This window comes from Pseudomonas sp. Pseusp15, assembly GCF_059492165.1.
Window position 1 is genome coordinate 1310837 of record NZ_CP168523.1, and the last position, 113884, is coordinate 1424720.

A 113884-nucleotide genomic window follows, 5' to 3' on the forward strand; every position below is an offset into this window, starting at 1 on the left:
GCCAGGGGTTAATTGAGATAAACCCTCGCTCAAGGTTTTATCGTAGGCGCTTACGTTCGCAACAAATGGTATGAACACCGAGACCAACGTGGTTTTCAGAATGGCGTCGGGATAGCGATGCTGGTATTGGATGGCCAACCAGCTTCCCCATGAAATGCCCAGCAAACTGATTTTTTCGAAACCAAAATGCCGACGCAGGGCATCGATGTCTTCAACGGACAGCCCAGTGTTGTTGTGCTGGAGCTCGCCGAGGGGAAGGGAGCGCCCGCAGCCTCGCTGGTCGAACAAAATGATATCGAAACATCGCAGATCGAAGAACTCAAGATGATGGAGGGTGCTACGACCACCCGGCCCGCCATGCAGGAAAAATATCGGTTCGCTGCCGGGGGTGCCGTGCCGCTCCCAATAGAGATGGTGGCCGTCACGAGTCGGGTAGTAGCCATTGATCGGGGAGACCACCATCAGATGGGAACCTTCAGCCTGTAGAACTGGAACAGCTCCGTGTGCCCGGGGCGGGCCGCTACACTGGAAATCACCTGCAGTTTCAGGATCTGGGCCATGTAGGGAACGGAAATCAGTACCGGCGTATGGCCGAAAACGATAATCGTGCCTCCCGGATTCACGCACGGTGCCATATCGTGCAATGTCTGCTGCGCATCGGCGCGAGTCATGACTTCGGCATTGAGGAAACGCAGTATCAGCACATCACATTTGATGCCGGCAGAGGCAATGTTTCGGGCATCGGCCAGATAAAATTCGGCAGATGAGGTGCCATGACGATTTTTTGCATGTTCGATCATCGACGCCGAACGATCGGAGCCCAGGCAATGTCGGTCGGGGAGTTCGCGGGCCAGGTGCGCAATGAATTCCCCAGTCGAGCACGCCGGATCATGGATCACCGCGCCGGGACTCGATATCGTCTTGAGTAACGTTGCGCAATGCTGGCGAAAGTGGCTTTCGTCGGCATCCAGTTGCTTGGCGAGCGATTCATTGCACTGCCAGTATTCGGGCGGGCAAACAAACTCCAGGCCCGTGTCATCAGTGACAGGAAGCGGGAAACACACCTCGCTGTCCGGTTTAGTCTGCGCAACGTGGAAAGCCGTTTCCTTTTCTTGTCGGGTAACTCCTCGAAAATAGATCTCTGCACCTTCATTGCCCCAATGCCACTCAGCGAGCGGTCCGAGCAACATCCAGGGCCTGAGCAGGCTGTTGATATGCCAGCCGTCAGTGTCAGTGTCAGTGTGTTGCAGGACTTTTCGGCCCACCCAGTCGCAGCCATTCACGCGCAGAACGAAGAGCTGATGGAGCCCCGGCCCCAAGGGCTCGATGTAACGATCGAGTTTGCCAGGGGATGCCACATGACGGACGAAGGATTGAGCCAAGCGCTGTTCTCGATGGAGGGCAGTCGTTGCCGATCGAGCGTTCATGCCGGCGCTCCATGTCGCCTTTCCAAGCGCCGTCCCCGCGCCTGCGGGATAACCACGTTGCCGCTGGAGACTACGAAAAATCGCTCCAGCCCCGGAATGACGACATTGACCAGCGTGGTCCCGAGTGCGGTCTGGTGAAGCGGTGCAATGCCCAGCGTGCGCCCATACCGATGCAGGTCTTCGGCCAGCAAGCTGATTTGCTCGGCCAATGGTCGTTCATCACGAGCATCGGGCAAGACTACCGTTTGTTGCTCGCACAGGTTCAACAGCGGATGCAGATCGAATCGCAGGCAGCGCAACAGGCGAGGAAAGGCCGTCAGATGCCGCTGAGCGTTGCTCAGATAGTCTCTCAGTTCAGGCTCCGAGGACCAAAGATGTAACTGAACCAGTTCGGTAAGTGCTCGCCATGCGCCATGCCTGGCATCGATCGAGCAACCGGTGCCGAAGACTCGCGGGTGAGTGCATGGCGCGGCTGAAAAGGCCAGAAAGGTTCGCGGCAGGAATTCGGTGCTGATGTCGACAAGGACGATCTCGGCGCCGATTTCCGCTTCGGCGTCCAGCCACAGCCGACCCAGCTCGTCGTGATCGGACATGCGTTCGACGCGGCGCAGGGGCGCGTGGTTTTCGTAGTAGAAATGCTCCAGCAAGAACAACGAAACCGCATCGCGCTCAATACATTCATTGGCAGCATGCAAAATCGCCTCGTTGTAAGTTGCGCCAATAGCGGTTCCGCTATTACTGGCATAACGTTGCAGTGCGCCATAGTTGGTTGTGTCTTGTATCAGTGTTCGTCGTGAATAACCGGGTGTGCATAAAGCGACCGGGTATGTAAATGAAGTGCGCTTTAGAACATTCGTATACTGTCGGCAGGCTGTTATGGCATTGGGTTGTTCGGCGATAAGTGCCAGGGCAGTGTCGTCGGTAAATAGTGATGTGTCGGAAAAATAGCGCGGGGCTACATAGTGAATGTCGGATGTATCCAAGTGGTCACTTAAATAGTGTTCCAGCATTTCGTAAAGTGCACCGACACGGGCGTGGCGCGGGTAGCCTTTACCTGATCCCCTGGCGGTGTGGTGCTGATCGCTGGAGCTGGCAGAGGCATGGACCGCGACAATCTGCTGGCCCAGTGTGCGGGTGTCGACACGCAGGCCCAAGCCATCAAGTTCAGCGTGAATCCGCTGTTCAGCTTGCTCCAGGGTGAGTTCTCGTTCGGCAAGTGTGAAACCCATTGTTTGTTCCATCGAGAAACGGGGGGCGCCGGCCCCCCGTTTTTATACAGCTTCCAGTTCGGACTGTTCAGCCTCAGTCAGTTGCAGTTCTTCAACCTGCTCTGGCGTAGGCGCTTCCTGTTGTTCAAGGTCGATCACTTTGTTGGCGTTCCAGTTACCCATATAACCCATAATTAAACTCTCTTTTTGTTAGACATTGGATGTGCTGTATCGAGCACGGAGCAAATGTATAAGACAGGTATTGGCTCGGTCAAAAGTGACAGGAAGTTTCAAAAAACATATTCAAGGGGTGTTGAAATACGTACACATCAATTGTCGGCTTGACGATTTTTTTCGTGACGCATCGGCGGGTGTTGAATGGGACGGTATTGCGGGACATACCCGCCCCAACGATTTCGACGCATGCACTTGTCGGAAATTTCAGCTGCATGGAGGTGCGAAATCGTGATGACTGACTTTTGTGGCTCTTCAGGGTTCTTCGCGCGACGAATTTTCCTATCGCGTATGAAGGCGTTTCAGAAAAAATGCAGGTTGAATGACTGGGCATCTATTCATCGGGGGTGGGAAATCCCAATCGAAACACCGTCAACGTCCCAGGCGAGCTTTTAACCTGTGCCACCCCCTGATGCAGGCTCATGATCGAGCGCACGATGGCCAGGCCCAGTCCGGTGCTGCCTTGTGAGCGGGAGCGGCTGCTGTCGACCCGGTAAAAGCGGTCGAACAGGTGCGGCAGATGCTGCGCTTCGATGCCCGCGCCGGGGTTGCTGACTTCCAGTGCAACCTGTGTCGCCTCTTGCTCAATGTGCAGCGAAACCGTTTGCCCGGCCGGACAGTGGCGCAGGGCGTTGGACAGCAGGTTCGAGATCGCCCGTTGAATCATCAGCCGGTCGCCCAGCACGCGCGCGCTGCCGGTCACGCTCAGGCTGATGCGCTTGTCTTGCGCCGACAAGGAAAACAGGTCGGCCACTTTTTCGACTTCTTCTTCCAGGGCGACCGACTCGAAAGATGTGAGCGCTACGGGGTTACTGGCCTGCGCCAGAAACAGCATGTCCGAGACAATCCGCGCAACACGCTCCAGCTCTTCGGTGCAGGACACCAAGACGTTTTTGTACGCCTCGGCCGTGCGTTCCCGGGACAGCGTCACCTGTGCCTTGCCCATCAGATTGTTGATCGGCGTGCGCAGTTCATGGGCCAGGTCATCGGAGAACTGCGACAGCTGCTGCACACCATTGTCGAGGCGATCCAGCATGACGTTGATCCCCTGGGCCAGTTCACTGAGTTCCTGGGGCATGTCGAGCACCGACAGCCGATGGCCGAGGTCTTGCGTCGAGACCATCGCCGCCACTTTGCGAAACTCGCGCAACGGCATCAGCCCCCGCTGTACGGCGGCCCAGGCACTGAGGCCGATGAAGATCAGCAGCAATGGCAAAGCAATCAGCGTCGAGCGCAGGTAGGCGCTGAGCAACGCCTGATTGTGGGCATCGTCCATCGACAGCAGCACCGGGACGCGGGTGCCGTCCTTGATGCGGACCAACCGAGAAGCGGTCAGGTAGCGCTTGCCTTGATCGTCGGTGCCGTCGGAGAACGCCAGTGGTTCGTCGGCGGCCAGCACTGCCTTGCGTTCAAGGCGCGGGTCGGCCATGCCGGAGCCGGATTTCAACAGTGGCGTGCGCAAGTTACTGCGGTCATAAATCGTCAGGGTGAGGTTGTCATGGCCCATGACCTGATCGAGCAGAATGTGCGGCGCCGAACGAATTTCTGCGGGATCGGCGTACAGCGACAGGCTGTGTTCCACCTGTTCCATCTTCTGGGCCAGGCTGTCCCTGGATAACGCGTTCAGTTCATGGGTCAGGGCGAAATAAGCCAGGATCGCCAGAAACACTACCAGCAGCGCCCCGAGAATACTCACCGTCAGGCCGAGGCGCATCGACAGGCTGGCCGGCTTCATTCCCGCGCCTCCAGCACGTAGCCGACGCCGCGCAGGGTGTGGATCAGTTTGCTGTCGAACGGGTCGTCGATCTTCGCCCGCAAACGCCGGATCGACACTTCGACCACGTTGGTGTCGCAGTCGAAGTTCATGTCCCACACCAGCGAAATGATCTGGGTGCGGGTCAGTACTTCCCCGGACTGGCGCATCAGCAGATGCAGCAGGGCGAACTCCTTGGTGGTCAGGTCGATGCGCTGCTCGCCGCGAAAGGCGCGGTGACGGCCCGGATCAAGCTCCAGGTCGGCGACTTTGAGCACCTGCGGCACCGGGATGTTTTCGCTGCGGCGCATCAGCGTGCGCACCCGCGCCAGCAATTCCGGAAACTCGAATGGCTTGACCAGATAATCGTCGGCACCCAGATCCAGACCACGAATCTTGTCGGCCAGACGCCCGCGGGCGGTGAGCATCATCACCCGGGTGGAGTGGGTGCGACGCAATTGCTCCAGCACGCCCCAGCCATCGAGTTCCGGCAGGTTCACATCCAGGATCACCAGGTCATATGCCTGCTGTTGCGCCAGATGCAGTCCATCGGCGCCAGTGGCCGCGTGGTCAACGATATAACCACTTTCCGTCAGTCCCTGATGCAAGTATTCGGCAGCTTTAAGCTCGTCCTCGACGACAAGGATTCGCATGATCTATCACCACTTTTATTTAATGGATATTTAATTAAGGTGGCCAGGAAAGTTGTTGTTTTTGTAGGGGCTTCCGGACGGATTTGAATAACGACTAGAGGTTGTGAGTGCTGGTTTCCTACAGCGGTTTCCCTGTGTGATGGCGTGCAAGGTAAAGGCTGTAGTGGCTACAGGGTCAACTGAAATGCTGGGTCTTGAGCCATTAATAGGGTCGTCTGCGACAGCCTTTCGCAGCAGGCAAGCCCGAATGCCCATGCGCCACATTCAGGCAAGTGCTGTTTGGCAGATAACTACCGTGTATTTGTTTCCATGTATTGCTATGTCGCCTTTCGCACTTCGCATCCTAGATCAAAACAACTTCCATAAACCGTGGATGACGGATTTGTAATGTTCCAGTCACCTTGCCGATAAGTTCAAAACCCTACCGTGGCGGCATCAAAGATTCTTGAATAAAGGAAGTCTTCCATTGCCCGGTTTAAAAGAACGGATGGCGCGATCACGCCTGAAAAAAACAGCGAGGACAGTGACGGCCAGCGTTGTGTGGCTGGCCGGCACGGGGCTTGTGCATGCATCGACCCTGACCCTCGATCAAGCCCTGCAAACGGCATTCGCCGGTAACCCGGATCTGGCGGCTGCGCAGTGGGAAATCGGCATCGCCGAGGGTGAGCGCAAACAGGCCGGTCTGATCCCCAACCCCGAAGTGTCGTGGGAGGCCGAAGACACCCGGCGCGATTCGCGAACCACCACGCTGATGCTCAGCCAACCGATCGAACTGGGCGGCAAACGTGGCGCACGGATCGACGTCGCCAGCCGCGCGCAGGACGCCGCCGGGATCGAGTGGGAGCGCAAGCGCAATGCCTTGCGCGCCGATGTGATTCAGGCGTTCAACAGCGCCCGGACCGCGCAACAACGCTTGCAGTTGTCCCGCCAGTCGCTGCAACTGGCCGAACACGGTTTGCGCGTCGCCCAAGGACGCATCGAGGCCGGCAAATCATCGCCAGTCGAAGGCACCCGGGCGCACGTGCAACTCTCCGAAATGCGCCTGGAACTGAGCCGCGCCGAGCGTGATCAGGCCAACGCCTATCAGCAATTGGCGCAGGTCATGGGCGCACCGTTGCCAGCCTCGACCACCGTGCAAGCGGCCACGCAAAGCGTGCCCACCGTGCCACCGGCGAGCCGATTGCTGGAGCGCCTGAACGAGACCGCCGAACTGCGTCTGGCCAAATTGCAGATCGATCAGCGCGAAGCCTCATTGGGTCTGGAAAAGTCGCAACGCATTCCCGACCTGACCGTGAGCATTGGCAGTCAATACAGCGAAACCGAGCGCGAGCGGGTCAACGTGGTCGGGCTGTCGCTGCCGATTCCGCTGTTCAACCGCAATCAGGGCAACGTGCTGGCGGCAGCCCGGCGCAGCGATCAGGCGCGGGACCTGCGCAACGCCACCGAGCTGCGTTTGCGCACGGAAATCCAGACCGCCCTTGAGCAATGGCAGACCGCCAACGGCGAAGTCGAAGCGTTCAACCAGACCATCCTGCCCGCCGCGCAAAGTGCGGTCGACAGCGCCACACGCGGCTTCGAAATGGGCAAGTTCGGCTTCCTCGATGTGCTCGACGCCCAGCGCACCCTGATCGCCGCCCGCAGCCAATACATCCAGGCCGTCAGCGAGGCGACGGACGCGCGAGTACGCATCGAACGCATCTTCGGCGACCTCACCGTCAGCCCTTGAATTTCATCTTTCAAATCACTGCGCGATGGCATGGCGCAGAGGAGTTTCCATGGAAAAAAAACTGATCGTGGTGGCTGCGGCGACGTTGGCGCTGGGCATTGGTATTGGCTCGATGTGGCCGGGCAATGCGTCCATCGACGCGCACGCCGATGAAGCGGCGGAGCACGCCGGTCACGCTGAAGAAGGCGCAGCAGCCGACGGTGAACATATAGAAGAAGGGCACCTGGAGCTGAGCACCGAGCAGATCGCTGCGGCGGGCATTCAACTGGCCGAAGCGCGGGCGCAGAACATCAGCCTCGGCTTGCCGTTCCCCGGCGAAGTGCGCTTTGACGAAGACCGTACCGCGCACGTGGTGCCGCGCGTCCCTGGCGTGGTCGAGTCGGTGTCGGTCAATCTCGGGCAGTCGGTGAAGAAGGGCCAGTTGCTGGCGGTGATCGCCAGTCAGCAGATCTCTGATCAGCGCAGCGAACAGGCTGCCGCGCAGCGGCGCCTGACCTTGGCGCGCACCACCTACGAACGCGAGAAAAAACTGTGGCAGGACAAGATCTCCGCCGAGCAGGATTTCCTTCAGGCACGCCAGGCATTGGAAGAAGCCGAAATTGCCCTGACCAATGCCCGGCAAAAAATCAGCGTGCTCAGCGGCAGCGTGGTCGCCACCGGCGGCAATCGCTATGAACTGCGCGCGCCGTTCGACGGTGTGGTGGTGGAAAAACACCTGACGCCGGGGGAGGTGGTCGATGAGACCTCGGCGGCTTTTACCCTCTCCGACCTGTCGCGGGTGTGGGTGACGTTCGGCGTTTCGCCCAAGGATCTGACCAAGGTACAAGTGGGCAAACCGGTCACCGTCAGCGCCCCGGAACTCAATGCTGAAATCGCCGGCACCGTGGCCTACGTCGGCAGTTTGCTCGGTGAACAGACCCGCACTGCAACGGTCCGCGTGACCCTGGAAAATCCGCAAGGCTCGTGGCGTCCCGGCCTGTTTGTCACCGCGCTGGTGGCGACCGACAGTCGCCAAGCCAGGGTAGCCGTACCTGAAAGCGCGATCCAGACCGTCGAGGACAAGCCCACGGTGTTCGTGCGCACCGACGACGGCTTCAAGGCGCAACCGGTGGAGCTGGGCAGTCGCGCGGCCGGTCTGGTGGAAGTCACCCAAGGGCTGGAACCGGGCGTGCAAGTCGCCAGTGCCGGCAGCTTCGTCCTCAAATCGGAGTTGGGCAAAGCCTCAGCCGAGCATTCTCATTGAAGGCTCCCACTGATCCGTCAACCTCGACCGGAAGGTTCTCATGTTCGAACGCCTGATCCAGTTTGCCATCGAGCAGCGCATCATCGTGCTGCTCGCTGTTCTCCTCATGGCCGGCCTTGGCATCGCCAGTTACCAAAAACTGCCGATCGACGCCGTGCCCGACATCACCAACGTCCAGGTGCAAATCAACACCGGCGCGGCCGGGTTCTCGCCACTGGAAACCGAGCAGCGCATCACCTTCCCGATTGAAACCGCCATGGCCGGTTTGCCGGCGCTGGAACAGACCCGTTCGCTGTCGCGTTCGGGGCTGTCGCAGGTCACGGTGATCTTCAAGGACGGCACCGATCTGTTCTTCGCCCGGCAATTGGTCAACGAGCGTTTGCAGATCGCCAGGGAGCAATTGCCCGAGGGCGCGGAAGCGCTGATGGGGCCGATTTCCACCGGGCTCGGGGAGATTTTCCTGTGGACGGTGGAGGCGCAGGACGGTGCGCTGAAGGACGACGGCACCGCCTACACGCCAACCGATTTGCGGGTGATTCAGGACTGGATCATCAAGCCGCAATTGCGCAACGTGCCCGGTGTGGCCGAGATCAACACCATCGGCGGATTCGCCAAGGAATACCAGATCGCCCCCGACCCGAAGCGGCTGGCGGCTTACAAATTGACCCTCACCGATCTGGTCACGGCGCTGGAGCGCAACAACGCCAACGTCGGTGCCGGTTACATCGAGCGCAGCGGCGAGCAGCTGCTGATTCGCGCGCCTGGGCAAGTGGCGAGCACTGACGACATCGCCAATATCGTGATGGCCAATGTCGACGGGACGCCGATCCGGATCAAGAACGTCGCGACGGTAGACATCGGCCGCGAACTGCGTACCGGTGCCGCCACCGAAAACGGTCGCGAAGTGGTGCTGGGCACGGTGTTCATGCTGATCGGCGAAAACAGCCGGACGGTCTCCCAGGCAGTGGCGACCAGGCTTGAGCAGATCAACCGTTCCCTGCCCAAAGGGGTGATCGCGGTTCCGGTGTATGACCGCACGCACCTGGTGGACAAGGCCATCGCCACGGTGAAGAAGAACCTGGTGGAAGGGGCGATTCTGGTCATCGCGATTCTGTTCCTGTTCCTGGGCAACATCCGCGCGGCGTTGATCACCGCGATGGTCATTCCGCTGTCGATGCTGTTCACCTTCACCGGCATGTTCACCAACAAAGTCAGTGCCAACCTGATGAGCCTCGGCGCCCTCGACTTCGGCATCATCGTCGACGGCGCGGTGGTGATCGTCGAAAACACCCTGCGACGGCTGGCCCATGCGCAGCAGCATCACGGGCGTTTGCTGAGCCGTTCCGAGCGTTTCCACGAAGTATTCGCGGCGGCCAAAGAAGCGCGGCGGCCGCTGATTTTCGGCCAGTTGATCATCATGGTCGTGTACCTGCCGATCTTCGCCCTGAGCGGTGTCGAAGGAAAAATGTTCCACCCGATGGCCTTTACGGTGGTCATCGCGCTGTTGGGCGCCATGCTGTTGTCGGTGACCTTTGTGCCGGCGGCCATCGCGTTGTTTGTCACCGGCAAGGTCAAGGAAGAAGAGGGCGTGGTCATGCGCGGCGCGCGTCGCGTTTATGCGCCGGCGCTGGCGTGGGTGATGTCCCATCGCGCCATGGCGGTGGGTTCGGCGCTGGCTGTGATTGTGCTCAGCGGCGTGCTTACCAGCCGCATGGGCAGCGAGTTTGTGCCGAGCCTCAGTGAGGGCGATTTTGCCTTGCAAGCCTTGCGCGTGCCGGGCACCAGCCTCACGCAATCGGTGGATATGCAGCAGCGTCTGGAGACCTTGATTCTCAACAAGGTGCCCGAAGTCGAGCGTGTGTTCGCCCGTACCGGTACCGCCGAAATCGCCTCCGACCCGATGCCGCCGAACATCTCCGACAGCTACGTGATGCTCAAGCCGAAGGCGCAGTGGCCGGATCCGGGCAAGTCCCGCGAAACGCTGATGGCCGAACTGCAACAAGCCGCCGCGACGCTGCCGGGCAGCAACTATGAACTGTCGCAGCCGATCCAGTTGCGCTTCAACGAACTGATCTCCGGCGTGCGCAGCGATGTGGCGGTCAAGGTGTTCGGGGATGACATGGACGTGCTCAACGCCACGGCGGCGAAGGTCGCCGCCGCCATGCAGAAGGTCAACGGCGCGTCCGAGGTCAAGGTCGAGCAAACCACCGGCCTGCCGGTGCTGACCATCAACATCGACCGCGACAAGGCGGCGCGTTATGGGCTCAACGTCGGCGACGTGCAAGACACCATTGCGGTGGTAGTCGGCGGGCGTCAGGCCGGGACATTGTATGAAGGCGATCGGCGTTTCGACATGGTGGTGCGCCTGTCCGATGCCATGCGCAAGGACATCGAAGGTTTGTCGGCACTGTTGATTCCGGTGCCGGCGCCCCTGAATGGCGCGGCTGATCAGATTGGCTTCATCGCCCTCAAGGACGTCGCCAGCCTTGATCTGGTGCTCGGGCCGAATCAGGTCAGCCGCGAAAACGGCAAGCGGCTGGTGATCGTCAGCGCCAACGTGCGTGGGCGCGATATTGGCTCCTTCGTTAAAGAGGCCGGTGAGGTGATTGAGCGCGATGTGCAGGTTCCGGCGGGTTACTGGACCGGCTGGGGCGGGCAGTTCGAGCAGTTGCAGTCGGCGGCCAAACGCTTGCAGATCGTGGTGCCGGTGGCCTTGCTGTTGGTGTTCGGGCTGCTGTTCATGATGTTCAACAACCTCAAGGATGGCTTGCTGGTGTTCACCGGGATTCCGTTTGCGTTGACCGGGGGCGTCATGGCCTTGTGGGTGCGGGATATTCCGCTGTCGATCTCGGCGGGCGTTGGTTTCATTGCGCTATCGGGGGTGGCGGTGCTCAACGGTCTGGTGATGATCGCGTTTATCCGCAATTTGCGGGAGGAGGGGCGTTCGCTCGCTGATGCAATCAATGAGGGTGCGCTCACGCGTCTGCGCCCGGTGTTGATGACGGCGCTGGTGGCGTCCCTGGGCTTCATTCCCATGGCTTTGGCGACCGGCACGGGTGCGGAGGTGCAGCGACCGTTGGCGACGGTGGTGATCGGCGGGATTCTGTCTTCGACCATCCTGACGCTGCTGATTTTGCCGGCGCTGTATCAGCTCGCGCACCGAGGTGAAGAGGAGAGGAGTCCCACCTCATAAGCCAATGTTTCAGGCATACCACTATCTGTGGCGAGGGAGCTTGCTCCCGCTGGACTGCGTAGCAGGCCCCTTCTTTTTTTGGTGAAGGAGGGGCCGCTTCGCGACCCAGCGGGAGCAAGCTCCCTCGCCACAGGTGCCTTTCAGGTTACATAACGGATATGTAATTTGCGCGCCACCGTCACGAAAGGTTCGGATTGTTACCTTGATCCCGTTAGTTAATTAAACGAGGAATCAAGCATGAAATTTGTACAACTGAGTGCGTTCGCAGCGGCGTTGGTGATGTCTTCTGTTGTTTTGGCTGAAGGTGGCGGCGACAGAGTCTTTGAGAAAATGATGGCGGCCAATGACCGTTCGGTGGAGGCGTTTGTCGCCAAGGAACAGGCGCGTAACCCCGTCGTGTTGAATGAAAAAAAGGACGACAAGACCAAAGACTTGTAAGCGTGCCGCACCTGAACTGGCCCGTCATCGATTGCCGATGCCGGGCTTTTTTTGAGCCTGGATTTGAAGGTACTGGGTATGAAAGTTTTTAAGTGGGTGGCGTTCGCCGGGGCGCTGGCGATGTCGTTGAATGCGCTGGCAGAAGGCGGCGGTGACCGGACGTTTGAGAGGGCGTTCAGTGCCAACGCCAAAGCCATGGAGCAGTACGCGGCCAACCAGGGTAAACCTGCGCCGGTGGTGAAAGACTACGAATACGGGATGAAACTGGATGTGGTCAAAGTGGTGAGCGTTGTGCGACCGCAAGTTGCCTGCTCCGTGGTGCCGACTGCCATGACCTATGAAGATTCAAAGGGCCAACTCAATACCATCAAATACACCGTGGCAGGCGATTGCCGCCGACAGGGCGGGTGAGGGCACAGAGGGCCTCCAACCTACGTTGAGTATTTCAATTCGGGATGTTTAACAGATATGGCGAAGGTAGGGAGGCTTCCCACAATGTTTTCAGGTTGTCCGTCGGACGTCCGCTCTCTAGCCTGTGTTTGTCGCTGCCAATTCAGTGATCGGAATTGGAACCCCGCGGCTCCACTGAAAGCAAAAGCGCCTTTCATGACGTGCGCACCTTGATGTGTGCACTCCGTTATGGCGGCTGTGCGCGGGAGACTTCGAGTCTGTCGGGTTTTGCTCAGTGGCCCGGGTTCCAACCTGCGTACAGCTGCCTCCTTTTCGCGTGGAACCGAATGGGTCAGCTCTAACCATCACGCTGAATGCCGAAATCATGAAAAAGCCAACACCAAACCCTCCCGAAACAGAAGCCGACCCTGTAGGCGTCGCCGAAGGCTGCTTCTGCAGTGCTCAATTCACGGGCATAAAAAAGGCGCCCCGAAGGACGCCAAAGGATTCACCTCTTACCAAAGGAGCAAGGAGCTTCTAAAGGTGAATTTGCATAAACCGTGAAGTCAGAGAATCGCCAGCGGATACTCGACAATCACCCGCACTTCATCCAGATCCGACTCAAACGCCGTGGCGCGGGTGGTGGCCTGGCGCAGACGCAGAGACATGTCTTTCAACGAGCCGCTCTGCACCACGTATTTGACTTCGATGTCGCGCTCCCAGCGCTTCTGGTCAGTCAGTGGGTTGCCGTCGGCATCGCGGCGCATGTACACGGCGTTGGCGTTGGAGTAATCGGCGTCGGTGCCGCGGGCGTAACGAGTCATGAACGACAAACCCGACACGCCATAGCTGCTCATGTCGAGGTCGTAACGCACCATCCACGAACGTTCCTTGGGCGAGTTGAAGTCGCTGTACTGGATGGAGTTGTCGAGGAAGATCGAGTCGGACTGGCGCAGGTAATCGAAGTCGTCGTTGCCGTTGTTGCGCTGGTGCGACAAGGCAACGGAGTGGGCGCCGAGTTTCACCCCGACACGGCCGCTCCAGATGTTGTTGTCGAACTCGCCGAGCAGTTGTTTGCCTTCGTCGACCGCCTTGTAATAGTTCAAGCCACCGAACAGCGACAGGTCATCCGACAGCGGATAAGTCCATGCGGTGCCGGCGTAATACTGATTCCAGGCATCCTTGAGGCGACTGGAATACAGGCTGAAACTGAGGTTTTTGTTCAGTGCATAGTCGCCACCGAGATAGCCGACCCACGGCGAATTGACTGGACCGGCGTAGAAGGTCGCGAAGTTTTCGCGCATGTCGCTGGACACCGGCTGGCTCATCGCATGCAGGCGACCGCCCTGTACCGACAGACCTTCGATGCTGGTGTTGGTGGCCGTGACACCCCGGAAGCTTTCCGGCAACAGTCGGGAGTCACCCGCCGCAACCACCGGGTTGGCGGGGAACACATCGCCGACCTTCACCACCGTATCGAAGGCGCGCACTTTGGCGGCGCCACCGACCTTGGTGTATTCATCCCGCGCCTGACCATCGCTGTCGACCGGCAACACGTCGAAAGAACTACGGCCACCGTTGCGCCCGTCACCGGTATCGAGTTTCAAGCCGATCATCGCAAACGCGTCGACCCCGAATCCAACGGTGCCTTGGGTAAAGCCGGATTCGAACTTGCTGATGACCGCGTGAGCCCAGGCCTCGGAATAGCCATTGCCGGTGGGACTCGACTGGCCGTCACGGTGATCACGATTGAAGTATAAGTTGCGGTTGAGCACCGTCAGGCTGCTGCCCTCGATAAACCCCTCGGGTTTTTCTTCCGCCAACACCATGGACGGCCCGGAGCCGACAACCACCGCTAAAGCGGCTATCGACATTTTTGTATTGTTAACCATCAATCACTCCTTGGGTTCGGCAGAACGGGAACGTGCTTCGGCGTGGGTTTTATTGTTCGGCGGGCAAGGGCCCGCCGGCATGGTCGCCGGGTGACATCGTTGCAAGCTGCGGATAACGCCAAGGTGATGGGGGAATTACAATTTCGTCATGTGGGTGTGGTGTTGCCCGATCAGACCAAAACAGCCAGATCCGTGTACCGGACAACCAATGGATCGGCGGTGAGGAGTTTCATGGGTTCTGTCATGGCCGTTGCAACAATGAGACGGTCAAACGGGTCACGATGGTGATGTTCGAGGTCCTTCACGGCAATGGCGTGTTCTGAGGTCACAGGCAGCTCGATGAACCCGCTGTCGAGGCAGCACTGGCGGATTTCTTCCAAGTCAACGTTCAGCTTTCCCAGTCCAACCTTGATCGCCATCTCCCAGAATGTCGCTGCGCTGATGTAAATGTCGGCAGCGCTCTCAATGAGCTTTCTGGCTTTGCTGGATAGCCTGGGGTCATCGCTGAGCGTCCAGAGCAAAATATTTGTGTCGAGCAGAAGCCTCATTCTTGAGTGCCTTCAAAAGCATCGAGCATGTCGTCAGGCAGTGAGGCATCAAAGTCTTCGGGGAGCACCAGTTTGCCTTTCATCGCTCCGATACGCTGGCCGCGGGGTTTTCCCACCGGAACCAGACGCGCAAGGGCTCGACCATGTTTGGCAATCGTGATGATCTGCCCGGCGGCTGCGTCATCGACGAGTTTGGACAGATTGTTTTTTGCTTCGGCCAACGGAACGACGATCATGGTTTCTCTCCCATATTCTGGACAAATATAGCCAGAATATTGGGAGGCGGTAAAGATGCGCGATTCTTCAAGTGGGACGGGCGGCGATTTGGAGCGTTTCACTCGATGGGTCAGCAGCGTGACATTGCCTTGACGCTCAGCGGCCAAGGCGTCGAGGCCGTCTACCAGTTCGGAAAAGATCTCACGGTTCATTGTTCTTCCTCGCGTTGATTTATCGATCCAGCCAGTCATTCAAGATAGAGCCAAGTGCGCAGTGCTGGATGTAGGACGAAACGGACATTCCTGCGCGAGGTTTCGGGGATTGCAGAAGGAGGGGAGGGCAGCGGTAACAAATCCCACAAACGCAAAAACGGCACCCGAAGGTGCCGTTTCTGTTTTCTACCGAGTATCGCTTAAGCGATCAACCCGCCAACCCCGACTGTTGAACCAGGTTCAGCAGCGGTTGTGGGTACAGGCCGAGGAAGAACGCCAGTACGGCGATCGCCAGCAGCATCACGCCGCCTGCACGTTGTTCCCAGTGCAGTTGCGCATCGTGGCGACGCAGGTTCGGTTCCATCAGGTACAGGGTGACCATCACACGCAGGTAGTAGAAGACGCCGATGGCGCTGCCCAGTACCAGGGAGCCGACCAGCCACCATTGGTGCGATTCGACGCCGGTGGCGATGATGTAGAACTTGCCGATGAAGCCCGCGGTCAGCGGGATACCGGCCAGGGACAGCATCATTACGGTCAGGACGGCGGTCAGGTACGGACGGCGCCAGAACAGGCCGCGGTATTCGTACAGGGCGTCCGCGTCACGGCCGCTGTATGGCGAGGACATCAGGGTGATCACACCGAACGCGCCGAGGCTGGTGATCACGTAGGTGACCAGGTACACGCCGATGGCTTCCACGGCCAGGCCCTTGCTCGCCACCAGGGCGATCAGCAGGTAACCGAAGTGTGCGATGGACGAGTAACCCAGCAGACGCTTGAGGTTGCTCTGGGTCAGTGCCAGCAGGTTACCGAACAGGATCGACGCGATGGCGATGACGGTCAGCACGTTGCTCAGAACGCCACTGCTCGCCGCTGGCGAGATCTGGAACAGACGCACCATCACCGCGAACACAGCCACTTTGGAGGCCGTGGCCAGGAACGCTGCCACCGGTGCCGGAGCCCCTTCGTAAACGTCCGGGGTCCAGAGGTGGAACGGTACCAGCGACAGTTTGAACGCCAGGCCGATCAGCATCATGCCCAGGCCCAGTTGCGCGATCGGGCTAGGCAGGCCGGTGGCCGCCAGGGCCTGACCGATGCCGTTGAAGCTCAGGCTGCCGGCTTCGGCGTAGAGCAGGGCCATGCCGAACAACAGGAACGCGGAACCGGCGGCCGACAGCACCATGTACTTGATGCCGGCTTCCAGCGAACGCTTGTTGAAGAAGGCGTAAGCCACCAGACCGTAGACCGGTACCGAGAGCAGTTCCAGACCGACGAACAAACCGGCCAGGTGCTGCGCGCTGACCAACACCAGGCCACCGGCGGCGGACATCAGGATCAGCAGGTAAAGTTCTTCACGGTTGCCCGGGTAGCCCGTACCGCCATCGCCCAGGTAGGCGTGGGCGAGGGTCACACAGGCGAGGGTGGCGACCAGGATCAGCGCCATGTACAGGCAGGCGAAGGTGTCGATCTGCAGCAACGGGGTCACGGCCAATGGCGCGACTTTCAGGGCTGGCAGGATCGACAGTAAGGCCAGGTTAAGACCTGCCACCGACAGCAGGAAGGTTTGCGAGTGGTTGCGGCGCCACGCGATAGCCAGCATCACCACGATGATCGTGGCGCTGGTGATCAACAACGGCGCAAGCGCGATAAAGTGTTGAGTCGTGAATTCCATAGCGCTCTTACCGGGCCGAAGCGAGTTGAGTGAAGGCGGAGCCGAGCCACTGCTGCACGCCATGCATCGTCGCGGCAGAGGTATCGAGGAACGGTTGCGGGTACACGCCGATGTAAAGCAGCAGTGCCGCAAGCCCAACCACCATGATCAGTTCGCGACCGTCCATGCCATGCAGCACCGCGTCGGATTTCGACGGGCCGAAGTAGGCACGGTGGATCATGATCAGCGAGTAGACCGAACCGAATACCAGGCCGGACGTGGCGATCACGGTGACCCATGGCGCGCTGGCGAAGGTGCCGATCAGGATCAGGAACTCACCGACGAAGTTACCGGTCGCCGGCAGGCCCAGCGACGCCGCTGCGAAGAACAGGCTGAGGGCTGGCAGGTAGGCAATCTTCGACCACAGGCCACCCATCTCACGCATATCGCGGGTGTGGGTGCGCTCGTACAGCTGACCGGAGAGGATAAAGAGTGCCGCGGCCGACAGACCGTGAGCCAGCATCTGCATGACCGCGCCCTGCAGTGCCAGTTGGCTGCCGGAGTAGATGCCGATCAACACGAAGCCCATGTGGGAAACGGACGAGAAGGCAATCAGACGCTTGATGTCGGTTTGCGCAAAGGCCAGGAACGCACCGTAGAAGATCCCGATCAGACCCAGGGTCATGGCGAACGGCGCGAACTCGGCCGAGGCATTCGGGAACAGCGGCAGGGCGAAACGCAGCAGGCCGTACGCAGCAGTCTTCAGCAAGATACCGGCCAGGTCCACGGAGCCCGCGGTCGGTGCCTGGGCGTGAGCGTCAGGCAACCAGGAGTGGAACGGTACGACGGGCAGCTTGACCGCGAAGGCGATGAAGAAGCCGAGCATCAGGATGTACTCGGTGGTCTGCGACATCTTGGTTTTCAACAGATCGGCGTAGTTGAAGGTAATCACGCCGGTGTCGTTGAAGTTGACCAGTACCAGGCCCAGGATCGCCACCAACATGATCAGGCCGGAAGCCTGAGTGAAGATGAAGAACTTGGTCGCCGCGTAGATCCGGGTTTTCTTGCCGTCCGAAGAACTGTGACCCCAGAGCGCGATGAGGAAGTACATCGGCACCAGCATCATTTCCCAGAAGAAGAAGAACATGAACAGGTCGAGGGCGAGGAACACGCCAACGACACCGCCCAGGATCCACATCAGGTTCAGGTGGAAGAAGCCCACGTGACGCTGAATCTCTTTCCAGGAGCAGAGTACCGAGAGGACACCCAGCAGGCCGGTCAGCAGGATCATCAACAGCGACAGGCCGTCGAGGGCCAGGTGCACGTTGATGCCGAAGCGCTGGATCCAGACGTGTTTGAACTCAAGCGCCCAGGTCGGATCGGCGCCAGGTTTTGGTGCAAATGAATAGTCACCGTTGGCCCACAGCCAGAGGCCGAGGGAGAGCAGCAGGGACATGGTGATCAGCGCAATCCAGCGGGGGAGGGTGGCGCCGAAGCGCTCACCCATCCAGCACAGCAGGCCGCCGATGAAGGGGATCAGGATTAGCCATGGCAGAATCATGACGGGCTCGTTTCCTTTCGCAAGTTCGCAAGGTTCATAGTCAGACCGCTACCAGCACGACGGCGCCGATTACCAGCACGGCACCAGCAGCCATCGAGGCGGCATACCAACGCAATTGACCGGTCTCGGTGCGGCTCAGGGCGGTGTGACCGCCTTTGGCCATACGCGGGATCAGACCGATGGTCTGGTCGAGCGGGTCTTTGCGCAGAATGTGGCTGATCGCAAGGTATGGCTTGACGAACAGTTTGTCGTAGATCCAGTCGAAGCCCCAGGCAGCGAACCACCAGGCCGAAAGGAAGCGGCCGATGCCGCTGTTGGCGATGGCCGTGACGAAGCGACGCTTGCCGAGGAACAGCAGCGCGGCCAGCAGGATACCGGACAGGGCGATGGCGCCCGAAGCGATTTCCAGGCTGTGCTTGGCTTCGCCGCCGGCATGGCCGACGCTTTCCGGCAGTACGCCGTGCAGCGGTGGAACGATCATCGCGCCGACGAACGTCGACAGTACGATCAGCACCGACAGCGGCAGCCAGTGAGCAATGCCGTGACCGGCATGGGCTTCGGTCTTCGCTTCACCGTGGAACGTGATGAAGATCAGGCGGAAGGTGTACAGCGAGGTCATGAAGGCACCGACCAGACCGGCATACAGCAGGCCTTCGTTACCGCTGGCGAACGCTTCCCAGAGGATTTCATCCTTGGAGTAGAAGCCCGCGGTCACCAGAGGCAAGGCCGCCAGGGCCGCGCCGCCGACGATGAAGCTGGCGTAGGCCAGTGGCAATTTCTTCCACAGGCCGCCCATCTTGAAGATGTTCTGCTCGTGGTGGCAGGCAACGATCACCGCACCGGATGCAAGGAACAGCAGCGCCTTGAAGAAGGCGTGGGTCATCAGGTGGAAGATCGCGCCATCCCATGCACCGACGCCCAGGGCCAGGAACATGTAGCCGATCTGGCTCATGGTCGAGTAGGCGAGGATACGTTTGATGTCGGTCTGAACCAGCGCGGCAAAACCTGCCAGCACCAGCGTCACGCCACCCACGACACCTACCAGGTGCAGGATATCCGGCGCCAGTGCGAACAGGCCGTGGGTACGGGCGATCAGGTAGACACCGGCGGTTACCATGGTCGCGGCGTGGATCAGTGCCGAAACCGGAGTAGGGCCGGCCATCGCATCCGCCAGCCAGGTTTGCAGCGGCAGTTGCGCGGATTTACCGACAGCGCCACCCAGCAGCATCAGGGTCGCCAGAACGATCCAGAAGTCACCGGCCTTGAAGTGCTCAGGCGCCTTGACCAGCAGTTCCTGGATATTCAGCGTGCCCAGTTGCTGGAACAGGATGAACAGGCCGATGGCCATGAACACGTCGCCGACGCGGGTCACGATGAAGGCTTTGAGTGCCGCGTTACCGTTGTTGCGGTTGCTGTAGTAGAAACCGATCAACAGGTACGAGCACAGACCCACGCCTTCCCAGCCGAAGTACACGAACAACAGGTTATCGGCCAGGACCAGGAACAGCATGCTGGCGATAAACAGGTTGGTGTAGGCGAAGAAGCGCGAGTAACCGGCTTCACCGCGCATGTACCAGGACGCGAACAGGTGGATCAGGAAGCCCACGCCCACCACCACACCGAGCATGGTCACGGACAGACCATCCAGGTACAGGGCGAAGTTCGGCGTGAAGCCTTCCACCGCCATCCATTGCCACAGCACCAGGGTGTAGTGGCCACCCTCCGGCGGTGCAACGTTGAATTGCCAGATCACATAAGCCGCGACGATCGCCGACAAGCCGATGGAGCCGACGCCGATCAGCGCCGAGAGGTTTTCCGAGAGGCGTCCCCGGGAGAACGCCAGCAGCACAAAACCGATCAGGGGGAACAGGAAAGTCAGATAGAGAAGGTTCATCCGCGCATCTCGCTGGCAGCGTCGATATCGAGAGTGTGGAAGCGGCGATACAGCTGCAACAGAATCGCCAGGCCGATACTGGCCTCGGCGGCTGCCAGGCTGATCACCAGGATGAACATGATCTGTCCATCCGGCTGCGCCCAGCGGCTACCGGCAACGATGAACGCCAGTGCGGAGGCATTCATCATGACCTCCAGGCTCATCAGCACGAAGAGAATGTTGCGCCGGACCATCAGGCCGACCAGACCGAGGCAGAACAGGATGCCGGCGACCGCCAGACCATGCTCCAAAGGGATAGCAGGCATCGTCATTGCTCCTTGGCTTCGTTGCGGCCCAAGTGGAACGCCGTGACGGCTGCGGCGAGCAGCAGCATCGAGGCGAGTTCGACCACCAGCAGGTAAGGACCGAACAGGCTGATGCCCACGGCCTTGGCGTCTACGGTGGTGTGGCCGAGGGCCTGGCCGCTGGAGTGGCTGAACAGCACATACAGCAGTTCAGCCAGCAGCAGGCCGCCGAGTACGACCGGGCCCAGCCAGATACCGGGCTTGAGCCAGACGCGCTCTTGCTGAACCGAGGCCGGGCCCAGGTTCAGCATCATCACCACGAACACGAACAGCACCATGATGGCGCCGGCGTAGGCGATCACTTCCAGTACACCGGCAAACGGTGCGCCAAGGGCGAAGAACGTCATGGCCACGGCGATCAGCGAAATGATCAGGTAGAGCAGGGCGTGCACGGGATTGGTGTTGGTGATCACGCGAAGCGTGGACACAACAGCGATACCCGATGCGAAATAGAAAGCGAATTCCATCGTTCTTCCTTAAGGCAGCAAGCTCTTCACGTTGATCGGCTCGGCTTCATTCTGCGCGGCGCCTTTTGGCTTACCGGCAATCGCCATACCTGCAACACGATAGAAGTTGTAGTCAGGGTTTTTACCGGGACCGGAGATCAGCAGATCTTCTTTCTCGTAAACCAGGTCCTGCCGCTTGAACTCGGCCATTTCGAAATCCGGTGTCAGCTGGATCGCGGTGGTCGGGCAGGCTTCCTCGCAGAGGCCACAGAAAATGCAGCGCGAGAAGTTGATGCGGAAGAAGTCCGGGTACCAGCGACCGTCTTCGGTTTCAGCTTTCTGCAGCGAGATGCAACCCACCGGGCACGCCACGGCGCACAGGTTGCAGGCTACACAACGCTCTTCGCCGTCGGGGTCGCGGGTCAGGACGATACGGCCACGGAAACGCGGCGGCAGGTACACGGGTTCTTCCGGGTACTGCAGCGTGTCGCGCTTGCGGAAGGCGTGGCCGAAGATCATCACCAGGCTGCGAAGCTGGGTGAAGAAGCCATGCACGATGTCAAAAATGTACTTCATGATTCTCTATCCTCACTGAGCCGCGACGGCGGGCGTGTTGAGCAACACGATCGCAGCGGTCACCAGCATGTTGACGAGGGTCAGCGGCAGGCAGAACTTCCAGCTGAAGTCCATCACTTGGTCATACCGTGGGCGCGGAATCGAGGCGCGCAGCAGGATGAAGAACATGATGAAGAACGCGGTTTTCAGTGCGAACCAGATGAACGGGATCTGCGGCAGGAGGCCGAACGGGCCGTGCCAGCCACCGAAGAACAGCGTGACCAGCAGCGCCGAGATCAACACGATGCCGATGTACTCACCTACGAAGAACATGCCCCATTTCATGCCGGCGTATTCAATGTGGTAACCATCGGCCAGTTCCTGTTCCGCTTCCGGCTGGTCGAACGGGTGACGGTGAGTCACGGCGACGCCAGCGATGAAGAAGGTCAGGAAACCGAAGATCTGCGGAATGATGAACCACATGTTCTGCGCTTGGTATTCAACGATGTCGCGCATGTTGAACGAGCCAACCTGGATCACGATGCCCATCAGCGACAGGCCCATGAACACTTCGTACGACACGGTTTGTGCCGAGGCCCGCAAGCTGCCCAACAGGGCGAACTTGTTGTTGCTCGACCAGCCGGCGAACAGCACCGCGTAGACCGAAAGACCCGCCATGGCGAAGAAGAACAGGATGCCGATGTTGATATCCGCCACGCCCCAGGTCGGGGTGATCGGGATGATCGCGAAGGCAATCAGCAAGGCGCTCATGGCCACGACCGGTGCCAGGGTGAAGATCACTTTGTCGGCGAACGGCGGGGTCCAGTCTTCCTTGAAGAACATCTTGATCATGTCGGCCGCAATCTGGAACGCGCCGAACGGGCCGACGCGGTTCGGACCGTAACGGTCCTGCCAGAGGGCGAGCAAACGACGCTCGACCCAGCTCAGCAGCGCGCCGCAAACCACTACGGCGAGCAGAATCACGATGGCCTTGAGGACCGCGATGATTACGTCGATCACTTCAGGAGTGAACCAGGTCATAGCGCTGCCTCCTGCAGACCGTCAACGGATTTGCCAAAGATGGCTGGTGGAATGCCGGCGATACCTGCAGGCAATGCGACCAGACCGGCACCCAGCTCTTCGTTGATGCGCAGCGGCAGACGCAAAGTCTGGCCGGCAACGTTCAAGCTCAGCAGGGCACCGTCATTGACACCCAGGCGATCGGCTTCGGACTTGGCCAGCGACACGTAGGCGGCCGGGATGCGTTCCTGCACCGGTGCGGCTTTGGAAGAGTTTTCTTCGCTGCCGAACAGGTGGAAGAACGGTACGACCTGCCAGGTGCCTGGCGCCGGGTTGAACGCACGCGGAACACTGGCGAACCAGTTCAGCGAATCACCGGTGCTTTCGATCAGGCGAGTGCCCGGGTCGCCAGCGCGCAGGTGACCACCGACTTCGTCCTGGAACTTGTTCCAGGCTTGCGGCGAGTTCCAGCCCGGAGACCAGGCGAAAGGTACTTGCTGGCGCGGTTCGGCGGAGCCCGAGTAACCTTCCATGGAGAACGAGAACGCGGTGTCGTTATCCTGGGAAGTACGCGGTTCGTGCACGCTGATGTCGGCGCGCATGGCGGTACGACCGGAGTAACGCAGCGGTTCGCGCGCCAGTTTCAGGCCTTTGATCCGGAATGCGGCGGACGGTGCGGCATCGACGATACGCGCCAGTTGCGGCGTGCTTGCAGCAACGGCAGCGGTGACGTGGTCCAGTTGGGTCCAGTCGATCGGCTGGTTCAGCAGGGTCGAACGCAGGGCGTGCAGCCAGCGCCAGCCTTCGTGAACCAGAATGCTCGCGTCGAGGTAAGTCGGGTCGAAGACCTGGAAGAAGCGCTGGGCGCGGCCTTCCTGGCTGACCAGCGTACCGTCGCCTTCAGCGAAGCTGGCCGCTGGCAGTACCAGGTGCGCGCGATCGCTGGTGGCGGTCTTCTGATGGTCCGCCACGATCACCACTTTCGCGGCGTTCAGGGCAGCATCGACCTTGGATTTGTCGGTGCGGGTGTACAGGTCGTTTTCCAGCACGACGATGGCGTCGGCACGGCCGTCGATTACCGCTTGCAGCGCTTCGTCGACCGAGTTGCCGCCGAGCATGGCCAGGCCGAGGCTGTTGGCCTCCGGCACGATCAGGCTGATGGAACCGTTCTTCTCGCGCAGCTTCAGGGCTTTGGCGATGTTTGCCGCCGCTTCGATCAGCGCCTTGGAACCCAGCGAGGTACCGGCAATGATCAGCGGACGCTTGGCGGCGAGCAGGGCGTCGGCAATGCGCTTGGCCAGCGCCAGAGCTTCAGCGTCCAGACCTTCAACGGCCGGTGCGCTGGCGTCGAGGGCGTGAGCCACGGCGAAACCGATGCGGGCCAGGTCGTCTGGTGCGGCGTGAACGCATTCTTCAGCGATGTCGTCGAGCTTGGTTTCAGCCAGGCTGGCGATGAACAGCGGGTTCAGCTCGTGCTGGCCGATGTTCTTCACCGCGGCGTCGAGCCATGGCTGAACGCGCATGGCGTCGGCCATGTCTTCGGCCTTGCCCTTGACCGATTGACGCAGGGCCAGGGCCATGCGCGCAGCGGTCTGGGTCAGGTCTTCGCCGAGGACGAAAATCGCATCGTGGTCTTCGACGTCGCGCATGTTCGGGATCGGCAGCGGGCTGTCTTTGAGCACCTGCATGACCAGACGAATGCGTTCCAGCTCCGAGGCTTCGATACCGGAGTAGAAGTGCTCGGCGCCGACCAGTTCGAGCAGCGCGTAGTTGCTTTCGAGGCTGGCGCGTGGCGAACCGATACCGACGATGTTGCGACCGCGCAGCAGGTCGGCGGCTTTATCCAGTGCTTCGTCCAGGCTCAGTTTCGCGCCGTTGGCCAGCAGTGGCTGACGTGGGCGATCCTTGCGGTTGACATAGCCATAGCCGAAACGGCCACGGTCGCACAGGAAGTACTGGTTCACCGAACCGTTGAAGCGGTTTTCGATGCGGCGCAGTTCGCCGTAACGCTCGCCCGGGGAGATGTTGCAACCGCTGGAGCAGCCATGGCAGATGCTCGGCGAGAACTGCATGTCCCATTTGCGGTTGTAGCGCTCGGAGTGAGTCTTGTCGGTGAACACACCGGTCGGGCAGACCTCGGTGAGGTTGCCGGAGAACTCGCTTTCCAGGGTGCCGTCTTCAACGCGACCGAAGTACACGTTGTCGTGGGCGCCAAACACACCGAGATCGGTGCCACCGGCGTAGTCCTTATAGAAGCGCACGCAGCGATAGCAGGCGATGCAGCGGTTCATTTCGTGGGAAATGAACGGGCCCAGTTGCTGGTTCTGGTGGGTACGCTTGGTGAAGCGATAACGGCGCTCGTTGTGGCCGGTCATCACCGTCATGTCTTGCAGGTGGCAGTGACCGCCTTCCTCACAGACCGGGCAGTCGTGAGGGTGGTTGGTCATCAGCCATTCAACGACGCTGGCGCGAAACACTTTCGCTTCTTCGTCGTCGATGGAGATCCAGCTGCCGTCGGTGGCGGGGGTCATGCAGGACATGACGATCCGACCACGCTTGTCGTTCTCGTCGGTGTACTGCTTGACCGCGCACTGGCGGCAAGCGCCAACGCTGCCAAGGGCTGGGTGCCAGCAGAAATAAGGGATATCGAGGCCTAGCGACAGACATGCCTGTAACAGGTTGTCTGCCCCATCGACTTCGAGCTCTTTGCCGTCTACGTGGATAGTGGCCATGGTTCAAAGTTCTTCGTTGGCCCGGTGTCAGCGGGCGTGGCTAATGGAATCTTGTTATCCGTCCAAATCCAAACAGCCTCGAAAGGCGTCATCGGACGAAAGGCGAACGGCACGGACCGTTCGCCTTTTTTAAAGCGTTAAGCGCCGACTACGATCGGCTTTGCCAGAGGCGGGACGACGGCGCGGGTAGGCGCGATGCCGGCTTCGAACTCTGGACGGAAGTATTTGATGGCACTGCCCAACGGCTCCACGGCACCCGGTGCGTGAGCACAGAAGGTCTTGCCTGGGCCGAGGAAACCGACCAGACCCAGCAGGGTCTCGATATCGCCGGCTTGCCCTTCACCGTTCTCGATCGCGCGCAGCAGCTTGACGCTCCACGGCAGACCGTCACGGCATGGGGTGCAGAAACCACACGATTCACGGGCGAAGAACTCTTCCATGTTGCGCAGCAGGGACACCATGTTGACGCTGTCGTCCACCGCCATGGCCAGGCCGGTACCCATACGGGTGCCCACTTTGGCGATGCCGCCGGCGTACATTTGTGCGTCCAGGTGTTCCGGCAACAGGAAGCCGGTACCGGCGCCGCCTGGCTGCCAGCACTTGAGCTTGTAACCGTCGCGCATGCCGCCGGCGTAGTCTTCGAACAGCTCGCGACCGGTAACGCCGAACGGCAATTCCCACAGGCCCGGATTCTTGACCTTGCCGGAGAAGCCCATGAGCTTGGTGCCCATGTCTTCACTGCCTTCGCGAGCCAACGATTTGTACCAGTCCACGCCGTCGGCAATGATTGCCGGCACGTTGCACAGGGTTTCGACGTTGTTCACGCAAGTCGGCTTGCCCCACACGCCGACGGCGGCAGGGAAGGGCGGCTTGGAGCGCGGGTTGGCGCGGCGGCCTTCGAGGGAGTTGATCAGTGCGGTTTCTTCACCGCAGATGTAACGCCCGGCGCCGGTGTGGACGAACAGCTCGAAATCGAAGCCGCTGCCCAAAATGTTTTTACCCAACAGCCCCGCTGCCTTGGCTTCTTCCACGGCACGGTTGAGGTGCTTGGCAGCGGTGGTGTACTCGCCACGCAGGAAGATGTAGCCACGGTAGGTTTTCAGCGCGCGAGCACTGATCAGCATGCCTTCGATCAGCAGATGGGGCAGTTGCTCCATCAGCATGCGGTCTTTCCAGGTGTTCGGCTCCATTTCATCCGCGTTGCACAGCAGGTAGCGGATGTTGATGGATTCGTCCTTGGGCATCAGGCCCCACTTCACGCCAGTGGGGAAGCCTGCACCGCCGCGACCCTTGAGGCCGGAGTCTTTCACGGTCTGGACGATGTCGTCCTGGGCCATGTCGGCGAAGGCCTTGCGTGCAGCGGCGTAACCGTTCTTGGCCTGGTACTCGTCGAGCCATACGGCTTCGCCGTCGTCACGCAGGCGCCAGGTGAGCGGGTGAGTCTCGGCCGAACGCTTGATGCGGTTGGCTGGACCGAAGGAAGTCAGGGTCATACGTAGCCCTCGAGCAATTTGGCAACGCCGGCAGGCTGCACATCACCGAATGTGTCGTCGTCGATCATCAACGCCGGCGCCTTGTCACAGTTGCCGAGGCAGCAGACCGGCAGCAGGGTGAAGCGACCGTCGGCGGTGGTCTGGCCCAGGCCGATGCCCAGCTTGCTCTGGATTTCGCTGACCACCGACTCATGGCCGCCGATGTAGCAGACCATGCTGTCGCAGACGCGGATGATGTGACGGCCGACTGGCTGACGGAAGATCTGGCTATAGAAAGTAGCCACCCCTTCAACATCGCTGGCCGGGATGCCGAGGATTTCGCCGATGGCGTAGAGCGCGCCGTCAGGCACCCAACCACGTTCCTTCTGGACGATCTTCAGGGCTTCGATCGACGCCGCGCGCGGGTCTTCGTAGTGATGCAGCTCGTGCTCGATGGCCGAGCGCTCGGTTTCGCTCAGGGCGAAACGGTCTGTCAGGATAAGCGTGCTGTTCATGCTTAACGGTCCACGTCGGCCATAACGAAATCGATACTACCCAGGTACGCGATCAAGTCCGCGACCATGCTGCCTTTGATCACCGAAGGGATCTGCTGCAGGTGCGGGAAGCTTGGGGTACGAATCCGGGTGCGGTAGCTCATGGTGCCGCCATCGCTCGTCAGGTAATAACTGTTGATGCCCTTGGTCGCTTCGATCATCTGGAAGGATTCGTTGGCCGGCATGACCGGGCCCCACGAAACTTGCAGGAAGTGCGTGATCAGGGTCTCGATGTGCTGCAGCGTGCGCTCTTTAGGCGGCGGCGTGGTCAGCGGGTGATCCGCCTTGTACGGGCCTTCCGGCATGTTGCGCAGGCACTGCTCGATGATCTTGATGCTCTGGCGCATTTCTTCGACGCGAACGATGCAACGGTCGTAGGCATCGCCATTGGCCGCCAGCGGGACTTCGAATTCGAAGTTTTCGTAGCCGGAGTAGGGGCGAGCTTTACGCAGGTCGAAATTGCAACCGGTCGAACGCAGGCCGGCACCGGTGACGCCCCATTCCAGGGCTTCCTTGGTGTTGTAGGCGGCGACGCCGATGGTCCGGCCACGCAGGATGCTGTTGTCCAGTGCGGCTTTCTGGTATTCGTCCAGACGCTTTGGCATCCACTCGACGAAATCCTTGACCAGTTTTTCCCAGCCGCGTGGCAGGTCGTGGGCGACGCCACCGATGCGGTACCAGGCCGGGTGCAGGCGGAAACCGGTAATGGCTTCGATCACCGTGTACGCCTTCTGGCGGTCGGTGAAGGTGAAGAACACCGGAGTCATGGCGCCGACGTCCTGGATGTAAGTCCCCAGGAACAGCAGGTGGCTGGTGATCCGGAAGAACTCGGCCATCATGATGCGGATGACGTCGACCTTCTCGGGCACCTTGATGCCGGCCAGCTTCTCGACCGAGAGCACGTACGGCAGGTTGTTCATTACGCCGCCGAGGTAGTCGATACGGTCGGTGTACGGAATGAAACTGTGCCAGGACTGGCGCTCGGCCATCTTCTCGGCACCACGGTGGTGGTAGCCGACGTCTGGCACGCAGTCGACGATCTCTTCACCGTCCAGCTGCAGGATGATACGGAACGCACCGTGGGCCGAAGGGTGGTTCGGACCCAGGTTGAGGAACATGTAGTCCTCGTTCGGGCCGGAACGCTTCATGCCCCAGTCTTCAGGCTTGAAGCGCGCGGCTTCTTCCTCAAGCTGTTGCTTGGCCAGGGTCAGGCTGAACGGATCGAACTCGGTGGCACGGGCCGGGAAGTCCTTGCGCAGCGGGTGACCTTCCCAGGTCGGCGGCATCATGATGCGGCTCAGGTGCGGGTGGCCGGCAAAGTGAATGCCGTACATGTCCCACACTTCACGCTCGTACCAGTTGGCGTTCGGCCAGATGCTGGTGACGCTCGGCAGGTTGAGGTCGCTCTCGGACAAGGCGACCTTGATCATTACGTCACTATTACGTTCGATCGACATCAAGTGATAGAACACAGTGAAGTCGACGCCGTTTGGCAGCCCTTGACGCTTGGTACGCAGACGCTCGTCCACGCCGTGCAGGTCATAGAGCATGACGTACGGCTTGGGCAGGTTGCGCAGGAAAGTCAGGACTTCGACGAGTTTGGCACGGGCAACCCAAAGCACCGGCATGCCGGTGCGGGTAGGCTGGGCGGTGAACGCCTCTGGGCCAAAACGGTTGTTCAGTTCGACGACCACATCCTGGTCGTCTGCCTTATAAGGCGGGATGTACAGAGCACTGCCTGCAGTCATGGTTATTTATCGCTTTCGGTCAACGTAAAGAATGAAGCCAGGTTCTCGTTCTATAAAAGAAGCAGATCTGGATCAGACTTCGTCGGGGCTGCGCAGGTTGGTTACCTGAATACGCTGTTCGCGGCGCTGTTCCTTTTGCGAAGGCATCTCGGCGCGGTAAACGCCTTGATCGCCAACGACCCAGGAAAGTGGGCGACGCTCCTGGCCAATCGACTCCTGCAACAGCATCAAGCCTTGCAGAAAAGCTTCAGGGCGGGGTGGGCAGCCAGGCACGTAGACGTCCACGGGCAGGAACTTGTCCACCCCTTGAACGACGGAGTAGATGTCGTACATGCCACCGGAGTTGGCGCACGAACCCATGGAAATGACCCATTTAGGTTCGAGCATCTGCTCGTAGAGACGCTGAATGATCGGCGCCATCTTGATGAAGCAGGTACCGGCGATAACCATGAAATCCGCCTGACGCGGCGATGCCCGGATTACCTCTGCGCCAAAGCGCGCGATGTCGTGGGGCGCCGTGAAGGCGGTGGTCATTTCCACGTAGCAGCACGAAAGACCGAAGTTATACGGCCACAGGGAGTTCTTGCGCCCCCAGTTGATCGTGCCGTTGAGCACGTCTTCGAGCTTGCCCATGAAAATGTTTTTGTGAACTTGATCTTCTAACGGATCGGAAACGGTTTCCCGTTGGCCAATCGGATACTGCTCGTTAGGAGCATCGGGGTCGATCCTGGTGAGATTGTATTGCATTGCCAAAGCCTCATTGTTTCAGCTTCGCTTGCCGCTTAAGACGAGCTGCCGGAGCCCAGTCAAGGGCGCCCACTCGAAATAGGTAGACAAGACCTGCCAACAGAATTGCTATGAAAACGAGAGCTTCGACGAATCCGGTCCAGCCGCTTTCGCGGACGGACACAGACCAGGCAAAGAGAAAGAGGGCTTCGATATCGAAGATCACGAAGAGCATCGCGACCAGATAGAATTTGGCTGAGAGCCGCAAGCGGGCGCCACCTGTAGGTAGCATGCCGGACTCGAACGGTTCGTTTTTGCTGCGGCCCCAGGCTTTTGACCCGAGGAGGCTGGAGACGCCGAGCATGAAGGCGCAAAGGCCGCCGACACCCAGAAGGAAAATGGCAAAGCCCCAGTTGTGGGCCATGAGTCCGGTCGCTTCGGGCATGCTGGTAATCCTTAACAGAGAGCAAAGGTCTCTGAGCTTGATAAAGAAATAAGGCAGTGACGATATGTCGCAGCAATCAATCCCGCTGATTTTATGGCTAAACACCCTGCAAGTAAAATTCCTATAGCGAAATTATTTATTGGAATAAGGACATGGCGCATCTCCAAAGCCCTGTAGCCCATACGGTTCGGGCATTAGCGGGGGTTTTGTCAAATATGTTTTGTAGGGAATGTAACGAACATAGTTTCCGCTAAATGATAATCAATGTTATTTGGTGTGGTTTTCAAACTGTTTAGCGAGCAGCGGTTTGGGAAGTTGTCTTATATGCGCGTTACTGCAAGTAGCGCGCGGGGTGGTTTTACCTTGTTTTCCTGATCGTGAAACTGCTCTGGATCAAGGTTTTTTCCTGCACCCGATCCCGTAGGAGCGAGGCTTGCCCGCGAAGAACGATGATGCGGTATGTCTGAAAAACCGCAGCGCATTCTTCGCGGGCAAGCCTCGCTCCTACAGAGGGGGAGAATCGCAGGCAAAAAAACGCCCCGAACCAGTCGGGGCGTCAGATGAGCGGCTTTGCGGTTAGCTTTTTATTCGGTCCGCAAGGGCCGTTTGTTTAAGCGAAGCAGATCAGTGGAACTGTTCTTCTTCGGTCGAGCCGGTCAGTGCGGTTACCGAAGACGTGCCACCCTGGATCACGGTGGTCATGTCGTCGAAGTAGCCGGTGCCCACTTCCTGCTGGTGAGCCACGAAGGTGTAGCCCTTGGCGGCGTCAGCGAACTCTTGCTCTTGCAGCTTCACGTAGGCAGTCATGTCGTTGCGGGCGTAGTCGTGTGCCAGGTTGAACATGCTGTGCCACATGTTGTGAATGCCGGCCAGGGTGATGAACTGGTGCTTGTAACCCATGGCGGACAGTTCGCGCTGGAACTTGGCGATGGTCGCGTCGTCCAGGTTTTTCTTCCAGTTGAAGGAAGGCGAGCAGTTGTACGACAGCAGTTGGTCCGGGTATTCCTTTTTGATCGCTTCGGCGAAGCGACGGGCTTCGTCCAGATCCGGCTTGGCGGTTTCGCACCAGATCAGGTCGGCGTACGGCGCGTAGGCCAGGCCGCGAGCGATGGCCTGGTCGAGACCGGCGCGAACCTTGTAGAAGCCTTCCTGGGTACGGGTGCCGGTCACGAATGGCTGGTCGTACGGGTCGCAGTCGGACGTCAGCAGGTCAGCAGCGTTGGCGTCGGTACGGGCCAGGATAATGGTCGGTACACCGGCGACGTCGGCTGCCAGACGAGCAGCGGTCAGCTTCTGCACGGCTTCCTGGGTCGGAACCAGTACCTTGCCGCCCATGTGGCCGCATTTTTTCACGGAGGCCAGTTGGTCTTCGAAGTGAACGCCGGCGGCGCCCGCTTCGATCATGCTTTTCATCAGCTCGTAAGCGTTCAGCACGCCGCCGAAACCGGCTTCAGCGTCAGCCACGATCGGGGCGAAGTAGTCGATGTAGCCTTCGTCGCCCGGGTTCTTGCCGGCTTTCCACTGGATCTGGTCAGCGCGACGGAACGAGTTGTTGATGCGCTTGACCACGGTTGGAACCGAATCCACCGGGTACAGCGACTGGTCCGGGTACATCGATTCGGCGGAGTTGTTATCCGCAGCCACTTGCCAGCCCGACAGGTAGATCGCCTGGATGCCAGCTTTGACTTGCTGTACCGCCTGGCCACCGGTCAGGGCACCCATGCAGTTAACGAAATCTTTCTCGGGACGGAAGGATGGCTTGGCGCCCTGGGTCACCAGGTTCCAGAGCTTCTCGGCGCCCATTTTTGCAAAGGTGTGCTCAGGTTGAACCGAGCCACGCAGACGGACGACGTCAGCAGCGGAGTAATTGCGCTTCACGCCTTTCCAGCGTGGGTTTTCAGCCCAGTCTTTTTCGAGGGCTGCAATTTGCTGTTCGCGTGTCAGTGCCATGGAGATAAACCTCGTCGCGTCTTTAATCGAAAATGGTTCTGGGTGAACAATTCCTGCGTGCCAAATACGCTCATTCAGTTGGGGGCGTACATGGCTGCTCGCTGACCAGAAGCTTAGGCGGTCAAGTCGGGTTCGGCGGGGATGGCGACGGGATGAACGATGGGCTCGAGGGGGAGGTGAGCAGGTAAGGGCGAACTGGCGAGCGCATTCGGGCGTCGTGGGCCTTGGTGCGAACTTCAGTGTGGAGCCGGGTTACCTAATTACGCTTCCGTCCCTCGGGACAACTTCGTTCCAGTCGGCAACCTCGTCAAACACACCTTGTGGGCGGTACAGACACGAATCGGCTCGCGGGGTAGGGTGCGAACAGCGACTCGAAAGCCCTTGCCAGGGCCTCTGATTAGCGGGAGCGAGGCCATCATGCCTTTGCTTTTTTGGCTCGTCAAACGTTTTGTAGTGCTTTTTTTCAAGCACTACATCTTTGGTCTAATACGACTAATCAGTCAGTTTTTGGTGCTTTAGTCCAAGGTGTCGACTTTCACCCGTAAAGTCATGTCATCCCGGCCCTGAGTCGAGTAGCTGCGGGTCAGGCCCTGTTTGTCGGCCTGAGTCTGACGATTCACGCCGGCCAGGGTGATCCACTCGCCCAGTCGACCGCTGACAGTTGTGTCGGTACTTTGCACGTTCACTACATCGGGACGTTCCTGGCTCATCCGGTCACGGTTGGTGCTGATAGCCAGGTGAACGATGTTGCCGGTGACGCTGGCGGTGACGTAGAAACCCTGGGTGACATTGCGGTATTCGGTCTGGCTGCGCAGGTCGCCATAGCCGTCAGTCTGAGTGCTGGTGAGCGGCACGCTTTGGCCGACCTGGATTAGCGCCGGTGCGCCTTCGCTGGCCTGAATCTGCTGGATACCGCCTTCACGGCTGTCGGTGCTGCGATTGATGATGCGGGTTTGATTCGGTGCGGCACCGTTGACCGAGTAGCCCTGATCGCCCTGAAAGTTGTTTTCGTTGGTGTCGACGGTGATCAGTAAGCGTTTGGGGGCGGTGTCGAGTTGCGCGAGGAAGGTCTTGAGTTCATCGATCTTGTCGGGCTCGGCGTTGACGATCAGCTGGTTGCCGTAGGCGCTGACCTTGCCGTCCTTGCCGATGAAGTTCTGCGCTACTGGCAGCAGGTCGGCGCTGGTGCGGTAATTCAGGGGCACGATCTCGGTGGCGGCCATGACCGAAAAACTGCAGGTCAGCAGCAGCGTGGTGAGCAGGGTGCGTAGGGACATGTCCGTTTCTCCGCAAATCAAAGGTTTGATATTGCCAGTTTGTCGGCCCGGCGTGGTGCGAGTTGAATCACAGACAGCAAAACGCCCCGGCATCCGAGAATGGCGGGGCGTTTTGTGGAGTTCTTGATGGCTTTTGTGGCGAGGGAGCTTGCTCCCGCTGGGGCGCGAAGCGGCCCCAAAATTATCAGGGCTGCTGCGCAGCCCAACGGGGGCAAGCCCCCTCGCCACAGGGAATCAAGCCGAGTGACGCACCATGTCCACATGCGGAATCCCGGCTTCCAGGAATTCCTCACTGACCATGCTGAAACCCAAGCGTTCATAGAACGCCGTGGCCTGCACTTGCGCGCTCAGCATCTGCTGCTTCAGCCCGCGCTTCTCGGCTTCACCGATCACCGCTTGCATCAGCGCATCGCCAACCTTCATGCCGCGCCAGTCTTTGAGCACCGACACCCGGCCGATGTGGCCATCGGGCAACAGGCGGGCGGTGCCGATCGGAAAGTCGCCTTCGAAGGCCAGGAAGTGCACCGCCGTGGCGTCATCGGCATCCCATTCCAGTTCAGGAGGAACGGATTGCTCGGCGACGAATACTGCCTCACGAATGCGCCGGATCTCGGCGTTGTCCTTTTGCCAGTCTGCGACACGTACGTGAATCTTATTCATCGGCAAACCCCAGGCTGCCCTGCTTGACCAGTTCACACAGCAGGCCACGGCCGTCTTCGTCGCTCAGCCATGAGCCGAGGTTATCGACATGCAGGGCGTCGGCGGCGCAGATCATTTTCAGCAGCTCGCGCAGCTTGCCCGGCAGGTAGCGGCTCTGGCCGCTGGCGAACAGCAGCAGGTCGTCGTCGACTTCCGACCAGGCCAGACGCGCACTCGGGTTGCGGATCAGCACGGCACCTTCTTCGAGAGCGCTGAGGAAGTCTTGCTCTTCGACTTCTTCCGGGCCGACCACCAGTTCCGGGTAGCGCGGCTCGGTCATGAACTGGCCGAACCAGGTCAGCAACAGGCGCTCGTCGCTCATGTGCTCGGCCAGCAGGCTTTTGAGGCGATCAAGGGCATCGTGCTGGATCTGATGAGGATCGACCGCCGGCAGGGCGTCGGCGTCGGTGTAGCGCTCTTCGTCCGACAGGAACTGGCTGAGGAAGTCGGTGAAGTGGGTCAGCACTTCAGCGGCGCTCGGGGCTCGGAAACCGACCGAGTAGGTCATACAGTCGTCGACAGCCACGCCACAGTGAGCCAGGCGCGGCGGCAGGTAGAGCATGTCGCCCGGTTCCAGTACCCACTCATCGGTGGCTTCGAATTCGGCGAGGATGCGCAGGTCCGCGTGCTGCAGCAGCGGGCTCTCGGTGTCGCACATCTGGCCGATTTTCCAGTTGCGCTTGCCGTGGCCTTGCAGCAGGAACACGTCGTAGTTATCGAAGTGCGGGCCGACGCTGCCACCTGGGGCGGCGAAGCTGATCATCACGTCGTCGACGCGCCAGCTCGGCAGGAAGCGGAAGTTTTCCAGCAGTTCGGCGACTTCCGGCACGAATTGGTCGACGGCTTGCACCAGCAGGGTCCATTCGCGTTCCGGCAGTTTGCTGAATTCGTCTTCGGCGAACGGGCCGCGGCGCAATTCCCAAGGGCGCTCACCGTGCTCGATCACCAGGCGCGATTCGACTTCTTCTTCCAGCGCCAGGCCGGCCAGTTCGTCGGCGTCGATCGGGCTTTCGAAATCAGGAATCGCCTGACGGATCAGCAGCGGTTTTTTCTGCCAGTAGTCGCGCAGGAATTCCCGTGCCGTGATGCCGCCCAGAAGTTGAAGAGGAATGTCAGGATTCATGTGTAACCTATTGAAAAAATGCACTTTTCAGACGGGAATAAAAACGCCCGGCGGCGCCGGGCGTCTCAAACGGGTAGAGCGGTCGATCAGATGCGTTTGGCTTGTGCTACAGCGTTGCCGATGTAGTTGGCCGGGGTGAGCAGTTTCAGCTCAGCCTTGGCGGCGGCTGGCATGTCCAGGCCGTCGATGAAAGTTTGCAGTGCTTCAGGGCTGATGCCCTTGCCGCGCGTCAGCTCTTTGAGCTTCTCGTACGGGTTTTCGATGTTGTAGCGACGCATCACGGTCTGGATCGGCTCGGCCAATACTTCCCAGCAAGCGTCCAGGTCGGCGGCAATCTTTTGCTCGTTGAGCTCCAGTTTGCTGATGCCTTTGAGGCTGGCTTCGTACGCGATCACGCTGTGGGCGAAGCCGACACCGAGGTTGCGCAGCACGGTGGAGTCGGTCAGGTCGCGCTGCCAGCGGGAGATTGGCAGTTTGCTCGCCAGGTGCTGGAACAGTGCGTTGGCGATGCCCAGGTTGCCTTCGGAGTTTTCGAAGTCGATCGGGTTGACCTTGTGCGGCATGGTCGACGAACCGATTTCGCCAGCGATGGTGCGCTGTTTGAAATAACCCAGGGAGATGTAGCCCCAGATGTCGCGGTCGAAGTCGATCAGGATGGTGTTGAAGCGCGCGATCGCGTCGAACAGCTCGGCGATGTAGTCGTGCGGTTCGATCTGCGTGGTGTACGGGTTGAAGCCCAGGCCCAGCTCGTCTTCGATGAAGGCGCGGGCGTTGGCTTCCCAGTCGATCTCAGGGTAGGCCGACAGGTGAGCGTTGTAGTTGCCGACGGCGCCGTTGATCTTGCCCAGCAGCGGAACGGCGGCGACTTGGGCGATTTGACGCTCCAGGCGGTAAACCACGTTTGCCAGCTCTTTGCCCAGGGTGGTCGGCGATGCCGGTTGGCCGTGGGTGCGCGACAGCATCGGCACTTCAGCGAAACGGAGGGCCAGTTCGCGGATGGCGTTGGCGGTCTGGCGCATCAGCGGCAGCATCACGTCATCACGGCCTTCACGCAGCATCAGGGCGTGGGACAGGTTGTTGATGTCCTCGCTGGTGCAGGCAAAGTGGATGAACTCGCTGACCTTGGCCAGTTCCGGCAGCTTGGCCGCCTGCTCTTTGAGCAGGTATTCAATGGCTTTGACGTCGTGGTTGGTGGTGCGCTCGATCTCTTTGACACGCTCGGCGTGCTCCAGAGAGAAGTTTTCCGCCAGGGTGTTCAACACAGCGTTGGCTTCGGCGGAGAACGCCGGCACTTCGCTGATGGCAGGGTGAGCGGCCAGGCGCTGGAGCCAGCGCACTTCAACCAGAACGCGAGCACGGATCAGGCCGTATTCGCTGAAAATTGGGCGCAGGGCCTGGGTTTTGCCGGCGTAGCGGCCGTCAACAGGGGAAACCGCAGTGAGCGAAGAGAGCTGCATGGGGTGTTCTCGGACAGTCGGGCAACGAAATGGGGCGCGTATCATACATGAAAAATATACGCCGGTCCGTTGCCAACTGACCGGCGTATTACGCGTTACTGACTACAAAACGGTATTGCAGGCGCGGTTCAGCTGCTGCGCATCAGCGGGTAAAGCTCTTTAAGCAACTTGCGTCGGCTGATCACCAACTGCCAGCGATGACCGCCCAACTGCCGCCACAGGCGTGCCGAACGAATCCCGGCCAGCAACAGTGCGCGGATTTTCGAGGCATTGCTCGGTTGCTGCAGGTTGCGCATGTCGCCATGCACCTGAATCCGTTGGCGCAAGGTGCTCAGGGTGTCCTGGTACAGCGCACCGCAAGCGGCGATCACGTTTTCGTGGGCTGGGCCAAAGTGTTCGACCTGGGACTGAATCTGCGGCAGGCGTTTGCCGATCACGTCCAGCATGTCATTGCGCTTGGCCAATTGGCGCTCCAGTCCCAGCATCGCCAGGGCGTAGCGCAGCGGTTCGCGCTGAAGGGTGCTGGGATCGCGTTCCAGGGCGCCGATCAATGCGCGATAGCCTTCGCGCAAATTGATGTCGTCGCCGCCGTACACTTCCAGAGTGTCCTTGGGGTCGCGAATCAACAGGCTGCCGAGCATGCAAGTCAGGCCGGCTTCGTTGGTCTGCCCGGTCTTGGCTATCTTGTCGACCAGCACGGCGGCGAGAAACACGCCGCCCAGGGCCGTCAGTTGCTCCTGAGTCGGGCTCATGAATGGTCCTTGCTGGTCCAGGGTTCGGCCACTTCGATCACGCCGCCGCCGAGGCAGATTTCACCGTCGTAGAACACCACGGATTGGCCCGGAGTGACCGCGCGTTGCGGGTCATCAAAGGTGGCGCGGTAGCCGGTGGCGGTCTTCTCCAGGGTGCAAGGCTGGTCGCTCTGGCGATAACGCACTTTGGCGGTCAGCCTGCGCGGCTCGGTCAAGTCGATCGGGTTGACCCAATAGATGTCCGAGGCGAGCAGGGCGCGGGAGAACAGCTGCGGGTGGGCATTGCCCTGGCCAACGATCAGCTCGTTGTGTTCCAGGTCCTTGATCAACACGTACCACGGTTCTTCACCGGCGTCTTTCAGGCCGCCGATGCCCAGGCCCTGGCGCTGGCCGATGGTGTGGTACATCAGGCCATGGTGGCGGCCGATGACTTCACCTTCGGTGGTCTTGATCTCGCCGGGCTGTGCCGGCAGGTATTGCTTGAGGAAGTCGCTGAAGCGGCGTTCGCCGATGAAGCAGATTCCGGTGGAGTCCTTTTTCTTCGCGGTGGCCAGGTCGTGTTTCTCGGCAATCGCGCGGACTTCGGGTTTTTCCAGCTCGCCGACTGGGAACAGGGTCTTGGCGATCTGTTCGCCGCCGACGGCGTGCAGGAAGTAGCTCTGGTCCTTGTTCGGATCCAGGCCCTTGAGCAATTCGGTGCGACCATCGATGTCGCGGCGACGCACGTAGTGGCCGGTGGCGATCAGGTCGGCGCCGAGCATCATGGCGTAGTCGAGGAACGCCTTGAACTTGATCTCGCGGTTGCACAGGATGTCCGGGTTCGGCGTGCGGCCGGCCTTGTATTCGGCCAGGAAGTGCTCGAACACGTTGTCCCAGTACTCGGCGGCGAAGTTGGCGGTGTGCAGCTTGATGCCAATCTTGTCGCAAACGGCCTGCGCGTCCGCCAGGTCATCCATGGCGGTGCAGTATTCCGTTCCATCGTCTTCTTCCCAGTTCTTCATGAACAGGCCTTCCACCTCATAGCCCTGCTCGATCAGCAGGAGAGCGGAAACGGAAGAGTCCACGCCGCCGGACATACCGACAATGACGCGCTTCTTTTGTGTGGCAGAAGGGGCTGGATCACGCATAGGGATTTAATGAGTGTCTTGAAAAAGGACGCGATTCTAGCAGGCTCAAGCCTGCAAGGCTAAAGAGAAGGGCGGATCAGCTCGAGGCTGAAGTGTTTACCGTCCAGATAATCATCGATGCACCGGATGATCAGCTCACTGCGCCAGTTTGCGCGCTGTTGCAGCAGTTCGTCACGCGTCAGCCATTTTGCGCCGACAATACCGTCGTCCAATTGATAGTCGGGATGGTGTTTCAGCGCTTTGGCGGTGAAGCAGACGCGTTGATAGGTCACTCCGTTGCTCGGGGCGGTGTAGAGGTAAATGCCTATTACGCCGGTTGGCTCGACGTCCCAGCCGGTTTCTTCGAGGGTTTCGCGTACGGCCGCCTCGATCAGGGTTTCGTCCGGGTCCAGATGACCGGCGGGCTGATTGAGCACCGTTCGTCCGTGTTTGGATTCTTCGACCATCAGGAAGCGACCGTTGTCTTCGACGATGGTGGCGACGGTGATGTGGGGTAGCCAATCCATGAAATGTCCTCGATGTTGAATTTGAAACGCTTTCCCTGTGGGGGGGGCAGTGTTCACATTTGAATGCTGTCAACGCTGAAAGCACAAACCCCGGCGCATGGCCGGGGTTTGTGATGTTCCCTTACAGCCTTAAACCAACGCAGCAATCGCAGCGTTGAAGGTTGCGCTCGGGCGCATGGCCTTGCTGATCAGCTCGGCATTGGCGTGGTAGTAACCGCCGATGTCCACTGGCTTGCCCTGAACGGCGTTGAGCTCGGCAACGATGGTTGCTTCGTTCGCGGTCAGGGTTTTGGCCAGTTCGCCAAACTGCGCTTGCAGTGCAGCGTCTTCGGTCTGGGCGGCCAGGGCCTGAGCCCAGTACAGCGCCAGGTAGAAGTGGCTGCCGCGGTTGTCGATGTTGCCGACTTTGCGCGATGGCGACTTGTTGTTGTCCAGGAACTGGCCAGTGGCCTGATCCAGGGTCTTGGCCAGCACCAGCGCTTTAGGGTTGTTGTACGTCACACCCAGATGCTCAAGGGAGGCGGCCAGGGCCAGGAACTCGCCCAGGGAGTCCCAGCGCAGGAAGTTTTCTTCCAGCAGCTGTTGAACGTGCTTCGGTGCCGAACCGCCAGCGCCGGTTTCGAACAGACCGCCGCCATTCATCAGCGGAACGATCGACAGCATCTTGGCGCTGGTGCCCAGTTCCATGATCGGGAACAGGTCAGTCAGGTAGTCGCGCAATACGTTGCCGGTCACCGAAATGGTGTCGAGGCCGGAGCGAGTGCGCTCCAGGGTGAACTTCATCGCGTCGACTGGCGACATGATGCGGATGTCCAGGCCGGAAGTGTCGTGATCCTTCAGGTAGGCCTGAACTTTCTCGATCACTACGCCGTCGTGGGCGCGCATTGGGTCCAGCCAGAAAATCGCTGGAGTGCTGCTTGCGCGAGCACGGTTGACGGCCAGTTTGACCCAGTCCTGGATCGGCGCGTCTTTGGTCTGGCACATGCGGAAGATGTCGCCGGCTTCAACCGACTGTTCCAGCAGCAGGGTGCCTTTGCTGTCGGTGACACGAACAACGCCGTTGGCCTTGATCTGGAACGTCTTGTCGTGCGAGCCGTACTCTTCGGCTTTTTTCGCCATCAGGCCAACGTTCGGCACGCTGCCCATGGTGGTCGGATCGAAGGCGCCGTTTGCCTTGCAGTCTTCGATCACCGCCTGGTAGATGGTGGCGTAGCAGCGATCCGGGATCACCGCCTTGGTGTCGTGCAGCTGGCCGTCGGTGCCCCACATCTTGCCAGAGTCACGGATCATCGCCGGCATCGAGGCGTCGACGATGACATCGCTCGGCACGTGCAGGTTGGTGATGCCTTTGTCGGAGTTGACCATGGCCAACGATGGACGAACGGCATAAACCGCCTGGATGTCCGCTTCGATCTGCGCTTGTTGCTCGGCAGGCAAGGCCTTGATGCGAGCGTACAGGTCGCCGATGCCGTTGTTCAGGTTGAAGCCGATCTGCGCCAGCACGTCAGCGTGCTTGGCCAGTGCGTCTTTATAGAACTCGGCAACGATCTGGCCGAACATGATCGGGTCGGAGACCTTCATCATGGTGGCTTTGAGGTGAACCGACAGCAGCACGCCTTTGGCCTTGGCGTCTTCGATCTCGGCTGCGATGAAGCTGCGCAGCGCGTTTTTGCTCATGACCGCGCAATCGAGGATCTCACCGGCTTGTACGGTGGTTTTTTCTTTCAGGACGGTGGTGGTGCCGTCTTGAGCGATCAGTTCGATTTTAACGGCGTCAGCGGCGTCGATCAGGGCAGCTTTTTCGCTGCCGTAGAAATCGCCGGTGCTCATGTGGGCTACGTGGGACTTGGAGTCCTTGGCCCAGGCGCCCATTTTGTGCGGGTGCTTGCGAGCGTAGTTCTTGACCGACAGTGGTGCGCGACGATCGGAGTTGCCTTCGCGCAGAACCGGGTTTACGGCGCTGCCCTTGATCTTGTCGTAGCGGGCCTTGGCTTCTTTGTCGGCGTCGCTGGTCACGGTTTCCGGGTAGTCCGGCAGTGCATAGCCCTGGGCTTGCAACTCTTTGATCGCGGCCTGCAGTTGCGGAACCGAAGCGCTGATGTTCGGTAGCTTGATGATGTTGGCTTCAGGTGTAACGGCCAGGTCGCCCAGTTCGGCGAGGTGGTCGGCTACCGCTTTGTCACCCAATTGCTCGGGGAAGCTGGCCAGGATGCGCCCTGCAAGAGAGATATCGCGGGTTTCAACGGCGATATCAGCGGAGGCGGTGAAGGCCTCTACGATAGGCAACAGTGAATAGGTGGCGAGGGCTGGGGCTTCGTCGGTGAAGGTATAGATGATCTTCGAGCGGGTGGGCATATTCGGATTAACTCTCTCTTCTTTGCTAAAGCGTGCATAGAAACTCGAGGGGCGCCGGGTAAGCGCGTTCGTTCAAAGTCATCCATGAGCCGAATGTCGAGGTTTCTTTGCGGTGATGTTGGGTGCATCGGTCGAGCGTCAAGCGGGTGGACTGCGGTAACAATCCTGCTTTTCCGGGCCCAGAGTCTCGGCTACATTTCCAGTGGCAGAGAGGTCGGCCGTCGTGACTCTGTGGTCAGCGGCGGCATTATACATAGGTAGCTGGCAATCTGCCGATGGTTCATATGCAACGATTCTCGTCCATTGGTCTAAAGGTCGCAGGCAGGTGTGGGGAGTAGCCTTGTATGGTGTGCTTGAGTTTGGCGCTTTTCCCTTTACTTTCAGGCTTGTACGTCACGAACCGTGCAGCTTCGCGGCAGATGGACGGAACATAGGGTTTGCGCGCCGATTCAACTGGGGTACGCTCGGACGAAGCCAGATGTTCAATCCAAACAATGGAGTTCAGCATGGGATACAAGAAGATTCAGGTTCCAGCCGTCGGCGAAAAAATCACCGTCAACGCGGACCATTCTCTCAATGTTCCTAACAACCCGATCATTCCCTTCATTGAAGGCGATGGTATTGGCGTTGATATCAGCCCGGTCATGATCAAGGTTGTCGATGCTGCTGTTAAGAAGGCTTACGGCGGCGAGCGCAAAATTTCCTGGATGGAAGTCTACGCCGGGGAGAAAGCGACTCAGGTTTACGATCAGGACACCTGGCTGCCTCAGGAAACCCTGGACGCAGTCAAGGATTACGTGGTTTCCATCAAGGGCCCTCTGACCACGCCGGTCGGCGGTGGCATCCGTTCCCTGAACGTGGCGCTGCGCCAGCAACTCGACCTGTATGTGTGCCTGCGTCCGGTGCGCTGGTTTGAAGGCGTGCCGAGCCCGGTCAAGAAACCAGGCGACGTCGACATGACCATCTTCCGCGAAAACTCGGAAGACATTTATGCCGGTATCGAATGGAAGGCCGGTTCGCCGGAAGCGACCAAGGTCATCAAGTTCCTTAAAGAAGAAATGGGCGTCACCAAGATCCGTTTCGACCAGAATTGCGGTATCGGCGTCAAGCCGGTTTCCCTGGAAGGCACCAAGCGTCTGGCGCGCAAGGCCCTGCAGTATGTGGTCGACAATGACCGCGACTCGCTGACTATCGTGCACAAAGGCAACATCATGAAGTTCACCGAAGGTGCCTTCAAGGAATGGGCCTACGAAGTGGCTGCCGAAGAATTCGGCGCGACCCTGCTCGACGGCGGTCCGTGGATGCAGTTCAAAAACCCGAAAACCGGCAAGAACGTCATCGTCAAGGACGCCATCGCCGACGCCATGCTTCAGCAGATCCTGCTGCGTCCGGCCGAGTACGATGTGATCGCCACCCTGAACCTCAATGGTGACTACCTCTCCGATGCCCTGGCGGCAGAAGTGGGCGGTATCGGCATTGCGCCGGGTGCGAACCTGTCCGACACCGTGGCCATGTTCGAAGCCACCCACGGTACCGCGCCGAAGTACGCCGGCAAGGACCAGGTCAACCCGGGTTCGTTGATCCTGTCCGCCGAAATGATGCTGCGTCACATGGGCTGGACCGAAGCGGCCGATCTGATCATCAAGGGCACCAATGGCGCCATTGGTGCGAAAACCGTGACCTACGACTTCGAGCGTCTGATGGACGGTGCCAAACTGGTGTCGTCTTCGGGCTTCGGTGATGCGCTGATCTCGCACATGTAAGCGAAGAGCGGCTGCAATAAAACCGCCCGGCTCGAGTGATCGAGTCGGGCGGTTTTATTATGACTGGATGCCTTGGGTGGTATGAATCAGCTCACGGCTTTGGCGTGGCTGCTGGTAGCGGCTGCGGCGGCTACTGCGTCAATGGCCACTTTGTCCGTAATGTTGACGGCGTGCAGCCCCTTGGGGCCTTGAACAATGTCAAAGTATACGGCTTGCCCGGCCTTGAGGGTCTTGTATCCATCCATCTTGATTGCCGAAAAGTGGGCAAAGAAATCGATATCCTTGCCATCCTCGTCGCGACCTTCTCCGGCGTCGGTGTTAATGAAACCGAACCCCTTGGCATTGTTGAACCATTTCACCTTACCGACAGCCATACTCATATCCCTCTGCAACAGACTCCATCACTGGAGTATCATCCAGTTAATCCGCAGTCTAATCTTGTAAATAGATTGACTCCGCGGACCTTTTTTACCCACTGTGGGCTCTATTGGTTGTAACACCGTTTTCCCGATAGTCAAGGTGACCGGGCAGTCGGAGTTGAAATCGCTGATGGCCGCCCCCACCACTGTATTTGCACAACTGACGAACCTTTCTTTCCATGCATGCAATCAGCCAGATTCGACTAACATTCAATCAGGATCGCCCTGATTTACACGACGACGATTCCGCAGGCATTGCTGTTCAGGAGGCTAAGCCTGCTTTACAGGCGCCGCCTATGTACAAGGTGGTTTTGTTCAACGATGACTACACACCGATGGATTTCGTCGTCGAAGTGCTCGAGGTGTTTTTTAACCTGAATCGCGAGCTGGCGACCAAGGTCATGCTGGCCGTTCATACAGAAGGACGGGCAGTATGTGGAGTGTTTACCCGCGACATCGCCGAGACCAAGGCCATGCAGGTCAACCAGTACGCCAGGGAAAGCCAGCATCCGCTACTCTGTGAAATCGAGAAGGACGGTTAATCGCCGACCACTTGGGTATGAGGTGAAGCTATGTTAAACCGCGAGCTCGAAGTCACCCTCAATCTAGCCTTCAAGGAGGCTCGTTCGAAGCGTCATGAATTCATGACCGTCGAACACCTGCTGCTGGCCCTATTGGATAATGAGGCTGCCGCTACCGTTTTGCGTGCCTGCGGCGCAAACCTCGACAAACTCAAGCATGACCTGCAGGAGTTCATCGACTCCACCACGCCATTGATCCCCTTGCATGACGAGGATCGTGAAACCCAGCCAACCCTGGGCTTCCAGCGTGTACTGCAACGTGCTGTCTTTCACGTACAGAGCTCGGGCAAACGCGAAGTGACTGGCGCCAACGTGCTGGTCGCGATCTTCAGTGAGCAAGAGAGTCAGGCAGTGTTTCTGCTGAAACAGCAGAGCGTTGCGCGCATCGATGTCGTCAACTACATCGCCCATGGCATTTCCAAAGTGCCGGGGCATGGCGATCACTCTGAAGGTGAACAAGATATGCAGGACGACGAGGGCGGTGAGTCTTCTTCTTCAGGCAATCCTCTGGATGCTTATGCCAGCAACCTCAACGAACTTGCGCGCCAGGGTCGTATCGATCCGTTGGTAGGCCGTGAGCTCGAAGTCGAGCGCGTCGCGCAGATCCTGGCGCGTCGTCGCAAAAACAATCCGCTGCTGGTGGGCGAGGCGGGCGTGGGTAAAACCGCGATTGCCGAAGGCCTGGCCAAACGCATTGTCGACAACCAGGTGCCGGACCTGCTGGCCAACAGCGTGGTGTATTCCCTCGATCTGGGGGCCTTGCTGGCCGGAACCAAATACCGCGGCGATTTCGAGAAGCGCTTCAAGGCGTTGCTCAATGAGCTGAAAAAACGTCCGCAGGCGATCCTGTTCATCGACGAGATCCACACCATCATCGGTGCGGGCGCTGCGTCCGGTGGCGTCATGGATGCCTCGAACCTGCTCAAGCCATTGTTGTCTTCGGGCGATATCCGTTGCATCGGTTCGACCACGTTCCAGGAATTCCGCGGGATCTTCGAGAAGGACCGTGCCTTGGCCCGGCGCTTCCAGAAGGTCGATGTGTCGGAGCCTTCGGTGGAAGACACCATCGGTATCCTGCGTGGCCTGAAAGGGCGTTTCGAGCTCCATCACAACATTGAATACAGTGATGAAGCCCTGCGCGCCGCTGCCGAACTGGCCTCGCGTTACATCAATGATCGGCACATGCCGGACAAGGCCATCGACGTCATCGACGAGGCGGGCGCCTATCAGCGTCTGCAGCCAGTCGAGAAGCGCGTGAAACGCATCGAAGTGCCTCAGGTCGAGGATATCGTTGCGAAAATCGCGCGAATTCCGCCAAAACACGTCACCAGTTCCGACAAAGAGTTGCTGCGTAACCTTGAGCGTGACCTGAAGCTCACGGTATTCGGCCAGGATGCGGCGATCGACTCACTGTCGACCGCGATCAAGTTGTCCCGTGCCGGCCTCAAGTCGCCTGACAAGCCCGTCGGTTCGTTCCTGTTCGCAGGCCCGACCGGCGTCGGTAAAACCGAAGCTGCGCGGCAGCTGGCCAAGGCGTTGGGGGTCGAGCTGGTTCGCTTCGACATGTCCGAGTACATGGAGCGCCACACCGTATCGCGTCTGATCGGTGCGCCTCCAGGCTATGTCGGCTTTGACCAGGGCGGTCTGCTGACCGAAGCTATCACCAAGCAGCCTCACTGCGTATTGTTGCTCGATGAAATCGAGAAGGCGCATCCGGAAGTCTTCAACCTGCTGTTGCAGGTCATGGACCACGGTACGCTGACCGATAACAACGGGCGCAAGGCAGATTTCCGTAACGTGATCGTCATCATGACGACCAACGCCGGTGCCGAGACTGCAGCGCGTGCTTCGATCGGTTTCACCTATCAGGACCACTCGTCCGATGCGATGGAAGTGATCAAGAAGAGCTTCACGCCGGAATTCCGCAACCGTCTGGACACCATTATCCAGTTTGGTCGCCTCAGCCATGAGGTCATCAAAAGCGTGGTGGACAAGTTCCTTACCGAGCTTCAGGCGCAGCTGGAAGACAAGCGTGTGCTGCTGGAAGTCACCGACGCTGCTCGCAGCTGGCTGGCGGCCGGTGGTTACGACGTGACCATGGGTGCTCGACCAATGGCGCGCTTGATTCAGGACAAGATCAAGCGTCCGCTGGCGGAGGAGATTCTCTTTGGCGAACTGGCCGAACATGGCGGTGTGGTGCACATCGACATCAAGGATGGCGAGCTGACCTTCGAGTTCGAGACCACGGCTGAAATGGCCTGACGTTAACCGCAACAAAGCCAAAAGGCGCCGAAAGGCGCCTTTTTGCTGCCTGCCATGATCGTTCCCGCGCAGAGCGTGGGAACGATCCGCACACAAAAACGCCCGGCATAGCCGGGCGTTTTGTATTGACTTGATTAGCGAGCGCGGTAGGTGATGCGCCCTTTGCTCAAGTCATAGGGCGTCAGCTCGACGCGCACTTTGTCGCCGGTAAGAATACGAATGTAGTTCTTGCGCATCTTGCCGGAGATGTGCGCGGTTACGACGTGCCCATTTTCCAACTCCACACGAAACATGGTGTTGGGCAGGGTGTCGACGACAGTGCCTTCCATTTCGAAGCTGTCTTCTTTCGACATGCAGTAAAGCCCTCGGTGTCCAATGAATGGCCCGGTGCAACTGCGCCAGGCAAAAGCGGCGTGCATTGTGCCCGAAAAGTGGGGTTTAAGCCAAGGGGTTCTAGTTCAGGATGACCCAACGTTGATTAATCAGCAGTTCGATAGGGCGATATTGGGTCTTGTAGCTCATTTTTTTGCAGTTTTTGATCCAGTAGCCGAGATAGACCGCTTCCAGCCCCAGGCGCCCGGCTTCGGCAATCTGCCAGAGAATCGCGTAACGCCCAAGGCTGCGACGCTCCTCGCCGGGCTCGTAGAAGGTGTACACCGCTGACAGGCCATTGGGCAGCAAGTCGGTGACGGCCACCGCCACCAGTCGGCCTTCGAGACGAAATTCGTAGAAGCGGGAGAACGGCAGGTCACGCACCAGGAAGGTCGAGAACTGATCGCGACTCGGCGGATACATATCGCCGTCGGCGTGGCGCTGTTCGATGTAGCGCTGGTAGAGGTCGAAATACTCCTCGCTGAACGTTGGTCGGGCCGGGCGTACCTGCAAGTCGGCATTGCGTTTGAGAATGCGTTTCTGCTGACGGTTGGGGGTAAATTGCGCCACAGGAATACGCGCCGGTACGCACGCATTGCAATTCTGGCAATGGGGCCGGTAGAGATGATCACCACTGCGACGAAAGCCCATTTCCGACAGATCTGCGTAGACATGCACATCCATGGGCTGACTGGGATCGAGGAACAGCGTAGTGGCCTGCTCCTCGGGCAGATAACTGCAAGAGTGGGGCTGAGTGGCATAGAACTTCAAACGCGCCAACTCGGTCATGATCAACCCTCGGGATAAACTTTTGATAAGGGGACTTTCTCAATTCGTCTCCCCGCATTAAGTGTAAGCCACACGGGCCAATGTCGCTCAGCAAACCCAGGTGGCACGACCGGGTTGATCCAGGTGCCGGGCAAGGTAGCCGGCAAACTCGGTGCGGGGAATCGCTCGGGCGCCCAGGCTATGCAGATGATCGGTAGGCATCTGGCAATCGATCAGCACAAAACCTGAGTCTTTCAGATGTTGCACCAGCGTGGCAAAGCCATATTTGGAGGCGTTGTCGGCGCGGCTGAACATCGACTCACCGAAAAACAGCTGTCCCATGGCCAGGCCGTAGAGCCCGCCGACCAGCACGCCATCGTCCCAGACCTCCACCGAATGGGCGTAGCCGCGCCTGTGCAGTTCGACGTAGGCGTCCTGCATCGCTTGGGTGATCCAGGTGCCATCGGCGTACTCGCGCGGCGCGGCGCAGGCGCTGATGACCGCGGCAAAATCCCGATCGAAGGTCACTTGATAGCGTTGTTGGCGCAGCAGTTTATTCAGGCTGCGGGAGACATGCAGTTCGTCGGGAAACAGCACCGTGCGCGGATCCGGTGACCACCAGAGAATCGGTTGGCCTTCCGAGAACCACGGAAAGCAGCCATGGCGATACGCCTGAATCAGACGGTCGGCGGACAGATCGCCGCCCGCGGCCAGCAGTCCGTTGGGGTCGCGCATGGCTTTTTCCAGCGGCGGAAAAGTCAGGGTATTGCGTTGTAACCAAGTCAGCATGGCATCCGGGCTTGCAGAAGGGGAGGGCGGTGGCGGGCGATAAACCCGCCAGATAGAAGGTTAACCGTCAAACGCCGGGAATGTCATCGAGATACTTCTCGGCATCCAGCGCAGCCATGCAACCGGCTCCGGCAGAGGTCACTGCCTGGCGGTAAACGTGGTCGGCCACGTCGCCGGCGGCGAATACACCCTGGATGGCGGTGGCGGTGGCGTCGCCTTCGCTGCCGCCCTTGACCAGCAGGTAGCCGTTGCGCATCTGCAGCTGGCCCTGGAACAGGTCGGTGTTGGGTTTGTGGCCGATGGCGATGAACACGCCGGCCAGCGACAGTTCAGCGGTTTCGCCGGTATGGCTGTGACGCAGGCGGGCGCCGGTCACGCCGCTGGCGTCACCGAGTATTTCGTCCAGGTTCTGGTTCCAGTGCAGGCGGATATTGCCGTTGGCGGCTTTTTCGAAGAGCTTGTCCTGCAGGATCTTCTCCGAACGCAGTTTGTCGCGACGGTGAATCAGATGAACCTCCTTGGCGATGTTCGACAGGTACAGGGCTTCTTCCACCGCGGTGTTGCCGCCGCCGACCACTGCGACCACCTGGTTGCGATAGAAGAAACCATCGCAGGTGGCGCAGGCCGAAACCCCTTTGCCGGCAAAGGCTTCTTCCGATGGCAGCCCCAGGTATTGGGCCGAAGCGCCGGTGGCGATAATCAGCGCATCGCAGGTGTAGGTGCCGCTGTCGCCGATGAGCTCGAACGGGCGCTGTTGCAACTTGGCGGTATGGATGTGGTCGTAAACGATCTCGGTGTCGAAGCGTTCGGCGTGTTTCTGCATGCGTTCCATCAGCACCGGGCCAGTCAGGCCTTCGATGTCGCCGGGCCAGTTGTCGACTTCGACGGTAGTGGTCAGCTGGCCACCGGCCTGTATGCCGGTAATGACAACGGGTTTGAGGTTGGCGCGAGCGGCATAAACGGCTGCGCTGTAACCGGCAGGGCCGGAACCCAGAATGATCAGGCGGGAATGCTTCGCTTCACTCATAAAAACACCTCATAAGCCTTTGTCACAAAAGAGAATGCATGCTCAAATTGGACTGCGCGTATTGTGCTGTTGGCTATGCTGGAGCCAAGGGTCTCAAGCATGGCATTGGGCGAACAAACCCGTACAATGCCCGCTTGTAACAGTGTTTGTATCAAAAAAGCGCTGCGTGCCGTATTTCGAAAAGCCGGGGCACAGTGTTAAAAGTAGTCCCGGTTGGGACTGTTAACTTTTTTACCTGCCTGGATTGGGCAGTTTTTATAGTCATTCAACAGATGGACGCGCCAAGGGCGCAGGAAAAGAAGCGTTTTGAAGAAATCCACCGCAGCACCTAAAACAGTCGTTCCGCTCTGGCGCCAGCAATTGCACTACCGGCTCAAGGAAGGTGCATTGATCGCCATCGGTGCCTTGTGCCTGTTCCTGATGATGGCCTTGTTGACCTATGGCAAGGACGATCCGGGCTGGAGCCACAACAGCAAGATCGACGATGTACAGAACTTCGGCGGGCCTGCCGGTTCTTACAGCGCCGACATCCTGTTCATGGTCCTGGGTTACTTCGCCTACATTTTCCCGCTATTGCTGGCGATCAAGGCCTATCAGATCTTCCGTCAGCGCCACGAGCCATGGCAGTGGAGCGGCTGGCTGTTTTCCTGGCGCCTGATCGGCCTGGTGTTTCTGGTGCTGTCGGGCGCGGCGCTGGCCCATATCCATTTCCATGCGGCGACCGGTCTGCCGGCCGGCGCCGGCGGCGCTTTGGGTGAAAGCCTCGGCGACCTGGCGAAGAATGCGCTGAACATTCAGGGCAGCACGCTGTTGTTCATTGCGCTGTTCCTGTTCGGCCTGACGGTATTCACCGATCTGTCGTGGTTCAAGGTGATGGACGTCACCGGCAAGATCACCCTCGATTTGTTCGAATTGTTTCAGGGTGCGGCCAATCGCTGGTGGGCAGCCCGTACCGAACGCAAGCAACTGGTCGCCCAGCTGCGTGAGGTCGACGATCGCGTGCATGACGTGGTTGCGCCGACGGTCACCGATAAACGTGAGCAGGCCAAGGTCAAGGAACGCCTGATCGAGCGCGAGCAGGCCCTGAGCAAGCACATGTCCGAGCGTGAAAAGCAGGTGCCGCCGGTGATTGCTCCCGCACCGCCGAAGCCGGCCGCTCCGAGCAAGCGCGTGGAAAAAGAGAAACAGGCGCCGTTGTTCGTCGACAGCGCCGTGGAAGGCACCTTGCCGCCGATTTCGATTCTCGACCCGGCAGAAAAGAAACAACTCAATTATTCGCCTGAATCCCTGGCGGCCGTCGGCCACTTGCTGGAAATCAAGCTCAAGGAATTCGGCGTCGAAGTCTCGGTGGATTCGATCCACCCGGGCCCGGTCATTACCCGTTACGAAATCCAGCCTGCCGCCGGGGTGAAAGTCAGCCGTATCGCCAACCTGGCGAAAGACCTGGCCCGTTCCCTGGCCGTGACCAGTGTGCGCGTGGTGGAAGTGATTCCGGGCAAGACCACGGTCGGTATCGAGATCCCTAACGAAGACCGGCAGATCGTGCGGTTCTCCGAGGTCTTGTCGACCCCCGAGTACGATAACTTCAAGTCTCCGGTCACCTTGGCCCTGGGTCACGACATCGGCGGCAAACCGGTCATCACTGACCTGGCGAAAATGCCCCACTTGCTGGTGGCCGGTACAACCGGTTCCGGTAAGTCGGTGGGTGTGAACGCGATGATCCTGTCGATTCTGTTCAAGTCTGGCCCAGAAGACGCCAAGCTGATCATGATCGACCCGAAAATGCTTGAGCTGTCGATCTACGAAGGCATCCCGCACTTGCTGTGCCCTGTGGTCACCGACATGAAGGACGCCGCCAACGCCTTGCGCTGGAGCGTCGCCGAGATGGAACGGCGCTACAAACTGATGGCGAAGATGGGCGTGCGTAACCTGTCGGGCTTCAATGCCAAGGTCAAGGAAGCCCAGGACGCCGGCGAGCCGTTGAGCGATCCGCTGTACAAGCGCGAAAGCATCCACGATGAGGCACCGCTGCTGCAGAAGCTGCCGACCATCGTCGTGGTGGTCGACGAATTCGCCGACATGATGATGATCGTCGGCAAGAAGGTTGAAGAGCTGATCGCGCGTATCGCGCAGAAGGCGCGTGCGGCGGGCATCCACCTGATCCTCGCGACCCAGCGTCCGTCGGTGGATGTGATCACCGGTCTGATCAAGGCGAACATCCCGACCCGTATGGCGTTCCAGGTATCGAGCAAGATCGATTCGCGGACCATCATCGACCAGGGCGGCGCCGAACAACTGCTGGGCCACGGTGATATGTTGTACATGCCGCCGGGCACCAGCCTGCCGATTCGTGTTCACGGCGCATTCGTGTCCGATGACGAGGTGCACCGGGTGGTTGAAGCCTGGAAATTGCGCGGCGCGCCGGAATACAACGATGACATCCTCGCCGGTGTCGAAGAGGCTGGTAGCGGCTTTGAAAACGGCGGCGGTGGCGGTGAAGATGATGCCGAAACCGACGCGCTCTACGACGAAGCGGTGCAGTTCGTCCTGGAAAGCCGTCGCGCATCCATCTCCGCGGTTCAGCGCAAGCTGAAAATCGGCTACAACCGCGCGGCGCGCATGATCGAAGCCATGGAGATGGCCGGGGTCGTAACGTCCATGAACACCAACGGTTCGCGTGAAGTCCTGGCCCCTGGCCCGGTGCGCGACTGATCCGGTATTGAAAGGGGCGGCGTCTTGAGACACCGCCCGCACTCCCACGAATGTTTATGAGGACTCCCATGCGTCTTATCCGCATGCTGTTGCTGCCGGTACTGGCTCTGACCACGCTCTCGGCCCACGCCGACGACAAGGACGTGGCGCGTCTGACTCAACTGCTGGAAAAATCCCAGACCCTGACCGCGCGCTTCTCCCAGCTGACCCTCGATGGCAGCGGCACCCAGTTACAAGAAACTGCAGGTGAAATGTCCTTGCAGCGCCCGGGCCTGTTCTACTGGCACACCAACGCGCCGGCCGAGCAAACCATGGTATCGGACGGTAAGAAAGTGACCCTGTGGGACCCGGATCTGGAACAGGCCACCATCAAGACTCTTGATCAGCGTCTGACCCAGACCCCGGCGTTGTTGCTGTCCGGTGACGTGTCCAAGATCAGCCAGAGCTTTGACATCAGCGCCAAGGAAGCCGGCGGCGTGATCGACTTCACCCTGAAGCCGAAAACCAAGGACACCCTGTTCGACAGCCTGCGCCTGTCGTTCCGCAATGGTCTGGTCAATGATATGCAGATGATCGACAGCGTCGGCCAGCGCACCAACATCCTGTTCACCGGCGTGAAGGCCAACGAGCCGATCCCGGCCTCCAAGTTCAAGTTCGACATCCCCAAGGGTGCCGATGTGATCCAGGAGTAAACCTGTAGAAGCGGGCTTGTGTGGCGAGGGGGCTGCTCTTGTCACAGGGTGTTCGCCAAACTTGAGAATTGACTCGAGGTTTTAAAAGTACGTGATGGACCTGTTTCGCAGCGCCCCGATTGCTCAGCCCCTGGCCGCCCGTTTGCGTGCGGCCAATCTGGACGAGTACGTCGGTCAGGAACACGTGCTCGCTCGCGGCAAACCTTTGCGCGAAGCCTTGGAGCAGGGCGCCCTGCACTCGATGATTTTCTGGGGGCCACCGGGCGTGGGTAAAACCACCCTGGCGCGGCTGCTGGCGGAAGTCTCGGATGCGCACTTCGAAACGGTTTCGGCGGTGCTGGCCGGGGTCAAAGAGATTCGTCAGGCGGTGGAAGTCGCCAAGCAGCAGGCCGGGCAGTACGGTAAGCGCACCATCCTGTTCGTCGACGAAGTGCATCGCTTCAACAAGTCCCAGCAGGATGCGTTCCTGCCGTACGTTGAAGACGGCACGCTGATTTTCATCGGCGCGACCACGGAAAACCCCTCATTCGAACTCAACAACGCGCTGCTGTCCCGGGCGCGTGTCTATGTGCTCAAAAGCCTCGACGAAGCCGCCCTGCGCAAGCTGGTGCATCGCGCGCTGACCGAAGAGCGCGGGCTGGGCAAGCGGCAACTGAGCCTCAGCGACGAGGGCTTCCAGATGCTGCTGTCTGCCGCCGATGGCGATGGCCGGCGTTTGCTTAACCTGCTGGAAAACGCCTCGGACCTGGCCGAAGACCACAGCGAAATCGGCGTCGACCTGCTGCAAAGCCTGCTCGGCGACACCCGTCGACGTTTCGACAAGGGCGGCGAAGCCTTCTACGACCAGATATCCGCGCTGCATAAATCGGTACGCGGTTCCAACCCTGATGGCGCGCTGTACTGGTTCGCGCGAATGATCGACGGCGGCTGCGACCCGCTGTACCTGGCCCGGCGCGTGGTGCGCATGGCCAGCGAAGACATCGGCAACGCCGACCCTCGCGCCTTGAGCCTGTGCCTGGCGGCGTGGGAAGTGCAGGAGCGCCTCGGCAGCCCCGAAGGCGAATTGGCGGTGGCCCAGGCCATTACCTATCTGGCTTGCGCGCCGAAAAGCAACGCGGTGTACATGGGCTTCAAGGCCGCGATGCGCAGCGCTACCGAACACGGTTCGCTGGAGGTGCCGCTGCACCTGCGCAATGCGCCGACCAAGTTGATGAAGCAATTGGGCTATGGCGATGAATATCGTTACGCCCACGATGAACCGGATGCCTACGCCGCTGGCGAAGATTACTTCCCGGACGAGTTGGAGCCACAACGGTTCTATCAACCCGTGCCCCGCGGCCTGGAGCTGAAGATCGGCGAAAAGCTCAACCACCTCGCGCAGCTTGACCGTCTAAGCCCCCGACAGCGGAGAAAATAGTGATTCCCTTGATTGTTGCGGTTTCCGTCGGTGGTGTCGCCGGCACGCTGTTGCGCTTCGCCACCGGTAACTGGATCAACGCGAATTGGCCGCGGCACTTCTATACCGCGACGCTGGCCGTTAATATCGTGGGCTGTTTGCTGATCGGCGTTCTATACGGCCTGTTTTTGATTCGCCCGGAGGTATCGTTTGCGGTACGCGCCGGGCTGATCGTCGGCTTCCTCGGGGGGCTGACGACTTTTTCATCCTTTTCACTGGATACGGTGCGCCTGCTGGAAACCGGGCAAGTGCCGCTGGCCTTGGGCTATGCGGCCATCAGCGTATTCGGCGGGCTGCTCGCCACCTGGGCTGGCCTGTCCTTGACCAAACTTTGATAACGAGAAACCGACATGCTCGATTCCAAACTGTTACGTAGCAACCTTCAGGACGTAGCGGACCGCCTGGCATCCCGTGGCTTTGCCCTGGATGTTGCGCGCATCGAAGCGCTGGAAGAACAGCGCAAGACCGTCCAGACCCGCACCGAAGCTCTGCAGGCTGAACGTAACGCGCGCTCCAAATCCATCGGCCAGGCCAAGCAGCGCGGCGAAGACATCGCGCCGCTGATGGCGGATGTCGAGCGCATGGCGGGCGAGTTGAGCGCCGGTAAAGTCGAGCTGGACGCGATCCAGACCGAGCTGGATTCGATCCTGCTGGGTATCCCGAACCTGCCGCACGAATCGGTGCCGGTCGGCGATGACGAAGAAGGCAACGTTGAAGTGCGCCGTTGGGGCACGCCGAAGGCTTTCGACTTCCCGGTTCAGGACCACGTGGCCCTGGGCGAGAAGTTCGGCTGGCTGGACTTCGAAACCGCCGCCAAACTGTCCGGCGCCCGTTTCGCCCTGCTGCGCGGCCCGATTGCTCGCCTGCACCGTGCGCTGGCGCAGTTCATGATCAACCTGCACATCAACGAACACGGTTACGAAGAGGCTTACACGCCTTATCTGGTACAAGCGCCGGCCCTGCAGGGCACCGGTCAGTTGCCGAAATTCGAAGAAGACCTGTTCAAGATCAGCCGCGACGGCGAAGCCGATCTGTACCTGATTCCGACCGCTGAGGTGTCGCTGACCAACATTGTGGCCGGCGAAATCGTCGATTCGAAACTGCTGCCGATCAAGTTCGTGGCACACACGCCGTGCTTCCGCAGCGAGGCTGGCGCGTCGGGTCGCGACACTCGCGGGATGATCCGTCAGCACCAGTTCGACAAGGTCGAGATGGTCCAGATCGTTGAGCCGTCGACCTCGATGCAAGCGCTGGAAAACCTGACCGCCAACGCCGAGAAAGTCCTGCAACTGCTGGAGCTGCCATACCGCACCCTGGCGCTGTGCACCGGCGACATGGGCTTCAGCGCGGTCAAGACCTACGACCTGGAAGTGTGGATTCCGAGCCAGGACAAGTATCGCGAGATTTCGTCGTGCTCCAACTGTGGCGACTTCCAGGCCCGCCGTATGCAAGCGCGTTTCCGCAACCCGGAAACCGGAAAGCCTGAGCTGGTGCACACCCTGAACGGTTCCGGCCTGGCGGTCGGTCGTACCCTGGTGGCGGTACTCGAGAACTATCAGCAGGCCGACGGTTCGATCCGTGTCCCTGAAGTGCTCAAGCCGTACATGGGTGGCCTTGAGGTCATCGGCTAAATGGACTATCTGCCGCTGTTCCATAACCTTCGCGGCAGTCGTGTGTTGGTCGTCGGCGGGGGGGAGATTGCCTTGCGCAAATCCCGCCTGCTGGCCGAAGCCGGTGCGCTACTGCGGGTGGTCGCACCTGAAATCGAACCGCAGTTGCGTGAGCTGGTAGCTGGCAGCGGCGGCGAGTGCCTGGTGCGTGGCTACGTCGAGGCGGATCTGGACGGTTGCGGGCTGATCATCGCCGCCACCGACGATGAACCGCTGAACGCGCAAGTCTCCGCCGATGCCCATCGGCGTTGCGTGCCGGTCAACGTGGTGGACGCGCCGGCCCTGTGCAGCGTGATCTTCCCGGCGATCGTCGACCGTTCGCCGCTGATCATTGCCGTGTCCAGTGGCGGTGATGCACCGGTGCTGGCGCGGTTGATTCGCGCCAAGCTGGAAACCTGGATTCCTTCCACTTACGGTCAACTGGCCGGTCTGGCGGCGCGTTTCCGCAACCAGGTCAAAGGCCTGTTTCCGGATGTGCAGCAGCGTCGGGCGTTCTGGGAGGATGTGTTCCAGGGCCCGATTGCCGACCGGCAACTGGCCGGGCAGGGCGCTGAAGCCGAGCGCTTGATGCTGGCCAAAATCAACGGCGAAGCCCCTGTGGCCACCGGTGAGGTCTATCTGGTGGGCGCCGGGCCGGGTGACCCCGACTTGTTGACCTTCCGCGCCTTGCGCCTGATGCAGCAAGCCGACGTGGTGCTGTATGACCGTCTGGTGGCGCCGGCGATTCTGGATTTGTGCCGTCGCGATGCCGAGCGGGTCTACGTCGGCAAGCGCCGCGCCGATCACGCAGTGCCTCAGGAACAGATCAACCAGCATCTGGTGGATCTGGCCAAGTCCGGCAAGCGCGTGGTGCGCTTGAAGGGTGGCGATCCGTTCATTTTCGGGCGTGGCGGCGAAGAGATCGAAGAACTGGCGGCCCATGGCATCCCGTTCCAGGTCGTGCCGGGCATTACCGCTGCCAGCGGTTGCGCGGCGTATGCCGGGATTCCGCTGACTCACCGCGATTACGCGCAGTCAGTGCGGTTTGTCACCGGGCACCTCAAGGACGGTTCCACCGATTTGCCGTGGGCCGACCTGGTCGCGCCGGCGCAAACCCTGGTGTTTTACATGGGGCTGGTGGGCTTGCCGATCATCTGCGAGCAGTTGATCAAGCACGGTCGCGCGGCTGATACCCCGGCGGCGTTGATCCAGCAGGGCACCACGGTCAATCAGCGGGTATTTACCGGCACCCTGGCCGACCTGCCACGGCTGGTGGCGGAGCATGAAGTGCATGCGCCGACACTGGTGATCGTTGGGGAAGTGGTGCAACTGCGCGAGAAACTGGCGTGGTTCGAAGGGGCTCAGGCGCAGGTCTGAATACCGAGTCGCTTTCATGTGATCGTTCCCACGCTTCGCGTGGGAACGATCAACCTCAGGCCTTGCGCCAAACCCCTTTCCCGCTCAACCGCCCCCGATCATGTGCCCCGGTGAAATCCTGCGCCGGCCCTTTAGGCACAATCCCGGTCGGATTGATGGTCTTGTGGCTACCATAGTAGTGGTTCTTGATGTGGGTGAAATCCACCGTCTCGGCAATCCCGGGCCACTGATAAATCTCCCGTAGCCAGTTCGACAGGTTCGGATAATCGGCAATCCGCCGCAGATTGCATTTGAAGTGGCCGTGATACACCGCATCAAAACGAATCAGCGTGGTGAACAGGCGAATATCCGCTTCGGTCAGGTATTCACCCGTCAGGTAACGGTTCGCGCCCAGCAGTTGCTCCAGCCGATCCAGCTCGGCAAACAACTCATCGAACGCCTCTTCATAAGCCTGCTGCGAGGTGGCAAACCCGGCGCGATAGACGCCGTTGTTCACTGCTGGATAAATCCGCTCGTTCAGGGCGTCGATTTCGCTGCGCAGCGGTGCCGGGTAGAAATCCAGGTCATTGCCGGTCAAGTCATCGAACGCACTGTTGAACATGCGGATGATTTCCGCCGATTCATTGCTGACGATGCGGTTGGTCTGTTTATCCCACAACACCGGCACGGTGACGCGGCCGGTGTAGTCGGCGGTATCGGCGGTGTAGCGCTGGTGCATGAAATTGAAATGATCGAGCTTGTCGCCAGTCGACCCGAGGTTTTTATCGAAGGTCCAGCCGTTTTCCAGCATCAACCAGCTGACCACCGACACGTCGATCAGGCTTTCAAGGCCTTTGAGTTTGCGCAGGATCAGCGTGCGGTGGGCCCACGGGCAGGCGAGGGACACATAGAGGTGATAGCGACCGGCCTCGGCGGCAAAACCACCGACGCCGCTCGGGCCTGGCTTGCCATCGGCAGTCAGCCAGTTGCGACGCTGCGCCTGTTCACGCTGGAACGCGCCATCCTTGCTGCTTTGGTACCACTGATCCTGCCAGCGACCTTCGACTAACAAACCCATGTGCCTGACTCCTCAACCTATAAGCGTTGGAGATGAGTCTATGCGCATAGGTTCGAACAAAAAGCGCAAAGGTTGGGCTGTTATGATCGATTAAATCGATCGGTCCCGGGCGTCCCAATATTGCTGGGCGGTTTCGAAGGCTTGTTCGCGGGGCTGGCCGAGGCCGCGCAAGGCCAGGGCCATGGTCGAGATCAGCGCCATTTGCGGGTAGCTGTCGACCACGTCGCCACGCCATACGGCTTTCAAGTGCTCCGGGTCCAGGCTCGCCGGTTTGACGTGGCGCTGGCTCGACAGCTGCGGCCATTCTTCATCCCAGCTTTCGCCGCCGGTGGTGCCATACAGGTGACTGTCGGCGTCCGGGTTGATCTCAATCTCGCCGCCATCGCCCTTGACGACGATTGCCGTGTCCCCGAGCAGACCGCTGGCATCGCGATGCACCGCCTGGTAGCCGGGGTGGAAAATGCTTTGCAGGCCACAACGGGCGCCCAGCGGGTTGAGAATCCGCGCCAGGGAATGGATCGGCGAGCGCAGGCCCAGGGTGTTGCGCAGGTCGATCATTCGCTGAAGCTGGGGAGCCCAGTCCACCAATGGCATGAACGCCAGGCCGCCCTGATCGAGGGCCGCACCGACCTGCTGCCAGTTGCGGCACAACGGTATGTTCAGCGTCTCGAGCAGTTGCTCGCTGTACAGCCGCCCCGCCGTGTGCGCGCCACCGCCGTGCATGAAGATGCGCACGCCGTTCTGCGCCAGGCACTTGGCCGCCAGCAGATACCACGGCAAATGCCGCTTCTTGCCTGCGTACGTCGGCCAGTCCAGATCGACCGCCAGCGCCGGTGGATTCAGGCGTTCACGCAAGGCTTCGGTGAACCCGGCCATTTCCTCGGCGCTCTCTTCCTTGTGCCGCAACAGCATCAGGAACGCGCCGAGCTGGGTGTCCTCGACCTTGTCGTCGAGCACCATGCCCATGGCTTGGCAGGCTTCTTCGCGGGTCAGATCGCGGGCGCCGCGTTTGCCTTTGCCAAGGATCCGCACGAATTGGGCGAACGGGTGCTCGGCGGGCGTTTCGAGGGTCAGCGCTGGATAGTCGGTCATAAGCAATTCGTCGGTTTGGGCAGGCCCGCCAGTTTCGCGGCGAGTTTGGCAGGGGTGCCTTTGAACAGTCGGTTCAGGTGCAGGCTGTTGCCCTTGTCGGGGCCGAGCTTCAATGCGGTGTACTTGATCAGCGGGCGGGTGGCCGGGGACAACTGGAATTCGTCGTAGAAACTGCGCAGCAGTTCGAGGATTTCCCAATGTTCCGGGCTCAACTCGATGTCTTCGGCGGCGGCGAGGGCGGTGGCCACCTCGGTAGACCAGTCGCTCAGTTCCACCAGGAAGCCGTCCTTGTCCAGTTCAATGGCGCGGGCGCCAACGGTCAGGGATTTCATAGCCAACTGTTGACCTTGTCATAGTGAATCGACAGTTCGACGAAGGCCGGGTAGTCAATGGCACTGGCCCAGTCCGGAACTTGCAGAGCCCGGGCCTGCGCGTCTTCGGCCAGTACGAACAGTTTCAGGTTGCGAGCATGCAAAGAGCTGAATGGCGCGGTGCCTGGCTGCAAGGCATAGGCCGCATCGCCACTCAGCAGCAGCGCATCGTTGGGGCCGATCACGCGCAGGCAACTGCCCAGGCGCTCGTCGCCGAAAGGGGAATGAGACAACACATGCAAAGTCGACATCAGAGGGTGATCACCTGGTCGTAACGGTCAATAAGGGCGGTGATGTCCTGGGCGCTCAGTACCCGGGCTTCTTCAAGCGACAGACCTTTGGGGTCCAGGCCTCGGGCCGCTACGCTTTCAGCGCACACGAACAGGTCTTCGACGCCAAACATCGGCAAGGCTTGCAGGTTGGCGCTCAGGTCTTTCTGCTGCAATGCCTTGGCGTCCTGTTTCGCGGCGAGCTGGAACACGCCGTCATCAAGAAACAGCAGCCCGATCGGCAGATCGAAGGCGCCGCCGGCCAGCACGATGTCCAGCGCTTCCCGCGCATTCGGCCCGGACCACGGCGCCTGACGGCTGATAATCAGCAAGGATTTAGCCATCTCACGCGCCTCCGAAACAGATCAGACGGTCAGCGTCCTGCACCGCGTCATGCAACTGGCCAAGGCCGGACAATTCCCACGGCGCGCCCACGGCGACCGCTTCACGTTGATAGCGCTGGGCTTCTTCCTCGTTCAGCACGCCGCGACGCAGGGCGGCGGCGATGCAGACCACGCCATCGAGTTGATGTTCGGTGACGAAGGTGCGCCATTGCTTGGGCAAATCCTGCTCATCCTGAGGCGTGACCACACTGCCGGACGCGTTGTAGACACCATCCTGATAGAAAAACAGCCGGACAATCTCATGCCCGCCGGCCAGCGCGGCCTGGGCGAACAGCAAGGCACGGCGCGAGGAGGGCGCATGGGCGGCGGAAAACAGCGCAATGGCGAATTTCATGACGGACTCGATCAGCAAAACTGCGGCCATGATAAAGCTTTATCGGCAGGGCGGCGAAGGGCGTTTACTCGCAGACCGAGTCGCTGCCATCGCGAGGATTATTTGGTCAGCCCGTACAACTCGCAATACTCAAGCCAGTCCATGCCGGCCATCTCTGCAACTTCCTTGTGCACTTCCATGCGTTGGGCCTGATATTCCTCGGGCGTGGCGGTGGTCAGTTGCAGTGTCAGCTCCCAGGCAAACAAACCCAGGCGCTCGGCCTCGGCTTCGAACGCTTCATGCAAGCGTTCGTCGCGGTACTGCGCCATCGTCTCGCCTTTGGCCTGGGCGAGCAGGGGATTGAGATTGTCGAGCTCAAGACGCAGCTCAGGGCGTTCATCGAGAAATTTCCTCAGCGCCTGTTCGTGTTGCTGTTCGGTTGCCGCCATGGTCACTCCTTGAGGGGATTACGAAGACTGCTTTTTGCTCGCCTTGGCAGCCGCAGCCAGACACTCAAGGGCAAACTGCTCGGTGTAGGTCATCTGGATCGGCGTGGTTTCGCCTTTGACGGTTCTTTCGCCGTCGAGAATGTAACGAATCCGCTTGTCGGTGACGCCAATTCGCTTGGCGATCCAGGCCGGCGTCTGGCCGATCTGGCTGATCAGTTTGTCGGCGTAGTCGGTGGAGGGTTTGTAGAACTCGGCATTGGGTGTCATGGCTTTCCTGAAAAATGGGCGATGCGAGGCTATCGGCGCGACAGGGTGCGCGAATCGTTGCGCGGTGTCGCGGTATAAATGAAGTAAAGCAGAACGATACGCCGCGCCGCGGTGGTACAGTCCGCTTTTTCCTGATGAGCGAACGCAATGCGAATTCTGATGGTGGCGCTGGCCGCAACCTTGCTGGCGGGCTGCGCCGGATCGGCGATGAACGACGCCCGCACCAAAACCCCGTACAAAACCCTGACCTCGGACAAACCGGAAAAAGTCGTCGCCCAGTGCGTGCAGTTTGCCTGGCAGGACGAGGCGGTGTTCGGCGTCGATGCCGGTGCGTATTTGCAGCCGGGCAAGAAGGGCGGCTCGACGGTCTACACCCGTTCGGCCGAATCTTTCGTGGACGTGACCAGCGATGCTTCAGGCACGGCCTTGAGCTACTACGCCCAGCATGATGATTTTGTTGCCAAGCGTCGTTTGGCGGCGTTGGCGACCTGCCTGTAAGAGGTTTATGAGGCAGTCCCCCTGTGGGAGCGAGCAGGCTCGCTCCCACAACGTTTGCGTTTTAATCAATCAAACGCTTCTGGAAAAAGAAACGCTTATGGCCTGGTGGATAATCGGCAATCTGCCCCAGTTCGCTGTAGCCGTGTTTTTTGTAGAACTCCGGCGCCTGGAAGTCGAAGGTGTCCAGCCAGATCCCGATGCACTCTTTCTCCCGCGCCAGGTCTTCGGCCATCTGCATCAGCTTCGAACCCAGCCCTTGGCCCCGTGCCTGGTCCGGCACCGACAACAACTCAATGAAAAACCATTGGTAAAACACCCGGCCATAAAGCCCGCCGAGAATCTCGTCGTTGTCATCGCGCACCAGCAAGGCAATCTGCTCTGACACCGTGGGCCCGGCCTTTGAGGCGTTGTAGGCGCGCAGCGGTGTGAGGATTGCTTCGCGCTCTTCCTGAGTGGCGTTTGTCGACAGTTCAATTCGCAGGGTCATGGGCTACATCCATATGGCAAAGAGGGAGCCTATCGCGATCGCAGTTTGTTTGGAACTCCCAGGTGCGCCGGGAGGTCTAGCCTCAATAATGTCATTCGCAATGCACCCATGAGGACCGCCCGTGGATATCTTTGAAGCCTTGCGCGAAAGCCATGATCGCCAGCGTAGCTATGCCGTCGCCCTGATCAAGACCCACGGCGACACCCCGGAACGGCTAGAGGCTTACAAACAGCTCAAAGCCGAACTGCACGCCCACGCAACGGCCGAAGAACGCCATTTCTACATCCCGTTGATGGCATTCGACAATGGCATGGACCTGAGTCGCCACGCCATTTCCGAACACCATGAAATGGACGAAATGATGGAGGAACTGGACGAGACTGAGATGTCCAGCGCCGCTTGGCTGATCACTGCCAAAAAGCTCTCGGAAAAGGTCCATCACCACCTGAAAGAGGAAGAGCAGAAGTTCTTTCAAATGGCCGGAAAACTGCTCGACAACAAGCAAAAGGAATCACTCGCCGGGCAATACCAGAAAGAATATAAAGCGCAGTTGCCCTGACCTGAAGCACACAATCATTTGTTGCTTTGGCGTGTAGGCCAATTGGATTTCAAGTAACACCGACCCTCTGAATCCGTTCTGAAGGATTGGACAGAGCGTTAGAAAAAAAGAAGCCCGGCAACCATGCCGGGCTTTTCTGTTTTCGCCTAACATGGACGTCTTCTGACGAAAATAGGGATGGATTGTCATGTCGAACACAGCCGAGCGGGTCAACATCATCGAGTCCCAGGTGTTGTCCCACAACTGGTATCTGCTGAAGAAAATCACGTTCGATTACCTGCGCAACAACGGCGACTGGCAGCGCCAGAGCCGCGAGGTCTACGACCGTGGCAACGGCGCGGCGATCCTGCTGTTCAACCGCGAGAAGAAAACCGTCGTGCTGACTCGCCAGTTCCGGTTGCCGGTGTTCGTCAACGGCCATGATGGTTTGTTGATTGAAGTGGCGGCGGGGCTGCTGGAAGGCGCTGCGCCTGAAGAGCGCATTCGCGCTGAAGCTGAGGAAGAAACCGGCTATCGCGTCCACCATGTGCAGAAGGTGTTCGAGTCCTACATGAGCCCCGGTTCGGTCACGGAGAAACTGCATTTCTTTATTGCCGAGTACGACGCCTCTTCGAAAGTCAGCGAGGGCGGTGGGCTGGAAGACGAAACCGAAGAACTGGAAGTGCTGGAGTGGAAATTCGACGACGCCCTTGAGGCGTTTTATCGCGGGGAGATCTGCGATGCCAAGACCATCATGCTGCTGCAGTATGCGGCGATGAAGGACATTTTCGGACCGGTCTGAGTCGGCGGGGTGTGCCTGGATCGAGAGAGCGTTCAGGCACAATGGTCGAGCGTTTCGGCACAGTAATCAGCCTTTGCTCTCTCTAGACTCGTGCTTCACGCCAAGACACCGATGAGGTCACGATGAACATCCGAATTATCCTATCCGCTTTGTCCATGGGGGTCGTCCTCACTGGGCACGCAGCCGACTTCTCGCTGACGAGCCAGGATATTGCTGAAAATCGCCCGCTGACCAGTCGCGAGGTATTCCAGGGTTTCGGTTGTGAAGGGGGAAATACGTCTCCGCAACTGTCCTGGTCCAACGCCCCGGCGGAGACTAAAAGTTACGCAATCACGGTCTATGACCCTGATGCGCCGACCGGCAGCGGCTGGTGGCATTGGACGGTGGTCAACTTACCGGCTTCAACCAAAAGTCTGCCAAGCGGGGTCGGTTCGAACCTGCCTGCCGGTGCCGTACAAGGACGAACCGATTATGGCCAACCGGGATTTGGCGGAGCGTGCCCTCCTGTGGGAGATAAGCCCCATCGCTATCAATTCACCGTATGGGCGTTGAAAGTCGATAAGCTGCCACTCGACAGCCAGGCCAGCGGAGCCTTGGTGGGCTATATGCTCAATGCCAACGCCTTGGCCAAAGCGACCATCACTTCAACTTACGGACGTTAAGAACGATGCGCCCTTGTGACGGCATCCAGCACCGGGAAAACATTATCGATGCGTGTGTCATCCGGGCGCGGCAGCCTCATACCTTGCAACGGGTGCCGATCTTCGCGACCACCTTGTGTCGAGTGCGGCAGGGGGAAAAGCTGTTGCAATGGGATGACCGGGAGATGCGCGCAGGGCCGCAACATCTGATTCTGTTGCCGGCCGGGCGTGAGCTTGGTATCTCGAACTTCCCCGGTCTTCACGGTCACTACATCGCTGATGTCGTGACCTTTCCCGGTTCGACACTGCGCAACTTCAGCAGCCGATATGGCCGGCAGATCATGAGTGGTCACCGTGCCCCGAAGACAGATCTGTGCGTTCCCCTGGACAGGCACACGACGCAGGCATGGGATCAGTTATTGGCCGCCATCAATGCGAACGCGCCGGATGCATTGCGCACCCACTATGGGGAAGCGGTTCTGCTCAGCCTGGGCCTCAATGGCCAGGCCGGACCGCTGCTGACGGATCGCAATGATCCATTGTGCGAACGTGTGCAGCAGTTGCTGATGGGCAGCCCTGAGAGCGACTGGACGGTTGCGAGCGTCGCTCAACACCTGAATCTCGGTGAATCGACGTTGCGTCGCCAACTGGCCAATGAGGGGAGCAGCTTCAGGAATATTCTGGAAAGCGTTCGACTGGCGACCGCGTTGCAATGGTTGCAAACCACTTCCCGGCCCATCGGTGAAATTGCCGGTGCCAGCGGCTACGCCTCGGCCTCACGTTTTGCCGTGCGCTTTCGCTCACATTACGGCCTGTCGCCACGGGAATTGCGGGCGGCGATTTAGATATTCCTGTGGCCTGTAGGAGCGAGGCTTGCCCGCGAAGAATGCGCCGCGGTTTTTCAGGTATTACACGTCATCGTTCTTCGCGGGCAAGCCTCGCTCCTACAGGATTTTTGTCGCGGCCAAAAAACGGCCTTGATCAGGCCGTTTTTTTGCGGGCGTTGAACAATGGGATCACGGCATTTCCGGCAATTCCTGCGGCCGTAAATCAAACACCAGCACCTCGGCATCCACGCCATTGCTCAAGGTCAGCACCTGTTCTTTGCGAACCCGTACGCCGTCGCCTTCCTGCAGCTGCAGGCCGTTCAGCTCGACACTGCCCCGCGCCACATGCACATAGGCGTAGCGATCGGCAGCCAGTTCCAGCGTGGCGCTTTCCTTGCCGTCGATCAGGCCGGCATACACTCGCGCATCCTGCCGGACTTTCAACGAGCCCTTGGCCCCATCGGGGGAGATGATCAACTGCAAGCGGCCGCGTTTTTTCTGGGTGCTGAAATGCTCTTGCTGATAACGCGGTTTGGCGCCGCTGACGTCAGGCACGATCCAGATTTGCAGGAAGTGCACCGGGCGTGTCGATGAGTGGTTGTATTCACTGTGCGCCACGCCACTGCCGGCACTCATCAGTTGCACGTCGCCAGGGCGGATCACCGAACCGGTGCCCAGCGTGTCCTTGTGTTCCAGCGCGCCTTCGAGCACGTAGGAGAAAATCTCCATGTCGCGATGAGGGTGCTGTCCAAAGCCTTTGCCTGCGGCTACGCGGTCGTCGTTGATCACCAACAGGTCGGAAAAGCCCTGTTCCCGTGGGTTGCGGTAGTTGGCAAAGGAAAAGGTATGGAACGACTTCAACCAACCGTGATTGGCCGCACCGCGATCCGAAGCTTTGCGAAGGGTCAGCATGATGAAATCTCCTGTCAGGACGTGAATTCGTCCGAGTGAGGAGAAGGTTAATGTTTACCCTAAAGTGCAGTAAGTAGATGAAAATTGAAATACTGTCTCGTTCAGGTTGACAGTTGTGTGAACAGGTTCATGTATGCTTGTTGTTACATGTGGCCATAATGTCGGGCGCCAGACCCGTGGGCGGCGCAATGGTATTGAACAGTTCTCTATTAGTGACCTTGAACCCATGAAAACCGTGGCAATGGTGTTGTTCCCAGACTTTCTCCTGCTCGACATGGCCGGCCCCATGGAAGTGTTTTCCATCGCCAATCGTTATCTGCAACCGGCGGACCGATACGAGCTGTTGACCATCGGCACCGTGCAGGGCGCATTGCGGGCCTCCAACGGCGTGAGCGTACTGGCGGATCTGCACATCGATCAGGCTAACGAGCACTATGACCTGTTGCTGGTGCCAGGCGGGCCGGGGGCCTACAACGAAAAGTATCCGCCGCTGCTCGACTGGCTTCGGGGAGCCATCAGCCGTGCTGACCGATACGGGTCGATCTGCACCGGCGCGTTCGTGCTCGGGCATGCCGGATTGCTGGACGGCTTTCGCGTGACCACTCACTGGCATTACACCGAACGACTGATCAAAGGCTTCCCCAAGGCTGTCGTCGAGACCGATCAGATTTTCGTGCAGGACCGCAACCTCATCACTTCCGGCGGTGTCACCGCCGGTATCGACCTGGCGCTGGCGGTGGTTGCCCAGGACCACGGCAAGAAAGTCGCCCAGGATGTGGCCAAAGTGCTGCTGGTGGTGATGAAGCGCCAAGGCGGGCAGGCGCAGTTCAGTCCGTTGATGGCCGCGGTGGGCCCCCAGGAAACGCCAGTCACCCGGGTTCAGAACCATGTGCTCGAACACCTCGACGAAGCGTTCGGTATCGAGCGTATGGCCAGTCTGGTGAACATGAGTGCGCGGCACTTCGCCAGGGTTTTCACCCGGGAAGTGAATATGACGCCGATGGAGTTTCTACAAAGCGCGCGCATCGATCACGCCAGGAATCTGTTGGAAACCAGCGAGCTGCCGCTCAAGACCGTAGCCTATAAAAGTGGCTTCGGCAGCGTGCGGCACATGCGATTTCTTTTCAGTGAAAAGCTCGGCCTGACCCCCACCCAGTACCGCGAGCAGTTCAGTTAACGCGCTGTTGTCCGTCGTGCGCACCGCGATGACCGTGACGCTCCTCCCATGGCCGTTGTACCGTCACCCATGCCTGCCAAGATACCCGTGAACTCTTTTTTGGGAGGTGCGGAGCCTGGATGGGCGGGATCGATGGAGCTTGCAGTTCCTTGAGCCGAGCCAGGTTTTCAGCATATGAACGTGCATGAACAACCTCAGAGAGATAAACAGTGACACGGTGCTGCGGTTCGGACCCTACGCATTCCACTTGCATCAGCGGTTGATCCTGGACGGTGATCGGCCGCTGCGCATGGGCGGGCGAGCCCTGGACATTTTGCAGGTGCTGGTTGAGCACGCTGGTGCGGTGGTCAGCAAAGAGGCGCTGATTGCCCACGTATGGCCGACCTCGGTGGTCGAGGAAATCAACTTGCGCGTCCACATTGCCGCTCTGCGTCGAGCGCTCGGCGATGGGCCGAACGGGCAGCCTTATATCGTTAATATTCCCCAGCGCGGTTATAGCTTCATCGCCCCGGTGCAGCACGATCGGGCGGGCACGCCGGTGCTGGTCGAAACCGTGCACAAGCCTCAACACAACTTGCCTGCGCGGCTCACACCGGTGACCGGTCGCGACTCGATCGTCGGCAGCGTGGTCCGGCAGTTGCCGGTTCGACGCTTCATGACCCTGATCGGCCCTGCGGGCATCGGCAAGACCACCGTGGCGTTGCGCGTGGCCGAGTTGCTGTTGCAGCACTATCGGGATGGTGTCTGGATGGTTGACCTGTCGGCCATCGATGACCCATCGCAGCTTGTCGATCATCTGTCGCGCACCCTGGAACTAGACGTTGGCGCAAACGCGTTGGCGCAACGGCATGCCTTGGTGGTGCTCGACAACTGCGAACACCTGCTCGAACGTTGCAGGACAGTGGTGGACGATCTGTTGGCCTCGGCACCTCGACTGTCGATCCTCGCCACCAGTCGCGAACCGCTGCGAGCAGCGGGGGAAACGCTGCTGCGGTTACCGCCCCTGACGGTGCCGCCAGCCTCGGTGATTTATAGCGTGGACGAGGCCATGGGGTATTCAGCGGTGCAGCTGTTGGTCAGCCGCGCCCGAGCCCGTCAGCAAGGGTTTGCCTTGCGCCAACAGGATCTGAAGGCTGTGCGTGAAATCTGTCGTCGGCTGGATGGCTTGCCCCTGGCCATTGAGCTGGCGGCGGCGCAGATCGATGCATTGGCGCTGGTGGGGTTGCAAGCGCAACTGGGCAACTGTTTTCAGCTGTTGAGCCAAGGTCGACGCACCGCCGTGCCACGGCATCAGAATCTCAAAGCCGCACTGGACTGGAGCTATGAACGGCTGAGCCCGTTGGAACAGATCGTGTTGCAGCGGCTGGCGGTGTTCAAGATGGCGTTCACCCTGGACGCAGCGATTGGCGTGGTCAGTGGCGCGATGTTGCTGCCCGCAAGCCTGGTTAACGTGGTGGAGAGTCTGGCGAATAAATCGCTGCTGTCGGTGGAGCAGGGCAGCGGCGTGACGCGCTACCGTTTCCTCAATACCACGCGCACCTACGCCCTGGAGAAACTCGAAAACAGCGGTTACTTGCGTGCCTTCGAACTGCGTTATGAGCGCTACATCAGCCGGGCCCACGGGAGATCAGTCGGGCAGGTCGCGCTGCAACTCGTCGAGTAACCGCCGGACTTTGATCAGGTCCGGTGTGGCGAAGCCTTCGGTGAAGCGCTGGTAAATCGGCGCCAGCAGCTCATGGGCTTGCCGGAAGTGGCCCTGACGCTGCCACAACTGGGCCAGCGATGTCGCACTGCGCAGTTCCCAGGCCAGCGCTCCCTGGGTTTTTGCCACGGCTAAAGCCTTGAGCAGCACCGCCTCGGCCGCGTCAGCACTGCTCGGGCAATCCTGCGCCAGTAACGCGTCGGCCCGAGCCCGCAGAATTTCTGCCGTGCTCCAGCCCGCCGCGCCGTTTTCGGCCCGCTCCAGCAACGCATCATCGATGAAACGGCTGCCCAGAGTGACCATGATTTCCTTGACCAACCCGGTGTCCGTTCGCGGGGATGAGGGCGCATCAGTTCCGTCGATCACCTGCGCGTAATGTTTAGCCCAGGTGTAGAACAGCAACACCGAGTGTTTCTTCGCCTGCTCAAGCAGCAAGGCCAGGAGCTCGCGGGCGACCGGTGTGTTGCCGTTGTAGTGCGCGATCAGGCAACCGGACAGCGCCAGGGTGTAGCAGATGGACGTGCCATGATTGATTTGCATCGCGATGTCGAGCGCCTGTCGTGCGGTATGCCAGGCTTTTTCCGGGAGCCCTTGCAGCCAGAGAATGCGCGCCAGAATCGTCAGGGCCGCCACGCTCTGGTCGTATTGCACGCCAAAGCCATGGGTGAAGCGGTTGAGCTGGCCGCTCTGGGCCAGACGTTGAATGACCTGTTCGGCATTCTCCCGCGCCAGTGCCTGATCCCCGGCAAAATGCAGGGCCAGGACCCGCAAGCGTTGGGTGCTGAGGGCCGTCATCGCGTCGTCGTGCGGCCTCAACCGCTCGAATTGTCGGCTCTGCTCCAGGGCCAGTTGGTAGTTGCCGCAACTGAGATCAACCGCCAGGTGCCCGGAAATCGCTTTGAGCTGACCGGCCATATCGTTGCAGTGTTCGGCCAGGTGTTTGGCGCTGACGAAGGCTTCGACGGCTTCGGTGCTATTGCCCTGGGTGTGGTAGCAGGAACTGCCGAGGGCAAGCTTGAGGTTCATGGTCAAACGCGGACAGGGCTGGTGCGTCGCTTCGAGCAACGCCAAGGCTTTGCGCACGTACGCGCCGTATTCCTTGAGCAGCGACAGCTCTTGCCAGAGCGGTGCCGAGGTCGCGGCGAGACGGATGGCCAAGGCCCGCGGCCCTTGAGCGTTCAAGCCCCAATCCAGGACTGCACGAATGTCGTCCAGGCTGCGGGCGTAACGCTCGGTCCAGCGCTCGCTCTGGGTGTGTTCCCATTCACTTTGTGCCTGCTGCATCAAGGCCAGGCAGCATTCGGCGTGGCGCTCTCGGGTGTCCGCCAGCTCTTGGGCCTGGTCGAGTTTTTCCAGCGCATAGCCACGTGTGGTGTCGAGCAGACGGTAGAACACTTCTTCATCGCCGACTTCCACGTTCAGCAATGACTTGGCCACCAATTGGGTAATCGAGGCAAACACCACATCGGGCTCGACGTACTGGCCGACAATCACGGCAGCCGCCGATTCCAGGGTAAAAGCGCCCCGGAATATCCCCAGTCGGCGCAGGCACGTCTGCTCGCAGGCATTGAGCAGTTCGAAGCTCCAGTCCAGCGTGGCGCGCAGGGTCTGATGGCGGCCCATGGTGGTCGGGCAGCCTTGGGCGAGCAGGCGAAAGCTGTCTTGCAGTTGCGACAGCAAGCCGCTCAAACCCAGGTTGCCGACCTGCGCCGCTGCCAGTTCGATCGCCAACGGAATGCCGTCCAGACGTCGGCAGATTTCAATCGCCAGCGGCAGATCGGCTTCGCTCAGTTCGAAGCTGTCGTGGCTGGCCATCGCCCGCTCGACAAACAATTGCAGCGCCGAAAACGTCAGGGCCTGAGCGCGGTCGAGCACGGCGATGGGCGGCGGGCAGTCCAGTGATTCCAGGCGCTGCACGTATTCGCCTTCGGCCCGCAGGCTTTCGCGACTGGTAGCCAGAATGTGCACTTGGGGCGCCGCGCGCAGGATGCTTTCGCTGAGCAACGCAATGGCATCGATCAGGTGTTCGCAGTTGTCGATGACCAGCAGCATCTGCCGTTCGCGCAAGCATGTGGCGAGCCCGTTCATGGGGTCGGCGTCATGCAACGGCAAGCCCAGCGCTGTCGCCAGGTGCGCGCCGATCATCAAAGGGCAGTTGATCGGTGCCAGGTCCACCAGGCGAATGCCGTCTCGATAGCGACCGATCAGTTGCTCGGCGACGCGCAGCGCCACGGTCGTCTTGCCGATCCCGCCGGGGCCCACGAGGGTGATGAAACGTTGCTGTGAGAGTTGCGCCAGCAGTCTGTCGACCAGGGCCTGACGGCCGATCATGCGAGTCCGGCGCACCGGCAGGTTATGGCCGCCCGGTTCATTGGCGTCGTTTTGGGGATGTTGTTCGATGGACTCCAGGGAAAACGGCGCGACAAAACTGTAGCCGCGCTGGGCGACGGTGACGATGTAACGCTGGCCGGCCTGACCGTCACCGAGGGCTTTGCGCAGTGCCGCCATGTGCACGCGCAGGTTGGTGTCTTCCACTACGCTTTTGGGCCAGACCCGCGCGATCAGTTGCTGCTTGCTCACCACCTGGCCTGCGTGCTCCAGCAACATCAACAGAATGTCCATGGCTTGCCTGCCCAGGCGCAGGGGCTGGTCGGCCTCCATCACCAGGCGTTGGCCAGGGTAGATCCGGTAGGGGCCGAAATGGATGGCCTGTTCGGGGGTAAGGGTCAACGGGTCACTCCTGCTTGCATCCGTCTATCGCGCGGTATCCAGGCATATTCCTAAGGTTTTTTCGGTAGCGCAACGTGGCGTCATACATCCCGGCAGCAGGTGCAACGGCTGCGGCCTTGCCGTCGGTGCCCGGCGGCCCCGTGTTTATTGGACTCAGCGCTGGTGAACGGCACGCCGGGGCCATGGGTGTACGGCAGAAAATTAACAACGTTTAACTCGTACCGATCCGGTCTACGCTCAAAAATCCATTTCTTCAAGTAGCCGAAGGTATCGGCCTTTTTGCAACAGAAAGTGCAACAAAAAGCGTGCCGCAAAAAGGACGAACCCTTCTGGAGGAGCCGGAATGAGCAACGTGGTGGTGGTCTATCACAGTGGTTACGGGCACACCCGGGTCATGGCCGAAGCCGTGGGCCTGGGGGTGGAACGACACTTGGGCAGCACCTGTCGGCTGATTCCGGTGGAGGAAGTGGACGACCACTGGGAGCGCTTGCACCGTGCCGATGCAATCATCTTCGGCGCCCCCACCTACATGGGCAGCGCCTCGGCAGCCTTCAAGGGTTTCATGGAGGCCACCGCCTCGTTCTACCTGGCCCAGCCCTGGCGCGACAAGCTCGCTGCCGGGTTTACCAACTCCGGATGCCTGTGTGGCGACAAGCTCAATACCTTGCTGCAGATGGCGGTGTTCGCCGCCCAGCACTCGATGATCTGGGTCGGCCTCGATCTGCTGCCGGCGCGCAGCAGCCTCGGCCTGTTCGACGGGCAGTTGAACCGGCTCGGCAGTTCGCTGGGGGCGATGGCCCAATCGAACGTCGAACAATCCCCCGAATTTGCTCCGCCCCTGGAAGACCGCCGCACCGCCGCACATTTGGGCGAGCGGGTGGCGCGCCTGGCCGAACGCCTGGCTCAAACCTCTTGTTAATCGTCGTAAACCCATGCATCAGGAGAGTCGTAATGAGCACCTTTACTACCCGAGACGGCACCGAGATTTACTACAAGGACTGGGGCACCGGTCAGCCGATCGTCTTCAGCCACGGTTGGCCGTTGAACGCCGACAGTTGGGAGTCGCAGATGATCTTCCTGGCCTCCAAAGGCTACCGGGTCATCGCCCATGACCGCCGTGGTCACGGTCGTTCGAGCCAGCCATGGTTCGGCAACGAAATGGATACTTACGCCGATGACCTGGCGCAGTTGATCGAGCATCTGGATCTGCAAAACGCTGTGTTGTTCGGTTTCTCCACTGGCGGTGGCGAAGTGGCGCGCTACATCGGTCGCTACGGTACTGGACGCGTGGCCAAGGCCGGGCTGATTTCATCGGTGCCGCCGCAGATGCTCAAGACCGAGGCCAACCCGGGTGGCCTGCCAATGGAAGTGTTCGACGGTATTCGTCAGGCGTCTTTGGTCGACCGTTCGCAGTTGTACAAGGATCTGGCCAGCGGTCCGTTCTTCGGTTTCAACCGGCCGGGTGCCAAACCTTCGCAAGGCATGATCGACTGGTTCTGGCTGCAGGGCATGGCTTCCGGCCACAAGAATGCGTACGAGTGCATCAAGGCGTTCTCTGAAACCGACTTCACCGAAGACCTGAAGAAGTTCGACGTGCCGACCCTCGTGGTGCATGGCGACGACGATCAGGTGGTGCCGATTGAAGCCTCGGGCATCGCCTCGGCAAAACTGGTCAAGGGCTCCACATTGAAAGTCTATCCGGGAGCTCCACACGGCCTGACCGATACCCACAAGGATCAACTCAACGAAGATCTGCTGGCGTTCATCAAGGGCTGATCAAAATCAAAGGCGCCGGCGCCTACAGGGACATGTGAGCACCTGTAGGCGCTGGCGAAGGCTGCGATCTTTTGCTGTTGTGAGAGGGAAGAGTACGCATGGCACGGCAGCGCCAGGCAAACGGTGTGATGCCTTCGCTGCGGGTGAAGATATGGGAGAAATGCGCCTGGTCGCAGAAGCCACATTCCAGGCTGATTTGCGTCAGGGTCAGGTCGGTGTTCTGGATCAATTGTTTGGCTCGGGCAATGCGTTGCTGTCGGATCCAGTCCTGCGGCGAAACACCGGTGCTGCATTTGAACGCACGGGAAAAATGACTGCGCGACAGGGCACAGACCCGTGCCAGTTCGGTCACTTCCAGGGTGTCGTCGAGGTGGTCGAGGATCAGTTGCTTGACCAGAGTTTCGCGCCAGGGGCTAAGGCCCCCCGTGGTTTTCTTTTGCGTTTCAATGGCACACGCCTTGATCGCGTTTTGCTGAATGAGAGCCATGGCCAATGTCCGTGTCGATGGGCGCGCGCGGATGCACTGCACGGTGGGTCAGCACGTTCCCTTGTCTGAAAAACAAGTCTGCGCAGAAGGCTTCATTCTTGGCCGCGAGGACTTTGGCTTGCGAGTTAAACGTTGTTAATTCCGCAGTCAGGCTTAAGGGTGAAAATGCGCCAACTGAGCACATCACTGCAATTCGCACCGATGCACGGTCATGCAAGATGGGCGACGTGTAGCGGCCTGGACTGGGCCGCTTTTTCTGGCTCGATCAAGGGTGATCTCATGAAGCATTCCCGCGTTTGCACGCTTGGCGGACTTGGCCTGGCATTGGCGCTGATGTCTGGCATCAGCCTGGCCCAGGCACCGGCTCAGGTGAACACTCAGGTGCCCGGTTACTACCGGCTCGCGGTGGGCGACTACGAGGTGACGGCGTTGTTCGATGGCTACAACGACCTGTCGCCCAAACTGCTCGAGGGGCTGACCCAAGACCAGATCCGCGCGTTGCTGGCTCGTCGTTCGATTGAAACGCCGGGGGTGCAAACCGCGTTCAATGCGTTTCTGGTGAATACCGGCAAACAATTGATTCTGGTGGATACCGGAGCAGGGCAGTGCATCGGTGCCACGGCGGGCCAACTGTCGGCGAACATGAAAGCCGCCGGTTACCAGCCGGAACAGGTCGATACCATCCTGCTCACTCACCTGCATCTGGATCATGTGTGCGGGTTGGTGGATGGGCAGCAAAAGCCCGTGTTCGCCAACGCAACGGTGTACGCGGCCAAGGCAGAAGCCGATTACTGGCTTGATCCCCAGGTCATGGCCAAGGCACCGGCCGGTGCCAGGGAATTCTTCAAGATCGCCCAGGACTCAACCGCGCCGTATATCGCGGCGGGCCGTTTCAAAACCTTTACTGCCGGGCAGTCGCCAGTGCCGGGCGTTGTCGATGCCGAGCTGGAGGCCGGGCACACACCGGGCAGTACCACGTATCGGTTCAACTCCCAGGGTCAGAGTATTTTGTTCATGGGCGATCTGGTGCATAACCTGGCGGTGCAGTTCGAGCATCCCGAGGTGTCGATCCGTTTCGACGTCGATAATCAGCAGGCGATCAAGAGCCGCGCCAAGGTGTTCAGCGATGCGGCGGCCAGCAAGATCTGGGTCACGGCGGCGCATTTGCCGTTTCCGGGTGTCGGCCATATCACCGCGGTGGACAAGCATTTCCAGTGGGTACCGATCGAGTACGGGCCTTACAAACGAGCGGCGAAAGTGCCGATGATCGAGTAAAGTCCGACACACTTGCGCCTGGCTGAACACAAAAGGGAACCGTGCCCATGAACCGTAACGATCTGCGCCGTGTCGACATGAACCTGCTGGTGATTTTCGAAGCGCTGATGTTCGAAAAGAACCTGACCCGAGTCGCCGAAAAACTGTTCATGGGCCAACCGGCGGTGAGCGCCGCGCTGGGCCGGTTGCGTGATTTGTTCGACGATCCGTTGTTGCTGCGCAACGGTCGCGGCATGGAACCGACGGCGCGGGCGCTGGCGATTCTCAAGGAGCTGCAACCAGCGATGGACACCATCTCGGGGGCGGTCAGCCGGGCCAAGGAATTCGACCCGGCCAGCAGCTGCGATGTGTTTCGTATCGGGCTGTCGGACGACGCCGAGTTCGGGCTGTTTCCGCCGTTGCTGCGCCAGTTGCAGGAAGAGGCACCGGGGATCGTGGTTGTGGTACGCCGTGCCAATTATCTGTTGATGCCGACGTTGCTGGCGTCGGGGGAAATCTCGGTGGGGGTGAGTTACACCACGGATCTGCCGGCCAATGCCAAACGCAAAAAACTGCGCGACATTCCCTGCAAAGTCCTGCGCGGAGACAGCAGACCGGGGCCGCTGACGCTGGACGAATACTGCTCCCGCCCGCATGCCATGGTGTCGTTCTCCGGCGACTTGAGCGGCAACATCGACGTCGATTTGGCCAAGGTCGGCCGCACCCGCCGCGTGGTGCTCGGCGTACCGCAATTCAGTGGTTTGCGCGCGTTGCTCGCTGGCACGGAAATGATTGCCACTGTCCCAGACTATGCCGCGTGCGCGTTGGTGGAGGGCTGTGCCTTGCGCGCCGAAGATCCGCCGTTTCCCATTGATGCGGCGCAACTGTCGATGGCCTGGAGCGGGGTGCATGACAACGATCCTGCCGAGAAATGGCTGCGGTCGCGGATCAGCCAGTTCATGTCGGCCTCGCTGGATATTCCGGCTGTGTAAGGCGAAACCGCGCCGCGCCGTTCGTCCGAAACAGCCGCACACCTATAAGTTCTGACAGTAGCGCGTGCCCGCGCGTCGGTGTGTGATTCATTCAATGCTCTTTCGGGGGCCGGATCGATCATGCACAGGGACAGAACAATGAACATCGCTACCGCCACAGTGAACGCCGGCAGCCCACCGCCTCCTGTCATCGAGGAAAGCGCCAATCAGTCCCTCCTCAATCCGGTGGACGTGAGGAATACCCTCACGATCGAGGTGACCGATCCGACGTTGCAGCCCACCGACCAGGTGAGTGTGGCCTGGACAGGTGCACCGGGCTCCGGAGCAAACGGCTCTCTCACTACGGCTTTCATCAACGCCGGTAACACTCGGCCGCTGGTGATTCGAATCCCGGTTTCGCTAGTACTCTTCAATCTGAGCCAGACGGTGACGGTGACTTACACCATCATTCGCGGCACCGCTGCACCCGTGACTTCAGAGCCACAGGTCGTGTACGTGCTGCCTCTGGCGCAACGCGATTTGCCTCGTCCCTTCATCACCCAGGCAGAACAGTCCGGGGAAGGTCCGATACTGGACATCAATGGCCTGACCGACATTACCCTGCGTATCAACGCGTGGCCCTTGAGCGCTCGGGGTCAATTCCTTTGGTTGTGGCTTGAGGGCAAGAACGCCGACGGCAGCGATTTCCGTATGAGGTACTGGAGTGCGCCGAGCAATGTCATCACTGACGAATTCATCCGTATCGGTTTTTACGAGCGAAGCCACTCCGCCATTGCCCTGCACGAGCTCAAGGACCGCAGCGTATTGACCCTGAAGTTGATGGTGGGGCTGCAAGGGAGCCCGGATGAGTCCCTTGCCCAGCCGTTTGCCCATCGAAACTACATCGTCCTGACAGGTGCAGTGGTAAGCCGGGAAGTGACGATCAAGGAAGCGCCAGATAACGCCAATTTGAACCCGGTTGACGCGATCACACATTTGACCGCTGTCTTGAATTACGCCAGTGAGTCTAACGACCTGGTCAGCGTGAACTGGACTGCCGAGCCAGGCACGCCGGCGGCGGGTTCGCGAACCACAATCCCTGTCCCGGTGGGCACCATGCCCATGGACATTACGTTGCCCGTTCCATTGGTGGCTTTCAGCATCGGTAAGGCGGCGGATATCTCGTTCACCTACAGGCGTGGTTCATCGGATCCAGTCACTTCATTGCCCTGGCCGTTACATGTTCTGCCTATCCCGAAGGACTCGCTCGTTTCCCCGATGATTGCCGAAGCGAAGGGTACAACCGAGCTTGATCTGAAGGATGTCATTGTCGGAGGGACGCTGGTGTTTGGTATCTGGCTACATATTGCGATCGGACAACGATTGTCGTTGATGTTGATGGGGCGCAATGCCAGCGGCGCCGAGCACAATTTGCCCATTTGGACGGACACGCGCAACGCGGTTCATCGAGCATGGGTTACGTCTGGTGGCTACAGCACGATCATACCGGCCTTCTATTTGCTGGCGCTCAGGCCCGGGAGCATATTGTCTATCGTGTTCTCGGTGTGTACGGATCAGGTGCCTGGTTCGGCGGCCAGGACGGATTTCGAAGTGCGGGAATACACTGTCATAGACACTCGTTGACCAGAGGCGGGGCTGGAGGGTTTTGGTATTCGACGTGCAGTGTTTAAAGGTGTTGATCGTTACTTCCTGAAAGCTACAGATCCTTGCGCCGTTGCCTACGGCTGCGCCAGAATCCGCCGGCTTGTGCGCTTTGGGCCTGGTCTTTATCGTTTCCGTATCGCTGCCAATCAGCGATCGGGTTTAGCGACTCGGACTATCAAAGTGCATCAGTGCTCCAGACTTTATTGCCGACTTTTGACGTCTGCAATTACGTTATGGTGGCTGTATGCGGGAGACCCTCGGGTCTACCGGGTGCCTTTGACCGGTTCGCTAACCTGCATACAGTCGCCACTCTTACTTGTTTAGCGACAGGTTTTGGTGGTGCTATTTTCCAAAGGAGATTCACCATGTTCAAAGCCACACCTAACCCACCAGAAACCGACGACGTTTCCCCCTACGATCCCCTCGATCCCAAAAAACTCAACGAAGCCGCCGAACGCGCCCTCGATCACTACCTCAAACCGTCCGACACCAAGCCCCCACGCAAACCGAGCACGATTTACACCGTCGCCCCGGACATCAACATCGAAGAGCTGCTGACCAATGCCTGCGAGTCCTTTGCCTCGGCCAAGGTGATCGCCAGTGACTGCGCCGGATTTCTGGAGGGGCCGCAGCGCAATACGATACTGGGCGTCGCGCAGCTCATCATGTTCGGCGAGCTGGCGGTGAATCGGGCGCTGGACAGTCTGGAGCTGAAGGCCAACCCGGTCCTATGACCTGAGGTCAAACGCTGACCCCTGTGGCGAGGGAGCTTGCTCCCGCTCGGCTGCGCAGCAGTCGTAAACCCTGTACATGCGGTCTACCTGATGCAATTGGGTCGAATGGTTTTGGGGCTGCTTCGCAGCCCAGCGGGAGCAAGCTCCCTCGCCACAATTCCCGCGGTACAAAGAGAGCACGTACATTCAATTTTTCCCTACCCCTTGGCGGCACTATTCAATCCAATGATTGAACAGGGGTGAGTCATGAACGCTTCGCAAAGGGATGAACAGGCGCGGGATGTCGGGCTGCTGTTTCTGCGGGTCAGCGGTGGTCTGTTTCTGCTGTGGGTTCACGGCTTGCCCAAGCTGCTGGACTTCAGTGCGCAACTGCAACTGATCGAAGACCCGTTCCACCTCGGTGCCCACCTCACCCTCAGCCTGGCGATTTTCGCCGAAGTGCTGTGCCCGCTGCTGATTGTCGCTGGTGTTCTGGCGCGTCTGGCGTGCTTGCCTATTCTGTTTGTGCTGCTGGTGGCGCTGCTGGTCGTGCACCCGCAATGGAGTGTGGCCGAAGGGCAGTTCGGCTGGCTGTTGTTGATCATCTTCACCTCTGTGTTTATCGCCGGGCCTGGACGGCTGGCGCTCAATGTTCGTTTGCCCGGAGTGCTCCGTTATGTCTGAAGCCCAAACTCAAAAAGCGCCGGGGTCCGATGAGATCGTGACGCTGATCGTCAAGCACCGGGTCAAGGCCGGTTTCGAAGCAGCCTATGAAGCCTGGCTGCGCAACATCGTCAGCGTAGCGGGGCGCACGGAAGGGCATCTGGGCGTGGACGTGATCCGCGGCAAGAACGCGGGCCTGGACATGTTCACCTGCGTGCTGCGCTTTTGCTCCACCGAGGCCATGCAGCACTGGCTCGATTCGCCGCAACGTCAGTCGTTGATCGATGAAGCCGCGCCGATGCTGGCCGACGGCGACCAGACCGAGGTCAACCCGGTCAACGAATTCTGGTTCGCGCCGCTGGCCGATGCTGCTTCGCCGCCACCGCGCTGGAAGCAGGCCGTGGTGTCGTTGCTGGTGATTCTGCCGCACACCTTGCTGGTGCCGCTGCTCTGGGGGCCGCTGCTCAAACTCAACGCTTTTCTCTCCAACTACCTGGTCGCCACGTTCCTGATCACCCTGACCATCGTGGTGTCGGTGGTGTACGTGTGCATGCCGGCCGCGACTCGCTTGTTTGCGCCGTGGCTGACGGCCAGTCAGCCACGGGAGCACCTCGAATCCAACGCAAATTCGCCGCGCTGAGCCGGCGCTTTTTTGCTTCATTTCACTGATGACGAAGGAACTGCGATGAACGCCGATCTGATTCTGTTCAATGGTCAATTTCATACCGTAGACCGCGAAAAGCCCCTCGCCAGCGCCGTGGCGATCAAGGGCGGCCGCTTCGTCGCGGTCGGCACCGACGCCGAAGCCATGGCCCTGCGCGGCTCGGGCACCCAGGTGATCGACCTCAAGGGTCGCTGTGTCATCCCAGGCCTCAACGACTCGCACCTGCACCTGATCCGTGGCGGTTTGAACTACAACCTCGAACTGCGCTGGGAAGGCGTGCCGTCCCTGGCTGATGCGTTGCGCATGCTCAAGGAGCAAGCCGACCGCACACCGACGCCGCAATGGGTACGGGTAGTCGGTGGCTGGAACGAATTCCAGTTTGCCGAGAAGCGCATGCCGACCCTGGAAGAGCTCAACCAGGCGGCACCAGACACCCCGGTGTTCGTGCTGCATTTGTACGACCGCGCCTTGCTCAACCGCGCTGCATTGCGGGTTGCCGGTTACACCCGCGACACGCCGAACCCGCCGGGTGGCGAAATCGTGCGTGATGCCAACGGCAATCCGACCGGCATGTTGGTCGCAAGGCCGAACGCGATGATCCTGTACTCGACCCTGGCCAAGGGGCCGAAGCTACCGCTTGAGTATCAGGTCAACTCGACCCGCCAGTTCATGCGTGAGCTCAACCGCCTCGGCCTGACCAGCGCGATCGATGCCGGCGGTGGTTTCCAGAATTACCCGGACGATTACCAGGTGATCGAGCAGTTGGCGAAAGATGATCAACTGACCGTGCGTATCGCCTACAACCTGTTTACCCAGAAGCCGAAAGAAGAGCTGACCGATTTCCAGAACTGGACTGGCAGCGTCAAGTTGCACCAGGGCGACGACTACCTGCGGCACAACGGCGCCGGCGAGATGCTGGTGTTCTCGGCGGCGGACTTCGAGGACTTCCTCGAACCGCGTCCGGACCTGCCGCAGACCATGGAGCAGGAGCTGGAGCCGGTGGTTCGCCACCTGGTGGAACAGCGCTGGCCGTTCCGTTTGCACGCCACTTACAACGAATCGATCAGCCGCATGCTCGACGTGTTCGAGAAGGTCAACCGCGACATTCCGTTCAACGGCCTGCCATGGTTCTTCGACCACGCTGAAACCATCACCCCACAGAACATCGAGCGGGTAAGGGCGCTGGGCGGTGGCATTGCGATCCAGGACCGCATGGCGTTCCAGGGTGAATATTTTGTCGACCGCTACGGCAAGCAGGCGGCCGAATCTACGCCACCGATCAAGCGCATGCTGGCCGAGGGTGTACCGGTCGGCGCCGGCACCGATGCCACGCGAGTGTCCAGCTACAATCCATGGACCTCGCTGTACTGGATGGTCAGCGGCCGTACCGTCGGTGGTCTGGCGCTGTATGAGGAAGGTTTGCCGCGCACCACTGCACTGGAACTGTTCACCCACGGCAGCGCCTGGTTCTCGTCGGAACAAGGCAAGAAAGGCCAGATCAAGGTCGGGCAACTGGCGGACCTGGTAGCACTGAGCGCGGACTTCTTCAGCGTCGAGGAAGAAGCGATCAAGTGGATCGAGTCGGTATTGACCGTGGTCGGCGGCAAGGTGGTGTACGCCGCCGGCGACTTCGAAAAACTCGGGCCTGTCAGCCTGCCGGTGCTGCCGGACTGGTCGCCGGTGGCGAAGGTTCCGGGACACTGGCGGCCGAACGCGCCGATGCAGGCGCAGGTGCACCAGTGCAGCGGCCCGTGCGCCGTGCATACCCACAGCCATGAGAAGGCCCGTATGTCGAACGTGCCGGTGAGTGACTTCGCCGGTTTCTGGGGCGCCTTCGGCTGTTCCTGCTTCGCGTTCTGAGTCTTGCAACAAAAGCGTCGGCCATGTGTGGTCGACGCTTCACTCATCACCCTCCGAGGAGTTTCACATGAGCAACGTTCCTTACAAACGTCTGAACAAAGATGACGCCGTTATGCTGCTGGTCGATCACCAGACCGGCCTGATCTCTCTGGTGCAGGATTTCTCGCCCAACGAATTCAAGAACAACGTGCTGGCCCTGGGCGACATCGCCAAGTTCTTCAACCTGCCGACCATCCTCACCACCAGTTTCGACGCAGGCCCGAACGGCCCGATCGTGCCTGAACTGCGCGAGCAATTCCCGGACGCGCCGTTCATTCAGCGTCCAGGCCAGATCAACGCCTGGGACAACGAAGACTTCGTCAAAGCCATCAAGGCCACCGGTCGCAAGCAACTGATCATCGCGGGTGTGGTGACTGACGTCTGCGTGGCGTTCCCGACCCTGTCGGCCATTGCCGAAGGCTTTGAAGTATTCGTGGTAACCGACTCTTCCGGCACCTTCAACACCACCGTGCAACAAGCGGCGTGGGCACGCATGTCGGCGGCGGGTGCACACCTGCTGAACTGGTTCGCCGTGGCCTGCGAGCTGCAAGGCGACTGGCGCAACGACATGGAAGGCCTGGCCAACCTGTTGTCCCAGCGTCTGCCGAACTACCGCAACCTGATCAACAGCTACACCAAGTTCACTGCCAAGTAAGGCGTTGAAGAAAAATGCCCGCGATGTGCGGGCATTTTTTTGTACTGCTCGAATGTCCTCTGCATCAGCGCTTCTGCAACCATCCCAGAAACCCACCTTTCCTGATCGGCACCGGTTTGGCCATCAACGCCAGCCGACTGTTTTGCTGGCGCACCGCCTGCAACTTGTTCAACGCCCGGCCCACTTCGCTGCGCTGTTCCATGCACTGGCGGGTCAGGTTCTTGTCCAGACGGTAGATGATCGAAGATGTCAGCGCGGTGAACGTCGCCTGTGACGGCGTATCGGCCAGGATGCTCTGTTCGCCCATGACTTCGCTCGGCCCCATGCGACCGGCCTCGGTGAAACCATTGCCGTCCGGCACGCTGGCGCTGACGACGCCGGTGGCGATCACGAACAGGCTGTCCGGCACTTCAGCCAGATCCAGCACCACCTCGCCGGCGGCGTATTGTTGCGCGACCATCGATTCGGCGAGGCGGTCGCGTTCCTCATGGCTCAGCGAGCGGAAAATCTTCACTTCATCGAGCAGTGCGCGGGCGCGGGTCGAGGGTTCGATCACGCCGTCGGGGTGCCGCGAGATGCCGGCCGCTTCCAGATGGCGATGGGCGAGGTCGAACAGTTGATTGCGCACGTCGCTTTTCTTGCCCAGCTCGGCGATGAAACCGCTGGCCACGTATTCGGACATCTCTTCGCCAGCCTCTTTGAGCACCGCTTTTGGTGCGGGCGACAGCAACAGACTGCTGCTGCCTTGCAGCGTGCGGTCGAGGGCGTCGAGCACCCGGCGTGGGCGGATGTGGTTCGCCACCTTGATGCTGATCGACACCCCGTGCAGGTTGTTCGGGCGGCTGAGGTTGACGATCTTGGCCTTGGCCGCCACCGAGTTCGGCACCACGGCCATCGTGCCGGCGCTGCTCAACAGGTGCGTGGCGCGCCAGTTGATGTCCAGCACTTTGCCTTCGACGCCATCGATCACCACAAAGTCGTCCACCTGATAGGGTTTGGTGGTGTTGAGCACAATGCCGGAGAACACGTCAGCCAACGTACTCTGCAACGCCAGACCGACCACGATGGCGAACACGCCGGAAGTCGCCAGCAGACCCTTGACCGGCAGATCCAGCACATAACCGGCGGCCGCGACGATAGAGGCCAGAAACACCAGCGCACCGATTACGTCCTGCAGCAAACGGCCGCTGTGACCTATGCGACGCATCAGCACCAGACCGAACACCTCGGTGAGCACTCGTGCGGTGTACAACCACCAGATAATCCCCAGCGCCGTTGCACCGAGTTGCGCCACCTGGTCATCGGCAACCAACGGTGTCTGCAACGGGCTGACGCCAGCGTTGATAATCAGCGCGCTGAACGCCAGAAACAGCACCAGCCGCACACCGACCTTTGGCGCGCGATGCTTGAACGGGACGAGGTGCCAGAGCAGGGCGTCGAGCACCAGCAGCAGGGCGCTCCAAGGCAACAGGTGGGCAGAGAAAAGGCTCATGGATTGCACTCCAGCGGGCACAAAAAAACTCGCCACACCCTGAGGTGTGGCGAGAGGTTGGGCTTAGTTCAGATGCGTCTTGAGCTCAGCTGCGGCCTGACGTACCGCCGCTTTGACTTCCGGAATCTGATTCAGCGGATTGAGCAGGCCAAAATCATGAATCATCCCGTTGTAGCGCACCGAGGTCACCGGCACACCGGCCGCATCGAGGTGGCGGGCGTAGCCTTCGCCTTCGTCACGCAGCACGTCGAATTCGGCGGTCTGCACCAGTGCCGCAGGCAGGCCCTTGAGTTGTTCGGCGCTGGCATTCAGCGGCGAGGCATGGATCTGCGCACGCTCGGCCGGGTTGGTGGTGTAGTTGTCCCAGAACCACTGCATCATCCCTTTGGTGAGGAAGTGCCCTTCGGCGAATTGCTGGTACGAGCCGTCGTCGAACTGTGCGTTGGTCACCGGCCACATCAACAGCTGGAAGCGCAGGGCAGGGGTTTTCTGTTCCTTGGCCATCAGCGCCACGACTGCCGCCATGTTGCCGCCGACGCTGTTGCCGGCCACCGCCAGTCGCTTGCCGTCGACACCGATCTCTTTGCCATGCTCGGCCACCCATTTGGTCGCGGTGTAGGCCTGGTTGATGGCGGTCGGGTAGTGCGCTTCGGGCGACGGCGTGTAGTCGACGTATACCGCGACTGCGCCGGAGCCCACCACCAGGTCACGGATCAGGCGTTGGTGAGTCGGGAAGTCGCCCAATACCCAGCCGCCACCGTGGAAGAACATGAACACCGGCAACTCGCCCTTGACCTTGGCCGGACGCACCACTTTCAGGTTGATGGTCTGGCCGTCGACCTTGATCGCCTTGTCGCTGACTTCAACACCCGACAGATCTACCTTCACCGAAGCCTGGGCACCGGTCAGCACCGCGCGGGCGTCTTTCGGGCTCAGTTGTTCCAGCGGTTTGCCACCGCCGGCGGCGAGGGCATCGAGGAAGGCCTGGGTGTTGTGTTCGACACCGGGGCTGCCAGCGGCGAATGCGTTGCCGATGGACAGGGCGAGAACGGAAGTGGCGAGGGTTTTCTTGATGTTCATGTGCAAATCCTTTTTAAATCGTTTGAGTTTTTATGCCTTGGGATCGGGCTGCTGTGGCGCTGGGGTTCAGGCCTCAGCAACACCGTGAGCACAGATTAATAAGATGTCTGAAAGCGAAAAAGCGGCTATAAAGCGATTAACTGTCAACCAGAGAGTGACAATGAATCCGTTCGAAGACATGCGTATTTTTTGCCAGGTCATGGACTCCGGCAGCTTCACGGCGGCGGCCGATCAGTTGGGCCTGTCCAAGCAGTTCGTCAGCCGTCGGCTGATGCAACTCGAAGAGCGCCTCGGTGTGCGCCTGCTCAATCGCTCCACCCGACGGCTGGACGTCACCCCGCTGGGGCAGAGTTATTACGAATCGGCCCTGCGCCTGCTCAGTGAAGTCGAGCAAGTGGAGCAGGGCATCGCCGGCCAGACCATCGAGCCTCGCGGGACCATTCGCCTGAGTGCACCGTTGTCGTTTGCCGTGGCGCATTTGGGCTGTTTGCTGCCAGTATTTTTGCAGCGTTATCGCGACGTCACCGTCGAGGTCGACCTGAGTGATCGGCCGGTGGACTTGCTCGGTGAGGGATACGATTTGGCCTTGCGCATCGGCGTGCTGGAAGACTCGACACTGATCGCCCGGCGCATCGCCGTCATCGAGCGGGTGTACTGCGCCAGCCCGGCGTATCTGGCCGAACGTGGCACGCCGCTTGAACCCGAGGAGTTGCACAGCCACGATTGCCTGCCGTACGGCCATGGCCGCCAGGTGCAATGGCGGTTCGAAGGGCGGGGCAAACCGCTGACCGTCAATGTCACCGGGCGGATGCGGGTCAACAACGGTGAACTGCTCAAGGACGCGGCCATCGCCGGCATGGGCATCACGTACTTGCCGACCTTCATCGTCGATTCGGCCCTGGAGGACGGCCGGCTGGTGCCAGTACTGGATGATTTCCGCCCCGAGCCGCTGACCTTATCGGCGGTCTACCCGCAGCACCGTCAGGCCTCGCGACCGGTGCAGGCGTTGATCGAGTTCTTGCGTGAGCGGTTGAACCAATAGGAGGGTGCACGCCATCGTTGATTACAAGATCGCAACAAACCCCTGATGTGGTTTTTCCTGACGCTGATCTAGACTCGTGCCGGTCAATCAATGGCCCGGAATCTGGAGCGTGCAATGGAAATGCCGACAAAAGAAAAAGCCATCGCCAGCAATCGCGATGCATGGAATGACTCCGCCCAACACCACAAAGACACCCCCGAATGGCAGGCCCGTTTGAGTGCGGTGAGCCATGGCGATTTTTCCTGCCTGGATGACACCCTCACCGGGTTGCTCCAACAGGTTGGTGTCGACGGCAAGGATGTGGTGCAACTGGGCTGTAACAATGGCCGGGAAAGCCTTTCACTGTTTGCGCTGGGGGCCCGCAGCGCAGTGGGCGTCGACCAGTCCGGAGCCTTTCTCGATCAGGCCCGGGAGCTGGCATCCCGTTCGCCTCATCAGCCCGAATTCATCGAGGCTGATATCCATCACCTGCCGACTGAGCTGCACCAACGCTTCGACGTGGCGCTGATCACCATCGGCGTATTGAACTGGATGCCGGACATCGGCGAGTTCATGCGCCATGCCGCGCAAACCCTCAAGCCCGGTGGCAGCCTGGTGATTTACGAAACCCACCCGTTCCTGGAAATGTTCGACCCCGAGTCAGCCGATCCCTATCGCCCGGACAGCTCGTATTTTCGCAGTGAGCCTTTCGTCCAGGACCAACCGATCGTCTACGAAGGCAAAGTCGAACAGCAGGCCTCGGCGTCCTACTGGTTCGTCCACACCCTGGGCGCGATCTTCACCGGTGCCGTCGAGGCGGGGTTGCAGATATGCCATTTCAAGGAGTACCCGCATTCCAATCGCGAAGAACTCTACGACAAGTATCAGCAGCAAAAGGCGCAGTTGCCGTTGTGTTACACGTTGGTGGCGGTGAAGCGAGCGACGTAGTGCCTGGGGTATTTTCAGAGCGTTGAGTGATTTGCCGCGTGCCCTGGTTGCGCGCAGAGATCAATGCCCAAGGCATGAATGACCTTTAGAACCGTATCAAAACGTGGTTTCGCCCCGGGTGCGAAGGCCTTGTACAGGCTTTCGCGCCCCATTCCGGAATCTTTGGCAATTTGTGTCATGCCGCGAGCCTTTACCACGTAGCCGATAGCACGAAGAAACTCTTCGTTGTCGCCGTCTGCCAATACCTGAGAGAGGTATTCGCTGATGGCTTCGTCACTGTCGAGCAGTGCCGCCATGTCGAAGTTTGTTAGTTTGTGATTCATGCTTCTGGCTCCTCGTTCCTGTGCGAATGTATCTGTTAGCGCAGGCATGAGGAGTCAGTTGGTTCTTTTATGATGGGTGTATTTTTCCCTGAACTGTGTAGGCAACTGACCCCATCGCGGGAAAGCCCTAATGTCAGTCAGTTAAGCCGTAATGCAATCTGTAGCAGCTGGCGAAGCCTGCGTTCGGCTGCTCAGCAGTCGTGAGTCGGACTAACGCGGTCAGCCTGATGCACCACAATCTCTGGTTTTACGACTGCTGCGCAGCCGAACGCAGGCTTCGCCAGCTGCTACAAGGAGTGCGTCGCGGCTGAAATTGTTTAACTGACTGGCATTAGGGCAAGCCCGCTCCCACAGGGAGATGCGGCCAAATGTGGGAGCGGAAGCCAATCACGCCTGCGCCGCCGTCACCGGCCGTTGTTCCGGTTTGCGCAGTGCCGTCAGCCGCGAGCCGGTGTAGTAGGTTTCGCGGAAGAAGCGCCAGCGGCCGAACAGGTCGTAGACGTGGGTGATGCGCCCTTGCTCCTGGTAGTCCATGCGGATGTGCATTTTCATCGCCTGGATGTTGCGGGTATCGCAGACGTCGACGATCTTGTTGCACCCTTTGGCCCGCATCGCATCCCAGAGTTTGAACTGGGCGTCCATCGACAGGCTGGTGCCGAAGTATTGAGGGATCATTTCACCGCCGAACTCGAAAAACTCACCAGGGTTGATCCGGAACCAGCAGCCGTAATAGTGCCGGTCGAAGTAGTCCCTGGCACTGCCCCAGATGAATCCGATGGCATCACCTTCCTCGTTCACGTACATGTGTCCGGTGTGACCCTCGGCGGCGATTTCGGCCATGGCCTTGACGCGATTGCCGTAGTACTTGGTGAACGCGGTGGCGTTTTCCGGGGTGATGATCACCAGGCGCAGGCCCGAATAGGGCCGCAGATTTTGCGGCGCCACCGGGGTCACCAGGTCGCGCCCCAGCCACAGCAGCTCCCTATGGAAATACACGTAGCGCTTCCAGAGCGACTGGAGCGTGTGGAGCAGGCCTTTTTGTTTGATGCGTTCGCGAATCTTGTCGATGGCGCTCATGAAGTCCTCCGAGGCTGAAGCCTGGGTGTGGTGGGTAACGTTTTCGATGGCGAAAAATCAGGATTTCAACGGGTGCAGTTCGGTCGGGTAGTGCGGCTCCTCTTTGGATGCCCTCGGCACCACGGCATAGGACACTCTCGGAACACCCGCAAGACGCTGCTCCAGCACATGGCTCAGCGACTCGCCCGGGTCCAGATAGGCATCGCCAAAATCGGCGCCGATATGGATCGGATGGACGACGATTTCCAGCAAGCCGTCGATTGGCATCGCCACAGTGCGCAGGTCGACCGGGGTGCATACGTTCTGGGCGGTCGCTCCGGACAGGCTGTTCAGGCGATGGTTGAGCAACGTCTTGAACACTCGCTTGGGCACGCTCAGGTTACTTCCCAGGTCGCGCGCCAGTCGCACGGGCACCCCTTGGCGGGCGGCAAACCGCGCGACGATTTCACCAATGGGCCAGATGTTGTGCACGTGCTGATGGGAATCGAGGTGGCTGGGGTGCAGGCCGTTGTCCAGGCAGCGTTGCCATTGAGCTTCGAGTTCCTCCAGCACCGCGTCGCGATCCAGGCGGTTGAGCCAGAGGCTGTGGCGGGGCAGGCTGAGGTCGAACTCACCCTGGCTGTCGCAAAATGTCGAGCGCGCGCGAATCGACAGGCTCAACGGCCGGCCGTATGTGAGGTTGAAGTGCAGCCCGATCCGCCCCTTGAGCATTGGCTGCCGGGCCAGGACGCAGGCCGCTTCGAAGGCCGGCATGTTGGCCATGGCGGTTGCGGAGCTGATGACCCCGGCGTGGAAGGCACCCAGTATCACCGCGTTTTCGCTCGGACTGAGGCCGAAATCGTCAGCGTTGACTATGACTTGGCGAGGCATGGCTGCCCTCTCTTTCTTGTTCGGTGGGTGCAGCGTCTTTGGCGATAATGGGTGCCTGCATAGGTGTAAGCGTAGGAGCAACCAGCGTTGCTGCACGCCTGGCCTGCCACTTTTTTAACCCGGGTTTGATGCGGTGCCAGAGTCGCAGGGCCAGCCCGAGGGCGAGGCCGCTGGGGCGCCAGGAGTAGAAACTCCAGCGCCAGTGCTCCAGTTGGCCGGTCATGCGCTCCAGGAGTTGATGACTGGAGTTTTCCAGGCTGATCCGCGAGGCATCGACCCAGTGCCAGTTGTCGTCCAGCCCCCAGTGGATCCACTCTTCAAGCAGCACACGACCGCTGCCCAGATCAGCGTGTTGCGGCAGGAACGCCAGGTTGTAGTCGTACAGCCGACCCTGTTCCAGCAAGCCGATGCGGTAGCTGATGCAACGCCCGTCCAGTTCCAGCACCACCACCCGCACTAGTCCTTCTTCGGCGAGGGCGGTGAAGGCTTGCTCGATCCATTGCCGGTAGCGGTCATTGGTGAAAATCCCAACGCCTTGAAGGCCTTTCCAGCTCAGCGCTTCGACTTTGCCGAGGGTCCGCAACAGTGGCCTGATGGTGGCGGCGTCGGGGGTTATCCGTCGGATCTCGGCACCGCAAGCCGCGATGCGTTTACGTGCACGGCGCAGTTTGTAGCGGGGGTCGCCGGACACTTCCTGATGGTCGGCCTCGCTGATCAGGTGCACCGGCACCCGACAGCTGAGGCGGCGCTCGCCGGTCGAGCTGTGGGCCATCCAGGTGGTCAGTGCACTTTCTTCGCCGATGGGTTCGGACAATTCATTGAGTTGCAGCATCGCATGGGGCACGCGACGGCGGATGATCACCAGCGCCTTGCGCATGCTCTCGGCATCGAGGCAACTGAGCAGGGCCAGGCGATCGGTGAGGGGGTAACCGAGGTGATGCAGGACTCGAAACGGTAGCCCGCCAAAGCGCTCCACGGACACCACCAGCGGCAGGCACAAGGCCAATTCATCGCCGTGCCAGCCGAGCAGAACGTGCAAGCGTTCCCCGGCAAGCAGTGCCTGTTCCGATGCGCGCAGCCAGGCGAGGGTGTTGAACGGCGTACTGTCCGTCACGCGCCAGCGCAACCCCTCATAAGCGGCTGTTGGAAAGTCCGGAGCGCACAACGACGTGCGCCATTCGAATCGAGCCATCATAGGTTCAGACCGCCGCATAACTCATGGACGTTCATGAGGCGCTCCAGCTCAGGGCGAACAGGGTTTGCCCTGGCAGGTCGAAGCTGACGCGACCGTCCTGACAGTTGAATTTGCCTTCGCGACTGCGGCTGTCGGCACCAAAATACACCAGCGCTCCCTTGGTCAGCGGGCAGGTCGCCCCGGCCAGATCGACACGCTGCAAGCGCGCGCCCTTATTGACGCCCAACAGGCTGCGTTGGTGTTCGGTGGCCATCGCCAGCACGTCGACTTCGAAGGCGTCGTTGTCCAGGCGCATGACGTTTTTCAGCCAGTGCTGCCGGATGAATTGTTGGGCCAGGCCCACCGGTTTGAGCTCGAAACGATCGCCGCCCAGCACCCGCACCATGCCTTTGGGGTAGTTCGGTTCGTCGGCGGCCTGGAACCAGTTGAGCATGTCCAGCAACCCGTCCTGCGCCGAGTTGATGACCACCGAGGTCCACCACAGCGAAGCGAAATGGGTTTCCTGATCGTAGGGGCTCAGGCTTGAGCCGCTGGACAGGTTGGTCTGGTCCAGGAGTAAGGCCTTGCGTGGCCGGCCCTTGGCATCGAGGCCCACCAGCTCGGCGGCGCGGCGCACGCTATCGCGGTAGACCCGGGTCGCCAGCAGGTCGCGAACCATCCATTCATGCCAGGCGAGGGCGTCGATCTGCTCGCCGGATTCAGCCAGCAGGCGCCGTGCCCAGTCGATACCGCGCTTGTCGGCAGCATCGTCGGTGAACGGGCCGTTGACGAAGCGTGAACTGGCGGGCATGGCAATACGAATGCCGGCCTTGGCGTTGGCCGGATCGCTACGCACTTGCCGGGCCATGCTGTTGAAGATCGCCTGGTAGTTGGCGTAGCTCGAGTAGTTGAGATTCGGTTCGTCGGCGAATGCGATGTAGTGAGTGCCGCCACCACCGAGGGCGCGGGTGGCGGCGAGCCAGGCGTCGAGGCCGGCGTTGCTCACGGTGTCGGCGCGCAGATCGGCCTGGCGCTGGCTGCCGGCCAACAGCGTGATGTCCTGCGTAATGCCGAAGCGGTTCTGATAGAGCTGGCGGAACGCATCTTCGTGGTGCGGATTTTGCGCCGTGACGTCGACGAAACTGTAGTAGGAACCCGCCTGAGGCTTGAGGGCGTCGAGCGCCGCGAAACTGGATTGCGGCGGCAGCACGTAGGGCAAATAAATGCCCAGGTTCGGGGTCGGGCCGAGCGTCTCTTTATGCAGGGTCAGCCGGGTCTGGCCAGCGTCCTCGCGCAGCGGCTTGAGTTGCTGCGGGTTCTGGGCGAACAGGTTTGCCGTGCCATCGAGCCAGAACGCGACCTTGCCGCTGCCTTGCAGGCGCAGGCGCCAGATTTGTTCGTCCTGGGTGACGGGCAGTTCCAGCTGATCGAATTGCCAATAGGCACGATAGGGTTTCAGCGCCAGTGTCACTTGTTTGTTATCGCCCACACGTTGGGCCAGCAGAGCGCCGACGCCACCGTGAAACTTGCCGGCCAGCACGGCGTGTTCCCCCGGTGCGACTTTGAAATACAGCTCATCGCCGCCACGGGTTTCGGCGCTGAAATGCACCTTGGCCGGCTCGAACAACGCCACGGTGTGTTCGTCGTGTTCGACGGTGTAGCGGCGGAAGCTGTAGCCCGGAATTTCCAATCGATAACTGGCGGCACCCGGCGCCAGCGGCCAGCTCTGCTTGCTGCGGGTTTCACTGGCGGCGATCAGGCGATCGCCCTTCAGGTTACCGTTGCCGTCGAGCAGGTACAGGTGTTCTTCGTTGGCATCGGCCTGCCACGCCGGGGCCCACTGGATGGTCAACGTGTCGGGGCGATCCGCTTGCAGGTACAGGCTGCCGTCGCGAATGTCGGCCCAGCGCATGGGCGCCGCCTGAGCGCTCAAACCAAGGCCCAGGCTCATCAGCAGCATCAGGCGTTTCATGCCGATTTCCGTTGCAGCATCTGAAGCATCGGTGCCACATCGCTGGGCAGGATGATCAGGGTTTGCCAGGCCGGTACGCCGCTCAACCGGCAGTACATCACCAGCAGCGCGACGGTCACCGCCAGGTAGGCGATGGACGATGCCGCCGCAGCACCGACGATGCCATACAGCGGGATCAGCAACAGGTTCAGGGCCAGGTTCAGCAGCGCGCCGAGGCCCACCAACAGCGAAACCGTGCCGGGTCGATTTTTGCCCAGCAAGTCCAGGCGCAGGATGCTCGCATAGCAAAGACCGAGCAGCCCCGGCAGCAGCGCCAGCAAGGCTGGGTAGGCCGGTTGATAGGCAATGCCGAACAGGGTGACGATCAGCCATTGCCCGATCACGGCCATGGTCAGGCAGGCACCGAGCATCACCGTGGCGGTCAGGCGCAAGGCCAACGGCGTCAGGCGTTCCATGCCTTCGTCCTGTTGCAGCAGGCGTTTCATCAGGGGTGTGGTCACCGCTTCCGGGACGATCAGCAGCAACTCGGCGGCAGCGCTGGCCATGGCGTAATGACCCAATGCCGTACTGCCGAGCAAGGCACCGATGAACAGGTAATCGGAGCGCAGAATGACTTGCTGGAACAACAAATCGGGATGGCTACGGGCGCTGTAGCGCAACAGTTCTTTCTGGCTGGCGCGGTCCCATTGCAACGTCAAGGGTTGCGCACGGTTGAGCCAGACCCAGCCGGCCAGCACCACCAGGCTGATGCCGGCCAGCCAACTGATCAGCGCCGCTTCCAGCGCGGCGTCTTTCCACATCCAGAACAAGGCGATAAACAGCAGCAGTGGCGCCAGCGATTCGACCAGCCGCAAGGCATTGAACGCCACCACACCGCCCGACGCGTTGTGCAAGGTCAGCAGGCCGCTCTTGAGCACGGTCAGCGGCACCGCCAGCAGCAACAGCCAGGCGAGCAATCCTAATTGCGTGGTGATGTCGAGTTCGCTGCCGAACTCGCGGGTCAGCGCCACCACCAGCAACGTCAGCAAACCTGCCAGCAGGCAACCGAACACCAGCACCTGGCTCAACAGCAAACCCATGGGCCGTTGCTTGGCCGCCTGATAACCCACCGCCGAATTCAGCCCGCCGCTGGTGGCGGCGCTGATCAAATCGGGCAGGGTGCTGAGCAGCGCGAACAGACCGCGCTCGCTGGGTCCCAGAATCCGCGCCAGCAACACGTTACGCAGCAGGCGCAGGCCGATCATCGCCAGTTTGGTGCCCATGCTCAGGGCCAAGTGTTTGAGGTAGTGGCTGCGACTCATGGCCGGGCTCCGCGGTAGATACGCCACGACAGCAATTCCGGATCGCGCGCCGTGCGCTGGCTGATGCCGATTCGCGGCAAGGCCAGTGGATCGCCGACACCACGGTAGATCCCGCTGGCGGTGCCCAGGGCAAACGGGAAGTCGTGGTCGGCCACGTGTTCGCGCACCCGCGCATCATGGTTGCCATTGGGGTAGCAGTAGACTGGCAACGGCCGGTTGCAGCCGTTCAACAGTGCATTGCGGCTGCGGCTCAGTTCTTCATCCAGGTGTTGATCGTCAAGGTCGGTGAAGATCGTGTGGCTGGCGCCGTGAGGGCCGAAGCGGATCAACCCGCTGGCTTCCAGCGCGCGCACTTGATGCCAGTCCAGGGCCTGGGGCAACGACTCTTCAGGGCATTGGTCGGTGAGCCGGCTCAGTTCGCTCGGTGGCAGGCTTTTCAGGCTTTGCAGAAAATGCAAAAGCGCCAGGCTACGGCGCTGCACATCCAGGTCATCGAGCATTACCGGTAACGGTCGCCCGATCTGTTGCAGGCATTCAATCAAGTGTGTCCGGGCTTTTTCACCGTGGCTGTGCCACAGGGTTTCCCCCAGGCTTTCCCACCAGAAGCGTTGCCGGCTGCCGATGAAGTCGGTGGAGAGAAAAATGCTCGCCGGCATCTGATACCTTTTCAGCAACGGGAAGGCATTCAGCGCGTTGTCGCGCCAGCCATCGTCGAAGGTCAGTGCGACTTTGGGACGCTCCGACATGGCGGTGCCGGGTTGCAGAATTTCCATCAGCGGCACGCAATCGAAGTGTTTTTTCAACCAGAGCAGCAGGTGAGCAAAGCCTTTCGGCCCGACGCACAGTTCATTGCGATGGGGCAAGTCGGCGGCGCGGTCATTGGCCAGCACCCGGTGCAGCATCAGGATCACCCCGGCACCGTGCAGTTGGTGACGGCCTACCGGCGAGTTGAGATAGAGCCAGCCACTGGTGCGTTTTAATAATTGTCTGATCGCCATGGCGCGGTCCTGTCAACGATTTTGCTCGGGGTTCCACTGCGCGTACCGCTGTCCACGCAGGAACTGCCACAGACCGATACTCATTCCGGCAAGGGTCACCAGAAAGAAGCCGGCGAGGCGAAAGGGTTTGGGCAAACGGTGTTGCACATCCAGCAGGCCGGCGATGGCCACCGCATAACCGAGCAGTTGCGCGATCAGGCTCAGACGATAGAAGCCATGGACATTCCACAGCCAGAAGTTACTCAGCAACAACGGCAGCAACAGTATCGGTGCCAAGCGTCGAATCAGTTTGTGGCTGATCAGCGCAATCGCATACAAGCCATGGCGCCAGGGATTCAACAGCTCCCGACGCTGGGCCAGGCTCTGCAGGCCGCCGACGGTGACGCGCAGACGACGGCGCCATTGTTTGTCGATCTCATCGACGCCCTGATCGATCACCCGGGCTGTGGGCACATAGACAATGCGTTTGAGCGCCACCGGCGCGCAGGTACTGATAAAGAAATCATCGTTGACCTCCGACGGCACGTTCTGGAACAACTCGCGACGCAGGGCGAGCAGGGCGCCGTCGGCGGAGACCATGCAGCCGGTACGATTTTCCACCATACGCAGCCAACCTTCGTAGTGCCGATAAAGGCTGTCGCCCAGGCTCAGGCCCTGGCCCGCCACCGGGATCAACATGTGCCCGGCGCAGGCCCCGACCTGTGGATCGTCCAGAGGCGCGAGCAATTGGCCGAGGGTGTCGGTCGACCATTGGTTGTCGGCATCGGTGAACACCAGAATCTCGCCCGTGCTCAGGGCAACGGCGGCATTCAAGGTGGCTGCCTTGCCCTGACGGGGCAGGTCGAGCACGCTGATGCGCGGGTCGATGACCTTGCGGGCGCAGGCCACGGTATCGTCGGTGGAGCCGTCGCTGGCCAGAATGATCTGTAGCGAGCGTGCCTGATAATCCTGGGCGAGCAGGATGCGCAACTTTTCTTCGATGTACTGGGCCTCGTTGTGCGCGGCGATGACGATGCTCACGTTCATCGGCTGTGCCGGCCCATGACGCCGCGCGGGAAATAACGGCGCGAGCAGCGTCAGCAGCAGCGGGTAGCCGAACCAGGCGTACACCGGCAATAACAGGCACCACCAGAAAATGAATTCAGCCACGGGCGGGTCTCCTGGCATTCCAGCGACAAAGGCTCAGGATGAGCGCGGCACCCGCCAGGTGCAGACGCACCCAATGCAGGCCCCAGAGTTGCAGCATCAGGCGCAGGTCGCGGTGTAACAGGCTCTGGCGCAGACTTTGGGCGAGCGCTGGCAGGCTGGGGACGAACAGCATGAATAGCGCCAGTAGGGGAGAACCGTTGAGCAGGGCGGATAGCGCCATGAAATCCAACACCCAGGCGATGATCGATAGCATCGGGAAACGCAGTAAGCGCAGATTCATGCCGTGGCTGCGCAGTAATTGCAGGTGACTGCCCTGACGCCAGAACTCCTTGCCCATCCATTCGCGCCAACTGCTCTCGTAACCCCAATGCAGGGCAACGCTCTGGTTGACGGCCAGCAGGCGTGCGCCAGAGTGGGAAAGGCGCATGGTGAAATCTTTGTCTTCGCCGGTGCGCAGGTTTTCGTTGAAGCCGCCGACCTTGTCGAACCATGGACGACGCATCAACAGGTTGGAACTGGGCAGCCATCGCACTGCTTTCACCGTTTCATCGTTCGGGCGCAACGTGCGGCGTTGCCAGGCATTGGCATACCACGGGGCTTCGGCCGGGGTGTGCAGGTCCAGCCCCAGGACGTCGACCTGAACCGCGTGTTGGATGCTCAACAACAGCGTTAGCCAGTCCTCGGGCATCTCGATATCGGCATCGATGAAGCCCAGCCATTCGCCTGTCGCCATCGCCGCCCCGCGATTGCGCAAGGCGCCGATCAGCAGCCCGGGCAGCACCAGCACCTGCGCCCCGAGCTGGCGAGCGATGTGCGGGCCCTGATCGTTGGAGCCGTTATCGACCACAATCAGCTCGCATTCCATCCCGGCAGCCTGCGCGGCTTTTTTCGCGGCAAGCAAGGTGCGGCCGATGTGTCTGGCCTCGTTGTACATCGGGATGGCAATGCTGATGCGGTTCATGCCCTGGCCTCCGTCGGCGGACGTTCCTCAGCCTTGAGGCGCAACACCCAGGTCAGGGCGAGCATGATCCACAGGTACTTGTGATTCGGTGCGCTGAGGAACATCAAAAACAGTGTCAACGACAGATAGCTGATGCCCAGGTGGGTGATCAGGTCGGCCTGTTCCCAATCTCGTCGCAGCATCCAGGCTTGACGGGCGCGGACCAGGTTGTACATCCCAAGGCCGAGCATGCCGACGAACAACAGCCCGGCGGGAATCCCCAGTTCACTGAAGATTTCCATGTAGGTGTTGTGAGCGCGACGGTACAAGTCGCCGGGTTTGCGGTTGGCGGAAAACACCTTGGCGTAACCGGAGGTGGCGTAGTGCAGCGGGAAGGTGCCGGGGCCGGAGCCGAGTAACGGGTGTTCACGAATGATCTGGCTGCCGACCACAAGGTATGACGTGCGGCGGCCGAGGGATTCGTCCTGGCTTTTGGCGCCTTCTTTCAAGACGCTCAAGGACTGGATGCGCTTGAGGTAACCGGCCGGCATCGAATAAATCCCCACCGGGATCACGAGCGCAAGGCCGAGTATGGCAAAACCCAAGTGGCGCGGCCGGATGCGTGGCAACTGCGCGCGGTAGTGCCAGGCGCCGATCATCAAGCTCAGGAACAGCACCACCAGCCCGGAACGGGAATCGGTTTTGGTCATGCCGCCCAGCAGTAAAATGCAGCAGCCGCCCCAGAACAATCGGTGCAACAGGTTCGGACCGCGGATCACCAGTAGCAGGGCCAGCGGCACGGCGAAGGCGATCAACAGGGCAAACGAGTTCGCGTCTTCCAGCAGCCCGGCGGCGCGGCCCTGGTCCTGATACTTGGTGGAGAACATGGCCAGCGCGCTGGTCGCACTGACGCTAAGGGTTACCAGCCGGGCGAACAGATCGAGGTTCAACTCACGGCCAATCAGCAAGGTGATTACAAACAGCACCAGGCCGACGCTCATGTCCCGCAGATGACTCTGGGACATGTCCATGTTGTCGGTATTGATCATGCTCAACAGGTACAACACCACGAAGCCGACCAGGAAGCGCCAGATGTTGCTGCGCAGGCGCTCGGACGGAATCTGGTGAATGGCCAGTTGCAACATCAGGATCAGCGCCAATGACGCACCGATGAATTTGGTGCCTGACAGCGCGTTGCCCTTGAAGAAGCCTTCGAATGGCACCAGTGCCGCGATGCCCAATAACCCCCAGGCGGGTTTTCGGTAGAGCACACCGACAGCGACCATGCCGAGCACCGCGCCGGGCGCCAGATAGGGGTAAGGACTGGCCAGCAAACCGAGGCAGACCAGGGCGAGCAGACTGACGATCGAGAGCGGAAAGATCACGCGCGTGCCTCCCGTGCAGTACGGATATAAAGCTGCGACCAGCGTTCGGCCAAGGCCTTCAGGTCGTAACGGTCCTGTTGCGTACGTTTTGCGTTGTCGATCAGTTCGCGAGCCAGTACCGGATCACTCAGCAGCGTGTCGAGCTGCCGGGCGAGGGCGACGCTGTCGGTGGGGGGCGCCAGCAGACCGTTGTGCCGATCCTCCAGCACATCGGGAATTCCGCCGACGCTGAATGCCACCACCGGCACTCCGGCCTGCATTGCTTCGAGCAAAATCATCGGCGTGCCCTCGGTGCGCGAGCTGATCACTAGCGCATCGAGTTGCGGCCACCAGCGGTTCATTTCGGTCTGGTAACCCGGCAGGGTGATGCGGTTGTGCAAGCCGGCGGCGGCAATTCGCGCCAGCAGGGTTTCCCGTTCCGGGCCATCGCCGAGCATCACCGCGTCCAGTTGCGGATGTCGCTGACACAGCGCAATCAGTGCATCGAGAAACAGGTCCGGGCCTTTTTCATGGGTCAGCCGACCGACGTAGCCCGCCAGCCAGCGCGGGTGTCTGGCGTTGTGGGGCAGCAAGCCGTTGGCGGTTGGCAGACCATTGGGAATCACTTGCAGCTTCTCCTTCCGAACACTGGCCTTGCGGTGCAGCACCGCGATGCTTTCTGCCACGCAGACCACCCGATTCACCGACGCCGTGCGGCACAGTTGCAGGCTCAGCCAGCCGTAGAAGCGTTGCTTGCGACTGCGCGGGGTGAAACCGTGCTGGGTAATCACCAACGGCAAGTCAAACAATGTCGCGCCGACCCAGCCAAACACCAGGCCTTTGAAATTGTGCGTATTGATCAGCGGGTGTTCAGCCCGCCGATAACGTAAATGACCCAGCAATTGCCCAATTCCCGCGAAAGCGCGGCAGTCGATCCCGGCCTCGCGGAACCGGTCGATCAGGGCCGGCGGCGCATCCAGAAACAGCACCTGGTGGTGTCCTGGCGTCGCCAGGCAATGGTCCAGCAACATCCGCTCAGCGCCATAAAAGCCGCCGCTGCTGATCAAATGCATGATCGGCAGCGCGCTGGCGTTGAGCGGCCCGTTCAATGGCGCACCCAATACATGAAGCTAGGCACGGTCCAGTTCTTGTGCGGGTTGTTCGGCAGGACGTCCTGATCGTTGATCACCAACAGCACCGGCAAGCCCAGTTCATGGGTGATTTGCGCTGGATGTTTGAAGCTGTGGTCGAAGAACTCACGCACGTAGACGAAGGCAATCGCCAGCAGCAGACCGGTCAGCATGCCGAACGGAATGATCAGCAGCGGTTTGGGAAACGCCACCTCGGACGGTTCGAACGGCGGGCTGAGCACCCGGGCGTTGGACAAATCGCTGTCCAGCGCGCGGGCGGTGCTGCTTTCGGCAAAGCGCTGGGCGTAGGTGGAGAACGCCGCGTGCAAGGCATTGATCTCGGTATCCATCTGCTGCAACTTGCTCTGCGCCACTTGCAACTGGTGGATACGGTTCTTGAACTCGGCGATGCGCGCGGTTTTCTGGTTGATCACCGAGGTGACAATCGCCAGGTCGCTGGTGCGTTCCTGAATCCGGTTGCTGACGATTTTCAGGAACTGCTGACGGGTGCGGGTAATTTGCTCACGGGCCAGCAGCATCGGTTCGCTGCCCGGCTGGAACACCGCCAGGTCATTCATGTAGCGACTGACTTGAGTCGTCAGCTGCTCACCGATCTGCCGGATCTCCCGGTCTTCGAAGGCAATGTTGTCCACCGTGGTGGTGAAGGTGAAGGGGAAGGTGTAGTCGTTGAGCCGAGAGGTATTGTTGGCCGCCGCCAGCGCGGTTTTCAGGTAGTCGAGCCAGCGCTGGCTTTGCAGCAAGCGATCCTGATACTGGTTCAGGTTCTCTTCCTCGGTGTTGATGGCGTTGAGGCGGAAGGTGATTTCTTCCTTCGGATCGGACGCACCGATCTTTTCGAGCAGCGCCAGTCGAGTGCCTTCCAGGCCATCGAGCCGCACCTGATACTGCTTCTTCTTGGTTTCGTAGAAGCTCTGTGGCAGATCGATCGATTGCAGTTCCTGACGGCTGGCCAGGTAGTTTTGCAACATCGTTGCGACAAACCGGGTGCCTTGGGCCGGATCGCTTGAGCTGTAGATAATGGAGATCACGTTGGAGCCGGGCAGGGTGTCGATCTTCAGGTTATCGATGGCCTCCTGGGTGAAGGTATCCAGGGAGGTGTCCCGCACCGGATCGATTGCAAGCCCGAGCGCGCCGCGCACCGGGTTGATCACGTATTCACGCAAGGGGTTGGTCACGAAACGCTGGATCGGTACGGTCACCAGTTTGTTGAAGGCCCCGGGGTTGGGCGTGTATTCGCCTTTGGCCTGAAGGTCACTGATGGTCTGACGGATCAGGGCCGGCGAGCGCAGGATATTGCTCTCGGTTTCCATATCCGCCAGTGATGGCGGAATGAAAGAGGCGTCGCCTTGGGTCAGGGATGTGGTGGCGTCGCCCTGAGAGAGTTTTTTGGACTGCACGAGCACCTGCGCGGTGATATCGAAGCTCTGTTTGAGCACCAGTGGCAGGAGCAGGGCGATCACTGCAAAGATCAGGAAGATTCGCTTCACCAACCGCTTGTTGGCGAAGAAGATCCTGAAGAACTCATGCAGGTAGTTTTCCTTTGGGTTCATGATGGGTCACCTGTGAGTTAGTTACTGCCGTTGCTGCCTTTGTTGTCGACGCGGTAGGCGAAACTGAAGCCCACCCCCTGAAACAGCACCACGTCCGCCAGTTGCCGTGCGAGCTCACCGGCGCTGGCCAGTTTGGTCTTGGGCACGTAGAGCATGTCGTCCGGTTGCAGGTAAGCAATCTGCGACGCGTCACCGGACAAGGCTTTCTCCACGTCGTAGTGCACAGCCTGCACCTGGTTGCCGTTACGGCGCATGATCACCACCGAATCGAGCCGGGCCTTGATGCTGGTGCCACGGGCCAGGGTCAACGCTTCGAGCACCGAGACCGGGCGGCGAATCGGGTAGGAGCCCGGCTGCCCGACTTCACCCAGCACATAGATTTCGTTGCCCGACGTGGATTTGAGCATGACGTCGACTGTCATCCGTCCCGGCAATTGCGCGTAGCGTTGATTGAGGAACGTTTCGAGCTGGTTGACGGTCATGCCTTGCAGCGGCACGGAGCCGATTTCCGGAAAACTCGCATAGCCGTCGTTGCCCACGGTGATCTCCCGGCTCATGCCGGTAGCGGGGTGGTTCAGGGCGCTCTTGAGGTTTTGCTCGTTGCTCAGCGGGCTGGTGACCAGCACGGTCAACTGGTTGCGATTGGGCTGGAACAGGGCTTTGCGGTTATAGGCGCGCTGGATTTCCTCCCGGGCCTGGACCGAGGTCATCCCGGCGATTTTCACCGAGGTGTTGGCCCCCGGCAGTTCGATGGTGCCATCGGGCAGCACCAGTTGCGTGCCGTTGAGCTGACTGGCCGCGGTGAAGTTCAGGGCGACCTGGTCACCGGGCTGAATGCGGTAAGCCTCCGAGCCACTGGTGCTGACGTGGAAGATCACGTCCAGCACGTCCTTGGGCCGCAAGGTCTGTTCGACCTTGGGCATATCGGTGGCCTGGGCGTTGGCCGGCTCGGCCGTGAGGATCTGCACCGGCATGTTCTGGGTTTCACTGGTGCTGGAGCAACCTGCAAGCGGTAGCAACAGCAGGACAAGCACTTTGGCATTCATGACTTCATCCTTCAGGTGGGTGCTTACAGGTTTTTGTAGAGCCATTTGGGCATGTAGTACTTGCGCCGGTTGAAGACGCTGCCCACCAGTTTCGCGCCGGCCTGGGTCAGGCGCTGGGCCGCGGCCTGGGCCACTTCCCAGCGGGTGTCTTCCGCGCGCACCACCATGATCACGCCGTCCACCAAAGTGCTGATGACCAAGGTGTCGACGGCCTCATACACCGCATCGCCGTCGATCACCACGAAGCGATACCGATCGCCCAGTTGCTCGAGCAACGGGCTCAGTTGTTCGCGGGTCAGGTGCTCGGTGCCGCGGATGTGCCGCCCGTTCGGCAGGATGTGGAAGGGCAGGCTGGAGACGGTCACCAGGCAGTCCTGCAGCAGCGGCGGGGAGTCGTTGAACAGCAGATCGCGAAAGCCGCGCTCTTTGCTCAACCCCAGCTGATGCGTGAGGTTGCTCGCCGACTGGCTGGCGTCCACCAGCAGCACTTGGCCGCTGCTCATTGACGCCAATTGGGTGGCCAGCGCCAGGGCACTGGTGGTGGTGCCCGTGCCTGCGTTGGCAGCGGTCAGAAAAAGGATCCGCAGATCCAGGTCGAGCACGGTCGAGGTCAGGTTGGACTCGCTCGGGCTGGCGATGGTCAGGCTGTTATTCGATGAACCGTCCATTTAACTCGCTCCGTGGCCGTTGAACACGATGAAGGGGGTTTTCAACAGAATCTTCAGATCAAGCAACAGGCTCTGCTCGGCGATGTACGTGAGGTCCAACTCAACGCGCTGGTCGAAGTCGATATTGCTGCGCCCGGAGATTTGCCACAGACCGGTCATGCCGGGGTAGATGCTCAGGCGTGCAAGGTGGCTGTCCTTGTAACGACGTGCATTGAACGAGGTGGGTCGTGGACCTACCAGGCGCATGTCGCCGCTCACCACATTGATCAGGTTGGGTAATTCATCGAGGCTGCTGCGCCGCAGGAAGCTGCCGATGGGCGTAATCCGCGGGTCGTTGTCGATCTTGAAGTCGATGGCGTCGGCGCCGTGCTTGTTCAGATGCCGCAGGGACTCCTTGAGCTCCTCGGCGTTGGCCACCATGGTGCGGAACTTGTACATGCCGAACATGCGGCCGCGGTAGCCGGTGCGTTGTTGCACGAACATCACCGGCCCCGGGCTGCTGAACTTGATCGCCAGTGCCAGCCCCAGCAGTACCGGGGAAATCAACAGCAAGATCACCAGTGCACCGAGGCAGGCGAGCACCCGATTGGTGCGCGACAGGGTCCAGGGCCGACCGCCGTTGCGGCCGGTCACCCAGCCGTGACCCTGCACGTGGATCGCCTTGTCGAGGCGCATCCGGTGCTCGGGATCCAGGCGGTTATCATGCTGCATGTGATCGAGCAACATGCCTTTTTCATGTCCAGTCATAGAGTCCTCCGCTAAAGCCCGGCCATGAATGGCGAGTGGGCGCTACGCAGTGGGTAGTAGTCACGGAACCAGGCGATGAATCGTCCGAGTCCTTCATCCAGCTCTATCCGTGGCTGGAAACCGGTGGCCAGTGCCAGATCGCTGGCATCGGCGCAGGTGTTGAGCACGTCGCCCGGTTGCAGGGGCAGCAACTCGACGAGGGCCTTTTGCCCCAGGTGCTTTTCCAGCAGTGCCAGGTAGTCCTTGAGCGCTACCGGCTGCTGTCCGCCAATGTTGTAAATGCGCCATGGCGCCATGCTGCTGGCCGGGTCCGGTTGCTCGCGGCTCCAGTCCGGTGCCGGCTGCGGCGCGCGTTCGACCAGGCGGGCGATGCTCTCGATGATGTCGTCGATGTAGGTGAAATCCCGCTGGTGCTGGCCGTAGTTGAACAGCTTCAACGGCTGCCCTTCGGCAATCGCCCGGGCGAACTGGATCGGCGACATGTCGGGCCGGCCCCAGGGGCCGTACACGGTGAAAAAACGCAAACCGGTGCAAGGAATGCCGAACAGATGGCTGTAGCTGTGGGCCATCGACTCGTTGGCTTTTTTGGTCGCGGCGTACAGCGACAACGGATGGTCGACGTTGTCTTTGACTGAATATGGCGTGTGCTGGTTGGCGCCGTACACCGAACTGGACGAGGCATAGATCAAGTGCCTGACCGGGTGGCGACGGCAGCTTTCGAGAATGTTGAGGAACCCGCTCAGATTGCTGTCGAGGTAGGCCCGAGGATTTTCCAGGGAGTAACGCACCCCGGCCTGCGCCGCGAGGTGAATCACCACTTGCGGTTGTTCACACTCAAACAGTGCGTCGAGGGCCTCGGCATCGGCCAGGTCGACTTTCGCGAGGGGGAAATCGCCGACCTGCTCGCGTACCCAATCCACGCGGTCATGTTTGAGTTGCGGGTCGTAGTAGTCATTGAAGTTGTCCAGCCCGCACACCTGATGCCCGTCGCTCAACAGCCGCAACACACAATGGGCACCAATGAAGCCGGCGGCTCCAGTGACGAGTATCTTCATGATCGTGGCGCCTCTGGAGCTGCCAATGCCGCAGCTTGGATGAGGCCGACGCAACACGTACCAAATACGTTCACGTCCATATTGGCGTGCCTCGTAAGACGGTGGATGTAACTGAAATGAGACTGTCAAAAGGGGTATAGCCCAGCCTTGGGAAAGCGTGTCAGCAAAATGACGGGTAGCGCGGGCTGGAAACCCTGATTTCATGGGCTATTTGGTATCAAGTGCTTGCCGTTGCTGGATTTGTCGCGGTTTTGAGGGGTTTCAAGAAAACGATAAACGGTCGAAAGGCTTGTATTACAAGGGTTACAGGCGTTTTGAAGCGTCAGATTTGAGTTAATGTTTTTTTGACGCTTTTGGCAAAAAACCGGCATTTCTTGCGCTTTCATGGCTCGGTGCTAGTGTCAGAAAATGGCTGATAATCATTGGTTTCCATTTGCCAATGGCAGCCATGGAGGTACTGCATCCACCATGATCCGATACTTCAAGGAACTGTTGCTGGTTCTGTATTTACTCAAAAGCTACGACTATTACCTCGATCGTCTCGAGGCATTGGGCATCGGTTTGCCGATGTTGCTGTATGGCGGGATGTTCGTTGTGCTGACGATCGCGCTGTTCATGACCGCCTATATTCGTCAGACACTGGTCCGTCATTTGTTTGCGTTGGCGCTGTTTGGCTCGGCGATTTTCTTTGACGTGTATACGCACGTGACCGCCAGTTACCTGACCTACAGCAGCTTTGTGTCGCTGGTGTATTCCGGTGGGTTCATTCAGGAAGCGGCTTACCAGTACCGCGATGCGATCATCAGTGCGACGGTCAGTGGCTTGTTGCTGCTGTTGGGTATCGGGCTCAAGCCGCGTCGACGGTTGCCGTTGCCGGGGGCGTTGTTGGCGGCGGCACCGGTGCTCGGCGTGCTGCTGCTCAGTGTCGTGCTGTTCGTGCGGGCCGGCGAGGGCGCCCGTGGCTTGCCGATCATGTACACGCCGTTGGCCTATCTGAATCTGTTTACCTATGAAGCGCTGCACAACGTTGTCGGCCCGCGCGAGCCGGTGAGCCTGGCGCGCATCGATCGGCCGGTGGGTTACGACATCGTACTGATCATCGACGAGAGCATTTCCGGTAATTACCTGGACATCAACACGCCATTCGGTGTGCACAGCAACCTCAAGGAAGCACACCCGGGCGTGGACATCTTCAATTACGGCTACGCCGCGTCCATCGCCAATTGCAGCGCCGACACCAACGTCACGTTGCGCTATGGCGGCACCCGTGGCGATTACATGCGGATCAACACCACACTGCCGTCGATCTGGCAGTACGCGAAAAAAGCCGGGCTGCGCACGGTTTACATCGATGCCCAGCGCACGGGCGGCAACTTGCAGAACCTGATGAGCAATGCCGAGAAGCAGGACATCGACGAGTTCGTGCAATTCGACCAGACCAGCGTGCGTGAGCGAGACATGGCTGCGGCGGCCAAGCTGATCGATCTGCTCAACGACGGCATACCGGAGCTGGTGGTGATCAACAAGGTCGGCGCGCATTTCCCGGTACACGACAAATACCCGGACGCGTTTATGGCGTATCGCCCGACCTTGCCTCGGGGGCAGTTTGTCGAGGTGGCGGACACGGGCACGCGCGAGGGTTTCAATGGGCAGCCGAATGATTGGGTGTTGTACCGCAATGCCTACAAAAACACGGTGCTGTGGAATGTCGGCGAGTTCTTCTCACGGGTTTTCGCCCAGGCGGATATGCGTAATGCGCTGATGATCTACACCTCGGACCACGGGCAGGATCTGCATGAGCGCGGTAACCCGGGGCTCAACACCCACTGTGGCAGTGACCCTGTGGAGGAAGAGGGGTTGGTGCCGTTGGTGGTGATCTCGGGCAGCGATTTGAAGACGATGGACTGGCAGGCGCAGTTGCCGGCCAACAAGGACCGCTCCAGTCACTACAACATCTTCCCGACGTTGTTGCAGTTGATGGGCTATGACCTGGCAGGGATCGAGGCGGTGTATGGCAAACCGTTGAGCGTGTCGACGGCGGATGACTTCACTTTCAACTATCGCTTCAATGCGCGGCTCGGCGCTGTGCCTGCGTGGAAGTACATCGATCTGAAGAGCATTGTGACGCCGGGGCCGGTGGTGCCGAGTGTGGCGGTGGGGCAGTGAGATTTTGATGAAATGGCCTGGCCTTATCGCGAGCAGGCTCGCGATAAACGATCACGCGGTCTTGCTGCCGTCCGCTATCCTAGGCCAACTGCCTTCAACGAGCCTCCTCTCATGCTTTCGGTCCAGGGCGTCTTCAAAAGCTACGCCACCCCCCAAGGCCCATTGCCGGTATTACAAGGCGTCGACCTCATGTTGAAACCCGGCAGCAGCCTGGCGTTGATGGGCGAGTCGGGCAGTGGCAAAAGTACCTTGCTGCACCTGATCGCCGGCCTGGACAAGGTCGATCGCGGCAGCATTCGCAGTGGCGAGCATCGGCTGGAACAGATGAACGAAGGCCAATTGGCCCACTGGCGGCGCACCGAAATCGGCCTGGTGTTTCAGCAGTTCAACCTGATCGGCAGTTTGCGGGTCGAGGACAATCTGGCGTTTCAGGCGCGTCTGGCCGGACGCCACGACCCGCGCTGGCAAGCGCATCTGGTGCAGCGTCTTGGGTTGGTGGATCTGTTGCAGCGCTATCCGGAACAACTGTCTGGTGGACAACAGCAACGAGTTGCGCTTGGCAGGGCGCTGGCCTCGCAACCGAAACTGCTGCTGGCCGACGAACCCACCGGCAGTCTCGATGAAGCCACCAGCGATGAGGTATTGAAGTTGTTGCTGGAGCTGCTCGACGACAGCCCGACGACATTGTTGATGGTCACCCACAGCCCAAGGGTCGCCGCGCGGCTGGCGGAAAAAGTGGTGCTGCACAATGGCCGTCTGGCTGGCGCGGACGAGCACTGAAGTGCGGGTTTTTCGCGAGACATTGCGGGCGCTGCTCAGCCATTGGCGGCAACATCCGGTGCAATTTTTCAGTGTGCTGACCGGGCTCTGGCTCGCCACCAGCCTGCTGACCGGCGTGCAAGCGCTGAACAGTCAGGCACGGGAAAGCTACGCACGGGCCAGTCAGTTGATCGGTGGCGAACCTCAAGCCAGCCTGAGCGCACCCGGCGGCGGGGTGTTCCCTCAGCAATTGTTTATCGACCTGCGTCGCGCAGGTTGGCCGGTATCGCCCGTGTTGCGAGGCCGGGTGACGCTCAAGGGCCATGAAGACCAGCGCTTGCAGTTGATGGGCATTGAACCGGTGTCGCTGCCGGCCGGTTCCGCAGTGGCCGGCCGGTCGTTACCGATCGAGCAGGTCGTCGAGTTCTTCACGGTGCCGGGCAGCACCTGGATTTCGCCGCAGACCTTGCAGGCGTTGGGCTTGCACGAAGGTGAAACACCGACGGCCGAGAGCGGCATCGCCTTGCCGCCACTACGTGCCCAACCCGACATGGCCCCCGGTGTGTTGCTGGTGGACATCGGCTTCGCCCAGCAGATTCTGCAATTGCCCGATCAACTGTCACGTCTGTTGCTGCCCAAGGATTTCACCGCGACCCTGCCTGATCAGTTCAAGGGCCAACTCCAGCTCATCAGCAGCGGCGAAGAAAACAATCTTGCGCGTCTGACCGAGAGCTTCCATCTGAACCTCGATGCCTTGGGCTTTCTGTCGTTCGTGGTTGGCCTGTTCATCGTCCACGCGGCGATCGGTCTGGCGCTGGAGCAACGTCGAGGCTTGCTCAGAACCCTGCGCGCCTGTGGCGTCAGTGCGCGAATGTTGATTGCCGGCCTCGCCGTCGAGCTGGGTGGTCTGGCGTTGATCGGTGGTGTCGCTGGCGTGGTCAGTGGCTACCTGCTGGCCGGCGTGCTGTTGCCGGACGTCGCCGCCAGTTTGCGCGGCTTGTACGGCGCCGAAGTGCCGGGACAGTTGAGCCTCAGCCCGCTGTGGTGGTTCAGCGGCATCGGTCTGAGCCTGCTCGGCGCGTTGCTGGCCGGTGCCAACAGTTTGCTGCGAGCGGCGCGTTTGCCGCTGCTGGCGCTGGCCGATCCGCAAGCCTGGCATCAGGCCCACGCGCGCTGGTTGCGGCGCCAGGGCTGGGTCGCGGCGATGGCTGCGCTGATTGCGGTGTTGGCGTTGATGTTCGGCGACAGCCTGAGCAGTGGTTTCGTGCTGATGGCCGCGTTGTTGATCGGCGCCGCACTGGCCTTGCCGGTGGTGTTGAACAGTGTGCTCAACCGGGTGCTGCGGCGCAGTCGCTCGGTGCTCAGCCAATGGTTTGTCGCCGATTGCCGTCAGCAGTTGCCGGCCCTGAGCCTGGCCTTGATGGCGCTGTTATTGGCGCTGGCGGCGAACATCGGCGCCGGCAGCATGACCGCCGGTTTCCGCCAGACCTTCAACAACTGGCTCGAACAACGCCTGACCGCCGAGTTGTATGTCAATCCGCAAAATCCGGCCCAGGCCCGAGAGCTTTACACATGGCTCAAACAACAACCCCAAGTCAGTGCGGTGCTACCCAACTGGCAAGTGTCGATTCAGTTACAGGGTTGGCCGGCGGATGTCTTCGGCGTGATCGATCACCCGACCTATCGCCAGCACTGGCCGTTGCTGGAAGCCTTGGGCGACGACCCTTGGGAACGACTGGCCAAGGACGACGCGCTGATGCTCAGCGAACAACTGGCCCGGCGGTTGAAGGTGCGCCTGGGTGATCACATGACCATTGCCACACCCAACGGTCCATGGTCGCCACGGATCGTCGGGATCTACGCCGACTACGGCAATCCCAAGGGCCATCTGCTGGTCAACATCAATCACCTGCTGCGCGGCTGGCCGCAGCTGACACCCAGCCGTTTCAACCTGCGCATCGAGCCCGCGTCGATTCCCGCGTTCCTGGCCGCGCTGCAAGCGCGCTTCGCCCTGGACGACAGCCGCATCGTCGATCAGGCCCGGCTCAAGGGGTGGTCCACACAAGTGTTCGAGCGTACCTTCGCCGCCACCGCCGCACTCAACAGCCTGACGCTTTGCGTCGCGGGCGTGGCGCTGTTCATTAGCCTGCTGACCCAGAGCCAGAGTCGCCTCGGACAACTCGCGCCGTTGTGGGCGCTGGGCGTGACGCGGCGACAGTTGATGCTGCTCAACCTCGGGCAGACCTGGTTGCTCGCGGTGCTGACATTGGTGCTGGCATTGCCGTTGGGCATCGCATTGGCGTGGTGCCTGGATACGGTGATCAACGTGCAGGCCTTCGGCTGGCGCTTGCCGCTTCGGGTGTTTCCACTGCAACTGTTGCAGTTGATGGGCCTGGCCTTGCTCGCCACGTTGCTCGCGTCGGCGTGGCCGTTGTACTCGCTGTATCGCACGCAACCGGCGGATCTGCTGAGGACGTTTGCTCATGAAGATTAAAATCTGCGTGTTGCTGCTGGCGTTGCTGAGTGGCTGCGACAACACGCCTGCGCCGGAAAAAGGCTTCGCCGGCCTCGGCCATCAGGCCACCGCATTTACCCCGGTGGTGCCCGGGCGAGTGTTCAGTTTCCCGGCGGACCACGGCGCCCACGATGGCTTTCGCATCGAATGGTGGTACGTCACCGCCAACCTCAAGGACGATCAGGGGCGCGAGTTCGGCGCGCAATGGACGCTGTTTCGCAGCGCCTTGAAAGCGACGCCCGAGCAACCTGGCTGGGCCAGTCAGACTATCTGGCTGGGCCACGCGGCCGTGACATCCGCCACCGCACATCATGCCGCCGAACGCTATGCCCGAGGCGGTGTCGGCCAGGCCGGAGTGACCCTTAAGCCGTTCAACGCATGGATCGATGACTGGCGTTTCAGCAGTCAGGCCACCGACGAAAACCCGCTGGCAGACCTGCAACTCAGCGCCCGCGACAAGGCGTTCAGCTACCAGCTTCGACTGACGTCAACCCGGCCATTGGTACTTCAGGGAGACAAAGGCTTCAGCCAGAAATCCGAACAAGGCCAGGCGTCGTACTACTACAGCCAACCGTTTTTCCAGGCCAGCGGCACCCTCGAAATCGACGGCAAAACCTACACGGTCAACGGCCCGGCCTGGCTCGACCGCGAGTGGAGCAGCCAACCGCTGACCGCCAACCAGACCGGTTGGGACTGGTTCTCCCTGCACCTGGACAGCGGTGAGCAAGTGATGCTCTACCGCATGCGGCAAAAGGACGGCGCGCCATACCTCACCGGCACCTGGATCGACGCTCAGGGGCAGACGCAGTTGCTGCACGCCGACGACATTCGCCTCACACCACAAGACACCGCCAAGGTTGCCGGGCGTTCGATGCCTGTGCGCTGGTCGATCAACATCCCGGGCAAGCACCTCGAAATTACCATCGACGCCCTCAACCCCAAGGCCTGGATGGACTTGCGCATTCCTTACTGGGAAGGGCCGGTGCGGCTGAGCGGCAGTCACGGGGGGCAGGGGTATCTGGAGATGACCGGGTATTGAGTCGGAGCTTTTTGCGCCATGCTGTTCGGCGAAATTGAAAGATCTGAACGTAGGGCAGAGCGTTGTGCTGACGTGCAACGATGTGCTGAAAGTGGCCAGCCAGCACCCAAGCTGATCATTACTTGTACGTATTGTTTGTTCTTGTGCAGATAGCTGTATAAGAACAATCAATTTTAATGGTCGAACCGGTGCGTTTAGGAAGTTTGTAGACGTTGTGTAAGCGGAACCTTACGAAATATTACGTGCATAAATTTCATGTTTGTACACGAGGACATATCTGCCAAATTCTATTAAAATCCTTCCCGTTCGCCCGGTGTCAGGGCTCTTTACCGGTGCATGGATTGCCAGGCCATTACACTGGGCGAACACCTTCTTTGGGAGGTGCTGTTTAAAAGTTTCGGATATAAGAATGGGCGGCCTTGGGGTCGCCCATTTTTATTGGATGATGGAGCCAATCCGAGTCAGGATACGGTGTACGCCATCAACAGCCAGAATCTGGCGTCAACTTGAAATGGTATCCACTCCCCGAGTGCTGGCCTGGAGCTGCTGTCGGTAATTGGCTGCTCGTTGAAGCACTCGGGTCAAGGACTGAAAGCTTGTCGGTTTGGTTAAAATATCATTGGCTCCGGCGGCCCTGAAACGTTCAATCTCGCTCGAAAAAGCGTTTGCGGTGAAAGCAACGATATAGCAAGTATCGCCCAGTGGTCGTTGGCGGATTTTACGCATGGCCGCTAATCCATCCATAACAGGCATATTGATATCCATGAAAATGATATCCGGAGTCGATGTCATACATTGATTGACCGCCTCCAGGCCATTTGACGCGAGGTCAGGCGTATAACCCAATGCCTGTAACATCGCCAGAGCAACTTTCTGGTTAATTGGATGATTCTCCACCAGCAGGATATCCAGTGGATAATCCTGGGCAAAAGAAGCGTCGAAACCAACCGCTGCCTGATTGTTCTCGATGGGCATCTCCGAAACTGAAAAAAGCTCCATGGGGAGTGAGAAAAAGAACGTCGATCCAACGCCAGGCTGACTGGTAAAGGACAACGTCCCCTGTTGTGCCTCGACCAGATTCTTGCAAATGGAAAGACCGAGCCCGCTCCCGGTAAAGCGTTGACTGGTCGGCCCTTTAAACTGGGTAAAGGGCTTGAACAGGCTGCTTTGCCGAGCCAGGGGGATACCTATGCCGGTATCGCGTATGGAGAAGTCGAGGCGCGCTCGAGGGCCGTAATCACGAGTCGTGACCACGAGTGATACTTGTCCGGCTTCGGTGAATTTGACCGCATTGCCCAACAAGTTGATCAATATCTGGCGAAGGCAATCGCTATCGGCTTTGACCCACGGCGGAACGTCCGGTGAGACCTGGGCCTCAAGGACTATTGGCTTGTCCTGAATGTTTTGCCGGATCATTTCAATACTGGATGAAACCAGTACTCTCACGTCGAATACACGAGGCTTCAATTCAAGTTTGCCCGCTTCGATTTTTGCCAAGTCAAGAATATTGTCGATCAGAGACAACAGGGTTCGTCCACTGGTATGAATCGTTTTGACCAGATTGTTTTGCTCTGGAGTGAGGGCAGACCCAGCCAACAACTCGGTCGCGCCGATAACCCCGTACATGGGGGTGCGGATTTCATGACTCATGGTGGCCAAGAATCTGGTTTTTGAACGATCAGCGTCCTCGGCGGCATTTTTTGCCTGATTCAATACCTGTTCGTTTATTTGCAGTTGCTGAAGATGCGCACGCATGCGTAAAAGACTGAAGGCGAGAAATACCAGAATGGCAAGGATGATATGGTGCAGGGAGTCCTGATTGAGGTGGTGGTAGTAATCCGCCAACGTCATCTCCGCCCCCACCACATAAACCGTTCCGTCCTGGGACTTCATTGGGACGAAGACAGCGCGAAAGTCTCCCCAGTGATCCGAGTAATCGATCCAGGTGGGCTCAGTGCGCTCGAAACTGTCGAGCAAAGCCTGACTGGCATCGGGATAAGGATCGAAAAAACGTACGAAATTCTGCTCTTGAATTTCTTTTTTCGATGCGCTGGAGCTGATCAGATAGGCTTCCCCAGCGCGTTTGACCACGCTGTAGACAAACGCGGTGCCCATGGACTCGTTGAACCTGGAGAGCCGCTGAATGGCATCCCAGTCTTGCGCTTCCGTTTTCGACTGTTTGTCGATCAGATTGTCATGGTAGCGGTCGCCGAGGATGGCCGAAGCGCCCAACGCGGCATGCAGCAGCTTGTTATTAATGTTGTCAGTGAGGATTCCTTGGGTCTCGACGTAAAGGTAGTAGATATAACCACTGACACCTACGATGTAGACCAAAAGTAACGCCCATGTTTTCCGTCTGAGTTTGAACATTCATCACAGCCTCCATACTGTGAGCTCAAGCATAAATTGAACACTGGTTGAAAACCAATATTTCTCAGTGCGGAAATTACTTGACCGAAGTGTCAGTTTTTGGGTTTCCTGGGTGGTCACGATTTTGCGGTAGAGTCCAATATAGTGGACGTTTGAAGGCTATTGCTCCTATATCAATAAATTTGCAGGCGATATTTTAGCAACCTCTTGCGAAATGCTGTGTGGATCAATTTGAGGAATGATATTAAACGTCGGATATAAAAATGGGCGACCCTGGAGTCGGAGTCGCCCATTTTTATTGGCGGAATTATAGCTGCGCCCGTAACTGTCGCCCGACCACGTCCAGCATGCAGCACATCGACAGGCGCTGCGGTGTCGATCAAGCAGGGACGGGATCGTGCAGTCGATGCCGTATCGAGTCATGGTTGAACC

Annotated in this window: 104 protein-coding genes (1 of these 104 only partly in view); 37 read left to right on the forward strand and 67 right to left on the reverse strand. The window is 59.9% G+C overall.

The window, feature by feature from the left end; all coding sequences use genetic code 11:
- The 6 genes from ACEN8R_RS05975 to ACEN8R_RS06000 all read right to left on the reverse strand — a co-directional run.
- A protein-coding gene (locus ACEN8R_RS05975; RefSeq protein WP_495624634.1) for an alpha/beta fold hydrolase crosses the window boundary here: on the reverse strand, window positions 1-462 show its 5' portion. 417 nt of this gene lie to the left of the window's left edge; only the first 462 of its 879 coding nucleotides appear in the window; its start codon is at window positions 460-462; its stop codon lies beyond the left edge, outside the window.
- Window positions 462-1427: a class I SAM-dependent methyltransferase gene (locus ACEN8R_RS05980; RefSeq protein WP_495624635.1), complete on the reverse strand. Its 966-nt coding sequence runs from the start codon at window positions 1425-1427 to the stop codon at window positions 462-464. Before ACEN8R_RS05980 ends, ACEN8R_RS05975 begins: the two co-directional genes overlap by 1 nt.
- The gene (locus ACEN8R_RS05985) at window positions 1424-2656 is read right to left on the reverse strand and encodes a YcaO-like family protein (RefSeq protein ID WP_495624636.1); all 1233 of its coding nucleotides are present in this window, start codon (window positions 2654-2656) and stop codon (window positions 1424-1426) included. Before ACEN8R_RS05985 ends, ACEN8R_RS05980 begins: the two co-directional genes overlap by 4 nt.
- A gap of 42 nt (window positions 2657-2698) precedes the next feature.
- Window positions 2699-2827: a hypothetical protein gene (locus ACEN8R_RS05990; RefSeq protein ID WP_256597110.1), complete on the reverse strand. Its 129-nt coding sequence runs from the start codon at window positions 2825-2827 to the stop codon at window positions 2699-2701.
- A 376-nt stretch (window positions 2828-3203) separates the two neighbouring features.
- Window positions 3204-4604 carry a heavy metal sensor histidine kinase gene (locus tag ACEN8R_RS05995; protein ID WP_495624637.1) on the reverse strand — a complete coding sequence of 467 codons (1401 nt, stop codon included), beginning with the start codon at window positions 4602-4604 and terminating at the stop codon, window positions 3204-3206.
- On the reverse strand, window positions 4601-5275 hold the full coding sequence (locus tag ACEN8R_RS06000; RefSeq protein ID WP_007940896.1) for a heavy metal response regulator transcription factor: 675 nt from the start codon (window positions 5273-5275) through the stop codon (window positions 4601-4603). The genes ACEN8R_RS05995 and ACEN8R_RS06000 overlap by 4 nt, the downstream gene beginning before the upstream one ends.
- A 466-nt stretch (window positions 5276-5741) precedes the next feature.
- Between ACEN8R_RS06000 and ACEN8R_RS06005 the strand changes: the two genes are divergently transcribed.
- The 5 genes from ACEN8R_RS06005 to ACEN8R_RS06025 all read left to right on the forward strand — a co-directional run bounded on the left by ACEN8R_RS06005 (window position 5742) and on the right by ACEN8R_RS06025 (window position 12286).
- The gene (locus ACEN8R_RS06005) at window positions 5742-7001 is read left to right on the forward strand and encodes a TolC family protein (protein WP_495624638.1); all 1260 of its coding nucleotides are present in this window, start codon (window positions 5742-5744) and stop codon (window positions 6999-7001) included.
- Window positions 7002-7050: 49 nt separating this feature from the next.
- Window positions 7051-8244, forward strand: a complete 1194-nt coding sequence (locus tag ACEN8R_RS06010) for an efflux RND transporter periplasmic adaptor subunit (RefSeq protein ID WP_495624639.1) — start codon at window positions 7051-7053, stop codon at window positions 8242-8244.
- A 40-nt stretch (window positions 8245-8284) separates the two neighbouring features.
- Window positions 8285-11437: an efflux RND transporter permease subunit gene (locus ACEN8R_RS06015; protein WP_495624640.1), complete on the forward strand. Its 3153-nt coding sequence runs from the start codon at window positions 8285-8287 to the stop codon at window positions 11435-11437.
- A 237-nt stretch (window positions 11438-11674) separates the two neighbouring features.
- The gene (locus tag ACEN8R_RS06020; RefSeq protein WP_018925500.1) at window positions 11675-11875 is read left to right on the forward strand and encodes a co-regulatory protein PtrA N-terminal domain-containing protein; all 201 of its coding nucleotides are present in this window, start codon (window positions 11675-11677) and stop codon (window positions 11873-11875) included.
- Between the two features lie 78 nt (window positions 11876-11953).
- Window positions 11954-12286, forward strand: a complete 333-nt coding sequence (locus ACEN8R_RS06025; RefSeq protein ID WP_018925501.1) for a DUF2790 domain-containing protein — start codon at window positions 11954-11956, stop codon at window positions 12284-12286.
- A 545-nt stretch (window positions 12287-12831) separates the two neighbouring features.
- Here ACEN8R_RS06025 and ACEN8R_RS06030 read toward each other — a convergent pair.
- The 25 genes from ACEN8R_RS06030 to ACEN8R_RS06150 all read right to left on the reverse strand — a co-directional run bounded on the left by ACEN8R_RS06030 (window position 12832) and on the right by ACEN8R_RS06150 (window position 41527).
- Window positions 12832-14157 (reverse strand): OprD family porin, encoded by a 1326-nt coding sequence (locus ACEN8R_RS06030; RefSeq protein WP_018925502.1) that lies wholly within the window; start codon window positions 14155-14157, stop codon window positions 12832-12834.
- A 170-nt stretch (window positions 14158-14327) separates the two neighbouring features.
- The gene (locus ACEN8R_RS06035) at window positions 14328-14705 is read right to left on the reverse strand and encodes a type II toxin-antitoxin system VapC family toxin (RefSeq protein WP_018925503.1); all 378 of its coding nucleotides are present in this window, start codon (window positions 14703-14705) and stop codon (window positions 14328-14330) included.
- Window positions 14702-15133, reverse strand: a complete 432-nt coding sequence (locus ACEN8R_RS06040) for a type II toxin-antitoxin system Phd/YefM family antitoxin (protein WP_018925504.1) — start codon at window positions 15131-15133, stop codon at window positions 14702-14704. Before ACEN8R_RS06040 ends, ACEN8R_RS06035 begins: the two co-directional genes overlap by 4 nt.
- 208 nt (window positions 15134-15341) lie before the next feature.
- The gene (gene nuoN, locus ACEN8R_RS06045; RefSeq protein WP_018925505.1) at window positions 15342-16805 is read right to left on the reverse strand and encodes an NADH-quinone oxidoreductase subunit NuoN; all 1464 of its coding nucleotides are present in this window, start codon (window positions 16803-16805) and stop codon (window positions 15342-15344) included.
- Between the two features lie 7 nt (window positions 16806-16812).
- Window positions 16813-18345 carry an NADH-quinone oxidoreductase subunit M gene (gene nuoM / locus ACEN8R_RS06050; protein ID WP_018925506.1) on the reverse strand — a complete coding sequence of 511 codons (1533 nt, stop codon included), beginning with the start codon at window positions 18343-18345 and terminating at the stop codon, window positions 16813-16815.
- A gap of 40 nt (window positions 18346-18385) precedes the next feature.
- Window positions 18386-20239 carry an NADH-quinone oxidoreductase subunit L gene (gene nuoL / locus ACEN8R_RS06055; RefSeq protein ID WP_018925507.1) on the reverse strand — a complete coding sequence of 618 codons (1854 nt, stop codon included), beginning with the start codon at window positions 20237-20239 and terminating at the stop codon, window positions 18386-18388.
- A complete protein-coding gene (gene nuoK / locus ACEN8R_RS06060) occupies window positions 20236-20544 on the reverse strand; it encodes an NADH-quinone oxidoreductase subunit NuoK (RefSeq protein WP_007940879.1) in 309 nt (102 codons plus the stop codon). The genes nuoL and nuoK overlap by 4 nt, the downstream gene beginning before the upstream one ends.
- A 2-nt stretch (window positions 20545-20546) precedes the next feature.
- Window positions 20547-21050, reverse strand: coding sequence for an NADH-quinone oxidoreductase subunit J (nuoJ, locus tag ACEN8R_RS06065; protein ID WP_018925508.1), 504 nt, complete (start codon window positions 21048-21050; stop codon window positions 20547-20549).
- A gap of 9 nt (window positions 21051-21059) precedes the next feature.
- Window positions 21060-21605 (reverse strand): NADH-quinone oxidoreductase subunit NuoI, encoded by a 546-nt coding sequence (nuoI, locus tag ACEN8R_RS06070; RefSeq protein WP_007940875.1) that lies wholly within the window; start codon window positions 21603-21605, stop codon window positions 21060-21062.
- A gap of 12 nt (window positions 21606-21617) precedes the next feature.
- Window positions 21618-22625, reverse strand: coding sequence for an NADH-quinone oxidoreductase subunit NuoH (gene nuoH / locus ACEN8R_RS06075; protein ID WP_018925509.1), 1008 nt, complete (start codon window positions 22623-22625; stop codon window positions 21618-21620).
- Window positions 22622-25336: an NADH-quinone oxidoreductase subunit NuoG gene (nuoG, locus tag ACEN8R_RS06080; RefSeq protein ID WP_018925510.1), complete on the reverse strand. Its 2715-nt coding sequence runs from the start codon at window positions 25334-25336 to the stop codon at window positions 22622-22624. Before nuoG ends, nuoH begins: the two co-directional genes overlap by 4 nt.
- A gap of 137 nt (window positions 25337-25473) precedes the next feature.
- Entirely contained in the window at window positions 25474-26829 is a 1356-nt protein-coding gene (gene nuoF / locus ACEN8R_RS06085) for an NADH-quinone oxidoreductase subunit NuoF (protein WP_018925511.1), read from the reverse strand.
- The gene (gene nuoE, locus ACEN8R_RS06090) at window positions 26826-27323 is read right to left on the reverse strand and encodes an NADH-quinone oxidoreductase subunit NuoE (RefSeq protein ID WP_007905058.1); all 498 of its coding nucleotides are present in this window, start codon (window positions 27321-27323) and stop codon (window positions 26826-26828) included. The genes nuoF and nuoE overlap by 4 nt, the downstream gene beginning before the upstream one ends.
- 2 nt (window positions 27324-27325) lie before the next feature.
- Window positions 27326-29110, reverse strand: coding sequence for an NADH-quinone oxidoreductase subunit C/D (gene nuoC / locus ACEN8R_RS06095; RefSeq protein WP_018925512.1), 1785 nt, complete (start codon window positions 29108-29110; stop codon window positions 27326-27328).
- A 72-nt stretch (window positions 29111-29182) separates the two neighbouring features.
- On the reverse strand, window positions 29183-29857 hold the full coding sequence (locus tag ACEN8R_RS06100) for a NuoB/complex I 20 kDa subunit family protein (RefSeq protein ID WP_007940869.1): 675 nt from the start codon (window positions 29855-29857) through the stop codon (window positions 29183-29185).
- A gap of 10 nt (window positions 29858-29867) precedes the next feature.
- Window positions 29868-30281: an NADH-quinone oxidoreductase subunit A gene (locus ACEN8R_RS06105; protein WP_007940868.1), complete on the reverse strand. Its 414-nt coding sequence runs from the start codon at window positions 30279-30281 to the stop codon at window positions 29868-29870.
- Window positions 30282-30905: 624 nt separating this feature from the next.
- Window positions 30906-32231, reverse strand: coding sequence for an isocitrate lyase (gene aceA / locus ACEN8R_RS06110; protein WP_018925513.1), 1326 nt, complete (start codon window positions 32229-32231; stop codon window positions 30906-30908).
- A 515-nt stretch (window positions 32232-32746) separates the two neighbouring features.
- Window positions 32747-33508, reverse strand: coding sequence for a secretin N-terminal domain-containing protein (locus ACEN8R_RS06115; protein WP_018925515.1), 762 nt, complete (start codon window positions 33506-33508; stop codon window positions 32747-32749).
- Window positions 33509-33742: 234 nt separating this feature from the next.
- Window positions 33743-34168 (reverse strand): GNAT family N-acetyltransferase, encoded by a 426-nt coding sequence (locus tag ACEN8R_RS06120; RefSeq protein WP_018925516.1) that lies wholly within the window; start codon window positions 34166-34168, stop codon window positions 33743-33745.
- The gene (locus ACEN8R_RS06125; protein ID WP_018925517.1) at window positions 34161-35330 is read right to left on the reverse strand and encodes a ribosomal protein uL16 3-hydroxylase; all 1170 of its coding nucleotides are present in this window, start codon (window positions 35328-35330) and stop codon (window positions 34161-34163) included. The genes ACEN8R_RS06120 and ACEN8R_RS06125 overlap by 8 nt, the downstream gene beginning before the upstream one ends.
- 86 nt (window positions 35331-35416) lie before the next feature.
- On the reverse strand, window positions 35417-36787 hold the full coding sequence (gene purB, locus ACEN8R_RS06130) for an adenylosuccinate lyase (RefSeq protein WP_018925518.1): 1371 nt from the start codon (window positions 36785-36787) through the stop codon (window positions 35417-35419).
- A 128-nt stretch (window positions 36788-36915) separates the two neighbouring features.
- Window positions 36916-37539: a high frequency lysogenization protein HflD gene (gene hflD / locus ACEN8R_RS06135; RefSeq protein ID WP_007940860.1), complete on the reverse strand. Its 624-nt coding sequence runs from the start codon at window positions 37537-37539 to the stop codon at window positions 36916-36918.
- Window positions 37536-38666: a tRNA 2-thiouridine(34) synthase MnmA gene (mnmA, locus tag ACEN8R_RS06140; protein WP_495624641.1), complete on the reverse strand. Its 1131-nt coding sequence runs from the start codon at window positions 38664-38666 to the stop codon at window positions 37536-37538. The genes hflD and mnmA overlap by 4 nt, the downstream gene beginning before the upstream one ends.
- Before the next feature lie 59 nt (window positions 38667-38725).
- A complete protein-coding gene (locus ACEN8R_RS06145) occupies window positions 38726-39172 on the reverse strand; it encodes an NUDIX hydrolase (protein ID WP_018925520.1) in 447 nt (148 codons plus the stop codon).
- A 129-nt stretch (window positions 39173-39301) separates the two neighbouring features.
- Window positions 39302-41527 (reverse strand): NADP-dependent isocitrate dehydrogenase, encoded by a 2226-nt coding sequence (locus ACEN8R_RS06150; protein ID WP_018925521.1) that lies wholly within the window; start codon window positions 41525-41527, stop codon window positions 39302-39304.
- 506 nt (window positions 41528-42033) lie between these two features.
- On the opposite strand from ACEN8R_RS06150, the gene icd reads away from it, so the two are divergent.
- Window positions 42034-43290 (forward strand): NADP-dependent isocitrate dehydrogenase, encoded by a 1257-nt coding sequence (icd, locus tag ACEN8R_RS06155; RefSeq protein ID WP_019580084.1) that lies wholly within the window; start codon window positions 42034-42036, stop codon window positions 43288-43290.
- An 86-nt stretch (window positions 43291-43376) separates the two neighbouring features.
- On the opposite strand, the gene ACEN8R_RS06160 is transcribed toward icd, so the two are convergent.
- The gene (locus ACEN8R_RS06160) at window positions 43377-43664 is read right to left on the reverse strand and encodes a cold shock domain-containing protein (RefSeq protein WP_064618787.1); all 288 of its coding nucleotides are present in this window, start codon (window positions 43662-43664) and stop codon (window positions 43377-43379) included.
- A 224-nt stretch (window positions 43665-43888) separates the two neighbouring features.
- On the opposite strand from ACEN8R_RS06160, the gene clpS reads away from it, so the two are divergent.
- The gene (clpS, locus tag ACEN8R_RS06165; protein ID WP_015094394.1) at window positions 43889-44251 is read left to right on the forward strand and encodes an ATP-dependent Clp protease adapter ClpS; all 363 of its coding nucleotides are present in this window, start codon (window positions 43889-43891) and stop codon (window positions 44249-44251) included.
- A gap of 30 nt (window positions 44252-44281) precedes the next feature.
- Window positions 44282-46552 carry an ATP-dependent Clp protease ATP-binding subunit ClpA gene (gene clpA, locus ACEN8R_RS06170; protein WP_018925524.1) on the forward strand — a complete coding sequence of 757 codons (2271 nt, stop codon included), beginning with the start codon at window positions 44282-44284 and terminating at the stop codon, window positions 46550-46552.
- Window positions 46553-46686: 134 nt separating this feature from the next.
- On the opposite strand, the gene infA is transcribed toward clpA, so the two are convergent.
- The 4 genes from infA to trxB form a co-directional block, all read right to left on the reverse strand.
- Window positions 46687-46905, reverse strand: a complete 219-nt coding sequence (gene infA, locus ACEN8R_RS06175) for a translation initiation factor IF-1 (protein ID WP_002553999.1) — start codon at window positions 46903-46905, stop codon at window positions 46687-46689.
- Window positions 46906-47005: 100 nt separating this feature from the next.
- Window positions 47006-47713, reverse strand: a complete 708-nt coding sequence (locus tag ACEN8R_RS06180) for an arginyltransferase (RefSeq protein WP_018925525.1) — start codon at window positions 47711-47713, stop codon at window positions 47006-47008.
- Window positions 47714-47800: 87 nt separating this feature from the next.
- Window positions 47801-48481: a leucyl/phenylalanyl-tRNA--protein transferase gene (gene aat, locus ACEN8R_RS06185; protein WP_495624642.1), complete on the reverse strand. Its 681-nt coding sequence runs from the start codon at window positions 48479-48481 to the stop codon at window positions 47801-47803.
- A gap of 67 nt (window positions 48482-48548) precedes the next feature.
- Window positions 48549-49508, reverse strand: a complete 960-nt coding sequence (gene trxB, locus ACEN8R_RS06190) for a thioredoxin-disulfide reductase (protein ID WP_064618784.1) — start codon at window positions 49506-49508, stop codon at window positions 48549-48551.
- A 306-nt stretch (window positions 49509-49814) separates the two neighbouring features.
- Here trxB and ACEN8R_RS06195 point away from each other — a divergent pair, with 306 nt between their 5' ends.
- The 6 genes from ACEN8R_RS06195 to cysG all read left to right on the forward strand — a co-directional run bounded on the left by ACEN8R_RS06195 (window position 49815) and on the right by cysG (window position 57394).
- Window positions 49815-52220, forward strand: a complete 2406-nt coding sequence (locus ACEN8R_RS06195; protein WP_019580089.1) for a DNA translocase FtsK — start codon at window positions 49815-49817, stop codon at window positions 52218-52220.
- Between the two features lie 68 nt (window positions 52221-52288).
- Entirely contained in the window at window positions 52289-52912 is a 624-nt protein-coding gene (gene lolA, locus ACEN8R_RS06200) for an outer membrane lipoprotein periplasmic chaperone LolA (RefSeq protein WP_018925528.1), read from the forward strand.
- A gap of 94 nt (window positions 52913-53006) precedes the next feature.
- Complete coding sequence (locus ACEN8R_RS06205; protein ID WP_018925529.1) at window positions 53007-54329, forward strand: replication-associated recombination protein A; 1323 nt, start codon at window positions 53007-53009, stop codon at window positions 54327-54329.
- On the forward strand, window positions 54329-54703 hold the full coding sequence (gene crcB, locus ACEN8R_RS06210) for a fluoride efflux transporter CrcB (protein ID WP_007941127.1): 375 nt from the start codon (window positions 54329-54331) through the stop codon (window positions 54701-54703). Before ACEN8R_RS06205 ends, crcB begins: the two co-directional genes overlap by 1 nt.
- Window positions 54704-54718: 15 nt before the next feature.
- Entirely contained in the window at window positions 54719-55999 is a 1281-nt protein-coding gene (gene serS, locus ACEN8R_RS06215) for a serine--tRNA ligase (RefSeq protein WP_018925530.1), read from the forward strand.
- Window positions 56000-57394, forward strand: coding sequence for a siroheme synthase CysG (gene cysG, locus ACEN8R_RS06220; RefSeq protein ID WP_018925531.1), 1395 nt, complete (start codon window positions 56000-56002; stop codon window positions 57392-57394).
- A gap of 55 nt (window positions 57395-57449) precedes the next feature.
- Here the strand turns inward: cysG and ACEN8R_RS06225 are convergent, their stop codons facing one another.
- The 8 genes from ACEN8R_RS06225 to ACEN8R_RS06260 form a co-directional block, all read right to left on the reverse strand.
- Window positions 57450-58451, reverse strand: a complete 1002-nt coding sequence (locus ACEN8R_RS06225) for a glutathione S-transferase family protein (protein WP_018925532.1) — start codon at window positions 58449-58451, stop codon at window positions 57450-57452.
- A gap of 90 nt (window positions 58452-58541) precedes the next feature.
- A complete protein-coding gene (locus ACEN8R_RS06230; RefSeq protein ID WP_018925533.1) occupies window positions 58542-59543 on the reverse strand; it encodes a glycosyl transferase family protein in 1002 nt (333 codons plus the stop codon).
- A complete protein-coding gene (locus ACEN8R_RS06235) occupies window positions 59540-59875 on the reverse strand; it encodes a TusE/DsrC/DsvC family sulfur relay protein (protein WP_018925534.1) in 336 nt (111 codons plus the stop codon). The genes ACEN8R_RS06230 and ACEN8R_RS06235 overlap by 4 nt, the downstream gene beginning before the upstream one ends.
- Window positions 59872-60165: a sulfurtransferase complex subunit TusB gene (gene tusB / locus ACEN8R_RS06240; protein ID WP_018925535.1), complete on the reverse strand. Its 294-nt coding sequence runs from the start codon at window positions 60163-60165 to the stop codon at window positions 59872-59874. The genes ACEN8R_RS06235 and tusB overlap by 4 nt, the downstream gene beginning before the upstream one ends.
- Complete coding sequence (gene tusC / locus ACEN8R_RS06245) at window positions 60165-60527, reverse strand: sulfurtransferase complex subunit TusC (RefSeq protein WP_018925536.1); 363 nt, start codon at window positions 60525-60527, stop codon at window positions 60165-60167. Before tusC ends, tusB begins: the two co-directional genes overlap by 1 nt.
- A 1-nt stretch (window position 60528) precedes the next feature.
- Entirely contained in the window at window positions 60529-60921 is a 393-nt protein-coding gene (tusD, locus tag ACEN8R_RS06250) for a sulfurtransferase complex subunit TusD (RefSeq protein ID WP_026286366.1), read from the reverse strand.
- 98 nt (window positions 60922-61019) lie between these two features.
- Complete coding sequence (locus ACEN8R_RS06255; protein ID WP_258612360.1) at window positions 61020-61349, reverse strand: DUF6388 family protein; 330 nt, start codon at window positions 61347-61349, stop codon at window positions 61020-61022.
- 18 nt (window positions 61350-61367) lie between these two features.
- A complete protein-coding gene (locus ACEN8R_RS06260) occupies window positions 61368-61616 on the reverse strand; it encodes a hypothetical protein (protein ID WP_007941139.1) in 249 nt (82 codons plus the stop codon).
- A 147-nt stretch (window positions 61617-61763) separates the two neighbouring features.
- On the opposite strand from ACEN8R_RS06260, the gene ACEN8R_RS06265 reads away from it, so the two are divergent.
- On the forward strand, window positions 61764-62114 hold the full coding sequence (locus tag ACEN8R_RS06265) for a hypothetical protein (RefSeq protein WP_007941140.1): 351 nt from the start codon (window positions 61764-61766) through the stop codon (window positions 62112-62114).
- Window positions 62115-62175: 61 nt separating this feature from the next.
- Here ACEN8R_RS06265 and ACEN8R_RS06270 read toward each other — a convergent pair whose 3' ends face one another.
- Complete coding sequence (locus tag ACEN8R_RS06270; RefSeq protein ID WP_495624643.1) at window positions 62176-62601, reverse strand: GNAT family N-acetyltransferase; 426 nt, start codon at window positions 62599-62601, stop codon at window positions 62176-62178.
- Window positions 62602-62722: 121 nt separating this feature from the next.
- On the opposite strand from ACEN8R_RS06270, the gene ACEN8R_RS06275 reads away from it, so the two are divergent.
- From ACEN8R_RS06275 to ACEN8R_RS06290, 4 genes are all read left to right on the forward strand, one after another.
- Window positions 62723-63160, forward strand: coding sequence for a hemerythrin domain-containing protein (locus ACEN8R_RS06275; protein ID WP_018925540.1), 438 nt, complete (start codon window positions 62723-62725; stop codon window positions 63158-63160).
- A 187-nt stretch (window positions 63161-63347) separates the two neighbouring features.
- Window positions 63348-63941, forward strand: coding sequence for an NUDIX domain-containing protein (locus ACEN8R_RS06280; protein WP_018925541.1), 594 nt, complete (start codon window positions 63348-63350; stop codon window positions 63939-63941).
- 122 nt (window positions 63942-64063) lie between these two features.
- Entirely contained in the window at window positions 64064-64603 is a 540-nt protein-coding gene (locus tag ACEN8R_RS06285; protein WP_026331779.1) for a kinase inhibitor, read from the forward strand.
- 5 nt (window positions 64604-64608) lie between these two features.
- On the forward strand, window positions 64609-65427 hold the full coding sequence (locus tag ACEN8R_RS06290; protein ID WP_018925543.1) for a helix-turn-helix transcriptional regulator: 819 nt from the start codon (window positions 64609-64611) through the stop codon (window positions 65425-65427).
- A gap of 171 nt (window positions 65428-65598) precedes the next feature.
- Here ACEN8R_RS06290 and ACEN8R_RS06295 read toward each other — a convergent pair whose 3' ends face one another.
- Window positions 65599-66321 carry a pirin family protein gene (locus tag ACEN8R_RS06295; protein WP_018925544.1) on the reverse strand — a complete coding sequence of 241 codons (723 nt, stop codon included), beginning with the start codon at window positions 66319-66321 and terminating at the stop codon, window positions 65599-65601.
- A 226-nt stretch (window positions 66322-66547) separates the two neighbouring features.
- Between ACEN8R_RS06295 and ACEN8R_RS06300 the strand changes: the two genes are divergently transcribed.
- Both ACEN8R_RS06300 and ACEN8R_RS06305 read left to right on the forward strand, forming a co-directional pair.
- The gene (locus ACEN8R_RS06300) at window positions 66548-67498 is read left to right on the forward strand and encodes a GlxA family transcriptional regulator (RefSeq protein WP_018925545.1); all 951 of its coding nucleotides are present in this window, start codon (window positions 66548-66550) and stop codon (window positions 67496-67498) included.
- Window positions 67499-67682: 184 nt separating this feature from the next.
- Window positions 67683-69161, forward strand: coding sequence for an ATP-binding protein (locus ACEN8R_RS06305; protein ID WP_018925546.1), 1479 nt, complete (start codon window positions 67683-67685; stop codon window positions 69159-69161).
- On the opposite strand, the gene ACEN8R_RS06310 is transcribed toward ACEN8R_RS06305, so the two are convergent.
- On the reverse strand, window positions 69126-71930 hold the full coding sequence (locus ACEN8R_RS06310) for an ATP-binding protein (protein ID WP_495624644.1): 2805 nt from the start codon (window positions 71928-71930) through the stop codon (window positions 69126-69128). The two genes, ACEN8R_RS06305 and ACEN8R_RS06310, sit on opposite strands and share 36 nt — an antisense overlap.
- A gap of 343 nt (window positions 71931-72273) precedes the next feature.
- Here ACEN8R_RS06310 and ACEN8R_RS06315 point away from each other — a divergent pair, with 343 nt between their 5' ends.
- Together ACEN8R_RS06315 and ACEN8R_RS06320 are read left to right on the forward strand one after the other, a co-directional pair.
- The gene (locus ACEN8R_RS06315) at window positions 72274-72849 is read left to right on the forward strand and encodes a flavodoxin family protein (RefSeq protein ID WP_018925548.1); all 576 of its coding nucleotides are present in this window, start codon (window positions 72274-72276) and stop codon (window positions 72847-72849) included.
- Between the two features lie 32 nt (window positions 72850-72881).
- Entirely contained in the window at window positions 72882-73706 is an 825-nt protein-coding gene (locus ACEN8R_RS06320; RefSeq protein ID WP_495624645.1) for an alpha/beta fold hydrolase, read from the forward strand.
- A gap of 22 nt (window positions 73707-73728) precedes the next feature.
- Here ACEN8R_RS06320 and ACEN8R_RS06325 read toward each other — a convergent pair whose 3' ends face one another.
- A complete protein-coding gene (locus tag ACEN8R_RS06325) occupies window positions 73729-74193 on the reverse strand; it encodes a helix-turn-helix domain-containing protein (protein ID WP_086944974.1) in 465 nt (154 codons plus the stop codon).
- A 279-nt stretch (window positions 74194-74472) separates the two neighbouring features.
- Here ACEN8R_RS06325 and ACEN8R_RS06330 point away from each other — a divergent pair, with 279 nt between their 5' ends.
- From ACEN8R_RS06330 to ycaC, 8 genes are all read left to right on the forward strand, one after another.
- Window positions 74473-75468, forward strand: a complete 996-nt coding sequence (locus tag ACEN8R_RS06330) for an MBL fold metallo-hydrolase (protein ID WP_495624646.1) — start codon at window positions 74473-74475, stop codon at window positions 75466-75468.
- Between the two features lie 47 nt (window positions 75469-75515).
- On the forward strand, window positions 75516-76439 hold the full coding sequence (locus ACEN8R_RS06335) for a LysR family transcriptional regulator (protein WP_111454050.1): 924 nt from the start codon (window positions 75516-75518) through the stop codon (window positions 76437-76439).
- 138 nt (window positions 76440-76577) lie between these two features.
- Complete coding sequence (locus ACEN8R_RS06340) at window positions 76578-78062, forward strand: hypothetical protein (protein ID WP_495624647.1); 1485 nt, start codon at window positions 76578-76580, stop codon at window positions 78060-78062.
- Between the two features lie 386 nt (window positions 78063-78448).
- Window positions 78449-78817 (forward strand): DUF6124 family protein, encoded by a 369-nt coding sequence (locus ACEN8R_RS06345; RefSeq protein ID WP_018925554.1) that lies wholly within the window; start codon window positions 78449-78451, stop codon window positions 78815-78817.
- Window positions 78818-79063: 246 nt separating this feature from the next.
- Window positions 79064-79480 (forward strand): DoxX family protein, encoded by a 417-nt coding sequence (locus ACEN8R_RS06350; protein WP_064618759.1) that lies wholly within the window; start codon window positions 79064-79066, stop codon window positions 79478-79480.
- On the forward strand, window positions 79473-80099 hold the full coding sequence (locus tag ACEN8R_RS06355; protein ID WP_018925556.1) for an antibiotic biosynthesis monooxygenase: 627 nt from the start codon (window positions 79473-79475) through the stop codon (window positions 80097-80099). The genes ACEN8R_RS06350 and ACEN8R_RS06355 overlap by 8 nt, the downstream gene beginning before the upstream one ends.
- Window positions 80100-80144: 45 nt before the next feature.
- A complete protein-coding gene (locus ACEN8R_RS06360) occupies window positions 80145-81983 on the forward strand; it encodes an amidohydrolase (protein ID WP_018925557.1) in 1839 nt (612 codons plus the stop codon).
- Window positions 81984-82050: 67 nt separating this feature from the next.
- The gene (gene ycaC, locus ACEN8R_RS06365) at window positions 82051-82677 is read left to right on the forward strand and encodes an isochorismate family cysteine hydrolase YcaC (RefSeq protein WP_018925558.1); all 627 of its coding nucleotides are present in this window, start codon (window positions 82051-82053) and stop codon (window positions 82675-82677) included.
- Window positions 82678-82741: 64 nt separating this feature from the next.
- Here ycaC and ACEN8R_RS06370 read toward each other — a convergent pair whose 3' ends face one another.
- The gene (locus tag ACEN8R_RS06370; RefSeq protein ID WP_495624648.1) at window positions 82742-84169 is read right to left on the reverse strand and encodes a mechanosensitive ion channel domain-containing protein; all 1428 of its coding nucleotides are present in this window, start codon (window positions 84167-84169) and stop codon (window positions 82742-82744) included.
- Window positions 84170-84232: 63 nt separating this feature from the next.
- Window positions 84233-85249, reverse strand: a complete 1017-nt coding sequence (locus tag ACEN8R_RS06375) for an alpha/beta hydrolase (protein ID WP_018925560.1) — start codon at window positions 85247-85249, stop codon at window positions 84233-84235.
- 160 nt (window positions 85250-85409) lie between these two features.
- Here ACEN8R_RS06375 and ACEN8R_RS06380 point away from each other — a divergent pair, with 160 nt between their 5' ends.
- Window positions 85410-86291, forward strand: a complete 882-nt coding sequence (locus tag ACEN8R_RS06380; RefSeq protein ID WP_064618753.1) for a LysR family transcriptional regulator — start codon at window positions 85410-85412, stop codon at window positions 86289-86291.
- Between the two features lie 114 nt (window positions 86292-86405).
- The gene (locus ACEN8R_RS06385) at window positions 86406-87218 is read left to right on the forward strand and encodes a class I SAM-dependent methyltransferase (protein ID WP_495624649.1); all 813 of its coding nucleotides are present in this window, start codon (window positions 86406-86408) and stop codon (window positions 87216-87218) included.
- Window positions 87219-87232: 14 nt separating this feature from the next.
- Here ACEN8R_RS06385 and ACEN8R_RS06390 read toward each other — a convergent pair whose 3' ends face one another.
- The 16 genes from ACEN8R_RS06390 to ACEN8R_RS06465 all read right to left on the reverse strand — a co-directional run bounded on the left by ACEN8R_RS06390 (window position 87233) and on the right by ACEN8R_RS06465 (window position 104603).
- A complete protein-coding gene (locus ACEN8R_RS06390; RefSeq protein ID WP_086944969.1) occupies window positions 87233-87541 on the reverse strand; it encodes an addiction module antidote protein in 309 nt (102 codons plus the stop codon).
- 387 nt (window positions 87542-87928) lie between these two features.
- Window positions 87929-88618 carry an N-acetyltransferase gene (locus ACEN8R_RS06395; RefSeq protein ID WP_086944968.1) on the reverse strand — a complete coding sequence of 230 codons (690 nt, stop codon included), beginning with the start codon at window positions 88616-88618 and terminating at the stop codon, window positions 87929-87931.
- 57 nt (window positions 88619-88675) lie between these two features.
- The gene (locus tag ACEN8R_RS06400) at window positions 88676-89488 is read right to left on the reverse strand and encodes a ChbG/HpnK family deacetylase (protein WP_495624650.1); all 813 of its coding nucleotides are present in this window, start codon (window positions 89486-89488) and stop codon (window positions 88676-88678) included.
- Window positions 89460-90683, reverse strand: a complete 1224-nt coding sequence (locus tag ACEN8R_RS06405) for a GNAT family N-acetyltransferase (RefSeq protein ID WP_495624651.1) — start codon at window positions 90681-90683, stop codon at window positions 89460-89462. Before ACEN8R_RS06405 ends, ACEN8R_RS06400 begins: the two co-directional genes overlap by 29 nt.
- A 31-nt stretch (window positions 90684-90714) precedes the next feature.
- Window positions 90715-92634 (reverse strand): hypothetical protein, encoded by a 1920-nt coding sequence (locus ACEN8R_RS06410; protein ID WP_495624652.1) that lies wholly within the window; start codon window positions 92632-92634, stop codon window positions 90715-90717.
- Window positions 92631-93935, reverse strand: a complete 1305-nt coding sequence (locus ACEN8R_RS06415) for an oligosaccharide flippase family protein (protein ID WP_495624653.1) — start codon at window positions 93933-93935, stop codon at window positions 92631-92633. The genes ACEN8R_RS06410 and ACEN8R_RS06415 overlap by 4 nt, the downstream gene beginning before the upstream one ends.
- Complete coding sequence (locus ACEN8R_RS06420) at window positions 93932-94933, reverse strand: polysaccharide deacetylase family protein (protein ID WP_495624654.1); 1002 nt, start codon at window positions 94931-94933, stop codon at window positions 93932-93934. Before ACEN8R_RS06420 ends, ACEN8R_RS06415 begins: the two co-directional genes overlap by 4 nt.
- Window positions 94934-94945: 12 nt before the next feature.
- The gene (locus tag ACEN8R_RS06425; protein ID WP_495624655.1) at window positions 94946-96082 is read right to left on the reverse strand and encodes a glycosyltransferase; all 1137 of its coding nucleotides are present in this window, start codon (window positions 96080-96082) and stop codon (window positions 94946-94948) included.
- Window positions 96075-97043 (reverse strand): glycosyltransferase family 2 protein, encoded by a 969-nt coding sequence (locus ACEN8R_RS06430; RefSeq protein ID WP_495624656.1) that lies wholly within the window; start codon window positions 97041-97043, stop codon window positions 96075-96077. The genes ACEN8R_RS06425 and ACEN8R_RS06430 overlap by 8 nt, the downstream gene beginning before the upstream one ends.
- Window positions 97040-98407 (reverse strand): O-antigen ligase family protein, encoded by a 1368-nt coding sequence (locus ACEN8R_RS06435; protein ID WP_495624657.1) that lies wholly within the window; start codon window positions 98405-98407, stop codon window positions 97040-97042. The genes ACEN8R_RS06430 and ACEN8R_RS06435 overlap by 4 nt, the downstream gene beginning before the upstream one ends.
- Window positions 98404-99459, reverse strand: coding sequence for a glycosyltransferase family 4 protein (locus tag ACEN8R_RS06440; RefSeq protein WP_495625000.1), 1056 nt, complete (start codon window positions 99457-99459; stop codon window positions 98404-98406). Before ACEN8R_RS06440 ends, ACEN8R_RS06435 begins: the two co-directional genes overlap by 4 nt.
- Before the next feature lie 32 nt (window positions 99460-99491).
- The gene (locus tag ACEN8R_RS06445; RefSeq protein ID WP_018925575.1) at window positions 99492-101087 is read right to left on the reverse strand and encodes a GumC family protein; all 1596 of its coding nucleotides are present in this window, start codon (window positions 101085-101087) and stop codon (window positions 99492-99494) included.
- A gap of 17 nt (window positions 101088-101104) precedes the next feature.
- A complete protein-coding gene (locus ACEN8R_RS06450; protein ID WP_258612351.1) occupies window positions 101105-102133 on the reverse strand; it encodes a polysaccharide biosynthesis/export family protein in 1029 nt (342 codons plus the stop codon).
- Window positions 102134-102156: 23 nt separating this feature from the next.
- Entirely contained in the window at window positions 102157-102801 is a 645-nt protein-coding gene (locus tag ACEN8R_RS06455; RefSeq protein ID WP_064618731.1) for a CpsD/CapB family tyrosine-protein kinase, read from the reverse strand.
- Complete coding sequence (locus ACEN8R_RS06460) at window positions 102802-103548, reverse strand: sugar transferase (RefSeq protein WP_018925578.1); 747 nt, start codon at window positions 103546-103548, stop codon at window positions 102802-102804.
- An 11-nt stretch (window positions 103549-103559) separates the two neighbouring features.
- Complete coding sequence (locus tag ACEN8R_RS06465) at window positions 103560-104603, reverse strand: NAD-dependent epimerase (protein WP_495624658.1); 1044 nt, start codon at window positions 104601-104603, stop codon at window positions 103560-103562.
- A 468-nt stretch (window positions 104604-105071) separates the two neighbouring features.
- On the opposite strand from ACEN8R_RS06465, the gene ACEN8R_RS06470 reads away from it, so the two are divergent.
- From ACEN8R_RS06470 to ACEN8R_RS06485, 4 genes are all read left to right on the forward strand, one after another.
- Window positions 105072-106769, forward strand: a complete 1698-nt coding sequence (locus ACEN8R_RS06470) for a sulfatase-like hydrolase/transferase (protein ID WP_477743685.1) — start codon at window positions 105072-105074, stop codon at window positions 106767-106769.
- A gap of 111 nt (window positions 106770-106880) precedes the next feature.
- On the forward strand, window positions 106881-107549 hold the full coding sequence (locus ACEN8R_RS06475; RefSeq protein WP_495624659.1) for an ABC transporter ATP-binding protein: 669 nt from the start codon (window positions 106881-106883) through the stop codon (window positions 107547-107549).
- Window position 107550: 1 nt separating this feature from the next.
- Window positions 107551-110022 (forward strand): ABC transporter permease, encoded by a 2472-nt coding sequence (locus tag ACEN8R_RS06480; protein WP_495625001.1) that lies wholly within the window; start codon window positions 107551-107553, stop codon window positions 110020-110022.
- Window positions 110012-111082, forward strand: coding sequence for a lipocalin-like domain-containing protein (locus ACEN8R_RS06485; protein WP_495624660.1), 1071 nt, complete (start codon window positions 110012-110014; stop codon window positions 111080-111082). The genes ACEN8R_RS06480 and ACEN8R_RS06485 overlap by 11 nt, the downstream gene beginning before the upstream one ends.
- 501 nt (window positions 111083-111583) lie before the next feature.
- On the opposite strand, the gene ACEN8R_RS06490 is transcribed toward ACEN8R_RS06485, so the two are convergent.
- A complete protein-coding gene (locus tag ACEN8R_RS06490; RefSeq protein WP_428634048.1) occupies window positions 111584-113452 on the reverse strand; it encodes an ATP-binding protein in 1869 nt (622 codons plus the stop codon).
- Window positions 113453-113884: the final 432 nt, after the last annotated feature.

What these genes read in the sequence shown, in the direction of transcription:
- aceA (WP_018925513.1), bottom strand. Translation starts at nt 32,231, where the DNA reads ATGGCACTGACACGCGAACAGCAAATTGCAGCCCTCGAAAAAGACTGG.
- ACEN8R_RS06430 (WP_495624656.1), bottom strand. Translation starts at nt 97,043, where the DNA reads ATGAACCGCATCAGCATTGCCATCCCGATGTACAACGAGGCCAGACAC.
- nuoE (WP_007905058.1), bottom strand. Translation starts at nt 27,323, where the DNA reads ATGAACAGCACGCTTATCCTGACAGACCGTTTCGCCCTGAGCGAAACC.
- ACEN8R_RS06450 (WP_258612351.1), bottom strand. Translation starts at nt 102,133, where the DNA reads ATGAATGCCAAAGTGCTTGTCCTGCTGTTGCTACCGCTTGCAGGTTGC.
- infA (WP_002553999.1), bottom strand. Translation starts at nt 46,905, where the DNA reads ATGTCGAAAGAAGACAGCTTCGAAATGGAAGGCACTGTCGTCGACACC.
- ACEN8R_RS06230 (WP_018925533.1), bottom strand. Translation starts at nt 59,543, where the DNA reads ATGACCGACTATCCAGCGCTGACCCTCGAAACGCCCGCCGAGCACCCG.
- nuoI (WP_007940875.1), bottom strand. Translation starts at nt 21,605, where the DNA reads ATGAAGTACATTTTTGACATCGTGCATGGCTTCTTCACCCAGCTTCGC.
- ACEN8R_RS06325 (WP_086944974.1), bottom strand. Translation starts at nt 74,193, where the DNA reads ATGGCTCTCATTCAGCAAAACGCGATCAAGGCGTGTGCCATTGAAACG.
- ACEN8R_RS06375 (WP_018925560.1), bottom strand. Translation starts at nt 85,249, where the DNA reads ATGAACATCAAGAAAACCCTCGCCACTTCCGTTCTCGCCCTGTCCATC.
- lolA (WP_018925528.1), top strand. Translation starts at nt 52,289, where the DNA reads ATGCGTCTTATCCGCATGCTGTTGCTGCCGGTACTGGCTCTGACCACG.
- ACEN8R_RS06485 (WP_495624660.1), top strand. Translation starts at nt 110,012, where the DNA reads ATGAAGATTAAAATCTGCGTGTTGCTGCTGGCGTTGCTGAGTGGCTGC.
- ACEN8R_RS06235 (WP_018925534.1), bottom strand. Translation starts at nt 59,875, where the DNA reads ATGAAATCCCTGACCGTTGGCGCCCGCGCCATTGAACTGGACAAGGAC.
- ACEN8R_RS06125 (WP_018925517.1), bottom strand. Translation starts at nt 35,330, where the DNA reads ATGAATCCTGACATTCCTCTTCAACTTCTGGGCGGCATCACGGCACGG.
- ACEN8R_RS06445 (WP_018925575.1), bottom strand. Translation starts at nt 101,087, where the DNA reads ATGAACCCAAAGGAAAACTACCTGCATGAGTTCTTCAGGATCTTCTTC.
- ACEN8R_RS06115 (WP_018925515.1), bottom strand. Translation starts at nt 33,508, where the DNA reads ATGTCCCTACGCACCCTGCTCACCACGCTGCTGCTGACCTGCAGTTTT.
- ACEN8R_RS06020 (WP_018925500.1), top strand. Translation starts at nt 11,675, where the DNA reads ATGAAATTTGTACAACTGAGTGCGTTCGCAGCGGCGTTGGTGATGTCT.
- ACEN8R_RS06035 (WP_018925503.1), bottom strand. Translation starts at nt 14,705, where the DNA reads ATGAGGCTTCTGCTCGACACAAATATTTTGCTCTGGACGCTCAGCGAT.
- ACEN8R_RS06400 (WP_495624650.1), bottom strand. Translation starts at nt 89,488, where the DNA reads ATGCCTCGCCAAGTCATAGTCAACGCTGACGATTTCGGCCTCAGTCCG.
- ACEN8R_RS06270 (WP_495624643.1), bottom strand. Translation starts at nt 62,601, where the DNA reads ATGACCCTGCGAATTGAACTGTCGACAAACGCCACTCAGGAAGAGCGC.
- ACEN8R_RS06255 (WP_258612360.1), bottom strand. Translation starts at nt 61,349, where the DNA reads ATGGCGGCAACCGAACAGCAACACGAACAGGCGCTGAGGAAATTTCTC.
- ACEN8R_RS06395 (WP_086944968.1), bottom strand. Translation starts at nt 88,618, where the DNA reads ATGAGCGCCATCGACAAGATTCGCGAACGCATCAAACAAAAAGGCCTG.
- ACEN8R_RS06410 (WP_495624652.1), bottom strand. Translation starts at nt 92,634, where the DNA reads ATGAAACGCCTGATGCTGCTGATGAGCCTGGGCCTTGGTTTGAGCGCT.
- ACEN8R_RS06345 (WP_018925554.1), top strand. Translation starts at nt 78,449, where the DNA reads ATGTTCAAAGCCACACCTAACCCACCAGAAACCGACGACGTTTCCCCC.
- aat (WP_495624642.1), bottom strand. Translation starts at nt 48,481, where the DNA reads ATGCTGACTTGGTTACAACGCAATACCCTGACTTTTCCGCCGCTGGAA.
- ACEN8R_RS06335 (WP_111454050.1), top strand. Translation starts at nt 75,516, where the DNA reads ATGAACCGTAACGATCTGCGCCGTGTCGACATGAACCTGCTGGTGATT.
- ACEN8R_RS06470 (WP_477743685.1), top strand. Translation starts at nt 105,072, where the DNA reads ATGATCCGATACTTCAAGGAACTGTTGCTGGTTCTGTATTTACTCAAA.
- ACEN8R_RS06150 (WP_018925521.1), bottom strand. Translation starts at nt 41,527, where the DNA reads ATGCCCACCCGCTCGAAGATCATCTATACCTTCACCGACGAAGCCCCA.
- clpA (WP_018925524.1), top strand. Translation starts at nt 44,282, where the DNA reads ATGTTAAACCGCGAGCTCGAAGTCACCCTCAATCTAGCCTTCAAGGAG.
- serS (WP_018925530.1), top strand. Translation starts at nt 54,719, where the DNA reads ATGCTCGATTCCAAACTGTTACGTAGCAACCTTCAGGACGTAGCGGAC.
- ACEN8R_RS06105 (WP_007940868.1), bottom strand. Translation starts at nt 30,281, where the DNA reads ATGCCCGAAGCGACCGGACTCATGGCCCACAACTGGGGCTTTGCCATT.
- ACEN8R_RS06225 (WP_018925532.1), bottom strand. Translation starts at nt 58,451, where the DNA reads ATGGGTTTGTTAGTCGAAGGTCGCTGGCAGGATCAGTGGTACCAAAGC.
- nuoH (WP_018925509.1), bottom strand. Translation starts at nt 22,625, where the DNA reads ATGACCTGGTTCACTCCTGAAGTGATCGACGTAATCATCGCGGTCCTC.
- ACEN8R_RS06010 (WP_495624639.1), top strand. Translation starts at nt 7,051, where the DNA reads ATGGAAAAAAAACTGATCGTGGTGGCTGCGGCGACGTTGGCGCTGGGC.
- ACEN8R_RS06420 (WP_495624654.1), bottom strand. Translation starts at nt 94,933, where the DNA reads ATGGCGATCAGACAATTATTAAAACGCACCAGTGGCTGGCTCTATCTC.
- nuoG (WP_018925510.1), bottom strand. Translation starts at nt 25,336, where the DNA reads ATGGCCACTATCCACGTAGACGGCAAAGAGCTCGAAGTCGATGGGGCA.
- ACEN8R_RS06385 (WP_495624649.1), top strand. Translation starts at nt 86,406, where the DNA reads ATGGAAATGCCGACAAAAGAAAAAGCCATCGCCAGCAATCGCGATGCA.
- ACEN8R_RS06320 (WP_495624645.1), top strand. Translation starts at nt 72,882, where the DNA reads ATGAGCACCTTTACTACCCGAGACGGCACCGAGATTTACTACAAGGAC.
- ACEN8R_RS05995 (WP_495624637.1), bottom strand. Translation starts at nt 4,604, where the DNA reads ATGAAGCCGGCCAGCCTGTCGATGCGCCTCGGCCTGACGGTGAGTATT.
- ACEN8R_RS05980 (WP_495624635.1), bottom strand. Translation starts at nt 1,427, where the DNA reads ATGAACGCTCGATCGGCAACGACTGCCCTCCATCGAGAACAGCGCTTG.
- ACEN8R_RS06415 (WP_495624653.1), bottom strand. Translation starts at nt 93,935, where the DNA reads ATGAGTCGCAGCCACTACCTCAAACACTTGGCCCTGAGCATGGGCACC.
- ACEN8R_RS06330 (WP_495624646.1), top strand. Translation starts at nt 74,473, where the DNA reads ATGAAGCATTCCCGCGTTTGCACGCTTGGCGGACTTGGCCTGGCATTG.
- nuoJ (WP_018925508.1), bottom strand. Translation starts at nt 21,050, where the DNA reads ATGGAATTCGCTTTCTATTTCGCATCGGGTATCGCTGTTGTGTCCACG.
- tusB (WP_018925535.1), bottom strand. Translation starts at nt 60,165, where the DNA reads ATGTCGACTTTGCATGTGTTGTCTCATTCCCCTTTCGGCGACGAGCGC.
- ACEN8R_RS06205 (WP_018925529.1), top strand. Translation starts at nt 53,007, where the DNA reads ATGGACCTGTTTCGCAGCGCCCCGATTGCTCAGCCCCTGGCCGCCCGT.
- mnmA (WP_495624641.1), bottom strand. Translation starts at nt 38,666, where the DNA reads ATGCGTGATCCAGCCCCTTCTGCCACACAAAAGAAGCGCGTCATTGTC.
- nuoC (WP_018925512.1), bottom strand. Translation starts at nt 29,110, where the DNA reads ATGACTGCAGGCAGTGCTCTGTACATCCCGCCTTATAAGGCAGACGAC.
- ACEN8R_RS06475 (WP_495624659.1), top strand. Translation starts at nt 106,881, where the DNA reads ATGCTTTCGGTCCAGGGCGTCTTCAAAAGCTACGCCACCCCCCAAGGC.
- ACEN8R_RS06295 (WP_018925544.1), bottom strand. Translation starts at nt 66,321, where the DNA reads ATGCTGACCCTTCGCAAAGCTTCGGATCGCGGTGCGGCCAATCACGGT.
- ACEN8R_RS05985 (WP_495624636.1), bottom strand. Translation starts at nt 2,656, where the DNA reads ATGGGTTTCACACTTGCCGAACGAGAACTCACCCTGGAGCAAGCTGAA.
- ACEN8R_RS06285 (WP_026331779.1), top strand. Translation starts at nt 64,064, where the DNA reads ATGAACATCCGAATTATCCTATCCGCTTTGTCCATGGGGGTCGTCCTC.
- ACEN8R_RS06145 (WP_018925520.1), bottom strand. Translation starts at nt 39,172, where the DNA reads ATGGATTGGCTACCCCACATCACCGTCGCCACCATCGTCGAAGACAAC.
- tusD (WP_026286366.1), bottom strand. Translation starts at nt 60,921, where the DNA reads ATGAAATTCGCCATTGCGCTGTTTTCCGCCGCCCATGCGCCCTCCTCG.
- nuoK (WP_007940879.1), bottom strand. Translation starts at nt 20,544, where the DNA reads ATGCCTGCTATCCCTTTGGAGCATGGTCTGGCGGTCGCCGGCATCCTG.
- ACEN8R_RS06340 (WP_495624647.1), top strand. Translation starts at nt 76,578, where the DNA reads ATGAACATCGCTACCGCCACAGTGAACGCCGGCAGCCCACCGCCTCCT.
- ACEN8R_RS06025 (WP_018925501.1), top strand. Translation starts at nt 11,954, where the DNA reads ATGAAAGTTTTTAAGTGGGTGGCGTTCGCCGGGGCGCTGGCGATGTCG.
- ACEN8R_RS06440 (WP_495625000.1), bottom strand. Translation starts at nt 99,459, where the DNA reads ATGCATTTGATCAGCAGCGGCGGCTTTTATGGCGCTGAGCGGATGTTG.
- ycaC (WP_018925558.1), top strand. Translation starts at nt 82,051, where the DNA reads ATGAGCAACGTTCCTTACAAACGTCTGAACAAAGATGACGCCGTTATG.
- hflD (WP_007940860.1), bottom strand. Translation starts at nt 37,539, where the DNA reads ATGAGCCCGACTCAGGAGCAACTGACGGCCCTGGGCGGCGTGTTTCTC.
- ACEN8R_RS06315 (WP_018925548.1), top strand. Translation starts at nt 72,274, where the DNA reads ATGAGCAACGTGGTGGTGGTCTATCACAGTGGTTACGGGCACACCCGG.
- ACEN8R_RS06390 (WP_086944969.1), bottom strand. Translation starts at nt 87,541, where the DNA reads ATGAATCACAAACTAACAAACTTCGACATGGCGGCACTGCTCGACAGT.
- ACEN8R_RS06160 (WP_064618787.1), bottom strand. Translation starts at nt 43,664, where the DNA reads ATGGCTGTCGGTAAGGTGAAATGGTTCAACAATGCCAAGGGGTTCGGT.
- ACEN8R_RS06300 (WP_018925545.1), top strand. Translation starts at nt 66,548, where the DNA reads ATGAAAACCGTGGCAATGGTGTTGTTCCCAGACTTTCTCCTGCTCGAC.
- ACEN8R_RS06350 (WP_064618759.1), top strand. Translation starts at nt 79,064, where the DNA reads ATGAACGCTTCGCAAAGGGATGAACAGGCGCGGGATGTCGGGCTGCTG.
- clpS (WP_015094394.1), top strand. Translation starts at nt 43,889, where the DNA reads ATGCATGCAATCAGCCAGATTCGACTAACATTCAATCAGGATCGCCCT.
- ACEN8R_RS06040 (WP_018925504.1), bottom strand. Translation starts at nt 15,133, where the DNA reads ATGAACCGTGAGATCTTTTCCGAACTGGTAGACGGCCTCGACGCCTTG.
- nuoN (WP_018925505.1), bottom strand. Translation starts at nt 16,805, where the DNA reads ATGGAATTCACGACTCAACACTTTATCGCGCTTGCGCCGTTGTTGATC.
- nuoM (WP_018925506.1), bottom strand. Translation starts at nt 18,345, where the DNA reads ATGATTCTGCCATGGCTAATCCTGATCCCCTTCATCGGCGGCCTGCTG.
- ACEN8R_RS06360 (WP_018925557.1), top strand. Translation starts at nt 80,145, where the DNA reads ATGAACGCCGATCTGATTCTGTTCAATGGTCAATTTCATACCGTAGAC.
- ACEN8R_RS06030 (WP_018925502.1), bottom strand. Translation starts at nt 14,157, where the DNA reads ATGGTTAACAATACAAAAATGTCGATAGCCGCTTTAGCGGTGGTTGTC.
- ACEN8R_RS06380 (WP_064618753.1), top strand. Translation starts at nt 85,410, where the DNA reads ATGAATCCGTTCGAAGACATGCGTATTTTTTGCCAGGTCATGGACTCC.
- ACEN8R_RS06100 (WP_007940869.1), bottom strand. Translation starts at nt 29,857, where the DNA reads ATGCAATACAATCTCACCAGGATCGACCCCGATGCTCCTAACGAGCAG.
- ACEN8R_RS06305 (WP_018925546.1), top strand. Translation starts at nt 67,683, where the DNA reads ATGAACAACCTCAGAGAGATAAACAGTGACACGGTGCTGCGGTTCGGA.
- icd (WP_019580084.1), top strand. Translation starts at nt 42,034, where the DNA reads ATGGGATACAAGAAGATTCAGGTTCCAGCCGTCGGCGAAAAAATCACC.
- ACEN8R_RS06355 (WP_018925556.1), top strand. Translation starts at nt 79,473, where the DNA reads ATGTCTGAAGCCCAAACTCAAAAAGCGCCGGGGTCCGATGAGATCGTG.
- ACEN8R_RS06000 (WP_007940896.1), bottom strand. Translation starts at nt 5,275, where the DNA reads ATGCGAATCCTTGTCGTCGAGGACGAGCTTAAAGCTGCCGAATACTTG.
- ACEN8R_RS06460 (WP_018925578.1), bottom strand. Translation starts at nt 103,548, where the DNA reads ATGACTGGACATGAAAAAGGCATGTTGCTCGATCACATGCAGCATGAT.
- purB (WP_018925518.1), bottom strand. Translation starts at nt 36,787, where the DNA reads ATGCAGCTCTCTTCGCTCACTGCGGTTTCCCCTGTTGACGGCCGCTAC.
- nuoF (WP_018925511.1), bottom strand. Translation starts at nt 26,829, where the DNA reads ATGACCCTGACTTCCTTCGGTCCAGCCAACCGCATCAAGCGTTCGGCC.
- trxB (WP_064618784.1), bottom strand. Translation starts at nt 49,508, where the DNA reads ATGAGTGAAGCGAAGCATTCCCGCCTGATCATTCTGGGTTCCGGCCCT.
- ACEN8R_RS06120 (WP_018925516.1), bottom strand. Translation starts at nt 34,168, where the DNA reads ATGAATAAGATTCACGTACGTGTCGCAGACTGGCAAAAGGACAACGCC.
- ACEN8R_RS06265 (WP_007941140.1), top strand. Translation starts at nt 61,764, where the DNA reads ATGCGAATTCTGATGGTGGCGCTGGCCGCAACCTTGCTGGCGGGCTGC.
- ACEN8R_RS06490 (WP_428634048.1), bottom strand. Translation starts at nt 113,452, where the DNA reads ATGTTCAAACTCAGACGGAAAACATGGGCGTTACTTTTGGTCTACATC.
- ACEN8R_RS06405 (WP_495624651.1), bottom strand. Translation starts at nt 90,683, where the DNA reads ATGATGGCTCGATTCGAATGGCGCACGTCGTTGTGCGCTCCGGACTTT.
- ACEN8R_RS06015 (WP_495624640.1), top strand. Translation starts at nt 8,285, where the DNA reads ATGTTCGAACGCCTGATCCAGTTTGCCATCGAGCAGCGCATCATCGTG.
- ACEN8R_RS06370 (WP_495624648.1), bottom strand. Translation starts at nt 84,169, where the DNA reads ATGAGCCTTTTCTCTGCCCACCTGTTGCCTTGGAGCGCCCTGCTGCTG.
- ACEN8R_RS06455 (WP_064618731.1), bottom strand. Translation starts at nt 102,801, where the DNA reads ATGGACGGTTCATCGAATAACAGCCTGACCATCGCCAGCCCGAGCGAG.
- tusC (WP_018925536.1), bottom strand. Translation starts at nt 60,527, where the DNA reads ATGGCTAAATCCTTGCTGATTATCAGCCGTCAGGCGCCGTGGTCCGGG.
- ACEN8R_RS06180 (WP_018925525.1), bottom strand. Translation starts at nt 47,713, where the DNA reads ATGACCGAGTTGGCGCGTTTGAAGTTCTATGCCACTCAGCCCCACTCT.
- ACEN8R_RS06260 (WP_007941139.1), bottom strand. Translation starts at nt 61,616, where the DNA reads ATGACACCCAATGCCGAGTTCTACAAACCCTCCACCGACTACGCCGAC.
- ACEN8R_RS06280 (WP_018925541.1), top strand. Translation starts at nt 63,348, where the DNA reads ATGTCGAACACAGCCGAGCGGGTCAACATCATCGAGTCCCAGGTGTTG.
- ACEN8R_RS05990 (WP_256597110.1), bottom strand. Translation starts at nt 2,827, where the DNA reads ATGGGTTATATGGGTAACTGGAACGCCAACAAAGTGATCGACCTTGAA.
- cysG (WP_018925531.1), top strand. Translation starts at nt 56,000, where the DNA reads ATGGACTATCTGCCGCTGTTCCATAACCTTCGCGGCAGTCGTGTGTTG.
- ACEN8R_RS06290 (WP_018925543.1), top strand. Translation starts at nt 64,609, where the DNA reads ATGCGCCCTTGTGACGGCATCCAGCACCGGGAAAACATTATCGATGCG.
- nuoL (WP_018925507.1), bottom strand. Translation starts at nt 20,239, where the DNA reads ATGAACCTTCTCTATCTGACTTTCCTGTTCCCCCTGATCGGTTTTGTG.
- ACEN8R_RS06465 (WP_495624658.1), bottom strand. Translation starts at nt 104,603, where the DNA reads ATGAAGATACTCGTCACTGGAGCCGCCGGCTTCATTGGTGCCCATTGT.